Annotated in this window: 100 protein-coding genes and 3 pseudogenes; 63 read left to right on the top strand and 40 right to left on the bottom strand. The window is 61.8% G+C overall.

Annotated features, from left to right (window positions below; all coding sequences use genetic code 11):
• From PQQ53_RS28525 to PQQ53_RS28515, 3 genes are all read right to left on the bottom strand, one after another.
• A partial coding sequence (locus PQQ53_RS28525) for an HlyD family type I secretion periplasmic adaptor subunit (RefSeq protein ID WP_408327826.1) occupies positions 1-1,039 on the bottom strand: 1,039 nt, incomplete at its 3' end.
• Positions 1,036-2,754 carry a type I secretion system permease/ATPase gene (locus tag PQQ53_RS28520; protein WP_408327823.1) on the bottom strand — a complete coding sequence of 573 codons (1,719 nt, stop codon included), beginning with the start codon at positions 2,752-2,754 and terminating at the stop codon, positions 1,036-1,038. The genes PQQ53_RS28520 and PQQ53_RS28525, both read right to left, overlap by 4 nt.
• A gap of 9 nt (positions 2,755-2,763) precedes the next feature.
• Positions 2,764-4,185 carry a TolC family outer membrane protein gene (locus PQQ53_RS28515; RefSeq protein ID WP_408327820.1) on the bottom strand — a complete coding sequence of 474 codons (1,422 nt, stop codon included), beginning with the start codon at positions 4,183-4,185 and terminating at the stop codon, positions 2,764-2,766.
• Positions 4,186-4,636: 451 nt separating this feature from the next.
• Here PQQ53_RS28515 and PQQ53_RS28510 point away from each other — a divergent pair, with 451 nt between their 5' ends.
• The 4 genes from PQQ53_RS28510 (at position 4,637) to PQQ53_RS28495 (ending at position 8,729) form a co-directional block, all read left to right on the top strand.
• Entirely contained in the window at positions 4,637-5,815 is a 1,179-nt protein-coding gene (locus PQQ53_RS28510; RefSeq protein WP_408327817.1) for a quaternary amine ABC transporter ATP-binding protein, read from the top strand.
• On the top strand, positions 5,808-6,710 hold the full coding sequence (choW, locus tag PQQ53_RS28505; RefSeq protein ID WP_408153366.1) for a choline ABC transporter permease subunit: 903 nt from the start codon (positions 5,808-5,810) through the stop codon (positions 6,708-6,710). Before PQQ53_RS28510 ends, choW begins: the two co-directional genes overlap by 8 nt.
• Positions 6,711-6,717: 7 nt before the next feature.
• The gene (locus tag PQQ53_RS28500) at positions 6,718-7,716 is read left to right on the top strand and encodes a GlxA family transcriptional regulator (protein WP_408327814.1); all 999 of its coding nucleotides are present in this window, start codon (positions 6,718-6,720) and stop codon (positions 7,714-7,716) included.
• Between the two features lie 77 nt (positions 7,717-7,793).
• Positions 7,794-8,729: a choline ABC transporter substrate-binding protein gene (locus PQQ53_RS28495; protein ID WP_408141503.1), complete on the top strand. Its 936-nt coding sequence runs from the start codon at positions 7,794-7,796 to the stop codon at positions 8,727-8,729.
• Between the two features lie 168 nt (positions 8,730-8,897).
• On the opposite strand, the gene PQQ53_RS28490 is transcribed toward PQQ53_RS28495, so the two are convergent.
• Positions 8,898-9,980, bottom strand: a complete 1,083-nt coding sequence (locus PQQ53_RS28490; RefSeq protein ID WP_408141502.1) for a GlxA family transcriptional regulator — start codon at positions 9,978-9,980, stop codon at positions 8,898-8,900.
• A gap of 344 nt (positions 9,981-10,324) precedes the next feature.
• On the opposite strand from PQQ53_RS28490, the gene PQQ53_RS28485 reads away from it, so the two are divergent.
• The 7 genes from PQQ53_RS28485 (at position 10,325) to PQQ53_RS28455 (ending at position 18,957) form a co-directional block, all read left to right on the top strand.
• Positions 10,325-11,737, top strand: coding sequence for an L-serine ammonia-lyase (locus PQQ53_RS28485; protein WP_408141501.1), 1,413 nt, complete (start codon positions 10,325-10,327; stop codon positions 11,735-11,737).
• Positions 11,738-11,817: 80 nt separating this feature from the next.
• Positions 11,818-13,062: a sarcosine oxidase subunit beta family protein gene (locus PQQ53_RS28480; RefSeq protein ID WP_408141500.1), complete on the top strand. Its 1,245-nt coding sequence runs from the start codon at positions 11,818-11,820 to the stop codon at positions 13,060-13,062.
• A 21-nt stretch (positions 13,063-13,083) separates the two neighbouring features.
• On the top strand, positions 13,084-13,398 hold the full coding sequence (locus PQQ53_RS28475; protein WP_408141499.1) for a sarcosine oxidase subunit delta: 315 nt from the start codon (positions 13,084-13,086) through the stop codon (positions 13,396-13,398).
• Positions 13,395-16,397, top strand: a complete 3,003-nt coding sequence (locus PQQ53_RS28470; RefSeq protein WP_408327811.1) for a sarcosine oxidase subunit alpha family protein — start codon at positions 13,395-13,397, stop codon at positions 16,395-16,397. Before PQQ53_RS28475 ends, PQQ53_RS28470 begins: the two co-directional genes overlap by 4 nt.
• Complete coding sequence (locus tag PQQ53_RS28465) at positions 16,387-17,043, top strand: sarcosine oxidase subunit gamma (RefSeq protein WP_408327808.1); 657 nt, start codon at positions 16,387-16,389, stop codon at positions 17,041-17,043. The genes PQQ53_RS28470 and PQQ53_RS28465 overlap by 11 nt, the downstream gene beginning before the upstream one ends.
• A gap of 69 nt (positions 17,044-17,112) precedes the next feature.
• Positions 17,113-17,376 carry a hypothetical protein gene (locus PQQ53_RS28460; RefSeq protein ID WP_408141496.1) on the top strand — a complete coding sequence of 88 codons (264 nt, stop codon included), beginning with the start codon at positions 17,113-17,115 and terminating at the stop codon, positions 17,374-17,376.
• 162 nt (positions 17,377-17,538) lie between these two features.
• Positions 17,539-18,957 carry an MFS transporter gene (locus PQQ53_RS28455; protein ID WP_408327805.1) on the top strand — a complete coding sequence of 473 codons (1,419 nt, stop codon included), beginning with the start codon at positions 17,539-17,541 and terminating at the stop codon, positions 18,955-18,957.
• Positions 18,958-19,018: 61 nt separating this feature from the next.
• On the opposite strand, the gene ampC is transcribed toward PQQ53_RS28455, so the two are convergent.
• The 3 genes from ampC to PQQ53_RS28440 all read right to left on the bottom strand — a co-directional run bounded on the left by ampC (position 19,019) and on the right by PQQ53_RS28440 (position 21,596).
• Positions 19,019-20,191 (bottom strand): class C beta-lactamase, encoded by a 1,173-nt coding sequence (gene ampC, locus PQQ53_RS28450; RefSeq protein ID WP_408327802.1) that lies wholly within the window; start codon positions 20,189-20,191, stop codon positions 19,019-19,021.
• 194 nt (positions 20,192-20,385) lie between these two features.
• Positions 20,386-21,027, bottom strand: coding sequence for a DUF1109 domain-containing protein (locus tag PQQ53_RS28445; protein WP_408141493.1), 642 nt, complete (start codon positions 21,025-21,027; stop codon positions 20,386-20,388).
• Complete coding sequence (locus PQQ53_RS28440; protein ID WP_408141492.1) at positions 21,024-21,596, bottom strand: sigma-70 family RNA polymerase sigma factor; 573 nt, start codon at positions 21,594-21,596, stop codon at positions 21,024-21,026. Before PQQ53_RS28440 ends, PQQ53_RS28445 begins: the two co-directional genes overlap by 4 nt.
• Positions 21,597-21,869: 273 nt before the next feature.
• Between PQQ53_RS28440 and PQQ53_RS28435 the strand changes: the two genes are divergently transcribed.
• The 5 genes from PQQ53_RS28435 to PQQ53_RS28415 all read left to right on the top strand — a co-directional run bounded on the left by PQQ53_RS28435 (position 21,870) and on the right by PQQ53_RS28415 (position 25,317).
• Positions 21,870-22,109, top strand: a complete 240-nt coding sequence (locus tag PQQ53_RS28435) for a pentapeptide MXKDX repeat protein (protein WP_408327799.1) — start codon at positions 21,870-21,872, stop codon at positions 22,107-22,109.
• Between the two features lie 70 nt (positions 22,110-22,179).
• Positions 22,180-22,806, top strand: coding sequence for a cytochrome b/b6 domain-containing protein (locus PQQ53_RS28430; protein ID WP_408327796.1), 627 nt, complete (start codon positions 22,180-22,182; stop codon positions 22,804-22,806).
• Between the two features lie 15 nt (positions 22,807-22,821).
• Positions 22,822-23,598 carry a molybdopterin-dependent oxidoreductase gene (locus PQQ53_RS28425; RefSeq protein WP_408141489.1) on the top strand — a complete coding sequence of 259 codons (777 nt, stop codon included), beginning with the start codon at positions 22,822-22,824 and terminating at the stop codon, positions 23,596-23,598.
• 205 nt (positions 23,599-23,803) lie between these two features.
• Positions 23,804-24,205: a hypothetical protein gene (locus tag PQQ53_RS28420; protein WP_408327833.1), complete on the top strand. Its 402-nt coding sequence runs from the start codon at positions 23,804-23,806 to the stop codon at positions 24,203-24,205.
• A gap of 155 nt (positions 24,206-24,360) precedes the next feature.
• Entirely contained in the window at positions 24,361-25,317 is a 957-nt protein-coding gene (locus PQQ53_RS28415) for an alpha/beta hydrolase family protein (protein WP_408327793.1), read from the top strand.
• On the opposite strand, the gene betA is transcribed toward PQQ53_RS28415, so the two are convergent.
• The 3 genes from betA to betI are packed head-to-tail and all read right to left on the bottom strand — an operon-like array spanning position 25,298 to position 29,128.
• On the bottom strand, positions 25,298-27,028 hold the full coding sequence (betA, locus tag PQQ53_RS28410; protein ID WP_408327790.1) for a choline dehydrogenase: 1,731 nt from the start codon (positions 27,026-27,028) through the stop codon (positions 25,298-25,300). The two genes, PQQ53_RS28415 and betA, sit on opposite strands and share 20 nt — an antisense overlap.
• Before the next feature lie 12 nt (positions 27,029-27,040).
• On the bottom strand, positions 27,041-28,510 hold the full coding sequence (gene betB / locus PQQ53_RS28405) for a betaine-aldehyde dehydrogenase (protein ID WP_408327787.1): 1,470 nt from the start codon (positions 28,508-28,510) through the stop codon (positions 27,041-27,043).
• A gap of 12 nt (positions 28,511-28,522) precedes the next feature.
• Positions 28,523-29,128, bottom strand: a complete 606-nt coding sequence (gene betI / locus PQQ53_RS28400; RefSeq protein ID WP_408327784.1) for a transcriptional regulator BetI — start codon at positions 29,126-29,128, stop codon at positions 28,523-28,525.
• A gap of 245 nt (positions 29,129-29,373) precedes the next feature.
• On the opposite strand from betI, the gene fdhA reads away from it, so the two are divergent.
• Complete coding sequence (fdhA, locus tag PQQ53_RS28395; protein ID WP_408141484.1) at positions 29,374-30,573, top strand: formaldehyde dehydrogenase, glutathione-independent; 1,200 nt, start codon at positions 29,374-29,376, stop codon at positions 30,571-30,573.
• Positions 30,574-30,710: 137 nt separating this feature from the next.
• On the opposite strand, the gene PQQ53_RS28390 is transcribed toward fdhA, so the two are convergent.
• Positions 30,711-31,706, bottom strand: a complete 996-nt coding sequence (locus PQQ53_RS28390) for a GlxA family transcriptional regulator (protein ID WP_408141483.1) — start codon at positions 31,704-31,706, stop codon at positions 30,711-30,713.
• A 455-nt stretch (positions 31,707-32,161) separates the two neighbouring features.
• Between PQQ53_RS28390 and PQQ53_RS28385 the strand changes: the two genes are divergently transcribed.
• The 10 genes from PQQ53_RS28385 to PQQ53_RS28340 all read left to right on the top strand — a co-directional run bounded on the left by PQQ53_RS28385 (position 32,162) and on the right by PQQ53_RS28340 (position 44,697).
• On the top strand, positions 32,162-33,436 hold the full coding sequence (locus PQQ53_RS28385; protein WP_408327781.1) for a serine hydroxymethyltransferase: 1,275 nt from the start codon (positions 32,162-32,164) through the stop codon (positions 33,434-33,436).
• 18 nt (positions 33,437-33,454) lie between these two features.
• Complete coding sequence (locus PQQ53_RS28380) at positions 33,455-34,426, top strand: dipeptidase (RefSeq protein ID WP_408141481.1); 972 nt, start codon at positions 33,455-33,457, stop codon at positions 34,424-34,426.
• 44 nt (positions 34,427-34,470) lie between these two features.
• A complete protein-coding gene (locus PQQ53_RS28375) occupies positions 34,471-35,007 on the top strand; it encodes a DUF5943 domain-containing protein (RefSeq protein WP_408327778.1) in 537 nt (178 codons plus the stop codon).
• A gap of 76 nt (positions 35,008-35,083) precedes the next feature.
• Positions 35,084-37,147 carry an oxidoreductase gene (locus PQQ53_RS28370; protein ID WP_408141479.1) on the top strand — a complete coding sequence of 688 codons (2,064 nt, stop codon included), beginning with the start codon at positions 35,084-35,086 and terminating at the stop codon, positions 37,145-37,147.
• 2 nt (positions 37,148-37,149) lie between these two features.
• Complete coding sequence (locus PQQ53_RS28365; RefSeq protein ID WP_408327775.1) at positions 37,150-39,063, top strand: (Fe-S)-binding protein; 1,914 nt, start codon at positions 37,150-37,152, stop codon at positions 39,061-39,063.
• A gap of 4 nt (positions 39,064-39,067) precedes the next feature.
• On the top strand, positions 39,068-40,237 hold the full coding sequence (locus tag PQQ53_RS28360; protein WP_408327772.1) for an electron transfer flavoprotein subunit alpha/FixB family protein: 1,170 nt from the start codon (positions 39,068-39,070) through the stop codon (positions 40,235-40,237).
• Entirely contained in the window at positions 40,234-41,028 is a 795-nt protein-coding gene (locus PQQ53_RS28355; protein ID WP_408153385.1) for an electron transfer flavoprotein subunit beta/FixA family protein, read from the top strand. Before PQQ53_RS28360 ends, PQQ53_RS28355 begins: the two co-directional genes overlap by 4 nt.
• 73 nt (positions 41,029-41,101) lie before the next feature.
• The gene (locus PQQ53_RS28350; protein ID WP_408327769.1) at positions 41,102-42,415 is read left to right on the top strand and encodes an aromatic ring-hydroxylating oxygenase subunit alpha; all 1,314 of its coding nucleotides are present in this window, start codon (positions 41,102-41,104) and stop codon (positions 42,413-42,415) included.
• A gap of 33 nt (positions 42,416-42,448) precedes the next feature.
• Complete coding sequence (locus PQQ53_RS28345) at positions 42,449-43,696, top strand: FAD-binding oxidoreductase (protein ID WP_408327766.1); 1,248 nt, start codon at positions 42,449-42,451, stop codon at positions 43,694-43,696.
• A 143-nt stretch (positions 43,697-43,839) separates the two neighbouring features.
• The gene (locus tag PQQ53_RS28340) at positions 43,840-44,697 is read left to right on the top strand and encodes a glycine betaine ABC transporter substrate-binding protein (RefSeq protein WP_408141473.1); all 858 of its coding nucleotides are present in this window, start codon (positions 43,840-43,842) and stop codon (positions 44,695-44,697) included.
• 114 nt (positions 44,698-44,811) lie between these two features.
• On the opposite strand, the gene purU is transcribed toward PQQ53_RS28340, so the two are convergent.
• The gene (gene purU, locus PQQ53_RS28335; protein WP_408327763.1) at positions 44,812-45,687 is read right to left on the bottom strand and encodes a formyltetrahydrofolate deformylase; all 876 of its coding nucleotides are present in this window, start codon (positions 45,685-45,687) and stop codon (positions 44,812-44,814) included.
• A 124-nt stretch (positions 45,688-45,811) separates the two neighbouring features.
• Entirely contained in the window at positions 45,812-46,726 is a 915-nt protein-coding gene (locus tag PQQ53_RS28330) for a choline sulfate utilization transcriptional regulator (protein ID WP_408327761.1), read from the bottom strand.
• Positions 46,727-46,865: 139 nt separating this feature from the next.
• Between PQQ53_RS28330 and betC the strand changes: the two genes are divergently transcribed.
• From betC to PQQ53_RS28315, 3 genes are all read left to right on the top strand, one after another.
• The gene (betC, locus tag PQQ53_RS28325; protein ID WP_408327758.1) at positions 46,866-48,404 is read left to right on the top strand and encodes a choline-sulfatase; all 1,539 of its coding nucleotides are present in this window, start codon (positions 46,866-46,868) and stop codon (positions 48,402-48,404) included.
• A 34-nt stretch (positions 48,405-48,438) separates the two neighbouring features.
• Positions 48,439-49,392, top strand: a complete 954-nt coding sequence (locus PQQ53_RS28320) for a choline ABC transporter substrate-binding protein (protein ID WP_408153391.1) — start codon at positions 48,439-48,441, stop codon at positions 49,390-49,392.
• Between the two features lie 220 nt (positions 49,393-49,612).
• On the top strand, positions 49,613-50,761 hold the full coding sequence (locus PQQ53_RS28315) for a porin (RefSeq protein ID WP_408327756.1): 1,149 nt from the start codon (positions 49,613-49,615) through the stop codon (positions 50,759-50,761).
• Between the two features lie 7 nt (positions 50,762-50,768).
• Here the strand turns inward: PQQ53_RS28315 and PQQ53_RS28310 are convergent, their stop codons facing one another.
• Positions 50,769-51,677, bottom strand: a complete 909-nt coding sequence (locus PQQ53_RS28310; RefSeq protein ID WP_408327753.1) for a LysR family transcriptional regulator — start codon at positions 51,675-51,677, stop codon at positions 50,769-50,771.
• A 109-nt stretch (positions 51,678-51,786) separates the two neighbouring features.
• On the opposite strand from PQQ53_RS28310, the gene PQQ53_RS28305 reads away from it, so the two are divergent.
• Positions 51,787-52,428: a glutathione S-transferase family protein gene (locus PQQ53_RS28305; RefSeq protein WP_408153393.1), complete on the top strand. Its 642-nt coding sequence runs from the start codon at positions 51,787-51,789 to the stop codon at positions 52,426-52,428.
• A gap of 31 nt (positions 52,429-52,459) precedes the next feature.
• Positions 52,460-54,511, top strand: coding sequence for a 2Fe-2S iron-sulfur cluster-binding protein (locus PQQ53_RS28300; protein ID WP_408327750.1), 2,052 nt, complete (start codon positions 52,460-52,462; stop codon positions 54,509-54,511).
• A gap of 68 nt (positions 54,512-54,579) precedes the next feature.
• Here the strand turns inward: PQQ53_RS28300 and PQQ53_RS28295 are convergent, their stop codons facing one another.
• From PQQ53_RS28295 to PQQ53_RS28285, 3 genes are all read right to left on the bottom strand, one after another.
• Positions 54,580-55,815, bottom strand: a complete 1,236-nt coding sequence (locus tag PQQ53_RS28295) for a tyrosine-type recombinase/integrase (RefSeq protein WP_408327747.1) — start codon at positions 55,813-55,815, stop codon at positions 54,580-54,582.
• Between the two features lie 313 nt (positions 55,816-56,128).
• Positions 56,129-57,424: a multidrug effflux MFS transporter gene (locus PQQ53_RS28290; RefSeq protein WP_408327744.1), complete on the bottom strand. Its 1,296-nt coding sequence runs from the start codon at positions 57,422-57,424 to the stop codon at positions 56,129-56,131.
• Between the two features lie 106 nt (positions 57,425-57,530).
• Complete coding sequence (locus PQQ53_RS28285; protein WP_408141462.1) at positions 57,531-58,514, bottom strand: aldo/keto reductase; 984 nt, start codon at positions 58,512-58,514, stop codon at positions 57,531-57,533.
• Positions 58,515-58,667: 153 nt separating this feature from the next.
• On the opposite strand from PQQ53_RS28285, the gene PQQ53_RS28280 reads away from it, so the two are divergent.
• Complete coding sequence (locus tag PQQ53_RS28280) at positions 58,668-59,573, top strand: LysR family transcriptional regulator (protein WP_408141461.1); 906 nt, start codon at positions 58,668-58,670, stop codon at positions 59,571-59,573.
• A 168-nt stretch (positions 59,574-59,741) separates the two neighbouring features.
• Here the strand turns inward: PQQ53_RS28280 and PQQ53_RS28275 are convergent, their stop codons facing one another.
• Entirely contained in the window at positions 59,742-61,133 is a 1,392-nt protein-coding gene (locus PQQ53_RS28275) for an aminotransferase-like domain-containing protein (protein WP_408141519.1), read from the bottom strand.
• 129 nt (positions 61,134-61,262) lie between these two features.
• On the opposite strand from PQQ53_RS28275, the gene PQQ53_RS28270 reads away from it, so the two are divergent.
• From PQQ53_RS28270 to PQQ53_RS28215, 12 genes and pseudogenes are all read left to right on the top strand, one after another.
• Positions 61,263-61,490, top strand: a complete 228-nt coding sequence (locus PQQ53_RS28270) for a hypothetical protein (RefSeq protein WP_408327742.1) — start codon at positions 61,263-61,265, stop codon at positions 61,488-61,490.
• A gap of 59 nt (positions 61,491-61,549) precedes the next feature.
• Positions 61,550-62,032: an MSMEG_0572/Sll0783 family nitrogen starvation response protein gene (locus PQQ53_RS28265; protein WP_028194136.1), complete on the top strand. Its 483-nt coding sequence runs from the start codon at positions 61,550-61,552 to the stop codon at positions 62,030-62,032.
• Positions 62,033-62,050: 18 nt separating this feature from the next.
• Complete coding sequence (locus PQQ53_RS28260; RefSeq protein WP_408153399.1) at positions 62,051-63,097, top strand: Nit6803 family nitrilase; 1,047 nt, start codon at positions 62,051-62,053, stop codon at positions 63,095-63,097.
• Positions 63,090-64,160: an MSMEG_0568 family radical SAM protein gene (locus PQQ53_RS28255; RefSeq protein WP_408141518.1), complete on the top strand. Its 1,071-nt coding sequence runs from the start codon at positions 63,090-63,092 to the stop codon at positions 64,158-64,160. The genes PQQ53_RS28260 and PQQ53_RS28255 overlap by 8 nt, the downstream gene beginning before the upstream one ends.
• 2 nt (positions 64,161-64,162) lie before the next feature.
• Complete coding sequence (locus tag PQQ53_RS28250) at positions 64,163-64,747, top strand: MSMEG_0567/Sll0786 family nitrogen starvation N-acetyltransferase (RefSeq protein WP_408327740.1); 585 nt, start codon at positions 64,163-64,165, stop codon at positions 64,745-64,747.
• A complete protein-coding gene (locus tag PQQ53_RS28245) occupies positions 64,744-65,730 on the top strand; it encodes a sll0787 family AIR synthase-like protein (RefSeq protein ID WP_408141457.1) in 987 nt (328 codons plus the stop codon). Before PQQ53_RS28250 ends, PQQ53_RS28245 begins: the two co-directional genes overlap by 4 nt.
• Positions 65,727-66,893 (top strand): annotated as a pseudogene (locus PQQ53_RS28240) (MSMEG_0565 family glycosyltransferase); the annotation flags it as partial. The gene PQQ53_RS28245 and the pseudogene PQQ53_RS28240, both read left to right, overlap by 4 nt.
• Before the next feature lie 36 nt (positions 66,894-66,929).
• Positions 66,930-67,214, top strand: a complete 285-nt coding sequence (locus PQQ53_RS28235; RefSeq protein WP_408141455.1) for an MSMEG_0570 family nitrogen starvation response protein — start codon at positions 66,930-66,932, stop codon at positions 67,212-67,214.
• Between the two features lie 82 nt (positions 67,215-67,296).
• On the top strand, positions 67,297-68,598 hold the full coding sequence (locus PQQ53_RS28230) for an MSMEG_0569 family flavin-dependent oxidoreductase (protein WP_408327738.1): 1,302 nt from the start codon (positions 67,297-67,299) through the stop codon (positions 68,596-68,598).
• Positions 68,599-68,603: 5 nt separating this feature from the next.
• A complete protein-coding gene (locus tag PQQ53_RS28225; protein WP_408327735.1) occupies positions 68,604-69,437 on the top strand; it encodes a Pnap_2097 family protein in 834 nt (277 codons plus the stop codon).
• Complete coding sequence (scpA, locus tag PQQ53_RS28220) at positions 69,434-71,581, top strand: methylmalonyl-CoA mutase (RefSeq protein ID WP_408327732.1); 2,148 nt, start codon at positions 69,434-69,436, stop codon at positions 71,579-71,581. The genes PQQ53_RS28225 and scpA overlap by 4 nt, the downstream gene beginning before the upstream one ends.
• Before the next feature lie 112 nt (positions 71,582-71,693).
• Complete coding sequence (locus PQQ53_RS28215) at positions 71,694-71,840, top strand: hypothetical protein (RefSeq protein WP_408327729.1); 147 nt, start codon at positions 71,694-71,696, stop codon at positions 71,838-71,840.
• A gap of 244 nt (positions 71,841-72,084) precedes the next feature.
• Here the strand turns inward: PQQ53_RS28215 and PQQ53_RS28210 are convergent, their stop codons facing one another.
• The 6 genes from PQQ53_RS28210 to PQQ53_RS28185 all read right to left on the bottom strand — a co-directional run bounded on the left by PQQ53_RS28210 (position 72,085) and on the right by PQQ53_RS28185 (position 78,235).
• Positions 72,085-72,855, bottom strand: a complete 771-nt coding sequence (locus PQQ53_RS28210) for an alpha/beta fold hydrolase (RefSeq protein ID WP_408327726.1) — start codon at positions 72,853-72,855, stop codon at positions 72,085-72,087.
• A 359-nt stretch (positions 72,856-73,214) separates the two neighbouring features.
• The gene (locus PQQ53_RS28205) at positions 73,215-74,093 is read right to left on the bottom strand and encodes an alpha/beta fold hydrolase (protein ID WP_408141450.1); all 879 of its coding nucleotides are present in this window, start codon (positions 74,091-74,093) and stop codon (positions 73,215-73,217) included.
• 130 nt (positions 74,094-74,223) lie between these two features.
• Positions 74,224-75,099 (bottom strand): alpha/beta fold hydrolase, encoded by an 876-nt coding sequence (locus PQQ53_RS28200; RefSeq protein WP_408141449.1) that lies wholly within the window; start codon positions 75,097-75,099, stop codon positions 74,224-74,226.
• A 2-nt stretch (positions 75,100-75,101) separates the two neighbouring features.
• Positions 75,102-76,484, bottom strand: coding sequence for an MFS transporter (locus tag PQQ53_RS28195; RefSeq protein ID WP_408141448.1), 1,383 nt, complete (start codon positions 76,482-76,484; stop codon positions 75,102-75,104).
• Positions 76,485-76,514: 30 nt separating this feature from the next.
• Positions 76,515-77,390 (bottom strand): alpha/beta fold hydrolase, encoded by an 876-nt coding sequence (locus PQQ53_RS28190; RefSeq protein ID WP_408327723.1) that lies wholly within the window; start codon positions 77,388-77,390, stop codon positions 76,515-76,517.
• A 23-nt stretch (positions 77,391-77,413) separates the two neighbouring features.
• Positions 77,414-78,235: a sugar phosphate isomerase/epimerase family protein gene (locus PQQ53_RS28185; protein ID WP_408327720.1), complete on the bottom strand. Its 822-nt coding sequence runs from the start codon at positions 78,233-78,235 to the stop codon at positions 77,414-77,416.
• Positions 78,236-78,410: 175 nt separating this feature from the next.
• Here PQQ53_RS28185 and PQQ53_RS28180 point away from each other — a divergent pair, with 175 nt between their 5' ends.
• Positions 78,411-79,211 (top strand): IclR family transcriptional regulator, encoded by an 801-nt coding sequence (locus tag PQQ53_RS28180; protein WP_408141445.1) that lies wholly within the window; start codon positions 78,411-78,413, stop codon positions 79,209-79,211.
• Positions 79,212-79,216: 5 nt separating this feature from the next.
• Here PQQ53_RS28180 and PQQ53_RS28175 read toward each other — a convergent pair whose 3' ends face one another.
• The 4 genes from PQQ53_RS28175 to PQQ53_RS28160 are packed head-to-tail and all read right to left on the bottom strand — an operon-like array spanning position 79,217 to position 82,586.
• Entirely contained in the window at positions 79,217-80,014 is a 798-nt protein-coding gene (locus tag PQQ53_RS28175) for a sugar phosphate isomerase/epimerase family protein (protein WP_408153411.1), read from the bottom strand.
• Positions 80,015-80,026: 12 nt separating this feature from the next.
• Entirely contained in the window at positions 80,027-80,899 is an 873-nt protein-coding gene (locus tag PQQ53_RS28170) for an intradiol ring-cleavage dioxygenase (protein ID WP_408141443.1), read from the bottom strand.
• An 8-nt stretch (positions 80,900-80,907) separates the two neighbouring features.
• The gene (locus PQQ53_RS28165; protein WP_408327717.1) at positions 80,908-81,987 is read right to left on the bottom strand and encodes a maleylacetate reductase; all 1,080 of its coding nucleotides are present in this window, start codon (positions 81,985-81,987) and stop codon (positions 80,908-80,910) included.
• Entirely contained in the window at positions 81,984-82,586 is a 603-nt protein-coding gene (locus PQQ53_RS28160; RefSeq protein WP_408327713.1) for a nuclear transport factor 2 family protein, read from the bottom strand. The genes PQQ53_RS28165 and PQQ53_RS28160 overlap by 4 nt, the downstream gene beginning before the upstream one ends.
• 226 nt (positions 82,587-82,812) lie before the next feature.
• On the opposite strand from PQQ53_RS28160, the gene PQQ53_RS28155 reads away from it, so the two are divergent.
• The 5 genes from PQQ53_RS28155 to PQQ53_RS28135 all read left to right on the top strand — a co-directional run bounded on the left by PQQ53_RS28155 (position 82,813) and on the right by PQQ53_RS28135 (position 87,093).
• Positions 82,813-83,886 carry a Gfo/Idh/MocA family protein gene (locus PQQ53_RS28155; RefSeq protein WP_408327711.1) on the top strand — a complete coding sequence of 358 codons (1,074 nt, stop codon included), beginning with the start codon at positions 82,813-82,815 and terminating at the stop codon, positions 83,884-83,886.
• 40 nt (positions 83,887-83,926) lie between these two features.
• Complete coding sequence (locus PQQ53_RS28150) at positions 83,927-85,279, top strand: MFS transporter (protein ID WP_408327708.1); 1,353 nt, start codon at positions 83,927-83,929, stop codon at positions 85,277-85,279.
• A gap of 35 nt (positions 85,280-85,314) precedes the next feature.
• Positions 85,315-86,178, top strand: a complete 864-nt coding sequence (locus PQQ53_RS28145; protein WP_408153417.1) for a shikimate dehydrogenase family protein — start codon at positions 85,315-85,317, stop codon at positions 86,176-86,178.
• A gap of 189 nt (positions 86,179-86,367) precedes the next feature.
• Positions 86,368-86,643, top strand: coding sequence for a hypothetical protein (locus PQQ53_RS28140; RefSeq protein ID WP_408141437.1), 276 nt, complete (start codon positions 86,368-86,370; stop codon positions 86,641-86,643).
• Between the two features lie 108 nt (positions 86,644-86,751).
• On the top strand, positions 86,752-87,093 hold the full coding sequence (locus tag PQQ53_RS28135) for a cupin domain-containing protein (protein ID WP_408153418.1): 342 nt from the start codon (positions 86,752-86,754) through the stop codon (positions 87,091-87,093).
• A 19-nt stretch (positions 87,094-87,112) separates the two neighbouring features.
• Here PQQ53_RS28135 and PQQ53_RS28130 read toward each other — a convergent pair whose 3' ends face one another.
• The 4 genes from PQQ53_RS28130 to PQQ53_RS28115 all read right to left on the bottom strand — a co-directional run bounded on the left by PQQ53_RS28130 (position 87,113) and on the right by PQQ53_RS28115 (position 91,055).
• Positions 87,113-88,585: an HD domain-containing phosphohydrolase gene (locus PQQ53_RS28130; RefSeq protein WP_408327705.1), complete on the bottom strand. Its 1,473-nt coding sequence runs from the start codon at positions 88,583-88,585 to the stop codon at positions 87,113-87,115.
• 380 nt (positions 88,586-88,965) lie between these two features.
• A complete protein-coding gene (locus PQQ53_RS28125) occupies positions 88,966-89,463 on the bottom strand; it encodes an RNA polymerase sigma factor (protein ID WP_408327831.1) in 498 nt (165 codons plus the stop codon).
• A 222-nt stretch (positions 89,464-89,685) separates the two neighbouring features.
• Positions 89,686-90,327, bottom strand: coding sequence for a chorismate mutase (locus PQQ53_RS28120; RefSeq protein WP_408327702.1), 642 nt, complete (start codon positions 90,325-90,327; stop codon positions 89,686-89,688).
• Positions 90,328-90,479: 152 nt separating this feature from the next.
• On the bottom strand, positions 90,480-91,055 hold the full coding sequence (locus PQQ53_RS28115) for a DUF308 domain-containing protein (RefSeq protein ID WP_408327700.1): 576 nt from the start codon (positions 91,053-91,055) through the stop codon (positions 90,480-90,482).
• A gap of 284 nt (positions 91,056-91,339) precedes the next feature.
• On the opposite strand from PQQ53_RS28115, the gene PQQ53_RS28110 reads away from it, so the two are divergent.
• The 5 genes from PQQ53_RS28110 to PQQ53_RS28090 all read left to right on the top strand — a co-directional run bounded on the left by PQQ53_RS28110 (position 91,340) and on the right by PQQ53_RS28090 (position 94,835).
• A complete protein-coding gene (locus PQQ53_RS28110; protein WP_408327697.1) occupies positions 91,340-91,510 on the top strand; it encodes a hypothetical protein in 171 nt (56 codons plus the stop codon).
• A 211-nt stretch (positions 91,511-91,721) separates the two neighbouring features.
• Positions 91,722-92,315 (top strand): cytochrome b/b6 domain-containing protein, encoded by a 594-nt coding sequence (locus tag PQQ53_RS28105; RefSeq protein ID WP_408327694.1) that lies wholly within the window; start codon positions 91,722-91,724, stop codon positions 92,313-92,315.
• A gap of 2 nt (positions 92,316-92,317) precedes the next feature.
• Positions 92,318-93,091 carry a molybdopterin-dependent oxidoreductase gene (locus tag PQQ53_RS28100; protein WP_408327692.1) on the top strand — a complete coding sequence of 258 codons (774 nt, stop codon included), beginning with the start codon at positions 92,318-92,320 and terminating at the stop codon, positions 93,089-93,091.
• A 50-nt stretch (positions 93,092-93,141) separates the two neighbouring features.
• Positions 93,142-93,756 carry a hypothetical protein gene (locus PQQ53_RS28095; protein ID WP_408327689.1) on the top strand — a complete coding sequence of 205 codons (615 nt, stop codon included), beginning with the start codon at positions 93,142-93,144 and terminating at the stop codon, positions 93,754-93,756.
• A 290-nt stretch (positions 93,757-94,046) separates the two neighbouring features.
• Positions 94,047-94,835 carry an SDR family oxidoreductase gene (locus PQQ53_RS28090; protein ID WP_408153423.1) on the top strand — a complete coding sequence of 263 codons (789 nt, stop codon included), beginning with the start codon at positions 94,047-94,049 and terminating at the stop codon, positions 94,833-94,835.
• A 134-nt stretch (positions 94,836-94,969) separates the two neighbouring features.
• Here PQQ53_RS28090 and PQQ53_RS28085 read toward each other — a convergent pair whose 3' ends face one another.
• The gene (locus PQQ53_RS28085; protein WP_408327686.1) at positions 94,970-97,270 is read right to left on the bottom strand and encodes an NADP-dependent malic enzyme; all 2,301 of its coding nucleotides are present in this window, start codon (positions 97,268-97,270) and stop codon (positions 94,970-94,972) included.
• 135 nt (positions 97,271-97,405) lie between these two features.
• Between PQQ53_RS28085 and PQQ53_RS28080 the strand changes: the two genes are divergently transcribed.
• On the top strand, positions 97,406-98,359 hold the full coding sequence (locus PQQ53_RS28080; protein ID WP_408141428.1) for a LysR substrate-binding domain-containing protein: 954 nt from the start codon (positions 97,406-97,408) through the stop codon (positions 98,357-98,359).
• A gap of 70 nt (positions 98,360-98,429) precedes the next feature.
• Here the strand turns inward: PQQ53_RS28080 and PQQ53_RS28075 are convergent, their stop codons facing one another.
• Positions 98,430-99,167 carry a hypothetical protein gene (locus PQQ53_RS28075; RefSeq protein ID WP_408327683.1) on the bottom strand — a complete coding sequence of 246 codons (738 nt, stop codon included), beginning with the start codon at positions 99,165-99,167 and terminating at the stop codon, positions 98,430-98,432.
• A gap of 576 nt (positions 99,168-99,743) precedes the next feature.
• Here PQQ53_RS28075 and PQQ53_RS28070 point away from each other — a divergent pair.
• A complete protein-coding gene (locus PQQ53_RS28070; protein WP_408153439.1) occupies positions 99,744-100,883 on the top strand; it encodes an ATP-binding protein in 1,140 nt (379 codons plus the stop codon).
• A 428-nt stretch (positions 100,884-101,311) separates the two neighbouring features.
• Positions 101,312-101,599 carry a DUF1330 domain-containing protein gene (locus PQQ53_RS28065; protein ID WP_408141425.1) on the top strand — a complete coding sequence of 96 codons (288 nt, stop codon included), beginning with the start codon at positions 101,312-101,314 and terminating at the stop codon, positions 101,597-101,599.
• Positions 101,600-102,215: 616 nt separating this feature from the next.
• Here the strand turns inward: PQQ53_RS28065 and PQQ53_RS28060 are convergent.
• Together PQQ53_RS28060 and PQQ53_RS28055 are read right to left on the bottom strand one after the other, a co-directional pair.
• Positions 102,216-102,560: a response regulator gene (locus tag PQQ53_RS28060; RefSeq protein WP_408141424.1), complete on the bottom strand. Its 345-nt coding sequence runs from the start codon at positions 102,558-102,560 to the stop codon at positions 102,216-102,218.
• A 241-nt stretch (positions 102,561-102,801) separates the two neighbouring features.
• Positions 102,802-104,016 carry a hybrid sensor histidine kinase/response regulator gene (locus tag PQQ53_RS28055; protein ID WP_408327680.1) on the bottom strand — a complete coding sequence of 405 codons (1,215 nt, stop codon included), beginning with the start codon at positions 104,014-104,016 and terminating at the stop codon, positions 102,802-102,804.
• Between the two features lie 508 nt (positions 104,017-104,524).
• Here PQQ53_RS28055 and PQQ53_RS28050 point away from each other — a divergent pair.
• A pseudogene (locus tag PQQ53_RS28050) lies at positions 104,525-104,734 on the top strand (c-type cytochrome); the annotation flags it as partial.
• 168 nt (positions 104,735-104,902) lie between these two features.
• Here PQQ53_RS28050 and PQQ53_RS28045 read toward each other — a convergent pair.
• Positions 104,903-105,498: pseudogene (locus PQQ53_RS28045) on the bottom strand (hemerythrin domain-containing protein).
• 630 nt (positions 105,499-106,128) lie between these two features.
• Here PQQ53_RS28045 and PQQ53_RS28040 point away from each other — a divergent pair.
• The gene (locus tag PQQ53_RS28040) at positions 106,129-107,013 is read left to right on the top strand and encodes a manganese catalase family protein (protein WP_408153464.1); all 885 of its coding nucleotides are present in this window, start codon (positions 106,129-106,131) and stop codon (positions 107,011-107,013) included.
• A gap of 328 nt (positions 107,014-107,341) precedes the next feature.
• On the opposite strand, the gene nadE is transcribed toward PQQ53_RS28040, so the two are convergent.
• Positions 107,342-108,196, bottom strand: a complete 855-nt coding sequence (gene nadE, locus PQQ53_RS28035) for an NAD(+) synthase (RefSeq protein WP_408141390.1) — start codon at positions 108,194-108,196, stop codon at positions 107,342-107,344.
• Positions 108,193-108,723 (bottom strand): CinA family protein, encoded by a 531-nt coding sequence (locus PQQ53_RS28030; protein WP_408327829.1) that lies wholly within the window; start codon positions 108,721-108,723, stop codon positions 108,193-108,195. Before PQQ53_RS28030 ends, nadE begins: the two co-directional genes overlap by 4 nt.
• 325 nt (positions 108,724-109,048) lie before the next feature.
• Between PQQ53_RS28030 and PQQ53_RS28025 the strand changes: the two genes are divergently transcribed.
• Complete coding sequence (locus PQQ53_RS28025; protein ID WP_408141389.1) at positions 109,049-110,218, top strand: zinc-dependent alcohol dehydrogenase; 1,170 nt, start codon at positions 109,049-109,051, stop codon at positions 110,216-110,218.
• A 686-nt stretch (positions 110,219-110,904) separates the two neighbouring features.
• Here the strand turns inward: PQQ53_RS28025 and PQQ53_RS28020 are convergent.
• Positions 110,905-111,141 carry a hypothetical protein gene (locus PQQ53_RS28020; protein WP_408327677.1) on the bottom strand — a complete coding sequence of 79 codons (237 nt, stop codon included), beginning with the start codon at positions 111,139-111,141 and terminating at the stop codon, positions 110,905-110,907.
• Between the two features lie 420 nt (positions 111,142-111,561).
• On the opposite strand from PQQ53_RS28020, the gene PQQ53_RS28015 reads away from it, so the two are divergent.
• Entirely contained in the window at positions 111,562-111,771 is a 210-nt protein-coding gene (locus tag PQQ53_RS28015; protein ID WP_408327674.1) for a hypothetical protein, read from the top strand.
• Positions 111,772-113,073: the final 1,302 nt, after the last annotated feature.

Below are 113,073 nucleotides of genomic sequence, written 5' to 3'. Positions count from 1 at the left end.
TAATCAGCGGCGCGTCGCTTGGCACCAGATCGAGAATCGGCTCGCGCGGCCCGATGGCCGCGCCGATCGTATGGACCCGCAAAGCCACAATCTCGCCGTCTACCGGCGCCACGATGCGCGTGCGCGCGTTGGTGTCCTGCGCCGGGCGCAACTGCTCCATGATCTGAAGAACTTTCGCCGTCGTGTCCTTCAACTGACCATCGGCCGCTTTCACATAGTCGTTGCGCAGCGTCGCGATCTTCAGATCGAGATCGGTCTGCTTCTGTCGTGCGCGTATCAGTTCCGCCGTATCCGATTGCTGCCGTGACTGGTAATCCGCCGCAGCACGGCGCAACTCCATCATCTTCGTTTCAGTGACGTAGCCCTCGCTGCGAAGCTGCTCATTGACCTGAAGTTCCTGCTTCGAAATGCCGAGACTCCGTTCACTCGTGCCAACGAGCGCGGTCTCGACGGCGATTTCCTGACGTGTCTGCGCTGCCTGTTGCAGCAGCAATGCCAACTGGTCATTCAAGGCTTTCCGTTCCGAATCGAATAGCGTCTGTTCCCGCTGCATCAAGGCGGCAATACGCGGGTCTGACGAGCGCCCCGCGAGATGTGCCGGGAACGCGACCGCGTTTTTCATGTCGCGCTCGGCGGCAAGCCGTGCCGCTTTCGCTTCGTCATCGTCCAGTTGCGACTGCAATGCGGCGACTTCCGAACCGGGCCGCACGTCGTCCAGCGTAATCAATACCTGACCGGCCCTGACGTGGTCGCCGTCCTTCACGTGGATCGCCTTGACGATGCCGCCTTCCTGATGCTGGATGGTCTTGCGTTCGCCATCGTCGCGCACGACACCCTCGGCGACGACCGCACCCGAAAGCGGCGCGAGCCACGCCCAAAGAGTCAACGCTCCGACTCCGGCGGCTAGCACAATGCATCCGGCCGCAATTGTCCTTAGCGGCAGACGCAATGCTTCGCCGGCCGCCTCCAGCGGAGCGGCAGCGGCAAACGCCTGCGTGAGAATGCCGCGAAGAAGCTGAATCACTCGAAGTAGTCTCATGACGTTGAAACCTCCGGACGACGCAGCTGACTGGCAGGCGGTCCAGCGGGCTTTGCCCGCGACCTTAGCCACGCCTCGACCTGGTCGCGCGTCCCGAAGGCTTCGATCTGTCCGCTACGCATCAACATGACCCGATCAGCAATCGACAGCACGCTTTGCCGATGCGATACGACGACGACCGTGACACCATCCTGTTTCAACTGCAGCAACGCGTTGTTCAACAGCCGTTCGCCGTCCACATCGAGATGGGCGTTCGGCTCGTCGAGCAGCACGAGCGCGGGGTCACCGTAAAGCGCGCGAGCCAGCGCGACGGCCTGGCGCTGACCGCCCGATAACGTTTCACCGGCTTCGCCGATTTCCGTTTCATAACCGCCAGGCAGACCGAGGATCAACTCGTGCACACGCGCCCGCTGCGCCGCACGCACGATCGCCTGTGCGTCCGCGGCCGCCGGGTCCGGATTGCGCGCGATATTGCCGGCGACCGTTCCCGAGAACAGTTCGACGTCCTGGGGCACGTAACCAAGAAAGCGGCTGAGCGAGTCACGCGGCCATTGCGCGATATCGGCGCCATCGAGACGAACCGTTCCCGATAGCGGCTCCCACAAACCAGCGAGCAACCGCAAAAGGGTAGATTTGCCAGAAGCACTTGAACCGACAACGACGAGCAGTTGACCTGGCGTCAGCGCAAACTGAATGCCCTTGAGCAGCATGCGTCCACGCGGATCACCCGCGCCTCGACTGTTGAACGTGAGCGCTTCAACGGTGAGCCGTCCTTGAGGTCGAGGCAATTCGACAGGACGCGATGCGGGCGGGCGGCGATAGAGCGCATCCAACCGGCTCCAGCTTTGGCGCACTTCGATGAACTGCTTCCAGCTACCCAGCATCTGTTCGACCGGCGCAAGCGCCTTACCGAGCAGGATGGTGGTGGCGAGCATGACACCCCCCGTGGCAATCTGATTGATGACGAGCCACGCGCCTGCGCCCATCGTCACCACCTGAATCGCCTGGCGCAGTGTTTTGCTGATGTTCCGGTTCAGCGCCGAAGTGTCGGCTGCTTTCGCTTGTGCATCCAGATCGACACGCCGACGCGATGACCACGCGTCAAGCATGGCGGTGTTCATGCCGAGCGCGGTGATGATTTCCGCATGACGGCTGATCTGTGCATATAGCTGATCGGTTTCACGCTGGTGTGCCGTATAGGCGCGCACGCTATTTCGCGTGAGCCGGTCATTGAGCAGCGCGACGCACACGAGCAATGCCGCGCTCGCGATTGCAATGAGTCCGAGCGACCAGTGAAACAGGAACATCAGAGCGAGGTAGATGATCAGCCACGGCATATCCAGAAACGCTGTGATGCCGGACCCCGAGAGAAAGGCTCGTAATGCGGCGACGTCCTGCGCCGTTGCGATATCGGAACGGGGAATGCGGCGGGCCTGGGCTTCGATACGCGCGGCCAGTGCGAGCCGGTCAAGACGATCCGCAAGCTGTCGCCCAAGATCGCTTAACAGGCGGTTGCGCACGACATCGACCGCCAGCATCATCAGCAGTGCAATGCCCATGAAGACCATCAGCATGGCCAGTGTTTCCAGACTACGGCTCGGCAGCACGCGGTCATAGACCTGCAGCAGATACAGCGTGGGAGCGAGAACCAGCAGATTGCTGGCGATGCCGAACAGCGCCGCAAGCCACGCGTGCCGCTTGATTGCATGAAACATGGTGGTTTTCTATTTCTTTGTCTGGTCGGACGGTGACAGGGAGCCATGCCCGGCGAGTTGCGTAAGCGTTGTGCCATCGAGTTGGGCAACGCTTGCCTTGAGGCGGAGGAATTGCATCAAGGTGTCGTAGCGCGCTTTCGACAGATCACGCCGGGTGCCGAATAGCTTGTCTTCTGCATCCAGAACGTCGGCATTGATCCGCACGCCCACCTTGAAGCCCTTCCGGTTCGAGTGCAGCGCCGTTTCGGCCGACTTCTGCGCCGTGAGAAGTGCGGATACCTGCGCGAGCCCGTCGCGTACGCCGAGGAATGCGTTCTGTGCGTCGAGAGCGGCCGTGCGGCGCGCATCATCGAGGTCGTCTTCAGCCTTGTCGCGCAACGCGAGGGCTTCACGCTTTCTGCTCATCGTCGAGAGTCCATCGAATAGCGGAATGCTGATCTGGATGCCGATCTCACCCGACGTGGCGCGGTTGGCGCCCGTATTGAAGTTGGTCTGTCCATTGATGAACGCCGCGTTGCCGTGGCTGACGTTCCCGACGATGGACACGGCAGGCAGATAACCCGCATTGGCCTTGGAGACCTCCCGCCGTGCGATCTCCAGCGCGATCTGCTGTTGCCGCACGTCCAGGCCGGATGCCTGGGCATCCGACGTCCAGCGTTCGGCAGGCTCGGGCGTGAGGGCCGGCAAGAGCGCATCGGCGTCGAGCGGGTCGACGCTATCGACAGCGTGGCCGACTAGCTTTTGTAGAGCGGCGTAACGCGTCGCGAGTACGCTTTGCGCCTGGACAAGATCGGCCCGCGCGGCGTCCGCGCCGGCCTTGATTTCATTCAGATCGACGATGGTTGCCACGCCCAAAGCAAAGCTTCGCTGTGTGAGCGCCAGTTGTTCATCGACAGAACGCTGATGCTCCTGTGCAAGCAGGAAGCCGTCCTTTGCAGCCAGCGCATCGAAGTAGGCCTGCGCCACACGTAGCAGCAAATCCTGCTTTGCGCTGGCGAGAGCAATGCCCGACGCGATGACGGAAAGTCTGCTTTCCTGGTAAATCTCCCAGTCGTCCCACTTGAAGACGGACTGGTTCAGGGACAGCGTTGAACCGACCGTGGAATACTGGACCGAAGGCTGGCCAGGAACGTTGATCGAATTCCTGAAGGCGGACTCACTGAGCGCAAGATGCGGCAACAGCGCGGCGCGTGCCTCGGGTGCCTTTTCAAGGCCTGCACGGAATGCGGCTTCGGCACTCGCAAGTTTGGCGTCATGCGCGAATGCGTCGTCGGCCAGTTCCGACAGGCTCGATGCGTGACTCGACAGGCCTGCCGCGAACACCGTCAGCATGCCCAGCGAAAGGGCGTACTTTTTTCCCAGCCGTACAGCTTGTGCGGCTCGACCCATCCGACCAATCCGAACGGGAGGCCGCAATTTATTGTCGAGCATTACAAGCTCGCAAGCGGTGTAGCCCGGCTTTCTCGCATTTCCAGTGCCTTTTATTAAGTGAGCGCTGAAAAAGAGTATGTTGCCGACGAACGGCCGAAAATCAGATCACTCTGAAAACAACTGAAACTGCACGATTTCTGATAGAGAAATGCCGTTTGAATTTCCAGGCAAACTCAAATCAATCGTTTCCCCGGGGCGCACGCCGCACTCACACTTTTGTCTGCCCGCGCCACGCGTATCTGCTTTGACGCGACATCCCCGCCAAGCCCGGGCAACATCCGCCAAACCCTTACTCCATAAGCCTTCCGCGACCACGAGGGAGCCTGCGCGCGCCACCAGGTGTCGTATTTCCTCATGTGGTTGTCGCAAATAGTCGGCAACGCGCACTTTTTTCTGGCAACTATGTATGCACAGCGCGGACGGGACGTCCGCCAGGCAAGGAGAGCATTCAATGGATTCCCCGAAAGTCGTGGTCGAAGGGCTGTGCAAGGTGTTCGGCTCCAGTCCGAAAGAGGCGCTCGCCATGCTGGCGGCCGGCGCAACCAAAGAGGAGGTGTTCGCGCGCACCGGTCAGATCGTCGGTGTCCACAACGTCTCGTTCGACGTGAAGGAAGGCGAGATCTTCGTGCTTATGGGCCTCTCCGGCTCGGGCAAGTCGACGCTGATCCGTCTGATCAATCGGCTGGTCGAGCCGACGGCGGGCAAGGTGCTGATCGACGGCCGCGACGTGGCGAGCGTGCCGCGCTCGGAACTCATCGCGCTGCGCCGCAAGGACATGAGCATGGTGTTCCAGTCGTTCGCGCTGATGCCGCAGCGCACCGTGCTCTCCAACGCGGCGTTCGGACTGGAAGTGGCGGGCGTCGGCCGCAAGGAGCGCGAAGCGCGCGCGATGACCGTGCTTGAGCAGGTCGGCCTCGCGCCGTTCGCGGAAAAGCTGCCGGCTCAACTCTCGGGTGGCATGCAGCAGCGCGTTGGACTCGCGCGGGCGCTCGCGGTCAACCCGTCGCTGATGATCATGGACGAAGCGTTCTCCGCGCTCGATCCGCTCAAACGCAAGGAAATGCAGAACGTGCTGCTCGAACTGCAACGCGAGCAGCAGCGCACCATCCTGTTCGTGTCGCACGATCTGGAAGAGGCGATGCGCATCGGCACGCGTATCGCGATCATGGAAGGCGGCCGGGTCGTGCAGATCGGCACGCCGCAGGAAATCATCACGAATCCCGCCGACGATTACGTGCGTGCGTTCTTCGAAGGCATCGACACGAGCCGCTATCTGACCGCCGGCGATCTGATGCAGACCGACGCCGTGCCGCTCATGCAGCACTCGCCGCAGATCGACGCGTCGAGCGTCGCGGCCACGCTCAACGGCAGCGCCGATTACGCTTTCGTGCTCGACGGCGAACGCAAGATTCGCGGCTTCGTGTGCCGCGATGCGCTCGGCAGCGCGTCGCCGCAGCTCAACCAGATCGAGTGCATCCGCCGCAGCACGCCGCTCGACGACGTAGTCGAACGTGTGGTGGCGAGCCGCGCGCCACTGCCGGTCGTCGAAGCGGACGGCTCCTACTGTGGTTCGGTCAACAAGACGAACGTGCTGAACGTTCTCACGCGCCATCGAGGTTCCCATGTCTGAAATCATTCCGCTTGGCGCCTGGGTCGATCACGGCGTCCACTATCTGCTCGACCACGACGCGAAGACGTTCGACGCGATCGGCAAGGTCATCGAGAGTTTCGCGGCGCTCGTCGAACACGGCTTGCAGGCCGTGCCGATGTGGGCGCTGATGGCGTTCTTCGTCGGCGTCGGCCTGTGGCGGGTCGGCTGGCGTTTCGCGCTGTTCACGCTGCTGGCGATGCTGCTGATCTACAGCACCGGTTTCTGGGATCAGATGGTGATCACGCTCGGCCTCACGCTGTCGTCGACGGTGATCAGCCTGCTGCTCGGCATTCCGCTCGGCATCTGGATGGCGAAGAGCCGCACGGTCGAGATGATCGTGCGCCCCGTGCTCGACCTGATGCAGACCATGCCCGCGTTCGTCTACCTGATTCCGGCCGCGATGCTGTTCGGCCTCGGCCGCGTGCCGGGCATTCTGTCGACGGTGATCTTCGCGATGCCGCCCGCGGTGCGGCTGACCTCGCTCGGCATCAAGCACGTGAACCGCGAAATTGTCGAAGCGGGTCAGGCGTTCGGCTGCACACCGTGGCAACTGCTCTACAAGGTGCAGTTTCCGAATGCGCTGCCGTCGATCATGACGGGTGTGAACCAGACCATCATGATGGCGCTGTCGATGGTGATCATCGCGTCGATGGTCGGCGCGGGCGGGCTCGGCAACGATGTGCTCGCGAGCATTCAGCGGCTCGATATCGGACTCGGTTTCGAAAGCGGCCTCTCGGTGGTGATGCTCGCGATCATTCTGGACCGCATCACGGAGAGCTTCGGCCGCGCGCCGGGCATGGCGCGCGCGCCGCTGCTGTCGGGCTTGCGCAGCGTGATGAAAGTGCGCCGCGCGCCGGCCGCGCAACACGGTTGAGCCGCCGATGAAGCGCGACGCGCTCACACCGGTCGAGCCCCAGGCGGATTCGCCGTTGGCGGGGCTCGCGCACGTCGGCTTTCTGACGCTGCCGAACTTTTCGATGATCGCGTTCACGAGCGCGGTCGAGGTGCTGCGCATGGCCAATTACGTGGGCCGCGCGCAGCACTACCGGTGGTCGGTCATCACGCCGGACGGCGAACCTGCGCGCGCCAGCAACGGCATCACGGTGAAGCCGACCACGACGCTCGCCGAAGCCGGCATGCCCGACGTGCTGTTCGTGTGCGCCGGCTGGCACGTGCGCGATTACGTCGACGAAACGGTGATCGCCTTGCTGCGCGAAGTCGCCGCGCAAGGCGTTCCGCTCGGCGGCATCTGCACGGGGCCCTATGCGCTGCTGGCCGCGGGCCTGCTCGACGGTTATCGCGCGACCGTGCATTGGGAGGACATGTCGCCGTTGCACAAGCGCTACCCGCACGTGCGTTTCGCCGATGAACTGTTCGTGATCGACCGCGACCGCATGACCTGCACCGGCGGCACCGCGCCGCTCGATCTGATGCTGAAGCTGGTCGGTATGCGTCTGGGCCATGCGGTGGCGGCGCAGGTGTCCGAGCAGTTCATCGTCGAACGGATTCGCGGCTCGACCGACTATCAGCACATTCCCGTCGACGCGCGGGTCGGCTTCTCGCGCGCCGAGCTGATCGAAGTGGTGCGGCTGATGGAAGCGAATATCGAGGAGCCGCTGTCGCTCGACGAACTCGCGCGCCTCGTGCGTCTGTCGCAACGCCATTTGCAGCGCATGTTCAAGATGTTTCTCAACGTCTCGCCGACGCATTACTACCTGACGTTGCGTCTGCGGCGCGCGCGCGAGTTGCTGCGCAATACGGATGCGTCGATTGCGCGGGTCACGACGGTGTGCGGCTTTCATTCGCCGTGTCATTTCAGCAAGGCGTACCGCGCGCAATTCGGCCATGCGCCGAGTGTCGAGCGGCGGCTGTCGGCGTGAAAAAAATCTTCGATCCGGTGCGGCCGGATCGATCGACACAATCAATCTGATCCACCATCCGAGGGAGAGGGAACGCCATGAAACGTCTGTGGGCTGCGTCGTTGTGCGCGCTGTCTGTATCGTCTGCCTTTGCCGCGGAACCCGCCACCTGCCGCAACGTCCGTTTCGCCGATGTCGGCTGGACCGATATCGCGGCGACCACCGGCCTCGCGTCGACGCTGCTCGAAGGACTCGGCTACAAGCCGAGCAAGACGATCGCATCGGTGCCGATTACTTTCGCCGGCGTGAAGGGCAAGCAGATCGACGTATTTCTCGGCTACTGGTCGCCGACCATGGACCCGATGATCGAGCCGTTCAGAAAGAGCGGTCAGATCACCGTGCTGACCCCGCCGAACCTGACCGGCGCGAAGTACACGCTGGCGGTGCCCGATTACACGTATCAGGCGGGCATCAAGACATTCGCTGACATCGCGAAGAATTACGACAAGCTCGACGGCAAGATCTATGGGATCGAGCCGGGCAACGACGGCAATGCCGAGATCCGGAAGATGATCGACAGCAACCAGTTCGGGCTCGGCAAGTTCAAGCTGGTGGAGTCGAGCGAGGCGGGCATGCTGGTCGAGGTGAACCGTGCGATCCGCGACAAGAAGCCGATCGTGTTTCTCGGCTGGGAGCCGCATCCGATGAACGTGCAGATGAAGATCGACTATCTGTCGGGCGGCGACGCGGTGTTCGGCCCGAACTACGGCGAAGCGAAAGTATTGACGGTCACGTCGAACGACTATTCGACGCGCTGTCCGAACGTCGCGAAACTGGTGTCGAACCTGCAGTTCACGACCGACATCGAGAACCACGTGATGCTGCCGATCATGAACAGAACCGATCCGAACAAGGCCGCGCGCGCGTGGCTGAAGGACAATCCGGCCGTGCTGGACAAGTGGCTGGCGGGGGTGAAGACGTTCGACGGCAAGGACGGGTTGCCCGCGGTGAAGGCTTTCATAGCGGGGCAGTGAGCGCTTTGAGTGTTCGTAGCTTTGAGTGTTCGTATTGCCGCGGGCGGCGTCCCGTGGCAGCCGCGCGCAGGCACAGTGACAGGGTGATGGCGAACGCCATTGCGTCCAACGCGCGTGAACCGTTCGCACCGAACGTGCAACCGTGCGCGCGCCCGCCAGCGTCCCGCATCAAATCGCCTGAGCCCGACCCGGAAATGTTTCGTCGTAGCCGGAGCCGTCTTCCACTTGCGCCGCCGTGCCGCGCTGCTCACGATACATGACCGGCGGCAAGCCGAACTGCTTGCGAAATTCGCGGCCCAGATGCGAAGCGTCGGAAAAGCCGCAACTCGACGCGATGTCCGCGACGGTCTTGTCCGAACTCGTCAGCAACCACGCGGCGGTGCGCAAGCGCACCTGCTTCGCGTAGGCCTGCGGCGCCTTGCCGGTCTGCGCCTTGAAGAGCCGTTCGAGCTGGCGCGGCGACAGGTCGAGCTTGCGCGCGAGTTCGTCGAGCGGCAGCGAACGGCCCACGTGCTGTTCCATCAGCAGGATCGCGCGCTTGACCTTCGGATGCGTGGCGGGCGCGAGCCCCGGCGGATGCGGCTGCGGCGCGTTGCCTTTCTGCAGGTCGTCGACGAGCAGGATGCGCAGCGCCTTCTGCACGGTGGCGGTTTCGAAGTGACGCAGCAGGATTGCCGCGGCCACGTCGATCGACGCGCGTCCGCCCGAACACGTAATGCGCCGCCGGTCGATCACGAACAGTCGATCGGCGACCAGCGCTTCTTCATTCACCGACGGAAAACGCTCGATGAAATCCCAGTAGTGAAACCAGCTCACGCAGATGCGGTGGCCGTCGAGCACGCCCGCGCGCATCAGCGAGAACACGCCGGTACACATGCCGACCAGCGTCGCGTCGGTGGCGGCGGCGCGGCGAATGAACGCGAGCGTCGCGTCGCTCGCGGCCGGCCCCGAATGCAGCAGCCCGCCGACCACCACGACGTAATCGAACGGTTCGGCGTTGTCGAAGGTTTCCCACGGCGTGATCTGGATGCCGCAACTTGCGCGCACGGGAGCGAGGGTTTCCCCCAGCACGCTCCACGAACAGCGCACCGGTTTGCTGAAATCGCCTTCGTCCGCGGACAGGCGCAACAGGTCGACGAAACCCGAGAACGCGGTCAGCGTGAAGTTCGGCAACAGAATGATGCCGAAGCGGATGCGCTGCTTCGACGTGCCGTCGGTCGATCGGGGGGGAAGCGGTTCAGCGGAATTCATGCATGCGGGCGGCAAGGAGAGGGTGGAGTCAAGCATAGCATTGGGGATGGCGTGCGCTTTATCGGGCGGTTTCCCTGCGTTCGACGAGGGCCGTCGGGGCCTGTTCAGAGCCCACTCTGGTAGCAGATCCAGCGCAACGTCAGCATCGCCAGCCGCAACCTGGACGCCTGTCGCAAATGCGTCAGAAGTCATCGCAAATACGCCGCCGAGCTTGGCGGGCCGCCCGCTTGACGCCACTATCCCACTGTCATGCCGTTTTTATTCTATCGATCCGGATTGCCTTGCGGTGCAATACGGACTACTCCACCGAGGCAGCGCAACGCCCGCAACGTAGAAGGCACTCCATGAACGTCAGCGTCTTCGATCTGTTCAAGATCGGCATCGGTCCTTCGAGCTCGCACACGGTCGGGCCGATGATCGCCGCATGCCGCTTCGCTTCGCACATCGAAGACGCGAACCTGCTCGGCTTCGTGCGCCGCGTGAAAGTCGAACTGTACGGTTCGCTCGGCGCGACCGGCAAAGGGCACGGTACGGACAAGGCGGTGCTGCTCGGGCTCGAAGGCAATCTGCCCGACCTGATCGACCCGGACCTGATCGAGCCGCGTCTGCGGGCGATCCGCGAGACGAAGCAATTGACGCTGCTCGGCAAGCACCCGGTCGCCTTCGACGAGCGCGAACACCTCGGCTTCTTTCGCAAGCTGATGCCGGGCGTGCCCGGCACATTGGGCGTCTCGGGCGCCAGCATCGTGCATCCGAACGGCATGCGTTTTCAGGCATTCGACGAAAACGGCCAGTTGCTGGTGGAGAAAGAGTATTACTCGATCGGCGGCGGCTTCGTGGTCAACCGCGAAGGCGATCGCGTGAATGGTCTGCGCACCGGCGCGGAGGTGCCGTATCCGTTTCGTACCGGCGACGACCTGATGCGCGTGTGCCGCGAGACCGGTTTGTCGATCGCCGCGGTGACGCTGCGCAACGAATGCGCGGCGCGCCCCGAGCACGAAGTGCGCGAAGGGCTGCTGACGATCTGGCGCACGATGGCCGTGTGCGTCGAACGCGGCTGCAAGGTGCGCGGCGAGTTACCGGGTCCGATGCACGTGAAGCGCCGCGCGGCCGATCTGTGCGCGCAACTGCGGGCGCGTTCGGAGGAGTCGCTGCGCGATCCGCTCTCGATGCTCGACTGGGTCAACCTGTACGCGATGGCCGTCAACGAAGAGAACGCGGCAGGCGGGCGCGTCGTCACCGCGCCGACCAACGGCGCGGCCGGTGTGATTCCGGCGGTGCTGCATTACTACGTGAAGTTCATGCATGCATCGAGCGACGCGGGCATCGTCGACTTCCTGCTGACCGCCGCGGCGATCGGCATCATCTATAAGGAAACCGCGTCGATCTCCGGCGCCGAAGTGGGTTGCCAGGGCGAAGTGGGCGTGGCCTGCTCGATGGCCGCCGCCGCACTCGCCGCCGTGATGGGCGGCACGCCGACCCAGGTGGAGAACGCCGCCGAGATCGGCATGGAGCACAACCTCGGCATGACCTGCGATCCGGTCGGCGGGCTTGTGCAGATTCCGTGTATCGAGCGCAACGCGATGGGCGCGATCAAGGCGATCAACGCCGCGCGCATGGCGATGAAAGGCGACGGCCAGCACTACGTCTCGCTCGACAACGTGATCAAGACGATGCGTGAAACCGGCGCCGACATGAAGACGAAGTACAAGGAGACGTCGCGCGGCGGGTTGGCCGTGAACGTGATCGAGTGTTGAAGTTCGAGTGTTGAAGTTTCAGTGAAGCATGAATACGCAACACCAGGCAGCAGTTAAGACAGCATTGACAAGGACCCACGATGAGCCGCTATTCGATATTCAGCCTGTTGCGCAACGGGATGTCGTATCACGAGAACTGGGAGCGACAGTGGAAGAGCCCCGAGCCCAGGCGTGAATACGACGTCGTGATCGTCGGCGGCGGCGGGCACGGTCTCGCCACTGCGTACTACCTCGCGAAAGAACACGGCGTGCGCAATGTCGCCGTGCTGGAGAAAGGCTGGATCGGCGGCGGCAATACGGCGCGCAATACGACCATCGTGCGCTCGAACTACCTGTGGGACGAATCGGCCGCGCTGTACGAGAAGGCGATGAAGCTGTGGGAAGGGCTTTCGCAGGATCTCAACTACAACGTGATGTTCAGCCAGCGCGGCGTGATGAACCTCGCGCACACGCTGCAGGACGTACGCGACACCGAGCGCCGCGTGAACGCGAACCGCCTGAACGGCGTGGACGCCGAATTCCTCACGCCCGCGCAGATCAAGGAAATCGAGCCGACCATCAATCTGAACAGCCGCTACCCGGTGCTCGGCGCATCGATCCAGCGGCGCGGCGGCGTGGCCCGGCACGATGCGGTGGCCTGGGGCTTCGCACGCGGCGCGGACCAGGCGGGCGTCGACATCGTGCAGAACTGCCAGGTCACGGGGATTCGCCGCAACGGCAGCCAGGTGGTCGGCGTGGATACCACGAAAGGTTTCATCAAGGCGAAGAAGGTCGCGGTGGTCGCAGCGGGCAATACCTCGACGCTCGCCGACATGGCCGGCGTGCGCTTGCCGCTGGAGAGCCATCCGCTGCAGGCGCTCGTGTCCGAGCCGATCAAGCCGGTCGTCAATACGGTCGTGATGTCGAACGCGGTGCACGCGTACATCAGCCAGTCCGACAAGGGCGATCTGGTGATCGGCGCGGGCGTCGATCAGTACACGGGCTTCGGGCAGCGCGGCAGTTTCCAGATCATCGAAGGCACGCTCGAAGCGATCGTCGAAATGTTCCCGGTGTTCTCCCGCGTGCGGATGAATCGCCAGTGGGGCGGCATCGTGGATGTGTCGCCGGATGCTTGCCCGATCATCAGCAAGACCGACGTGAAGGGGCTTTACTTCAATTGCGGTTGGGGCACGGGCGGGTTCAAGGCAACTCCGGGTTCGGGCTGGGCCTATGCGCACACCATCGCGAAGGACGAGCCGCATCCGTTGAATGCGCCGTTTTCGCTGGAACGGTTCTATACCGGCCATCTTATCGACGAGCACGGCGCGGCAGCCGTGGCTCACTAACTCGCTAACGGAGCCCCACACATGTTGCTGATCGAATGCCCATGGTGCGGTCCCCGCGCCGAAACCGAATTCTCCTGCGGCGGCGAAGCGGATATCGCCCGTCCGCTCGACACCGACCAACTGACCGACAAGGAATGGGGCGACTACCTGTTCATGCGTAAGAACCCGCGCGGCGTGCATCGCGAGCAATGGCTGCATACGCAGGGCTGCCGGCGCTGGTTCAAGGCGCAGCGCGACACGGTGAGCTACGAGATCCAGGGCTATGAGACGTTCGAGCGTCCGCTGCTCACGATGGATGGCAACGACGCCAAAGCACAAGAGGGCAAAGCATCATGAGCCAGAAAGACCGACTGCCCAGCGGCGGGCGCATCAACCGCGCGATTGCGCTCGGTTTCACGTTCAACGGCGTCAAATACCAGGGCTATCAGGGCGACACGCTCGCCTCCGCGCTGCTCGCGAACGGTGTGCACTTCGTCGCGCGTAGCTGGAAGTATCACCGGCCGCGCGGCATCGTGACAGCGGGTGTCGAGGAGCCGAACGCGGTCGTGCAACTCGAAACCGGCGCCTACACGGTGCCCAATGCGCGCGCGACCGAAGTGGAGTTGTATCAGGGACTCGTCGCCACCAGCGTGAACGCGAAGCCGAGCATCGAGAAAGACCGCATGGCGATCAATCAGAAGATCGCGCGCTTCATTCCGGCGGGCTTCTACTACAAGACCTTCATGTGGCCGCGCAAATTCTGGCCGAAGTACGAAGAAGCGATCCGCGACGCGGCCGGCCTCGGCAAGGCGCCCGAGCACACCGACGCGGACCGCTACGACAAATGCTTTGCGCATTGCGACGTGCTGGTGGTCGGCGGCGGCCCGACGGGTCTCGCGGCGGCGCACGCGGCGGCGTTGTCGGGCGCGCGCGTGACGCTGGTCGACGATCAGGCGGAACTCGGCGGCTCGCTGCTGTCGTGCCGCGCGGAGATCGACGGCAAGCCCGCGCTGCAATGGGTGCAAAAGCTCGAAGACGAACTGCGGCAAATGCCCGAGGTGAAGATCCTGTCCCGCAGCACCGCGTTCGGCTACCAGGACCATAACCTCGTGACGGTCACGCAGCGGCTCACCGAGCATCTGCCGGTATCGCAACGCAAGGGCACGCGCGAGCTGCTGTGGAAAATCCGCGCAAAACGCGTGATTCTCGCGACCGGCGCGCATGAACGGCCGATCGTGTTCGGCAACAACGATCTGCCCGGCGTGATGCTGGCGTCGGCGGTGTCGACGTATCTGCATCGTTACGCGGTGCTGCCGGGCCGCAACGCGGTGGTGTTTACGAACAACGACGACGGCTATCAATGCGCGCTCGACCTGAAGGCGGCCGGCGCGCAGGTGACGGTGATCGACCCGCGTGCGGGCGAATCGAAGGGGACGTTGCCTGCGCTGGCGCGGCGCTACGGCATCAAGGTCATGAACGGCGCGGTCGTCACGGCGGCGCACGGCAAGCTGCGTGTTGCGTCGGTCGATGTGGCGTCGTATTCGAACGGACAGGTCGGCGCGCAGCAGGGCGCATTACCGTGCGATCTGCTCGCGATGTCGGGCGGCTGGAGCCCGGTGCTGCATCTGTTCGCGCAGTCGGGCGGCAAGGCGCACTGGCATGACGACAAGGCCTGCTTCGTGCCCGGCAAGGCGATGCAGGCGGAGACCAGTGTCGGCGCGTGCGCGGGCGACTTCACGCTGGGCCAGGGCATCCGCTTTGCCGTCGATGCGGGCGTCGAGGCGGCGCGCGCCGCCGGTCACATCGTCGCGCGGCCGGCTCCGCTGCAGGTGGCCGAGCTGAGCGAGGCGAAGATCGCGCCGCTGTGGCTGGTCGGCGGGCGCGAGCTGGCGACGCGCGGGCCCAAACAGTTCGTCGACTTCCAGAACGACGTGTCCGCAGCGGATATTTTTCTCGCCGCGCGCGAAGGCTTCGAATCCGTCGAGCACGTGAAGCGCTACACCGCGATGGGCTTCGGCACCGACCAGGGCAAGCTCGGCAACATCAACGGCATGGCGATTCTCGCGCAGGCGCTCGGCAAGACGATTCCCGAGACCGGCACGACCACCTTCCGGCCGAACTACACGCCAGTCACCTTCGGCACCTTTGCGGGCCGCGAGCTGGGCGAGTTTCTCGATCCGGTGCGCAAGACGGCGGTGCACGAATGGCACGTCGAAAACGGCGCGGCCTTCGAGGATGTCGGCAACTGGAAACGGCCCTGGTACTACCCGAAGGCGGGCGAGGACATGCACGCGGCGCTCGCACGCGAATCGCTCGCGGTGCGCACGAGCGTCGGCATACTCGATGCGTCCACGCTCGGCAAGATCGACATTCAGGGCCCCGATGCCGCGAAGCTGCTGAACTGGGTCTATACGAATCCGTGGAGCAAGCTGGAAGTCGGCAAGTGCCGCTACGGCCTGATGCTCGACGAAAACGGCATGATCTTCGACGACGGCGTGACCGTGCGTCTGGCTGACCAGCACTACATGATGACGACCACCACCGGCGGCGCGGCGCGCGTGCTCACGTGGCTCGAACGCTGGCTGCAAACGGAATGGCCGGACATGCGGGTACGGCTCGCATCGGTCACGGATCACTGGGCCACCTTTGCCGTGGTCGGTCCGAACAGCCGCAAGGTCTTGCAGAAGGTCTGCCACGACATCGACTTCGCGAACGCGGCGTTTCCGTTCATGAGCTATCGCGAGGGCACGGTGGCCGGCGCGGCATCGCGCGTGATGCGCATCAGCTTCTCGGGTGAACTCGCGTATGAAGTCAACGTGTCGGCGAACGTCGGGCGCGCGGTGTGGGAAGCGTTGATGACTGCGGGCGCGGAATTCGACATCACGCCGTACGGCACCGAAACGATGCACGTGCTGCGCGCGGAGAAGGGCTACATCATCGTCGGCCAGGATACGGACGGCTCGATGACGCCGTACGACCTCGGCATGGGCGGGCTCGTCGCGAAGTCGAAGGACTTTCTCGGCAAGCGCTCGCTGACGCGTTCGGACACCGCGAAGGCGGGGCGCAAGCAACTGGTCGGACTGCTGTCGGATGATCCGTCGTTCGTGATACCGGAAGGCTCGCAGATCGTCGCCGGGCCGTTCCAGGGCGACACCGCGCCGATGCTCGGGCACGTCACGTCGAGCTATTACAGCCCGATCCTGAAGCGCTCGATTGCGATGGCGGTGGTGAAGGGCGGTCTCGAGAAGATCGGCGCAACGGTCACGATTCCGCTGTCGAGCGGCAAGCAGATTGCGGCCACGGTCACCAGTTCGGTGTTCTACGACAGCGAAGGAGCACGTCAACATGTGGAATGAAACAGGCGGGATGGTATCGATCGTGGATCGCGCTGTGGGTGGACAAACGGGTGTGTGGCAGGAGTCGCCGCTGGTGGGCGCGGGTACGCTGCTGAAGAAGCATCAGGCGACGGCATCCGCCGCTTTCAGGTTGAGCGAGCGGCCGTTTCTGGAACTCGTGAACCTGCGCGGCGATACGCGCGACGCGGCATTCGTGAGCGCGGTGCAGAGCGTGATCGGTTGCAAGCCGCCGGAGAAGGCGAACACCGTCGCGCGCGGCAACGGCTACGACATGCTGTGGCTCGGCCCGGACGAATGGCTCGTACGCTCGGCCGCCGCGCACGACGCCGCGCGCACCGCGCCGTTGCAGGCGAAACTCGGCGCCGCGTTGGGCGGTGTGTTCGCCTCAGCGGTGGATGTCGGCAGCGGCTATACGGTGCTCGAAATCAGCGGCACGCGCGTGCGTGACGTGCTGGCGCGCGGTTGCCCGCTCGACCTGCATCCAAAACTGTTCGGCGACGGGCAATGCGCGCAGAGCCACTATTTCAAGGCATCGATGACGTTGCTGCATACCGGCGCGGACAGCTTCGACATCGTCGTGCGCCGCAGCTTCGCCGACTACTTCGTCAAGATCATGCTCGACGCGGCCGAGCCGCTGATGTCATAACGCACGGCGAGCGGTGCGCGCACGCATCGCTCGCCGCACATCCGGTCTCGTTCGACTCCCGCCCATGCCATGCCGTCGACGCGCCTAGCCACCGCGCGCCTCACCGAGCGCGCGTGCCATGAAGGCGACGCCGCTGCCGCGCTCGCGCTGCTCGATCAGAGCATCGTGCTGCGGCACCGGCGCATCGCGCTGATCCGCTATCTGCTCGCGCAACAACTCGGCGCGCCGCTGCAGACGCGCCACCACGAATACGTCGAAAAAATCGCCGCACGCCTGAGTGCGGACACGCTCGCGCGCATTGCCGGCGCGGCGCGTGCGCGGCTGCGTCTCTAGCGCTTTTTGCGTCCCTCGCGCCTGCATGCCGGGCGGCCACCGCGACGCCCCCGTTCCATTTCGATGACGTTTTCCTTCTATGTGGACGATTTATGTCGACGTCTACTGAAAACGCTGCCCGGAACACTCACGCGGCTGCCGCCGCATCAACGAGGGGATCACATGTCTACCGCTTTTCAGCCACGCGCGAGCGCGGCCGCCCGGCTCGAACGACTGCCGTTCTCCGGTTATCACCGGACCATCTTCGTCATCATCGCGATTGCGTTCTTCTTCGATTCCGTCGATCTCGGCACCATGACGTTCGTGCTCGGCTCGATCAAAACCGAGTTCCAGTTATCGACCGCGACCACGGGGCTCGTCGCCAGCGCGAGCTTCTTCGGCATGGTGATCGGCGCGGCGGTGGCGGGCCTGCTCGCCGATCGCTTCGGGCGCCGGCCCGTCTTTCAGTGGAGCATGGTGCTGTGGGGCCTCGCGTCGTATCTGTGTTCGACCGCGCAGAGCGTCGAGGCGCTGATCTTTTATCGCGTGCTGCTCGGCTTCGGTATGGGGATGGAGTTTCCGATCGCGCAGACCTTGCTGTCGGAGTTCGTGCCGGCTGCCTCGCGCGGACGGCTGATCGCGCTGATGGACGGCTTCTGGCCGCTCGGCTTCATCGCCTCGGGCGTGGTGTCGTACTTCGTGCTGCCGGCTTTCGGCTGGCGCACCGAATTCGCGCTGCTCGCGATTCCCGCTGTGTTCGTGCTGATCGTGCGGCGTGTGGTGCCGGAGTCGCCGCGCTGGCTCGAACATCGCGGACGCCATGCCGAAGCCGACCGGATTCTCGCCGACATCGAAGTGAAGGTGATGCGCGCGGAAGGCCTGAGCCAGTTGCGCGCACCGGCCCTGCTCGCGGAACCGGCCGCGGCGAAGGGCGGCGGCGCGTTCCGCGAGATCTGGAGCCTCGCCTACCGGCGCCGCACGATCATGGTGTGGACGCTGTGGTTCTTCGCGCTGCTCGGTTTTTACGGGCTGACGTCGTGGCTCGGCGCGCTGATGCAGCAGGCCGGTTTTGCGGTGACGAAGTCGGTGCTGTATACGGTGCTGATTTCGCTCGGCGGGATTCCGGGCTTCATTTGCGCGGCGTGGCTCGTCGAGCGCTGGGGCCGCAAGCCGACCTGTATCGCGTCGCTCGCCGGCAGCGCGGTGATGGCCTACGTCTACGGACAGACCGCGCTGCATGCGCAAACGCCGACGCTGCTGATCTGCGCCGGGCTCGCGATGCAGTTCTTCCTGTTCGCGATGTGGGCGGTACTGTACACGTACACGCCCGAGCTTTACGGCACCGGCGCGCGCGCCACGGGCTCGGGGTTCGCGTCCGCGATCGGCCGGGTAGGGTCGCTGATCGGGCCGTATGTGGTCGGCATCGTGCTGCCGGTGTTCGGCCAGGGCGGCGTGTTTTCGCTCGGCGCGATGTGCTTTGTGATCGCCGCCGCAGCGGTGTGGATACTGGGGATCGAAACGCGCGGGCTGGCGCTGGAAACGCTCGTGTCGGAAGCGGTCGAAGCGGACCCGCATGGGGCGTTGAGTCCGGTGCGGGAGTGAGCGTCGGCGGGCGCTGGGCATGGCGGGGCATGCTCAGCGCCCGCGCTCGTTTAGCGTGAGTTCAATGCTCGCTGCCCGCGAGCGCCGTCAGAATCTGATAAGCGGCGCTCACGCGTGCGTCGTTCGGGATGTTCCGGTTGGCGAGCATGACGATCCCCAGATGCTTCTGCGGAACGAACGCGACATACGCACCGAAACCATTGGTCGAGCCGGTCTTGTTGATCCATACATCCTGTCTCGGCGGCTGCGGCGGCCTGATTTCGGCGGCAGGCGTCGCATGCAGGACCATCTCCGCTGAATTGCCTTCCTGCAAGGTCTTCAATGCGGCTGGATACGGATACTGCTCCCAGATCAGATCCTGAGTCAGCACGCCTGCTTTGAAGTAGCCGGTGTGCGTTGCCGTGATCGCACGCTGGAGCGTGCTGTCGAGCGGGATCAGATCCATGTTCGCCGCGACGAAGCGCAGCATGTCGGCCGCAGTCGACTTGATGCCATAGGCTTCGGAGGACAACACACCGGGTGTCATGCGGATCGGCGCATCCTGCTTCGTATAGCCTTGCGCGTAGTCCGGCATTTTCGCTTTCGGGACGTCGATGTAGCTGCTCGTCATGCCGAGCGCGGGAAACAGGCGTTGCTGGATCAGCGCGGTGAAGTCCTGACCCATGCTCTTCGCCGTGATCAGGCCGAGCGTGCCGATACCGGGGTTGGCATACGTGCGCTGCGTGCCGGGTGCATAAGCGGGCCGCCATGCGGCGAAGTACTGCATCAGCTGGTCGTTGTCGTGGATGTCGTCGGGCACCTGCAACGGCAGCCCGCCAGGCGTGTGCGTGCCCAGGTTGAGCAGGCTCACGCTGCCGAACGGTGTGCCGCGCAGCGACGGCAGATACTTCGCCGTCGGGTCCGACAAGGACAGCTTGCCGTTCAGGCCCGCATAAGACGCGAGCGTCGCCGTGAATGTCTTGCTGATGGAGCCGAGTTCGAACAAGGTCTCGCGCGTGACCGGCTTGCCGGTTTGCGTCGACGCGACGCCGTAGTTGAGCACGTAGGGCTTGCCCTCGACGATCACGCCGACCGCCATGCCCGCAATGCGATATTTCGCCATCAGCGGTTGGATAGCTGCGTCGACGGTGGGCTTGATCCGATCGAGCGGGGCATCGGCGGCGCGGCCGATGGATGGCATTGTGCACAGCGCAAACACGGCGCTCGCGATAAGACTGATTGTTTTGGACTTCATTGGCAGCGTTTCCCTGGATGTCGGCCGGCAGGTTGGCCGAGTCGCACTATCCGGGTTTTGCTGCGCGCTGACAATCGAGGATAAGTTGCGCGAGGGTAAAGAAAATCTTGTGGAGCAAGAGGGGCGGTGGCATTTTCGGCGCCGCGAGGGGAAGCTTCGCGCCGCGCGGCAAGACGGTAGGTGTACCGCGTCGCTTACCAGCGCAACAGCCGCGGGCCGAGCAGCGCGCCGATGACCGTCGGCACCAGCATCCCCAGCAGATACCATGCGCCCCAGAATGGAATGGCCATCTCCGGGCAATGCAGACAATAGGCGAGCGTCGCCGTCGAGCCCGCCAGCAAGCCGCCCGCGGCGCCCGCCAGCGCGAGCCGGGTCGGCGCCAGTCCTTTGAGCGCCCAGAACACGGCGATGAAGCCCGGAACCGACAGCATCGCGATATTGAAAGGACAGACGCGCCAGGTTTTGCCGAGCACGAGTGCGAGCCGGCCGTCGTCCGGTGCGCCCATCAAGACATACGCCCCGGCCAGCCACACCGCCGCGACCGGCGCGGCGATCAACCAGCCGCTCGCCCCGGCGCGCATGCCGGGCCGGGCGAGCCGCGTCGACATCCAGAGCGAGCCGATCATCAGACAGAGCGGCAACGCGACCTTGGCCCAGAAGATCGGCGTGAGCGCGACTTCGGCGAGGTCGCGCCGGACGCCGAGCAGCATCGCCATGATCAGCGTCGCACCGGCCGCGCCGCTCAGCACCGCAAGGGTGAAGCGTTTCGTGAGCGCGTGGCGGTCTATCGGCGCGACACCGGTCGCCAGCAGAGAAATGAATTCATCCGTTTTCATCGGCTTCCTCGAATCTTTGCGGCCAACGCCTTGAGGCCGCGATGCACGCCGATCTTGACCGCGGACTCCGACAAGCCGGTCAACTGCGCGGTTTCCGTCACGGACAGCCCTTCGAGCTTGACATGCACGATCGGCAAACGCTGACGATCCGGCAACTGTTCGAGCAGCTTGCCCACGTCGCGCCGGGCTTGCGCCGGTTCGAGATCGGGCGCGGCGAGCAATTCGAATGCATCGTCGAGCGGATCGTTGAGCGCGTCGTGGCGGGAACGCGCCCGAAAGTAATCCGTCAGCTTGTAGCGCGCAATGGCGTGAATCCACGCGGTCAGCGGCTGCTCGTCGCGATACGTATGCCGTCCGTTGTGAACCGCCAGCAATATTTCCTGCACCAGATCCTCGACATCGGCCGCGCTGTCGTGAAGCCGCCGCCGCAGGAAGCCACGCAGGTGCGCGCCCAGTTCCGCGAGGAATTGCCGATACCCGGCGGCGTCGCCGTCCAGGCCGCGCAGGAACAGGGCGCGCAGACGGGCCTCTTTTGCCTGCGCTGCGGTGATATCGGTAGTTCGATTCATCGGGGAGGTCGGTTACAGGAAACAGGAGTTTATTCCATCGCCTCGGGCGTTGGCGACGAGGACTGCGTCGCGTGCGTTCTTTTTGTCTGTTGAAGAGAAAAAAACCTGGCGCGTGCTGTAACCGGGCCGGGACACGCAGCGAACTACCTCACAGATGCGGGATGACGACGCATCGGTAGTTGCCGCAAAGCAGTCTATCTGATACCCCCGGGCCGTCCGCGAGCTACAGCCATGAGCGACGGCGGCCCGACCAACAACACTCCAGGAGTTGCCATGAAACGCATTGCAATCGCAGCAGTCGCCGCAGCCTTGCTCGCCAGCGGTGGTTCGGTGTTCGCCCAGGCGAGCGGCGCCATGTCCAACGATTCGATGTCGAAAGACGCGATGAGCAAGGATTCGATGGCCAAGGATTCGATGTCGAAAGACTCGATGAAGAAGGACAGCAGCAAGATGAAACACGACACGATGAAAAAAGACGACGCAATGAAGAAAGACGACGCGATGAGCAAGTAAGGCACACAGGTGCGTTCCCGGCATCTTGCGGCGAACGCACCTGAGCCCCGAGGCTTCACGGAGATTCGGAATGAAAGCGATCCCCCAACCCGGTGCGTTGCCCGACGCGACACGCACCTTGCAACCCGCGTGGGTGCGCATCGCGCACTGGCTCAACGCGTTGGCCGTGGTGCTGATGATGCTGTCGGGCTGGCGAATCTACGACGCGTCCCCGGTGTTCCAGGGCCTCACGATCCCGACCGGCCTCACGCTCGGCGGCTGGCTCGGCGGCGCGCTGCAATGGCACTTTGCGGCGATGTGGCTGCTGTTCTTCAACGCACTCTTTTATCTGGCGATGAACCTCGTCACGGGCCGCATCCGGTCGAAGTTTTTCCCGCTGTCGCCGCGCGCAATCCTGCACGACCTGCGCGAAGCCCTGAAAGGCCATCTGTCGCATGCAGACCCGAGCCGCTACAACGCGGTGCAGAAGTTCGCCTACCTGTTCGTGATGCTCGACATAGCCGTGCTGATCATCTCGGGCCTCGCAATCTGGAAGTCGGTGCAGTTTCCGGTGTTGCGCGAACTGATGGGCGGATATGACAACGCGCGCGTCGTTCACTTCTGCGCAATGGCGCTGCTGGCCGGTTTCATCGTGATTCATCTGACAATGGTCGCGCTCGTGCCGCGCTCCTTGCTCACGATGATTCGTGGCCGCTAACCGAGGACTACTCCTGTGAAGCCATTCAAACCGTCGCAATCGGGCGTCGATCGCGAGTCGCTCAGTATCGACGTGCGTCGTGAGCTCGATATGCCGTCACGGCGCCTGTTCGGCAAACGCATCATCACGCTGGGTGGGCTGGCGATGCTGACCGGATGCAGCCTCTCGGACGATAAATCGGTCGAGACGTTTCTGTCGCGCGTGTCGAGAATGAACGACCGCGTGCAGGGCTGGCTATTCGACCCGAACCGTCTCGCACCGACCTACACCGAAGCACAGATCACACGCCCGTTCCCGTTCAATGCGTACTATGGGATCGACGATGTGCCGCACGTCGACGGCGGCGATTTTCGCCTGAAAGTGAGCGGCCTCGTGCAGGACAAAAAGGACTGGACGCTCGCCGACCTTGACGCATTGCCGAAGGCTGAACAGATCACGCGACATATCTGCGTCGAAGGCTGGAGCGCGATCGGCCGATGGGGCGGCACGCCGTTCGCGGCGTTTCTCAAGCGTGTCGGCGCGGACACGTCGGCGAAATACGTCGGCTTCAAATGCGCTGACGACTACTACGAAAGCATCGATATGCCAACGGCGCTGCATCCGCAGACGCTGTTGACCTTTACCTTTGACGGTCAGCAATTGCCCGCAAAATACGGCTACCCGATGAAGCTCAGAATGCCGACCAAACTCGGCTACAAGAATCCCAAGCACATCATGGAGATTTTCGTGACCAACACGTTTCCGGGCGGCTATTGGGTCGATCAGGGCTACAACTGGTTTGGCGGATCGTGAGCCGCAGGCTGAATACCGGAGCCGGTCGAGACGCGCAGGCAGTGGGTGCGGAGTAATATCGCTACCAGGTCCAGATTCCTGCCCGAGCGCGGGTCGGGTGCCCATGCGCACATCGATCCATGAGCCGGGAGGAGGCTCGCTGGAACGCCTGGACGCCGCGCAGATAAAACGTATGGCGGTGTCGGCAGTGACGAGGACATCGATCATGTCAAGCGAATGGAAGCGCCGCCTGCGGCTGTTTATCCAGCGTTTCTGGCAGCCGACCAGCGCGTGCATGACCTGTATGCCCGGCAGCTGGGGCAATCTCATGAGCCTCCCCCACTGGACGATCGCATTGCAGACCGGTCTGCTGACCGGGCTTCTGGCGGTCTTGCTGACTTTCACGCCTGCGGCCCGATTCTATAAGCACCGATATAGCAATGCGCTGCTCGTCGGTTTGCTGACGGCGATAGGCGACGCTTACGCTCACGGGAGCCACTACCGCATCCCCTATGTGGAGCACATCGTGACCGGTGTGATCTCCGCTCTCCTGACGCTGGCCGCGTCATATATCTTCGAAGATCGGGCGCGACGCCTTCGCGCGGCGTGGGCTCGGGTTTTCGGGTAGAGAAGTCTGTCACGCGCCGAGCGGGCGGGCCGGTCAGTCGTCACCGCGCTCCGGATCTTCGACACCGTCGAGCGTCACACGCAGCGTGCATGGGGTTGCCTTATAGTTGCCGTCAGGCAAAACTGGCGACTCGCCCAATCGCGCAGGGAATTCCAATGAGAGCAATGATCCTGGCGGTCCTTTTCTGCGTATCCGCGACTCTTTCCCATGCGGCAGGAATCAGGTTCGTGCAAGTTCCGGCCGATGCCAACGGCCCCGCGTTGAAAGCGATCGTATGGACGCCATGCGCAGCCCCCGCTCAGGACATTCCGATCGGGCCTTACATGCTGAAGGGGCGGCGCGACTGTCCGGCCACGGTCGAAACGCTACCGCTGATCGTCATCTCGCATGGCCACGGCGGGGCGTTTCTTGGTCACCATGATCTTGCGGAAGTACTCGCGGACTCGGGCTACGTCGTCGCGGCAATCAACCATCCCGGCGATACCTTTTCCGACATGAGCCGTGCGGCCGATATTTCTGAGTTCGTGGAGCGCCCAACCGACATCAAGCGTCTCATCGACTTCATGTTGAGCGAGGCACCCGAGATGCCCAGAATCAATCCCGAGCTGATCGGCTTTTTTGGTTTTTCGCGTGGCGGCTATACCGGTCTCGTACTGGCTGGCGCGAATCCGGACTTTTTGCACGCCGACATTCCATGTCCGGATTTGAATCTTCCAATCTGCAAACAGCTTCAGCGCAAAGAGATTCCGAATCAGCCGTTGACTCACGATCCCCGGATCAAAGCTTATGTTCTTGCGGACCCGCTCAACGAGTTTCCCTCTTCACACGATCTGAACGACGTGAAAGCACCGATCCAGCTTTGGGCGTCGCAGTATGGCGGCGACGGCGTGCTTCCCGAATCGATCTCCAGCCTGGCCAATATGCTGCCGAAGCGGCCTGAATACCATCTCGTCCCCGGCGCGGCTCATTTTGCCTTTCTTGCGCCGTGTTCGGCCACCTTGAGAAAGAACGCCCCCGAACTCTGTACCGATGAAAACGGTTTCGACCGTGTGGCCTTCCACCAGGCGTTCGATGAAAACGCGCTTCAGTTTTTCAGATCGAACCTGCACTGAGCCCGTATGACATCTTCACAACGTCGCTCGACCGTGTGCTCTCGCGCTGTCTGGAAGCCGCGCCATTGGCCACGAAGTAAGGCGTATCGACACGCGCCAGCGCTTCCCGCCCGCGAATCCGGTCGGCGATTTTCTCGGCCAGCATGATGGTCGGCGCGTTCAGATTGCCGGTCGTGATGCGCGGCATGATCGACGCATCGACGACCCGCAGCGCGTCGATACCATGGACGCGGCCCTCGTTGTCGACCACCGCCATGTCGTCGTAGCCCATCTTGCACGAGCACGACGGATGAAACGCCGTTTCCGCGCGCATCCGTACGAACTGATCGAGTTGCGCGTCGGTGCCCAGTTCGGCGCCGGGATTCAGCTCGCGCCCGCGATAACGGTCGAGCGCCGGCTGACGCATGATTTCACGCGTGATCCGGATGCCGTCGCGGAATTCGCGCCAGTCGAGCGGATCGGCCATGTAGTTGAACAGGATGCTGGGGTGCGCATTCGGATCACGCGAGGTGAGCTTCACTCGGCCCCGGCTCGGCGAACGCATCGAGCCGACGTGCGCCTGGAAGCCGTGCATCCTGATCGCGTTCGAGCCGTTGTAGTTGATGGCGACCGGCAGGAAGTGATACTGGAGGTTGGGCCATGGGTCGTCGTCGCGCGTGCGGATGAAGCCACCCGCTTCGAACTGATTGCTCGCGCCGATGCCCGTGCCGTTGAGCATCCATTCGAGTCCGATGGCAGGCTGGTTCCACCACTGCAACGCCGGGTAGAGCGACACCGGCTCCTTGCACTCGTACTGGATATACATCTCCAGATGGTCCTGAAGATTCTCGCCGACACCAGGCAGATCGTGCACGAGCGGCACATCGAGTTCGCGCAGCCAGGTCGAGCGGCCCACGCCGGAGCGCTGCAGCAATTGCGGCGACCCGATTGCGCCGCTACACACGAGCACTTCACGGCGCGCATGCACGCTGAGCGCCGTGCCGTGATGCAGATACGCGACGCCGACCGCGCGCTTGCCCGAAAACAGCACGCGCTCGGTGACCGCATGCGTGACGATCGTCAGATTCGGCCGCGTTTTCGCGCGATCCAGATAGCCGCGCGCGGTGCTCGCGCGCCGGCCGTTGGCCGTGACCGTGCGATCCATCGGACCGAAGCCTTCCTGCCGATAGCCGTTCAGATCGTCGGTGCGCGCAAAGCCTGCCTGCACACCGGCCTCGACCATCGCGGCGAAGAGCGGGTTGTTGCCCGGCTTGCTGGTGCTCACGTGGACCGGACCGTCGCCGCCGTGATACGCGTTCGCGCCGATGTCGCGCGTTTCGGCTTGGCGGAAATACGGCAGGCAGTCCAGATAGGTCCAGTTCTCGAGACCAGGGTGCGCGGCCCAGCCGTCGTAATCGAGCGCATTGCCACGGATGTAGCACATGCCGTTGATCAGCGACGACCCGCCGAGCCCCTTGCCGCGTCCGCACTCCATGCGACGGTTGTTCATGTGCGGTTCGGGGTCCGTCTCGTACGCCCAGTTATAGCGGCGTCCCTGCAGCGGATACGCGAGCGCGGCCGGCATCTGCGTGCGGAAATCGAAACGGTAGTCGGGGCCGCCTGCTTCGAGCAGCAGCACCGTCACGTCGGCGTCTTCGGTGAGGCGCGACGCGAGCACGTTGCCCGCCGAACCCGCGCCCACGATGATGTAGTCGTATTCGTTCGAGGCCATCGCCGCCACTCCTTAGAACACCGGTTGATAGGGGCCGAGTTCGACCTGCACGGACTTGATGCGCGTGTAGTGTTCGAGCGTGGTGATGCCGTTTTCGCGGCCGACGCCCGATTGCTTGTAGCCGCCCACCGGCATTTCCGCGGGCGATTCGCCCCATGTGTTGATCCAGCAGATGCCGGCCTCCAGCCGATGAATCACGCGGTGCGCACGCGAGAGATTCTCAGTGACGACCCCTGCGGCGAGGCCGTAAGCGGTGCGGTTCGCACGCGCGATCGCTTCGTCCTCGTCGTCGAATGCGAGGATGCTCATCACGGGGCCGAAGATTTCCTCGCGCACGATGCGCATGTTGTCGTGGCAACCGGTGAAGACGGTCGGCTCGACATACTGGCCGCCGCCGAAATGACCTTCGGTCAGGCGCCGGCCGCCCGCCAGCAAGCGTGCGCCTTCCTGCACACCGCTGTCGATATGGCCGAGCACCTTCTGCAATTGCGCGGCGCTCGCAAGCGGGCCGAAGTTCGTGTTCGCGTCAGTGGGCGCGCCCACGCGGATGCGTTCGACCCGCGCGAGCAGCAACGCTTCGAACCGTTCGAGCACGCTGCGTTGCACGAACACGCGTGTGCCGTTGGTGCAGACCTGGCCCGCGCTGAAGAAGTTGGCGCTCATCGCGATGTCGGCGGCGCGTTCGAGGTCGGCGTCGTCGAACACGAGGAGCGGCGACTTGCCGCCGAGCTCCATCGTCACTTCTTTCAGCGACGACGACGCGGCGAGCGACATCACCTTCTTGCCCGTTTCGACGCCGCCCGTAAACGAAATCTTCTCGATGTCCGGATGCGCGGCGAGCATCGCGCCGACCCGGCCATCGCCCTGCACGACGTTGAAGACGCCCGCCGGCACGCCGGCCTCGGTGTAGATCTCCGCGAGCTTCAATGCCGACAACGGCGTGATCTCGCTTGGCTTGAAGATCATCGCATTGCCGGCCGCGAGCGCGGGCGCCGACTTCCAGCACGCGATCTGAATCGGGTAGTTCCATGCGCCGATGCCCGCGCACACGCCGAGCGGCTCGCGGCGCGTGTAGACGAACGACGAGGGGCGCAGCGGAATCTGCTGGCCTTCGATCGCGGTGGCGAGTCCCGCGTAGTACTCGATCACGTCCGCGCCGGTGACGATATCGACCGCGCGCGTTTCGGCGATCGGCTTGCCGGTGTCGCGGGTTTCGAGCAACGCAAGTTCGTCGTTGCGCTCGCGCAGCAGTTCCACCGCGCGGCGCAGAATGCGCGAGCGCTGCATCGCCGTGAGCGCGGCCCACTCGCGTTGCCCGGTCTGCGCCGTTTGCACCGCACGCTCGATATCGGCCGCCGACGCCTGCTGCACGCTCGCGAGCGTCTCGCCGGTGGCGGGGTCGAGCGTGTCGAAGGTTTCTCCACCGGTTGCATCGACGTAAGCGCCGCCTATGTACAGACGTTGCGTTGCGAATACCACCATCCCATGCTCCTTTCAGGAAACGCCGCCGGCCTGATTGCGTGCCGCCAGCATCAGATCGATATAGTCATTCGCGACGCGTAGCGCCGCCCTGGTGTCGAACGGTTCGCCCGACAGCGCGCCGCGCAGCCACAAGCCGTCGATCAGCGCCGCGAGGCCGCTCGCCGCACGGCGCGCCGCCGCACGCGGCAGCGCCTTCGAAAAATCCGCGCACAGATTCGAGTTCAGACGGCGCGTGTTCACGTATTGCAGCCGCCGCAGCTGCGGCTTGTGCATGCTCTCGGACCAGAACGCGAGCCACGTTTTCATGACCGGGCCGCTGGTTTGTGCGGCGTCGAAATTCGCGGTGACCACCGCGCGCAGTTTCGCGCGTGGGTCCGCCTTCGCCGCCCGGCGACGGCTCGCCGTGGCCTGCCACAAATCGCGCAGCACGTGACGCATGGTCGCTTCGAGCAGGCCGTCCTTGTCGCCGAAATAGTGGCTGACGATGCCCGTGGAAATGCTCGCGCGTTGTGCGACGGAGGCGAGCGTCGCGCTCGCGAGGCCGCTCTGGCCGATCGTGAGCAGGGTGGCGTCGATCAGTTGCGCGCGGCGGATTTCGCGCATTCCGAGTTTGGGCATGGTGCTGGAGATGGCGGCGCACCCACGGTGAGCCGACCGCATGGATTCGATGACGCATGGTAAGTTTATTTATATTGAACAGTCAATCAATAAAAACTGGCGTTCCACCACTTGTCGGTTCCAGCCAAACTCGTGTCGCGTGAGATACATGTGCTCGATGCCGGTGCACGCTACGCTCGTTGAACGGCGTGCCGCGCTGACAACCCGCACTCGGTCACGCCGCTCACAAGACATGGAGACGGACAATGAGCAGCAATCGCGGCGTCGTGTATCTCGGGCAGGGCAAGGTGGAAGTGCAGTCGATCGACTATCCGAAGATGGTCGATCCACGCGGGCGGTCGATCGGCCATGGCGTGATTCTCAAAGTAGTGAGCACGAATATTTGCGGTTCCGATCAGCACATGGTGCGGGGCCGCACGACCGCCGAAGTCGGCCTCGTGCTGGGTCACGAGATTACCGGCGAGGTGATCGAGGTGGGCCGCGACGTCGAGACGCTCAGCATCGGCGATCTCGTGTCCGTACCGTTCAACGTCGCGTGCGGACGCTGCCCGACCTGCAAGGCGCAGCACACCGGCGTGTGCCTGAACGTGAACCCGTCGCGGGCGGGCGGCGCGTATGGCTACGTGGACATGGGTGGCTGGATCGGCGGCCAGGCCGAGTACGTGATGGTGCCGTACGCGGACTTCAATCTGCTGAAGTTTCCCGACCGTGCGCAGGCGATGTCGAAAATCCGCGACCTCACGTGTCTGTCCGACATTCTGCCGACCGGCTATCACGGCGCGGTGATGGCAGGCGTGAAACCCGGCGCGACGGTGTATATCGCGGGCGCGGGGCCGGTGGGCATGGCCGCCGCGGCGTCGGCGAGATTGCTGGGCGCGGCCTGCACGATCGTCGGCGATATGAACGAAGCGCGCCTCGCGCATGCGCGCAAGATGGGCTTTCAGACCATCGATCTATCGAAGGACGCGACGCTCGGCGAGCAGATCGAGCAGATACTCGGCAAACCCGAGGTGGATTGCGCGGTGGATTGCGTCGGCTTCGAGGCGCACGGCCACGGCAGCAGCGGCGCGCACGAGGAAGCGCCGGCCACGGTACTCAATTCGCTGATGGAAATCACGCGCGCGGCGGGCGCGATCGGCATTCCGGGCCTGTACGTGACCGACGATCCAGGCGCCGCCGATGCCGCCGCACGCAAAGGCAGCCTGAGCATTCGTTTCGGGCTCGGCTGGGCCAAGTCACATTCGTTCCATACCGGGCAAACGCCGGTGATGAAGTACAACCACAATCTGATGCAGGCTATTCTGTGGGACCGTCTGCCGATTGCGGATATCGTCAACGTGACGGTGGTGTCGCTCGACGACGCGCCCGATGGCTACCGGCAATTCGATGGCGGCGCGCCGAGGAAGTTTGTTATCGACCCGCATGGGTTGTTGAAGGCGGCTTGACGATGCGCTCAAGCGTGCGCTGAAGCACGATCACGACCAACGCGCTGAGGGGTTTTCCGCTCAGCGCGTTTGTTTTTGCGGTGATGAATGGCGCTGATGCAAAGTGAAGTCGGCTCTGCGTAGCGCGATCAGATGCGTCAGGCAGCCATGACCGGCGCCACGGCAAGCGAAGGCGCCTGCTTGCGCCGCTCGCGTGTCGGCGCCGTGCCGAACGCGTCGCGATAGCTCTTCGAGAAGTGGCAGGCGGACTGGAAGCCGCAAGCCATCGTGATGTGCATGATCGACATGTCCGTTTGCAGGAGCAGCTCACGGGCGCGCCGCAAACGCAGCGTCAGATAGTAATGGGTGGGCGTCATCCCGAGATGCTCGCGGAATAGCCGTTGCAATTGCCGCTGCGACATGCCCGCAAGACGCGCAAGTTCTTCGCGCGACAGCGGCTCTTCGATGTTGTTCTCCATGAGCGAGATCACTTCGAACAGCGACTTGTTGGCCGAGCCGAGCCGCGCGACCAGCGGCATCTTCTGTTGCGCGCTGGTGTCGCGCACATGCTCGACGATGAACTGCTCGGCGATCTGCGTGACGCGTGCGGTGCCCACACGCGGCGCGATCAGGTTCAGCATCATGTCGAGCGGCGCGACGCCGCCCGTGCAGGTGACGCGATCGCGATCGATGACGAATAGCTCTTTCAGAAAGCGCGTATCGGGAAACTCCTCCTTCAGCGCCGACATGTTCTCCCAATGAATCGCGCACGCATAACCGGCCAGCAAGCCGGCGCGCGCGAGCGCATAAGTGCCGGTGCACAGGCTGCCGAGCACGCTGCCCATGCGCGCGAAGCGGCGCAAGGCGGACAGGTGAGCGGGCGTGGTGGCGCGCTGCACGTCGATGCCGCCGACCACGAACACGATATCCGGCAGGCCGACGCATTCGACCGGGCCGGTGTCGACCGACAGCCCGTTGCTCGCGGTGACCGGCCCGCCTTCCGGGCTCACGATCGACCAGCGGTAAAGCGTCTGTCCCGTCAGGTAGTTCGCCATGCGCAGCACTTCGATCGCGTTGGTGAACGCGATCATGGTGAAGTTGGGAACCGGCATGAATGCGAAGTGCGACAACGACGCCGTGCGATCGGTGGACATGGGGGGAGTGATTCCTTCGAATCTATGTAATGTCGCGTCGACGTGGGGAGCGTCGACTCATGCAATTTTGAGTACGAGTGCAACTACCGTGCCATCAGGCTAAACCCTTGGTTGGTATCAGGAAGCTCGGATAGCTAAACAAATGGGCACTACAACGGCGCCGTCATCGGCTTCGTTGCACTCGAACGGCGCACGACGATCAACCGCAGTGCAGCAAAAACCCCCGCATTTCTTAAGTGCTTGCCGGGCGATGTCGGGAAGCTCGCGGGACTTTTCGCGGCTCGCTCACGCCGACTTGTCGAAAAAGGACGCGCATGGCGGAAAAGGCAAAGAACGCGTCTGAATTCGTAAATTGGCGCGCTGCCCGAGCGTCAAGAATAGACGCAATGCAGACCGGTGGCGGCAATGCGCAAGCGCCGCTTCCGGCCCTCCGTCAACGCCCCTACGGACCTTTCATGTCGAACCCGAATCCTTTTTTCGAAGACTCGCTGGCCACGCGGGATGCAGCGGTGCGCGGCGCCATTCTGAAAGAACTCGAGCGTCAGCAGTCGCAAGTCGAACTGATCGCGTCGGAAAACATCGTGTCGCGCGCGGTGCTCGAAGCGCAAGGCTCGGTGCTGACCAACAAGTATGCGGAAGGGTATCCGGGCAAGCGTTACTACGGCGGTTGCGAATACGCCGACGTGATCGAGACGCTCGCGCTCGATCGCATCAAGCAGTTGTTCGACGCGAAGTATGCCAACGTGCAGCCGCATTCGGGCGCGCAGGCGAACGGCGCGGTGATGCTGGCGCTGACGAAGCCGGGCGACACGGTGCTCGGCATGTCGCTCGACGCGGGCGGCCATCTGACCCACGGCGCGAAGCCGGCGCTCTCGGGCAAGTGGTTCAACGCGGTGCAATACGGCGTGAATCGCGACACGATGCTGATCGATTACGAGCAGATCGAGGAACTCGCGCAACAGCACAAGCCCACGCTGCTGATCGCCGGCTTTTCCGCTTATCCGCGTGCGCTGGATTTCGCACGGCTGCGCGCGATTGCCGACGGCGCCGGCGCGAAGCTGATGGTCGATATGGCGCATATCGCCGGTGTGATCGCGGCGGGGCGCCACGCGAATCCGGTCGAGCATGCGCATGTGGTCACGTCGACCACGCACAAGACCTTGCGCGGTCCGCGCGGCGGCTTTGTGCTGACGAATGACGAGGAGATCGCGAAGAAGATCAACTCGGCGGTGTTCCCCGGGCTGCAGGGCGGCCCGCTGATGCACGTGATCGCCGGCAAGGCGGTTGCATTCGGCGAGGCGCTGCAACCCGGTTTCAAGACCTATATCGACAATGTGCTCGCGAATGCGCAGGCACTCGGCGAAGTGCTGAAAGCGGGCGGCGTCGATCTGGTCACGGGCGGCACCGACAACCATCTGCTGCTGGTCGATCTGCGGCCCAAGGGCCTCAAGGGCAATCAGGTCGAACAGGCGCTGGAGCGCGCGGGCATCACCTGCAACAAGAACGGCATCCCGTTCGACACCGAGAAGCCGACGATCACGTCAGGCATTCGCCTCGGCACGCCGGCGGGCACCACACGCGGCTTCGGTGTGAGCGAGTTTCGCGACATCGGGCGGCTGATCGTCGACGTGCTCGACGCACTGCGCGGCCACCCCGAAGGCGACGTCGCCACCGAACAACGCGTGCGCCGCGAGATTTTCGCGCTGTGCGAGCGCTTCCCCATTTACTGAGAACGCCTGGAGCAAACGATGAGTACTTTGCACGAGAACAGCATCATCATCGACGGTCTGAACATTTCGAAGTTCGAGCGCTCGGTGTTCGAGGACATGAGAAAGGGCGGCGTGACCGCGGTGAACTGCACGGTATCGGTCTGGGAAAGTTTTCAGAAGACCGTCGACAACATCGCAGAGATGAAGCAGCAGATTCGCGAGTACGGCGAGATTCTCACGCTCGTGCGCACCACCGACGACATCTTGCGCGCGAAGAAGGAAAACAAGACCGGCATCATCTTCGGCTTCCAGAACGCGCATGCGTTCGAGGACAACCTCGGCTATATCGAAGCGTTCAAGGATCTCGGCGTGAACGTGGTGCAGCTTTGCTACAACACGCAGAACCTCGTGGGCACCGGTTGCTACGAACGTGATGGCGGCCTGTCCGGTTACGGACGCGAAGTGATCCAGGAGATGAACCGCGTCGGCATCATGGTCGATCTTTCGCATGTGGGCGGCAAGACGTCGTCCGAAGCGATCGCCGCGTCGAACAAGCCGGTGTGTTATTCGCATTGCTGTCCGTCGGGGCTCAAAGAGCATCCGCGCAACAAGAGCGACGAGCAGCTGAAAGAGATCGCCGATGCGGGCGGTTTCGTCGGCGTGACGATGTTCGCGCCGTTCCTCAAGCGCGGCCCGGACGCGACCGTCGACGACTATATCGAGGCGATCGACTACGTGGTGAATCTGATCGGCGAAGACCAGGTGGGCATCGGCACGGACTTCACGCAAGGCTATAGCACCGAGTTCTTCGACTGGATCACGCACGACAAGGGCCGTTATCGCCAGCTGACGAATTTCGGCAAGGTCGTGAATCCCGAAGGCATCCGCACGATCGGCGAATTTCCGAATCTGACCGCGGCGATGGAGCGCGCAGGGTGGAGCGACACGCGCATCAAGAAGATCATGGGCGAGAACTGGGTGCGGGTGTTCGGTCAGGTCTGGAAAGTCTGAGCCAGTCAATCGATCCATCGTATACATATAAGCGGAGCCTCCACATGCAACCCCAACTGCCTATCGACGTCGACGCGAACACCGGCGTCTGGACCACCGACGCGCTGCCGATGCTCTACGTGCCGCGTCACTTCTTCACCAACAACCACGCCGCCGTCGAGGAAGCGCTCGGCCTCGACACCTACGCGGAGATTCTCTACAAAGCGGGCTACAAGTCCGCCTATTTCTGGTGCGACAAGGAAGCGAAACAGCACGGCATCAGCGGCATGGCGGTATTCGAGCATTACCTGAAACGTCTGTCGCAACGCGGCTGGGGCATCTTCACGATCACCGAGGCCGATCCGTCGAGCTCGCGTGCGCGCATTGAATTGCATCATTCGTCGTTCGTGCTCGCGCAGCCGGAGAAGGTCGGCAAGCTCTGCTACATGTTCGCCGGCTGGTTCGCGGGCGCGATGGACTGGGTCAACGACACCGCGCCCGATGCTTCGCGCAAGGGCCCGCCCTCGTATTCGAAAGAAGCGCGCTGTGCGGCCGAAGGCCACCCGCACTGCGTGTTCGAAGTGTCGCCGCTGAAGTCCTGAGCACAGCACACGGCAGTCCATAGCAACGGCAGCACGGCAAAGCGCAACAAGCCTATTCATTCCGAGGTCGATCGCGATGCGTTACCCGAACCTTTTCAAGCCTCTCACGCTGAACAAGCTGACCTTGCGCAACCGCATCGTCAGCACCGCGCACGCGGAGGTCTATGCGGAACCGGGCGGCCTGCCCGGCGACCGTTATATCCGCTACTACGAAGAGAAGGCGAAGGGCGGCGTCGGGCTCGCCGTGTGCGGCGGGTCGAGCCCGGTGTCGATCGATAGCCCGCAAGGCTGGTGGAAGTCGGTAAATCTGTCGACCGACAGGATCATCGATCCGCTCGCACGGCTCGCCGAAGCGATGCACACGCACGGCGCGAAAATCATGATTCAGGCTACCCACATGGGACGCCGCTCGGCGTTTCACGGCGAGCACTGGCCGCATTTGATGTCGCCTTCGGGGGTGCGCGAGCCGGTGCATCGCGGCAACGCGAAGATCATCGAAGTGGAGGAGATTCGCCGCATCATCGACGATTTCGCGGCGGCCGCGAAACGCGTCAAGGATGCGGGCATGGACGGCGTCGAAATCTCGGCGGCGCACCAGCATCTGATCGATCAGTTCTGGAGCCCGCGCACCAATTTCCGCACCGACGAATGGGGCGGCTCGCTCGAAAACCGTCTGCGTTTCGGCACCGAAGTGTTGAAGGCCGTGCGTGAAGCAGTGGGCGCGGACTTCTGCGTCGGCCTGCGCATGTGCGGCGACGAGTTTCATGAAGACGGGCTCGATCACGAACAACTCAAGGAAATCGCTCAGGCGATGAGCGAAACCGGCCTGATCGATTACCTCGGCGTGATCGGCTCCGGCGCGGACACGCACAACACGCTCGCCAACTGCATGCCGCCGATGGCGCTGCCGCCCGAGCCGTTCGTGCATCTCGCGGCCGGCATCAAGTCGGTCGTGAAGCTGCCGGTGATGCACGCGCAGAGCATTCGCGACGCGGGCCAGGCCGAGCGGCTGCTGGCGAGCGGCATGGTCGATCTGGTCGGCATGACGCGCGCGCAGATCGCCGATCCGCATATGGTCATCAAGATTCGCGATGGTCGCGAGGACGAAATCAAGCAATGCGTCGGCGCGAACTATTGCATCGACCGCCAGTACAACGGGCTCGACGTGCTGTGCGTGCAGAATGCCGCAACCTCGCGCGAAGCGACCATGCCGCACGTGATCGCGAAGACGCGCGGCCCGAAGCGCAGGGTCGTCGTGGTCGGCGCGGGGCCGGCGGGCCTCGAAGCGGCACGCGTCGCCAGGTCGCGCGGTCACGACGTGGTGCTGTTCGAGAAGAACGACTACGTGGGCGGGCAGATCATGCTGGCCGCGAAAGCGCCGCAGCGCGAGCAGATGGCGGGCATCGTGCGCTGGTTCGACATGGAAACGAAGCGCCTCGGCGTCGACCGGCGTCTCGGTGTCGCCGCCGACGAGAAAACCATCATGGCCGAGAAGCCGGACATCGTCGTGCTCGCGACGGGCGGCTCGGCGTTTACGTCGCAAGTGGCGGCGTGGGGTGTCGACGAAGGCCTCGCGGTCAGTTCGTGGGACGTGCTGTCGGGCAAGGTGGAGCCGGGCAAGAACGTGCTCGTCTACGACGGCGTCAGCACGCATGCCGGCGCGGGCGTCGCCGATTTCATGTCGAGCCGCGGCTCGCACGTCGAGATCGTGACGCCGGACGTGAAGGTCGCCGACGATGTCGGCGGCACCACGTTCCCGATCTTCTACCGGCGTCTCTATGCCCAAGGCGTGATTCATACGCCGAACTACTGGCTCGACAAGGTCTACGTGGAGGACGGCAAGAAGATCGCTGTGATCCGCAACGAGTACACAGAAGAGCAGGAAGAGCGCGCGGTCGATCAGGTGGTGATCGAAAACGGCAGCACGCCGAACGACCGGCTCTACTGGGCGCTCAAGCCGGAGTCGGTGAACCGCGGGCAGGTCGATGTGCACAAGCTGTTCGCGTCCGAGCCGCAGCCATCGCTCAGCGAAGAACTCGGCAATGGCCGCTTTCTGTTGTTCCGTGTGGGCGACTGCATTTCGATGCACAACATTCACGGCGCGATTTACGACGCGCTGCGCCTTTGCAAGGATTTCTGACGATGAGCCCCGTGTTTGTCATCACCGTCCTGCTGTGGATGTCGGTTGCCGGTCTCGCGTTTGCGCTCGCCAAACGCGCGGCGTACTGGCGCGAAGGCCGCGCGACCGCGGCCGGCGCTTACGGCTGGTCCAATCTGCTGGCGATTCCCAAGCGCTACTTCGTCGATCTGCATCATGTAGTGGCGCGCGATCCGTATATCGCGAGAACACACGTGGCCACCGCGGGCGGTGCGATCCTCGCGATGGCGCTGGTGTTCGTCAACTACGGTCTCGCGATCTACTCGCCGTGGCTCGACAAACTGATCTTCGTCGCCGCGCTCGTGATGCTGGTGGGCGCGGTGTTTGTCTGGCGCCGCCGGCATGGGGCGAAGGCGGTGCCCGCGCGGCTCTCGCGCGGGCCGTGGGATCAACTGCCGTTGCTGCTCGGCTCGTTCGCGCTCGGGCTTGCACTCTTCATCGTGCTGCCGGCGGCGGCGATGTCCGGCGCACTGGCGGTGCTCGTTGCGCTGCTGATCGCGGCGGGCGCCTTCACGATGACGTTCGGCGCGGCGCGCGGCGGCCCGATGAAGCATGCGCTCGCCGGTCTGCTGCACCTCGCGTTTCATCCGCGTCAGGAGCGCTTTGCGCAGCGCAATGATAACGACGTGGTGCCGCCCACTGCGCTGAAAGTGCCGCTGCTCGATGCGAAGGAATACGGCGTCGGCAAGCCGGTCGAATTCCGCTGGAACCAGTTGCTCAGTTTCGATGCGTGCGTGCAATGCGGCAAATGCGAAGCAGCCTGTCCCGCGTTCGCCGCCGGCCAGCCGCTCAATCCGAAGAAGCTGATTCAGGACCTGGTGACGGGCATGGTCGGCGGCACCGATGCCGACTACGCGGGCAGCCCGACGCCTGGCATCGCGATCGGCAAGCATGCCGGCGCGCCCGCCAAGCCGCTGATTTCGAGCCTGATCGAAGCGGATACGCTGTGGTCCTGCACCACCTGCCGCGCCTGCGTCCAGGAGTGCCCGATGCTGATCGAGCACGTCGATGCGATCGTCGATATGCGGCGCAATCAGACGCTGGTCGAAGGCATGGTGCCGGGCAAGGGGCCGCTCACGCTCGCGAATCTGCGTGAGACCGGCAGCGCGAACGGCTACGACATCGGCGCGCGTTACGACTGGGCGGTCGATCTGCAGGTGCAGGTTGCGCAGCCGAGGCGTCGTGTGGACGTTCTGCTGATCGCAGGCGAAGGCGCGTTCGACATGCGCTATCAGCGCACGCTGCGCGCCTTGGTCAAGGTGCTGAATCGCGCAGGCATCGACTACGCGGTGCTGGGCGGCGTCGAAACCGATACCGGCGACACGGCCCGGCGTCTCGGCGACGAAGCGACGTTCCAGCAGCTCGCGCACAAGCTGATCGGCACGCTCGCGCAGTATTCGTTCGGCAAGATCGTCACCGCCGATCCGCACGTGCTCCATAGCTTGCGCAACGAATACCGGGCGTTGGGCGGCTTTTACGAAGTGCAGCACCACACCGCGCTGATCGACGAACTGGTGGCGAGCGGCAAGCTCGCGCCGCATGCGGTCGCCGCATACGCGGAACGCAAGATCACCTATCACGACCCGTGCTATCTGGGCCGCTATAACGGTGAAACCGAAGCGCCGCGCCGGCTGTTGAAGAGCATCGGCATCAAGGTCGTGGAGATGGAGCGTCACGGCATGCGCGGACGCTGCTGCGGCGGCGGCGGTGGCGCGCCGTTGACCGACATTCCCGGCAAGCGGCGTATTCCGGACATCCGCATCGACGACGCGCGCGCCACCGGCGCGGAGATTGTCGCAGTGGGCTGCCCGAATTGCACGGCGATGCTCGAAGGCGTGGTGGGGCCGCGTCCGGAAGTGCTGGACGTTGCCGAACTGGTTGCTGCGGCGCTGGAGTAACGCGATGAACACGCTCAAACGAATCGATCCGCGCCGCCCGTTCACGATGACGGCGCAAGGACTCAAACGCATCACGCTAGGCGTAACCGCAGTTGCGGGCGTGATGGAATTCAACGCGCCTCTCGCCGTGCATGGCGAACAGCCGAAGCCGCGCCGCACCATGGCCGTGCCGCAACGCGTGCTGCTGGTGGCCGCGCACGCCGACCGTGGCGCGCTTGACGATCACGCGCGCCAGACTTTGGCCGGCGCGGCATTGATCGCGGATGCGGGCACCGAAGTCGTACTGCTCGTGTTCGGCGAGTTCACGGATGACGCCGCCGCGCTTGGCGCCGACAAGTTGATCGTGTTGCCGATGTTCGAGCGCCGCACGTTCGCGCCGCTCGACGAATTGAACGCACTGGCCGCCTGCGTCGCGGCTTATGCACCGGCGCATATTTTCCTGCCCGACAACGCGACCGGCGACGGGGACCTCGGCCGTCGCTATGCGGCAGCCGTGAACGCGAGCGTTGCCACGCACGTCGTCGAGATCGACGCGGCGCACGTGGCCGCCTATATCCGCGCGAATACGGCGCTTGTCGCACGCGCGTTGCCGGACGTCGTGCTGCTCGCGCCGAATGCGGTCGAGCCGAAGCTGCCGTTCGTCGGGGCCGGCGAGCGGATCGTGTGGCGTTTCGACAATGACACTCCGGCGTCGAAAGGCGTCGTGCGCGATCTCGGCGTCGAGGAAATCGACGCGGCCCAACTGGCGCTCGAAGAAGCGGATTTCATCGTGTCGGCCGGCAACGGCGTGAGCGACGTGCCCGCGTTCGAGCGGCTCGCTGCCACGTTAGGCGCGGCGATCGGCGCGAGCCGCGTCGCCGTGGACGACGGCAAGTTCACTCGCGACAAGCAGATCGGCGCGACCGGCAAGACCGTTGAAGCGAGCGTCTATATCGCGTTCGGCATTTCCGGCGCCGTGCAGCATCTGCAGGGCATCAAGGATTGCCGGCACGTGATTGCCGTGAATCTCGACGCCAGCGCACCGATCGCGAAGCGCGCGAATCTGACCGTGATCGCGGATGCGCGCGAAACCATCGCTGCGCTCAATGAAGCGGCGGCCGCGGCACGTAGCGCGCGGGGCACGGGCGCCGCATTGCTCAATTCGACCGCTGTCGCTGAAGGAGTGCTCGCATGAAGATCGCTGTGCTGGTTTCGGTGGGCCGCCATCCGGTCAGCGGCACCGCGCGCTACAGCCGCAACGACGCGGCAGCGCTAAGCATCGCGTTATCGCTTGCCAAAGCGCACGGCGCGACGCTCGACGTGCTGCATGCGGGCGATCCGTCCAACCCTGCGTTGCGGGAGTATCTGGCGCTCGGCGCACGCTCGGTCGAGGTGCTCGAAACTACCGCCGGGCCGGCGCAAGCGCAAGCCGACGCGGCGACGCTGCTCGCCGCGCGCCTGCAAGGTTACGACCTCGTGTTGACCGGCACGCGCGCGGAAGGCGCGTTCGATAGCGGCATGCTGCCGTATCGCATCGCTCACGCGTTGGGGATGCCGCTTGTCGGCGCCGCCGTCGACCTGAGCGTGCGCGACGGTTGCGCGCAAGTCAGGCAATTCATGCCGAAGGGTTTGCGCCGGCGTGTCGAGGTTCAACTGCCGGCGCTGATCGCGGTGCACCCGCTCGCCAATGCCGCGCCGACTTACGCGTATGCACGGCTGCGCGAAGGCTCGATCAGCCGGAGCGCGCCGCAAGCCGCGGCAGATGCGCACGCGGGCCACTCCGACGACCTCGCCTGGACGATCCGTCCCGCGACCGCCAAACCGGTACGTCTCGCCGCCGCCGAAAAGCGCTCGGGCCACGCCCGCATGCTCTCGGCGACGACGACCGAAAGCCGCGGCGGCAGCGTCGTAATTGAAGGGAGTTCCGTCGAAAAAGCACAAGTGATCCTCGCGTATTTGCGCGAGCATCAACTTGTGGATTACTGAATTCCGGTTCGGGCCAGCATGCGTCCAGGAGGGCCTGGCGCGGCGCCAGACGTGACATGCAACGGAGCACACAATGAAAGTTTCGGCAGACGTTCGCGCGATGATCGAACGCCGCAAGAAGAATTACACGCTGGAAGCACCGTTCTATACGAGCGAGGCCATCTTCGCGCTCGACATGGAGGCGATTTTCCGCCAGCACTGGATTCAGGTCGCGGTGGAGCCGGACGTGCCGGAACCGGGCGACTACATCACCGTGGAGATCGGCCTCGATTCGATTCTGATCGTGCGTGACGACGACATGCAGGTGCGCGCGTTTCACAACGTATGCCGCCATCGCGGCGCGCGTCTGTGCAATCACGACAAAGGCTCGCTCGGCAATATCGTGTGCCCGTATCACAGCTGGACTTACAACCTGAACGGCGACCTGATGTTTGCCGAACACATGGGCGAGCAGTTCGACCGCTGCAAACATAGCCTGAAGGCGGTGCACGTCGAGAATCTCGCCGGGCTGATCTTCATTTGCCTTGCCGAGCAGCCGCCCGCCGACTTCGCCGTGATGCGCGCCGCGATGGAGCCTTATCTTCAACCGCACGATCTGGCCGGCTGCAAGATCGCGGCGCAGATCGACATCGTCGAAGAGGGCAACTGGAAGCTCACGATGGAGAACAATCGCGAGTGCTATCACTGCGTCGCGAATCACCCGGAGCTGACGATTTCGCTGTACGAATACGGCTTCGGTTATCAGCGCACGCCGGCCAACGAGGAAGGCATGGCTGCCTTCGATGAAACCGTGGCACGCCGCACCGCGCAATGGGAGGCCATGCAGTTGCCGTCGGCGGAGATCGATCGGCTGGCGGATCTGGTCACCGGTTTTCGCACGCAGCGTTTGCCGCTCGATCGCGACGGCGAGTCGCAAACGCTCGATGCAAAGATCGCATCGAAGAAGCTGCTCGGCGGTTTCGAGCAGGCCGATCTGGGCGGCCTGTCGTTCTGGACCCAGCCGAATTCGTGGCATCACTTCATGAGCGACCACATCGTCACTTTCTCGGTGATTCCGCTTTCGGCCGGCAAAACGCTGGTGCGCACCAAGTGGCTCGTCCACAAGGACGCGCGCGAAGGCATCGACTACGACGTCGACAACCTGACCGCGGTCTGGCGTGCGACCAACGATCAGGACCGGACGCTCGTCGAGTACTCGCAGCGCGGCGCAACCAGCAGCGCGTATGAACCGGGGCCGTATTCGCCTTTCACCGAGGGCCTCGTCGAGAAGTTCTGCGAGTGGTACATCGGCCGTCTCGCGGCTTACGGCGATGCCCCGCAAACCGATGACGCCGGTGCCGACGCGCCGGTTTCGCACGGCGAAAAAGTCGTGTCCTTCATGCGCTGAGCGCGACACCGCAACCAGGAGCGGGAGAAAACCATGATGCGCGATCAGGCGACGTTTCAGTCCGGCACCGAGCCGCCCATTCCGCGCGCCGTGAGCCGTGTCACGCAGCCGCGCTTCTGGGAAGCGCTGCCCGCGCGCTGGAATAGCGATGCCGACGATACGCTGGTGTGCTGCCACGTGCGCGACGAAACGCACGACGTGAAGAGCTTTTTCTTCCGTGCGCCGTCCGAGCGGGCATTCGTGTTCGAGCCGGGGCAGTTCATGACACTTGAGCTGGAGATCGACGGCGAAGCAATCAATCGCTGCTATACGATCTCGTCACCACCGACGCGGCCGCATACGATTTCGATCACGGTCAAACGCGTGCCGGGCGGCAAGGTGTCGAACTGGCTGCACGACAATCTGCATGCGGGCATGCAGGTTCGCGTGCTGGGGCCGTCCGGCGAGTTCACCTGCGCGCGGCATCCGGCGCGCAAGTTTCTGTTTCTGTCGGCAGGGTCGGGCATTACGCCGCTGATGTCGATGAGCCGCGCGCATCACGAGCTCGGCGAGGATAGCGACATCGTGTTCGTGCACAGCGCCCGCACGCCGGACGACATCATCTTCGCGCGCGAACTCGATCTGATTGCCTCGAATCAGGCGCATTTCCGTACCGCATTCGTGTGTGAGCGCGTCGGCGCACGCACGAACTGGCCAGGTGTGACCGGTTTTCTGACATTGCCGCTGCTCAAGCTGATTGCACCGGATTTTATGGAGCGCGAGATCTTCACATGCGGGCCCGCGCCCTATATGCAGGCGGTGCGCAAGCTGCTGGACGAGGGCGGTTTCGATCGCGGTCACTATCACGAAGAAAGCTTTTCGTTCGAGACGGTGGGCGACGTCGCGGCGCAATTGACTACCGCGCATGTCGCGGATGCATTGAAGCAGGCGGGCGGAGCTGAAATTGCGGAAGGTTTTGTCGAGGCGCGTGCCGAAGCAGTGGGCTTCGAGCCGGTATCCGCGCCGGTCGAAACTGAAACGCGTTTCAAGGTGAGCTTTGCCAAAAGCCATCGTGAGATCGAATGCGGTAGTGGCCAGCATGTACTCGATGCAGCGAAGAAGGCGGGCGTAAGGCTGCCTGCGTCGTGCACGCAAGGCATGTGCGGCACTTGCAAGGTCAAGCTCGTATCCGGTGAAGTCGCGATGAAACACGCCGGCGGGATTCGGCAGCGTGAAATTGATCAGGGCATGGTGCTGCTGTGCTGCAGCAAACCGCTTACCGATCTCGTCGTCGATAAGTAAGATGAGAAACGCGGGTGCAAACGCGCTCGAAGTCGCATGCGGACAACTGGATGTCGCAAAACAACGCTACCCGGCAATTCTGGTTGGCGATTCTAAATGCTCAATGGGTCGTATGACGGCAACTGGCAAACGGGAGAAGGGCGATGAGACTGATCAGAAAGATATTCGTGGCGAGCGCACTGAGCGCGGCGCTGGCGGCCAGCAGCGTGAGCGTGTCGGCCGATACGAAGCCAACCATCAAGATCGGTTACGTGGAGGGCTGGGACGATAGCGTCGCGACCTCCAACGTGGCCGCGCGCGTGATCGAAAAGCGCCTCGGCTATCAGGTGCAACTCGTGCCGGTCGCTGCCGGCGTGATGTGGCAAGGCGTGGCGCGGGGCGATCTGGACGCGACGCTGTCCGCATGGCTGCCGGTCACGCATGGTGCTTACTGGAACAACTTCAAGGAGAAGGTGGTCGACCTCGGTCCGAACTTCAACGATGCGAAGATCGGCCTGATCGTGCCAGACAACGCGGATGTGAAGACCGTCGGCGATCTCGAAGCGAAGAAGGCGGAGTTCGGCTCGCGCATTGTCGGCATCGATGCCGGTGCGGGCGTGATGCAGAAAACCAGCGAGGCGATCAAGGCCTACGGCCTCGATTATCAACTGATGCCGAGCTCGGGCAGTGCGATGACCGCGGAACTGGCGCGCTCGGAAGCGGCGAACAAGCCGATCATCGTGACGGGCTGGAAGCCGCACTGGATGTTCGCGAAGTACAAGCTTAAATTCCTCGACGATCCGAAGAAGGTGTTCGGCGAAGCGGAGCACGTGGATAGCGTGGTGAATCCGGAACTCGAGAAGAAGGCGCCGACGGTCGTCGCGTTCCTGAAGAAATTCCAATGGAAGCCGGGCGAGATCGACAGTGTGATGCTGGCGACGCAGAGCGGCGAGAAGCCGACCGCCGCTGCCGATGCGTGGATCGGCGCGCACGGCGATCGCGTGGATAGCTGGGTAAAGTGATTGAACCTGTGCGCCGTATGGAAGCATCGCCGCCTGGTTGAAGCGGCGATGCCGTTACGGACGTGATCCAAAGATAAACGCCGCTTTTCAGCGGCGTTTTCCGTTGACTTTGCCTTATTGCAACACCACCGTCCGATCGCCATTGATGAACACCCGCCGCTCGACAAACGCCTTGACGGCCCGCGCGAGCGTGATGCATTCGACGTCGCGTCCAGTGGCGAGCAACCGCTCCGGGCTATACGAATGATCGACACGCTCCACCACCTGTTCGATGATCGGGCCCTCGTCGAGATCGTCGGTCACGAAGTGTGCCGTGGCGCCGATCAGTTTGACGCCGCGCGCGTGCGCCTGGTGATAAGGCTTCGCGCCCTTGAAGCCAGGCAGAAACGAGTGATGGATGTTGATCGCGCGCGCGGCGAGCGCGCGGCTCGTTGCGCCGGACAGAATCTGCATGTAGCGCGCGAGAATCATCAACTCCGCGCCCGATGACTCGAACAGGTCGAGCAGACGCGCTTCCTGCTGCGGTTTGGTATCAGCGGTGATGGGCAGGTAGTGAAACGGCAGACCATGCTGCTGCGCGAGCGGTTCGAGATCACGATGATTCGAGCCGATGCCGACGATGTCCATCTTCAACTCGCCCATGCGCCAGCGGAACAGCAGATCGGCGAGACAGTGTTCGAGCTTCGAGACCATGATCAACACTTTCGGCCGGGTGCCGACGTCGTGCATTGCCCATGTCATCCGAAAGCGCTCGGCGATGGGGGCGAACTCGCGTTCGAGTGCGGGAACGTGCAGCGCCTCATCGTGCGCGACGCCGTGAAAGACGCAGCGTACGAAGAAGCGTTCGCTGAGATCGTCGTCGAACACGGTCAGTTCGTCGATATAGCAGTGATGCCGATCGAGAAAGCCGACGACGGCGGCGACCTGGCCCGCCGCGCTCGGACATGCGACGGTGAGAACCAGTTGAGCGGGACGGAAATCGGCGGACATGCGCTCTCCACTTGAACGATAGGGCGGCGCCGCGGGGCGCGGCAGCCATCGTCGCAGTAGAGCAAACAGGCAGGGCTCGCGGATAGAAGCTAACCGCCGTCCCGCTGGAACGGGAACGTCAGGCTCATTGCGCGTCGAGTCCGCACTCGTCGAGCAGCCACCGGCGAAACGCGCTGACCGCCGGTGTCGCCGCGCGTTGCGTGACGAGCAGATAGCCGCGCTCGGTGACGACCGGCGTATCGAACAGTTCGACGAGCTGGCCGGTCGCGAGCAGTTCGTCGATGAGCGGCGCCCAGCCCAATGCGACGCCCTGGCCCATGATCGCCGCGTGGGCCACCAGCGCGAAACTGTTGAACGTGATGCCACGGTGCGCGGCAGGTGCGTTCAGCCCGTGTGCGGCGAACCAGTCGGCCCACGACAGCCAGCGCGCCGGCAGGGTCCCCTCCAGATGCAGCAGCGGCAGGCTCGGCAGATCGGCTGGCCCGCGCAATGCCGCATGCGCGGCGCGAAAGGCCGGGCTGCACACCGGCGTGACGCGTTCGGCGAAGAGCTTGATCGCGCCGCGTGCGGTCCAGTCCGCGTGCTGATCGCCGAAGGCAATCGCGATGTCCGCCTGATCATGCGAAGGATCGAACACGTTCTGCGACGTGACGATCTTCACGTCGACGTCGGGCATGAGCGCCTTGAACTGCGAGAGACGCGGCATCAGCCAGTAGGTGGCGAAACCGAAGTCGGTTGACAGCGTCAGCGTTTGCGGCGTGCGCCGCGCACGGATGTCGGCGCTTGCGCTGCGGATGGTATCGAGTGCGCTGCGCACCGCTTCGAAGAGGCGCACGCCGTCCCCGGTCAGCGTGACACCGCGATGGCCGCGCTCGAAGAGCGGCGCACCGAGCGCTTCTTCGAGCTGCACGACGCGCTGACTGACCGCGGGTTGCGTCGACCCCAACTCGCGCGCGGCCGCACTGAAACTGGCCAGACGTGCGGCGGATTCGAACATCGTCAACGCCTGCATTGGCGGCAAGCGATCCTGCCTCGACATAAGCCCCCCTTATGGGCACATAACGATTTGCCGTCTTCACAATGGCGAATTGACCAGCAATAGTGATGCACGTGCTGGGGTCGCCTGCTGGACTCCACGCCTGCATCAACCTTCTGCAATTCTATTCGAGGCACGTTCCATGCTTGAAAGCGGAAAGAATATTCTCATTCTGATGGCCGACCAGATGACCCCGTTCGCGCTCGCCGCATACGGACATTCTCTGACGAAAACGCCCAATCTCGATCGTCTCGCAAAAGAGGGCGTCGTCTTCGAATCGGCCTATTGCGCGAGTCCGCTGTGTGCGCCGTCGCGCTTTTCGTTTCTGTCGGGCAAGCTGCCATCGGCGATCGGCGCTTATGACAATGCAGCGGAATTTCCGTCGCAAACGCTGACGTTCGCGCATTATCTGCGTGCCGAGGGGTATCGCACCGTGCTGTCCGGCAAGATGCATTTTTGCGGCGCGGACCAGTTGCACGGTTTCGAAGAACGGCTCACCACCGACATCTATCCCGCCGATTTCGGCTGGACGCCCAACTGGGACGCCCCCGGGGCGCGCCCCACCTGGTATCACAACATGAGCTCGGTGATCGACGCGGGGCCCTGCGTGCGCACCAACCAGCTCGACTTCGACGACGAAGTCACCTTCACCGCTCGCCAGAAGCTGTTCGACATCGCGCGTGAGCGTCACGCGGGGAAAGAGACGCGGCCGTTCTGCATGGTGGCCTCGCTGACGCATCCGCACGATCCGTATGCGATTCCGAAAAAGTACTGGGACATGTATCGCGACGAAGAAATCGACATGCCCGTGCATCGCGATTCGCTCGACGAAGCCGACGCCCACTCCAGGCGCTTACGGCACGTGTGCGAAACCGATCTCACGCCGCCCACCGACCAGCAGATCCGCAATGCGCGCCGCGCATATTACGGCGCGATTGCCTACGTGGACGACCAATTTGGCGCGATTCTCGAAGCACTCGAACAATCCGGGCTCGCGAAAGACACCGTGATCGTCGTCACGTCCGACCATGGAGAGATGCTCGGCGAGCGCGGCCTCTGGTACAAGATGACGTTCTTCGAAGGCGGCTGCCGCGTGCCGCTGATCGTGCATGCGCCGCAGCAGTTCGACGCGCATCGCGTGCAGGGGTCGGTATCGCACCTCGATCTGCTGCCGACGCTCGTCGAACTCGCGCGCGGCGAAGCACCGGCCGTGTGGCCCGATTCGCTCGACGGCCGGAGCCTCGTGCCGCATCTGCGCGGCACGCGCGGCGCTCACGATGAGGCAATCGGCGAGTATCTGGCGGAAGGCGCCATTGCACCGATGGTGATGGTGCGGCGTGGGCGCTTCAAGTTCATTCATACGCCGGCCGATCCCGATCAGCTTTACGACGTGCAGGCCGACCCGCTGGAGCGCGAGAACCTCGCGCAGCGACGCGAATACGCGTTACAGGTGGCGGCGTTGCGCGAGGAAGTCGCCCGGCGCTGGGACCTCGCGGCGCTGCACGACCAGGTGCTGCAAAGCCAGCGGCGGCGGCGCTTTCATTTCGCGGCGACCACCCAAGGCTCGGTCGCGTCATGGGACTGGCAGCCGCTCGTCGATGCGAGCCAGCGCTATATGCGCAATCACATCGATCTCGACACGCTTGAAGCAATGGCGCGCTTTCCCTCCGTTGCTCGGTGACGATCATTTCTTCTTCTTTCGACAGGAAACCGGCATGATGAAAAAGCGCTTGAAACACGCGGTATTCGCCGTGGCGGCGTTATGCGCGAGCGTTGGCTTCGCGGTGGCCGCAGAGCCTCAGTCTTGCACGCGGGTCAACATGGCAGGGCCCGGATGGAGCGACATCGACGCGACCAATGCGATGACGGGCGTGTTGCTGAAGGCGCTCGGCTACCAACAGAGCATCGCCAATCTATCGGTGCCGATCACCTATCAGGGGCTGAAGAAAGGGCAGATCGACGTCTTCCTGGGCAACTGGATGCCGGCGCAGGCGCCGGTGGTCAAGCCGTTCGAAGACGAAAAATCGATCGACGTCGTGCATTCGAATCTGAACGACGCGAAGTTCACGCTCGCCGTGCCCGACTACGTGGCCGCCGCCGGTGTCCATTCGTTCGCGGACCTGGCGAAGAATGCGGACAAATTCGACAGCAAGATTTATGGCATCGAGCCCGGGGCGCCCGCGAATCAGAACATCAGGAAGATGGTCGGTGACAAGGTATTCGGACTCGGCAACTGGCAACTCGTCGAGTCGAGCGAGACAGGCATGCTCACGCAGGTCGAGCGCGCCGTGCGCGACAGGAAGTGGATCGTGTTCCTCGCGTGGGAGCCGCATCTGATGAACACGAAGTTCAGGTTGAGCTATCTCGACGGCGGCGACAAGTACTTTGGACCGAACTTTGGCGGCGCCACGGTCAATACCGTGACGCGCAGCGGGTATGCCGGTCAATGCCCGAATCTCGGCCGTCTGTTCAGGCAACTCACCTTCAATGTCGATCTGGAAAACGGCGTGATTACCGAAGTGCACGAGAAGAAGGCCGGTGTCGACGCTGCCGCAACCGACGCGTTGAAGCGCCACCCTGAACTATTGAAGTCGTGGCTCGACGGTGTGAGTACGGTCAATGGCGCGAATGGTTTGCAAGCGGTTCAAACTGCGCTCGGCGTGAAATAGCAGCGGTATCCGTTGTGCCGAAATCGCGGCGTTTCTTAAGTCGCCGAGCGACAGATTTATGTCGCTTCCGCGCGACTCGTCATGAATCTGGACCCGTATTCTTGGTTCGTCCGATTTAACGTTCAAAGATAAAGCGTGTCATGCCGCGCGCGCCTTGATCGCGTGCCGCAGGGATCGCTATATCCGGCGAAATACACAGGCAAAGAGCGGGGAGAAGCGTATGAAGAAGAGCAATGTGTTGGGTCTGTCGGCACTCGCTATGGCAGCCGGCGCCGTCTGTGCGCCAACGGCCGCATACGCGCAAAGCAGCGTCACGCTGTATGGCATTCTGGACGCGGGCGTTACCTATGTAAGCAACGCGGGCGGCTCCCACCAGGTCAAATTCGACGACGGCATTTCATATGGCAACCGCATCGGCTTCAAGGGCGTAGAAGATCTCGGTGGCGATTGGCAGGCGGTGTTCGTGCTCGAATCGGGCTTTCACCTTGGCAATGGTCAATTGGCATTCGGCGGCGCTCAATTCGGACGGCAGGCCTATGTGGGTTTGAAGAACAGCTGGGGCACGCTGTCGCTCGGCAACCAGCTCGACATGACCGAGGAGTTCGTCTACCTGTACAACATCTCGGCGTGGGCGAGCGGCTATGCGATCCATCAGGGCGACTTCGACCGGATGAATGGCGACCGGCTGCCGAATTCAATCAAGTTCCTATCGAATGATTTCTCCGGCTTGACGTTTGGCGGCATGTACTCGTTCGGCAATACCGCGGGCGATTTCCATGAGAAGAGCGCGTGGAGTGTCGGCGCGCACTATGAGCACAACGCGTTCAACATGGGCGCCGCGTATACGCAGTTGAACGACCCATACGGCATCTATGCGTTCGATCCGTTCGCGATGCTCGGCGTGCATACCTTCCTCGGCCAGCCCACGGTCTCCGTCGATCCGGCGACGGGCGCGATAACGGACCTGTATAGCGCGTCGTCGTTTCCGGTCGACCGGCAAGGGGCGTTTGCGATCGGCGCGGCCTACACGATCGGCAAGGTGATGCTGAGCGGCAATTTCACGTACACGACCATCAACGGCTTAGGGCAGACCTCGCATATGCAGGTCTACGAAGGCGGCGCCGCGTACACGTTCACGCCTGCGCTCCTGCTATACGGCGGCTACCAGCACACGCGATTCGAAGGCAATCACTGGAATCAGGGTTCGCTCGGCCTGCATTACCTGTTGTCCAAACGCACCGACGTTTACCTCTCCGGCGATTATCTGCGCGCGTCGGACGGCGTGAACGCGGTGATCGGCTATAGCTTCACGCCGTCGAGTTCCAGCACGCAGGCCGATGTGCGGATCGGCATGCGGCATTCGTTCTGATACTGCGTCATGCGAGATCAGCAAGCCGTCGCTTCAGCGTTTCAATCAATGCGCGCACTTTCGCCGGGGGATGGCTGGTGGGCGGAAACACGGCCTGGATACTCGCGGCATCGGCTGCCCAGTGCGGCAGCAGACGAACCAGCCGCCCCGTCTCGATGTCATTGCCGATCGAAAAATCCGTCAGCAAACCGAAGCCGCCGCCCGCGAGCGTCGCTGCGCGGCACGCGTCGGCGGTGTTCACCAGAAACGCGTTTTCGCATCGCACGCTGTCCGTTGTGCCGTCGTCGCGCCGCAACTCGAGCGCCAATGGGTGCGGCAACACCGTCAATGCGCAAAAGGGCAGCGCTGCCAGGTCGGCCGGTGTTCGCGGTGTGCCCCAGGTGTCGATGAACGCCGGGCTCGCGACGATCCATTTGACGAAGCTGCCAAGCTTCACTGCCCGGTAATTCGAATCCGCGAGCCGGCCCAGGCGAATCGCGACGTCGATACCGTCGGCGATCAAGTCCACGTATTGGTCGCTGCACAGCAATTCGACGTCGAGTTGCGGATGTTCGCGGCGCAGTTCGACCAGTGCGGGCGCCACCACCAGCGCGCCGTAATCGATCGGCGAACTGACGCGTAACGTGCCGCGCACCGGCGCGCTCTCTCCGCTAACCGCATTCAGCGCTTCTTCGGCCGCGCGCAGAATCTTCACGCTCGCTTCGTAGAACGCGCGGCCCGCTTCCGTGACGCCGAGCCGCCGCGTCGTGCGCACCAGCAGACTCGCGCCCACTTCCGCCTCCAGCCGTTGCATGTGCGTGCTGACCATGGTTTTGGCGAGTCCCAGGCGGGCGGCGGCAGCGGTCAGCGAGCCGGCGTCGACGACCGCGACGAAGATCGCCAGACGATTGAGGTTTACGTCACGTACGTCGGCCATGGTCGATTGTCCATCTTCGATTGAATGTGTTTCCGGGATTATCGGGCTTCCGCGAGCGACCGCGCGCACCTATGCTGGCGACGTACCCCATCGAACTCCGGAGTCTGACATGCCTGCTGCCCAACCCGCCCAACCTATTCGACTGTATACGACGCTGCTGTCCGGGCATGGGCATCGGGTGAAGCTGTTTCTGTCGCTGCTCGATCTGCCGTTTGAAGTCGTCGAATTGAACATGAAAGCCGCCGATAACCGCAAGCCGGAATACCTGGCGCTGAACCCGTTCGGCCAGGTGCCGACGATTCAGGACGGCGACGTCACGCTGTTCGATTCGAATGCGATTCTCGTCTATCTGGCGAGGCGTTACGGCGATGCCTCGTGGCTGCCGGACGATCCGCTCGGCGCCGCGGCGGTGCAGCGCTGGCTCTCGCTTGCCGCGGGGCAGATTGCGTATGGGCCGTGCGCCGCGCGGCTCGTGACGGTATTCGGCGCGCCGAACGATCATCAGACCGCGAAGAACATCGCCGTCAAACTGTTCGACGTGATCGAACAGGAACTGGCCGGCAAGCCTTTTGCGGCGGGTGATCATGTGACGATCGCCGATATTGCCGCGCATACCTACATCGCCCACGCGCCGGAAGGCGGTGTGTCGCTGGAAGCGTATCCGAACATTCGTGCATGGCTGCGTCGTGTGGAGGCGTTGCCGCGTTTCATTGCGATGCCGGCGACCAGGGCGGGTCTGGTCGCCGCGTGAGCCGTGCATGACCTTTGGCTGGAGTCCGACCATGTCCGCTTTTGTTTCACTGAATGGCTGGGGCGTCGACGCGTCGCCGTTTCACGCGGGCGAGGTGGCCGCGCAGCAGCGCGCGGGGGTGACTAGCCAGGCGGAATCGGCTGGACGTCGCGGGATTCGGCGTTATATGCCGGAGCAGCATCGACAGTTTTTTGCCGAGCAGCCGTTCATGGTGTTCGGTGGCGTCGATGCGAACGATCAGCCGTGGGCGACGCTGCGGGCGGGCAAGCCGGGCTTCGTGTCGTCGCCGGATGCGAAGACGCTGCGCATCGACGCAGGCGTGCTGCCCGGCGATCCGCTCGCGGGGCACTGGCAGCCAGGCGCGATGATCGGCGGGCTTGGGTTGCAGCCGCAGACGCGGCGGCGTAACCGGATCAACGGCGTGGTGAGCTTGGTGGAAGGCGAAACGCTGCTCGTCGACGTGACGCAGAGCTTCGGCAATTGTCCCAAGTACATCCAGAGCAGAACCCCGACTTTTGTTGAACCGGGTGCGCCGTTGCCTTCCGAGCCGCAAGTCGCTGCACAACTCGGCGACGAGGATCGTGCCTTGATCATGCGCGCCGATACGTTTTTCATCGCGAGCGCCAACCTCGGAGAAGAGGCGGGGCTCGCGCGCGGTGTCGACGTGTCGCATCGCGGCGGTGCGCCTGGCTTCGTTCGTGTCGACAACGCAGCCACGCTGACGACCCCGGACTACAGCGGCAATCGCTTCTTCAACACGATCGGCAATCTGCTCCATGATCCGCGCGCGGGTCTGCTGTTCATCGACTTTGCGACGGGCGATCTGCTTTATCTCGCGGTGCGGGCGGAAGTGATCTGGGACGGCGCGGAACTGGCGGCCTTCGCGGGCGCGGAGCGGCTTGTCCGTTTTCATATCGATGAAGTGCGGCACAGTCGGGGTGCATTGCCGTTCCGATGGTCGGAAGTTGAGTTCGCTCCGCAGTTTGCGGCTGCTGTTCGTCAGCCAATCACGAGTACTTCCTCCTGGCAGAATCTGAAGGTTGCAAAAGTGGTCGAAGAAACGCCGTCGATTCGCTCGTTTTACTTTGAATCGATTGACGGTACGCCATTGCCGCCTTTCAAGCCGGGGCAATTCCTGCAGATTCGTGTGCCGGCGACGGGATCGGGTACACCGCGGGTGCGCACCTATACGCTTTCCGATTCGTACGACGCGCGGCGTTATCGGATCAGCGTAAAACGCGAGGGTGTTGCGTCGAGCTGGTTGCACGATCATCTCGTCGTCGGCAGGCAGATCGAAGCGAAACGGCCCGGCGGCACGTTCATCTACGATGAGGATAGCCAGCGGCCCGCCGTGCTCGTTTCGGCTGGCATCGGCATCACGCCGATGATGGCGATGCTGCATCACGTACTGCATTCACCTGACGGCGGTAAGGCGCGCGCGAAACGTGTGTTCTTTTTTCATGGCGCACGTAGCGATGGCGAACGGCCATTCAGCGCTCATTTGAAAGATGTCGCGATGCGTTATCCGGCGCTTTCGGTGCATCTGTTTGATAGTGGCGCAGGGAGGTTGATGCAGGGCGTGTCGGCCGGGCGTATGAGTATCGACACACTCAAGCGCGTACTTCCGTTCGATGACTATGATTTCTATCTGTGCGGGCCTGAGCAGTTCATGCGCGACATGTACGAGGGACTGCGTGCCCTGAATGTCGCAGATGAGCGGATTCGGTTCGAGGCATTTGGGCCGTCGAGTATCAAGCGCGCGGCTATCAAGCGCGAGATGCCGGCGGCAGAGACAAGCGCGCGCAACGCTGGCACGTTGCCAGTGACCTTTGCGCGGTCGGCGCGCACGATTCAATGGTCGCCGCGCGACGGCAGCTTGCTGGAATTCGCCGAGGCGCACGGTGTCGAAGCGGCGTCGAGTTGCAGGTCGGGTACGTGCGGGACGTGTTCGACGCGGTTGTTGTCGGGGCGGGTTCGGTATCAGGGAGAGGTCGTCGCGGATATCGAACCCGGACATGCGCTTGTTTGTGTGGGACGACCCGCGGAAGACGATGGGGACGCGGGCGTAGTGCTGGATTTATGAGGGGCGGGTGATGGCGTTATTCGGGAACGGGATGCGAGCCCGACGAATTCAGACCCCCGCCACGTGCATTACCAACCGATCCGATGCTTCTCATCGGTTTCCTTGTGACGCCGATCATCGTCGACATGCAGATACTGGCTGGTCGTGGTGAGTGACGCATGCCCCAGGTTGTCGCGCACCAGACGAAGGTCGACCTGCTGATCCGCCATGTTCGATCCCGCGCCATGCCGCAGCCAATGCGCGGAGGCCAGTTCGAGTTGATCAGCTCGCTGCAGGTACGCGTCGCCGCGAGCACGTAGTGCCTGCGCTGCCCCGCTGAAAACCTGCTTGACGATGCGATGCAACGCGGCACGCGTCAGCGGTTTGCGCGACTGACCGACCGGCAGCACGAGCGGCGTGTCTTCGTGCGGCGAAGGCAGTGGCGGCAATCCCTGTTGACGACGATAGGCGGAGAGTTCCGCCATCATTTCCGCCGTTGCAGGCACCAGTCGTTCCTTGTCGCCTTTGCCCAGCACCTCGAGCCACCAGCGATCGACGCCGTTCGCATCGCGACGGCAGAAAAACCGTCCCATCGTGTTGGTGCTCACCTCGGTGATGCGCAAGCCGCCCAGATAGAGCAGGGTGAAGAGCCAGCGCACTCGCACAGCGTGCTCACGCTCGCGATCCGTCTCTTTCGGCATGGCCTGAATCCAGTTTTTGACTTCGCGCCATAGCTCGGGCGAAAGATAGCGGGTGACGCGCGGCTTCGCGCGGCGCGCGCGCTGACGGGACAGCGACAGCGGGTTGCCGGCGAGATAGCCCGCCTGCACGAGCCACGCAAACATCACGTTGAGAATCACCAGCGCCTGACGTTGGCTTGTTGCCGAGAGCGGGCCGTAGAACGGACGCCAGCGCGGATCGCCACGCGGATGTTTGCGCCCGCCGTTTGCCGTCCATTGCGCGCTCGGTTGCGGATCGGTGAGAAAGTGCTGATAGGCGAGCAGGTCCTCGTGCGTGAGCGAAGACAGCGGCTTGCCCAATTGAAGCAGCGCCCACAGCAGCAGGCGCTCGGCTTCCTTGCGGTAGTTGTCGAAGGTGGTTTTCTTGTCGGCGAAACGGGCAAGCCAGGCGCGAATCGCGTCGAGATCGTGTTGCGCGGCGATCTGGGCGATGACGTTCTGAGCGCGATTGGTGCCGGCGCGGCCATCCAGGTTCGGGGGGATGACCAGCGTGTCAATGGAGCAGGGGGTTGGCAGAAGGGCGGTCACAGAGGACTCGGAGGTGGGAGTGTCGGTTGCGCACGTCGCCACGCATATTTTCAACATTATAGCCGTAATGTCAAATTAACTGGCCGGTAGCGTTGTATATATTGCGAAATACGTTGTATTACCAATGTATTAAGCCATGCGGCGAGCGGCCTGACGCGCCGAACGACGCGGATAGGTAGAGGGATTGAGGCAAAAAGGGACGCTCGCAACCGGAGCCGCAAACATGAGGGAGGAGCTTCTCCGACAGAGCACGTTGGCGCGATTCTCAAGTTGCCGGCGATGACGAGAAACGACGCCTGTTTGCCGCAGGCTAATGCTAGCCCTCTAGTGAACAGGCGCGCCAAACCCGATCGGCGAACCTGCGGATGACTCATCTGGCCACCGTTGCCTCACCGGATAGTGCGACATGCGGCGGCACGAGAAACAGCGCGCAAAGCAGACTGCCGATGCCCATCAGCGCGATCACGCCGCCCATCGGCCACGGCGTGCCGTCGGCGAAGATACCGACTAGCGCCGATCCGAGGATGCCGGTGCCGAACTGGCTCGCGCCGATGAGTGCCGACATCGCGCCGGCGCGTGCGGGGAATATAGCCAGCGCACCCGCAATCGCATTGGCGACGATGAAGCCCGCCGCCGAGACGAACAGGAAGAGGGGAATCACGAGGCCTGCCAGGCCGCCCCAGCCGGTCCATGCATCGAGCGCCAGCAGCACGCCCGCGAGCGCCGCGCCGAGCGTGCCGGCCCGCATCAGCCGGTCGCTGCCGAAACGCCGCACCACCCTCGCGTTGATCTGGTTCGTCAGCATGATGCCGACGATACCGACGGCGAACAGCACGCCATAGAACTGTGGCGACACGTGGTAAGCGGTGATGTACGCGAACGGCGTGCCGGCGATATACGCATACAGCCCGCCATAGAAGAATCCACCCGTGCCCGCGTAGCCAAGCACCCGGCGATGCCTCAACAATGCGCCGTAAGCGGCGAGTGCGCGCCCGAGCGATTCATGATTGCGGCGCGCCGCAGGGAGCGTTTCCGGCAGTGCGCGCAGCGCGGCGAGCGTCGCCAGTCCCACGGCGACCAGGGTCCAGAAAATCGCCCGCCACGACGCGACGTGCAGGATCAGGCTGCCCACGCTCGGCCCCAGCAGCGGCGCGACCGCCATCACCGTCATGAGCGTCGACATCATCTGGGCCGCGCGGTGGCCCGTGTAGAGATCGCGCACCATCGCTCGCGCCAGCACGACGCTCGCGCACGCGCCCGCGGCTTGCACGACACGCCAACCGATCAGCATCGGCGCGCTGGTCGATAAGGCACAGCCGGCCGAGCCAATGACGAAGAGTACGAGGCCGATGGCGATCGGCCGGCGGCGGCCGTAACGGTCGCCAATGGGTCCCCACAGCAATTGCCCGAGACTGAAGCCGATCAGATAGCCGGAGATCGTCAGCTCGACCGCGCCGGCGTCGGCGCGCAGCGAGAGCGCCATCGCGGGGAGCGCGGGCAGGTACAGGTCCGTCGAGATCGACGCGAACGCCATCAGCAGGCTCAGGATCGCGAGAATGCGCAGGCCGTGCTGATCGGCGGCGAGATGCGCGTCGGCAGGGGCATCGGCGTGCGCAGCACCGGGAGACGTTCTCGGCGACGCAGGGGATCGATTGTTCGACGACATGGTTCGAGATCCGGTTCGGCGTTTCTTTGGCGCCAATGACCGTCCTCCGCCGCCACGGTGGTGCGGCAGCGCAGGAGCACGGGAGCGACGCGGAAAGCCTGCGCGGTTAGCGGTCGACGCGCTGTTGCAGATGGGCCGGATAACGATCGCCCACGACCTTGATCTGCTTCAGTGCGGCTTCGATCGCGGACAGGTCGGCAGCCGACAATTCGAGCGCAGCCGCGCCCACGTTTTCTTCCAGCCGATGCAGCCTGGTCGTGCCGGGAATCGGCACGATCCACGGGTTCTGCGCCAGCAGCCAAGCGAGAGCGATCTGCGCGCGCGTGGCACCCTTGTCAGCCGCGATTTTGCCGAGCACCTCGACGAGGCCCGCATTGGCCGTGCGGTTCTCTTCGGAGAAGCGCGGCACCACGTTGCGGAAGTCCGTGGCGTCGAACGACGTGTTCGCGTCGATCGCGCCGGTCAGGAAGCCCTTGCCGAGCGGGCTGAACGGAACGAAGCCGATGCCCAGTTCCTGCAACGTGGGCAGCACCGTTTCTTCCGGCTCGCGCCACCACAACGAATACTCGCTTTGCAGCGCAGCGACCGGCTGCACGGCGTGAGCGCGACGGATCGATTGCGCGCCCGCTTCGGACATGCCGAAATGCTTCACCTTGCCTTGCGCGATGAGATCCTTGACGGCGCCCGCGACGTCTTCGAGCGGCACGTTCGGATCGACGCGATGTTGATAGAACAGGTCGATACGATCGGTCTTCAGACGCTTCAGCGACGCTTCGGCAACGGCGCGAATGCGTTCGGGCCGACTGTCGAGCGGCTTCTTCGAATCACCGTCCTGAAAGCCGAACTTGGTGGCGATGACGATCTGATCGCGAAACGGCGCGACGGCCTCGCCGACCAGTTCCTCGTTGGCGAAAGGGCCGTAGCATTCCGCCGTGTCGAAGAACGTGACGCCTTGTTCGAAAGCCGACTGAATCAGTTTGATACCGGCGGATTTCTCGGTGGCCGGTCCATAGCCGAAGCTCAAACCCATGCAGCCCAGGCCGAGCGCCGATACTTCGAGACCACTGTTTCCCAGTGTGCGCTTTTGCATATCCATTCTCCTTTCGACAGGTGACGAGCGGGGCGCGCATCCATGGGCGCGCAGAGCCGCATCGCTCGATGATCAATAGGGTGCAGCTTAGGCTGTTGGCCGTTATTCAACAATGCGTCTAGAATTGCATGAGGTTATGAAGGAAATTCACATATGCTGCGTGCCGGTCTGTCCGAACTCACTGCTTTCGTCGCGATTGCCCATCAGCGCAGCTTCAGCGCGGCCGCCCGTACCCTCGGTGTGTCGCCTTCGGCGCTCAGCCACGCCATGCGGGGTCTCGAAGCGAGACTCGACGTGCGCCTGTTCAACCGGACGACCCGCTCAGTCGCGTTGACCGAAGCCGGCGAGCAGCTGCTGCGGCGCGTGGGGCCCGCCATTGCGGACCTCGAAGATGCGGTGAACGAGGTCGCTTCCGCACGTGACCGTCCGTCGGGCTCGATCCGCATCAGTGCGTCCGAGTCGGCCGCGAAGTCGATCGTTCGGCATGTGCTGCCCGGGTTTCTTGCGATGTATCCGGACATTCACGTCGAGTTCGTCGTGGATACCCGGCTCGTGGACATCGTGGCCGATGGCTTCGATGCAGGCGTCCGCGTCGAGGAAGATGTGCCGCGCGACATGATCGCCGTGAGGTTCGGCCCCGCGATGCGATTTGCAGCGGTAGCGTCCCCCGAGTACTTTGCGCGCCATGAGGCGCCCAAAGCGCCGCACGACCTGGCGAAACACCGGTGCATCCGGTTCCGCTTCGAAAGCGGCGCGCTCTATCGCTGGGACCTCGAACATCACGGCAAAGGCGCCAGCGTCGACGTGGACGGTCCCATGACGTTGGGCAATATGAATGTGATGGTGGAGGCGGCGCTGGTCGGCATTGGCATTGCCTGGGTGCCCGATCATCTGGTCGCTGAACATCTCGCAGCGGGGCGGCTGATTCGGGTGCTGGCCGAATGGAGTCCTTCGTTTCCGGGATTGTGCCTCTATTACCCTGCAAACCGGCATCCGCCTACCGCGCTCAGACTGTTCGCCCAGGCGGTGAGGGATTGGGCCAACGCCTCTCGCGAATAGCGCGGTCGGGGCGTGGTTCGCTATTGCACGCGTGCGCGCGGCGATTGATGAATCGCATACACAAGGGCATGCACGTGATCAGCCTTTTTCCCTTGGCGCGCCACCTTTAACATGACCTGGGCCTTTCAATTCGCACCATCCGATCGTATCAGCGCCAACCAGGTTACTTCACATCACTGGCGAATGCAGAAGATGCGGATGCTCGAGCGTGTCGGCGATTGCGCGCAGCGCCCCCTCGCATTCGATCCGATTCTTCGAGCCTCCCAGACATACGCGCAGCGCGTTAGGTGGATTGCCGTCGGTCGAGAACGCTGCGGCGGCGACAGCGGCAATGCCTTGGCTACGCAACTGCAGCGCCAGTTCCGAAGCACTCCAGCCGCCTTCGCGAGGAATCGGCAGCCACAGATGAAAGCCGTCCGGATGCGCATCATAGGACGACGCGCCGAGCACGCGAGCGGCAATTGCCTGGCGCGCTTTCGACTCGCTGCGAATCGCGCTGAGCATCTCTTGCGCCGTGCCGTCGGTGACCCACTGTGTGGCGAGCGACACCGTAAATGGACTCGCCATCACCGTGGTCGCGCGCAGCGCGCCTGCCAGGCGCTGTGCCTGACGTGGAGTCGGCGCGTGCAGATACGCGACGCGCAACCCGGCCCCCAGATTTTTCGACATTCCCGTCATGTAGTAAGTCAGCTCAGGCGCGAAACTCGCCAGCGTGGCCGGTGCTTGCTGCGGCAACATCGCATATGCATCGTCCTCGATGATCGGGACGCTATAGCGCAATGCCACTTCGGCCAGCGCCTCGCGCCGCCTGTGCGTAAGCGTCAGCGTGCTCGGGTTTTGCAGCGTCGGATTGCAATAGAGCGCGCTCGGCTTGTCGGTCTTGCAGAGCGCTTCGAACGCATGCGCCAGCGGCCCTTCGTCGTCGCGCGCGAGCGCCTGCAAACGCACCCCCAGTTGCGCTGCGATGGCCTTGATGCCCGGATAGGCGAGCGTGTCGAGACAGATCGATGCACCTTGGCGCGCCAGCTGTGAGACGAGTGCGACGAGCGCGCTGTGAATGCCCGGACACACCAGCACGTTGTCCTGCGAGCAATGAGTGAGGCGGCGCTTTAACCACTCGGTGCCCGCCGCCTTGTCGGCCGGCGTGCCGCCGAAATCCTGATAACGCAACAGTTGGTACGGGTCGCTATTCGCCATCAGACGCGCGGCGGATTCACGCAGGAGTGCGGCGTGGTCAGCGGGCTCGGGGGGCGTGTTCATCGTCATTTCAATGCTGCTGCCACCGCTTAGCGGCAGCGTCGCGGTTCGGCCGCGCACGAAGGTGCCGCTGCCGGCGCGCGAATCGAGCAGGCCGCGCTTTTTCGCCTCGGCATAGGCGCGCGCCACGGTCGTGTAGTTCAGTGCCAGTTCGTCGGCCAGTTCGCGCAGGCCCGGCAGTCGGTCGCGCGGGCGCAGGCGTCCGGTCGCGAGATCTTCTTCTATCAGATCCGGGATCGCGAGATAGGCCGGTTTGCGGATTTCAGCAAGACGTCTGATCCAGTGGTGAGTCGGACTGCTCATGGTGTTCATGGAAATCGAAGGCCTTTGGGAAAGACATCACGCATGTGCGAATCAGCGCTGGAAAGTGATCGCATCGCGTGCTCTGTTTGATCGGATTGGTTGGATGGGCAACTGGGTCGAGCGTGGTGAATGGTTGCACCGGAACAGCGTATTTTCACCATCACGACCGCACCTGGCTGGTGCGATCGACGCCTGCCCGGCCGGGCCCGTTGGCCGATCTCGCTGCATGCAACCTTCGGGCCAGAAAATTTTTCGGGACGCCTCGCGAATGATTGTCTAGTTGATCGGAAAGTGATCGCATTGGTGGCGACCGTCATTGGCATGGCCGTTGCGTTAGTGGGTTCGGCGCAAACGTAAAGGGGCGCCTTGATATGACGCTTCATTTCCCCGTCCGGCAAATCACATTGGAGAGTGCCATGCCAGTTGTCAACAAACCGCTGCATCAGAAGGGCGATTACCTCGTCGACTACGAAGAGAAAGTCTTCGAGGACGTGAAGGCCGAGCCAGGCGAAAAGGCGCTCGTCACGTTTCATACGGTGGCGTTTGAAGGCTCGATCGGCTTCGTCAATCTTCTGCAAGCCACCCGTCTGCAGCGCAAAGGTTTCGAAACCTCGGTACTGCTCTATGGCCCGGGCGTGACGCTAGGTCTGCAACGCGGTTTCCCAACGCTCGGCGACGAAGCGTTTCCGGGTCATCTGAACTTCAACAAGCAACTGATGAAGTTCATGGAAGAGGGCGGCAAGGTGTATGCGTGCCGCTTCGCATTGCAGGCGCTGTATGGACATGGCGAAGCGTCGCTGATCGAAGGCATTCGTCCGATCAGTCCGCTCGACGTGCTGGACATCCAGCTTCTGCATCGCAAGGACAACGCACTGATCATCCACACCTGGACGGTCTGAGTACAGGCGGCCACCACCATGTCTGAAAAACGCATCGTTCGTGCCGCCGCAGTCCAGATTTCACCGGACTTCGAGCGCAGCGACGGCACGCTGAACAAGGTTTGTGAGGCGATCGACCAGGCGGCGCGCGAAGGCGTGCAACTGATTGTGTTTCCCGAAACCTTCGTACCGTATTACCCGTACTTTTCGTTCGTGCGGCCACCGGTTGCCTCCGGCGCCGACCACATGCGGCTTTACGAAGAAGCGGTGGTGGTGCCCGGCCCCGTGACGCAGGCGGTGGCCGAGCGTGCCCGCCTGCATCGCATGGTCGTCGTGCTCGGGGTGAACGAGCGCGATCACGGCAGCCTGTACAACACGCAGCTGATCTTCGATGTGGATGGGCAATTGTTGCTCAAGCGCCGCAAGATCACGCCGACGTTCCATGAACGGATGATCTGGGGGCAAGGCGATGCGGCGGGACTGAAGGTCGTGCAAACCGGCGTGGCACGCGTGGGTGCGCTCGCCTGCTGGGAGCACTACAACCCGCTCGCCCGCTACGCGTTGATGACGCAGCACGAGGAAATTCACTGCAGCCAGTTTCCGGGCTCGCTGGTGGGGCCGATTTTCGCCGAGCAGATTGAAGTGACGATCCGCCATCACGCGCTCGAGTCGGGCTGCTTCGTCGTGAACGCAACGGGGTGGCTGACCGAAGCGCAGATTGCATCTGTCACGAGCGATACAAATCTGCAAAAGGCGCTGCGTGGCGGCTGCAATACGGCAATCGTGTCACCTGAGGGGCAGCATCTGGCTGCGCCGCTGCGTGAAGGCGAAGGCATGGTGATCGCCGATCTCGACATGGCGCTGATCACCAAGCGCAAACGCATGATGGATTCGGTCGGCCACTATGCGCGGCCCGAATTGCTGAGCCTCGCCATCAACCAGCGGCCGGCTACGACAGTGTCGCCGATGCCGTCGCCGGGCAACGCGGGGAACGCCTCGTCCAGCACCGATTTCAACTCAACCATGGGATGCCGCGATGAATACCAGCGAGACCTTGCCGGCCGCGAGCCGGCAATTGATGACTGAATTGCAGTCGGTCGGCTTGCGGCTGGCCGATCCTGGTGCCGGCGTCGCCAGCCGGCGCGGCGGCGCGGGACCGTCCGATCACAAGGCAGTGACGGTGGATGGCGTGACCATCATGGTGCCGGTGCATACGAACACGGCGTGGCATTCGCCGTTCGTCGCCGCGCCTGCCGATGCAGACGGCACCAGCGCACTGTTGCGTGGCACGATTCCGATTGCGAATATCAGCTTTCCAAAGGCGCCGCGCTTTTACGCCATGCAGACGCTCGACGGCGTGCCGTACTCGCACATCGCAACGCTGCACAGCGCCGATGTGCTGGCGACCACCGTGCTGCAAACCTGCATTCGCTATGAGAGCCGCCGCAAGACGTGCAAGTTTTGCGCGATCGGTCAATCGCTTGCTGCGGGCCGCACGATTGCGCGCAAGACACCGGAGCAGCTCGCAGAAGTCGCGCGTGCGGCGGTGCTGTTGGACGGTGTCAAGCATATGGTGCTGACTACCGGCACGCCGCCCACCAGCGACCGTGGCGCGCAGATTCTCTGCGAGAGTGCGTTCGCGATCAGGGCCGCGGTCGATCTGCCGATCCAGGCGCAATGCGAACCACCGGACGACGATCAATGGTTCACGCGCATGAAGGCAAGCGGCATCGATACGCTCGGCATGCATCTCGAAGTGGTGACGCCGTCGTTGCGCGAACGCATCATGCCGGGCAAATCGGGCGTGCCGCTGTCGCGCTACATGGACGCGTTCAAGGCGGCGGTAGCCGTATTCGGGCGGGGGCAGGTGAGCACCTATATCCTCGCGGGACTCGGTGACACTGCCGAAGCGATTCTCGCGATTTCGCGCGAGTTGATCGACCTCGGTGTGTATCCGTTTGTCGTGCCATTCGTGCCGATCAGCGGCACGCCGCTTGAAGATCATCCGGCGCCGTCGCCGGAGTTCATGAAGTCGGTGCTGCAGCCGCTCGGCTCAATGCTCGCTGCGGCCGAAATGCGCTCAGCGGACATCAAGGCCGGCTGCGGCAAATGCGGCGCGTGCTCGTCCCTGTCTTCGTACGAGGTGTGATCATGTTTGGCGAAGCGATTGCGGGGGCATCGGGTGAACTGACCGACCACGATGTTGCGCCGGCGTTTTACACGCCGGCCGAATACCGGATCAAGTGGACCACGCTGCAGTGGGAAGCCGATGAAGCCTACAGGCTGCGGCGCGCGGTGTTCTGCATCGAGCAGGGCATCTTCGTCGGCGACGACCGCGACGAGATCGACGAGCGTGCACAGCAACTGGTCGCGGTGAGCTGTATTGCCGGGATGCCGGAGCAGGTGGTCGGCACGGTGCGGATCCATCAGGAAAAGCCTGGCGTCTGGTTCGGTTCGCGGCTCGCCGTGCACGCTGCGTTTCGCCGTCACGGCAAGATCGGTGCGACGCTGATCCGTCTCGCCGTGACGAGCGCGCACGCGCTCGGCTGTCAGACATTCCTCGCGCATGTGCAGAGCCAGAATGTGCCGCTGTTTCGCCGTCTGCGTTGGGATGTACTTGCAGAGGAAAGGATGCTCGGCCGTCCGCATCATCTGATGCAGGCGCAGCTTCAGCACTACCCGCCGTGCACGACACCGCGCAGCGGCTTTGTCACGCAATCGCGGAGCGGGTCATGAGTCTGGCGGATCTGGTCACGGGTTTGCGCGAAAGCCGCGGCTTTCGGCACAAGACCGATATTGCCGGCGTCGTGTCGTCGCTGGCGCGCCATCTGCCGGGCGGTGCCGGCGATCTCGGGCAGGCAGTGGCGGTAGGCGACGATTGCGCGGCCTTGCCGGATGGCGACGCTTACCTGTTGTTCGCCATCGAAGGCATGGTCAGCGACTTCGTGCAGGCGATGCCCTGGTTCGCCGGCTACAGCAGCGTGATGGTCAACGTCAGCGATATCTATGCCATGGGCGGGCGGCCGCTCGCGGTCGTGGATGCGCTGTGGAGCGACGGCGTCGACGCGGCGCACGAGGTGCTGGCGGGCATGGTGGCCGCCTCCGTGGCGTACGGGGTGCCGATTGTCGGTGGACACACCAATGCGCGAAGCGATCAGGCGCAACTGGCCGTGTCGATTCTGGGTCGCGCTAACGCGCTGTTGTCGAGTTTCAACGCGAGACCGGGCGACCGCCTTCTGATGGCGGTCGATCTGCGCGGCCACTTCGAGGAACCGTATCCGTTCTGGAATGCCTCAGTCGGCGCGCCGGCTGCGCGTCTGCGCGACGACCTTGAGCTACTGCCGCAGTTAGCCGAAAACGGGCTGTGTGATGCAGCGAAGGATATCAGCATGGCGGGTACGCTGGGCACGGCATTGATGTTGCTCGAATGTTCGCAGGTCGGCGCTCGCATCGATCTCGATGCGATCCCGAAGCCGGCTGACGTGCCGCTCGCGCGTTGGGTCACCGCGTTTCCGAGTTTCGGCTACCTGCTTTCGGTGCGTGAAGCGTACGTCGAAAGCGTGCAGGCGCGATTTGAGGCGCGCTCCCTCGCCTGCGTGGAGATTGGCACGGTAGACGCAACGCGCGAGGCGCTCGTCCATCGCGGTGACGATGTGGCAGTGTTGTGGGACTTCAGCGGCGAGTCGTTTATCGTCCCGGCCGATCAGGTGCCGCGATGAGCACGGACGCATTGCGGATCGCGCTGTTGACGCACTCGGTCAATCCGCGCGGCGGCGTTGTGCATACCCTCGAACTGGCGAGCGCACTCAGTGCGCAAGGACATGACGTCACGGTGTTTGCACCGGCTACGAACGGCGAGACGCTATTTCGCACGCCGCCATGCCGCGTGGTGTACGCGCCGGTCACGGACTCGCAGGCAGGCACCGTTGCGCTGGTCGATGCGCGCATCCGCGCATTGAAGCGGAGTGTGCGGGCGCACGGCCCGATGGCCTTCGATGTCTTGCACGCCGAGGACAGCATCAGCGGCAATGCACTCGCCGAGCTCAAGGGGGAGGGTGTGATACGCGGTTTCGCGCGCACCGTGCACCACCTCGATCACTTCGACGATCCGCGTCTTGCGGCATGGCAAGTACGCGCGTACCGCGACGCCGACCAGGTTTTCTGTGTGAGCGACACGTGGTCACGCGAGATGCTAGCTCGTGACGGAATCGCTGCGGTCACGGTGTCTAACGGCGTCGACACAGCGCGTTACACCTCGCAGGCGCTACCCGCAGACGAGGCGCTCAGGCAACGGCTAGGACTCGGAGCGGGGCCGCTTATCCTCGCGGTGGGTGGCGTCGAAGCGCGCAAGAACACGCTCGCGCTGCTGGATGCGTTTGCCCTGGTGCGCCGCGCCTTGCCGCTCGCCCAGCTTGTCATCGCGGGCGGCGCCAGTCTTCTCGATCACAACGCGTACACGCAGCGTTTTATCCGGTGCGCGGCGCAACACGGTTTGTCCATCGGACCGCACGAAAGCATCGTGGTCACAGGGCCGCTCGAAGATCCCGCGATGCCGGCTTTATTTCGGAGCGCGGATGTGCTGGCGATGGTGTCGGTGCGCGAGGGCTTCGGCCTGGTCGTGCTCGAGGCGCTCGCGTGCGGCACGCCGGTGGTGGCGTCGGCGATCGCACCGTTCACTGAATACCTCGACGACGCCACCTGTTTCTGGGCCACCCCCACCGACGCCCACTCGATTGCCGCAGCGCTGCTGTGCGCGATTCGCGGCGATAGTGCGACCGATTTTGCTGATGCGGTGCCTGCGCTGCTTGCCCGCTTTAGCTGGGAGGCTAGCGCCCGCCGTCATGTCGACGCCTATCGCGCGTGGCTCGCACACCAGCCGCTTGCCATTCACCAAGCCATCAGCAAAAGGGGATTTTCTATGCCTGTCATGCACTTCCGGATTCAATGGCCCGACGGGGACGAAGCAAACTGTTATTCGCCGTCGCAGGTGGTCAGCGAGTTTTTTACGCCGGGCCATGCTTATCCGCTCGACGATTTTGTCAGACGCTCGCGCGAGGCGCTCAACATTGCCTCGGAGCGCGTGCGGCAAAAGTACGGCTTTGCCTGTTCGGCGGCGATGGATCAGCTCGCGCAGATCGAACGGGAGGCAGAGCGCTTTCGCAATCGACCCGACGCGACCGTCAAGGTCGTCGAACTGCTCTAAACCCAGGATAAACCGTTGAACCTGGTGCGCCGGACGGCAGCGCCGCGACGGTGAGCCGATTCTTTACTTGCAAGGATGCATCATGTCGAACACAGCGCACTCCGTAAGCGCCGGGACGCGCGAGAATAGGCACTACAGCGTGCTCGTCGTCGGTGGCGGGCAGGCCGGCCTGTCGATCAGCTACTATCTGAAACAGGCTGGAGTCGACCACCTCGTCGTCGAGAAGAACACCCTCACGCACACCTGGCGCAACCAGCGCTGGGACGCGTTTTGCCTCGTCACGCCGAATTGGCAATGCGCGTTGCCGGGATATCCGTACTCGGGCAACGATCCTCACGGCTTTATGAAGAAGGATGAAATCATCGCGTATCTCGACGGCTTCATCGCGATGGTCGAGGCGCCGGTAATCGAGCACACACAGGTCAAACGCGTGCAGCGGCTGGACGACGGCACCTTTGCGGTCGCGACGAGCCAGGGCGATTTCACCGCCGATCAGGTCGTGGTGGCCTCGGGCGGTTATCACACGCCGATCGTGCCGCGCATGGCTGAACGCCTGCCCGCGCAGATCCTGCAGTTGCAGTCGTCGGAATATCGCAACCCGCAGGCGCTGCCCGAGGGCGCGGTGATGGTGGTGGGATCGGGGCAGTCCGGTGCGCAGATTGCCGAGGACCTGCATCTGGCCGGCCGCAAGGTGGTGCTCGCCGTGGGCGAGGCGCCACGCTGTGCGCGCTTTTACCGCGGGCGCGATGTGGTGGACTGGCTGGCCGACATGAAGTACTACGACATGCCGGTGGAAAAGCATCCCTTGCGTGAGGGGGTGCGCGACAACACCAATCACTATGTGACCGGCCGCGACGGCGGACGCGACATCGATCTGCGCAAGTTCGCGGCCGAAGGCATGGAGTTATACGGACGGCTCGAAGACCTGCGCGACGGACGGCTGCACTTCACGCCGAACCTCGCCGCCAATCTCGACGATGCGGACGATACCTATAACCGCATCAATGCGAGCATCGACGGCTTCATTGAAAAGAACGGTATCGATGCACCGCCCGGCGGTGTCTATGAGCCTGTGTGGCAGCCGCCTCACGAGCGTGGGACGCTTGAACTCGCAGGCAGTGGCATTACATCGATTATCTGGTGCATTGGCTTTACGCCGGACTTCAGCTGGATCGACGCCCCCGTGTTCAACGGCCGCGCTTATCCGGCGCACACGCGAGGCATCACGCCGGTTGAGGGACTCTACTTCATCGGCTTGCCGTGGCTGCATACGTGGGGCTCGGGGCGTTTCTCGGGGATCGCGCGCGATGCCGACTACGTGGCGCAGGCCATTCTCGCAAGCCTCCGTGAGCGAACGTCCTCTTGCGACACTGTAGAGCCTTGACGCGCATGCAGCAAACGACAGAGCGCTATCGCGCCGGGATGCCACAACTGGCCTATACAGGGCTGTCCGAAAACTGGCTGATCAAGGAATGCGGACATCGCCACTGGGAGGCGCTGGCGGGAGATGTGGGCCGGCGCGCACCGGATTTCGTCGATGACGACGGGAGCAAATCGTACGCGGCCTTCACCGCAATCAGATTGACGGGGGCAACGCTCCACGCAATCGGTGAGAACGACGACTTCGAACTCGGTACTGGGCTTTGCCGAACCGGTCCGGCTCGCCACTTTAGCCGGCACCGCCTGCTTTCGCGCAATGGCGAGTGCGCCATCGTGTCGATGTCGTCGACGTTCGTGCGGCGGCATGAGGTGCGAAACAACCGTTCAGTGACACGCGCCAGGTTCGCGGCAATGGGAGGCCCGACACCGACTCCTCCGGCAGACGCAGTGGACATGGCGCGGCGCGGCAAACAGTTTCGCGCCGGGCAGTGGGACGAGCGGTTGCCCTTCACCCGCGCCGATCGTGCCGGGAGCGACTGGATCGAATTTCTACCATGTCCGAACAACGATTTTAACGGTGCGGATTTTCTCTACTTTGCAAGCTTTCAGTCTTTTGTTGACCGTGCCGAATGGCAGCGCCACCGGTTCCACGAGCCACCGGTTATCGCAGGCCGCGAGTTGTTCTTCTACGGCAACATTAATGTTGGTGACACCCTTGGACTGCGCGTGGTCGCGGAGCAAAAGGATGAACACGGCCTCGTCCATTGGTGCGAGCTTCGTCGCGGCAGCGATCAGCAGAAGATTGCCGACGTAGTAACCAACAAGCATTGGAGGCAACGATGAACCGCGAGGGCGATATGCGCGGCGACCGTGGCTTCGCCGATGAAAGTCGCGATGCGGGACGGCACTCGCCCAGTGCGGTAGCACTTAAAGCGCTGTATACGGCGAGCGATCTCGAGGGGGTGTCGCATCTCGGCAGTCGGCCCGGTGAGGCGCCCTTCGTGCGAGGGCCCCATGCGTCGATGTATACGCAAAAGCCGTGGACGATCCGTCAATACGCAGGCTATGCGGACGCAGCCGATTCGAATCTTGCATTCCGGACGGCGCTTGCCGAAGGGGCGCAGGGTTTATCGGTTGCCTTCGATCTGCCGACGCATCGGGGCTACGATTCGGACGATCCTGCCGCGGTGGCCGATGTCGGCATGGCTGGAGTCGCAATCGACAGCGTCGAGGACATGAAGCGCCTGTTTCGGGAGATTCCGCTCGATCGGGTGTCGGTCTCGATGACGATGAGCGGCGCTGTACTACCCGTCCTGGCTGCATTCATCGTGGCAGCGCAAGAAAGTGGCATGCGCACGGAGGCCCTGACGGGTACGATCCAGAATGACATCCTGAAGGAATACATGGTGCGCAATACCTGGATATTCGCGCCGGAGCCGTCTTTACGGATCGTCGCGGACGTCGTCGAGTATCTGGCCGAACGCGCGCCGCGCTTCAATGCAATGTCCATCTCAGGCTATCACTTTCAGGAAGCGGGCGCGGACGCGGTACTCGAACTCGCGCTGACGCTGTCCAATGCGCGCACCTACGTCGATGCCCTGGTGAAGCGTGGCATGAATGTCGAGCGCATCGGCGAACGGCTGAGTTTCTTCTTTGGCGTTGGCACGGAATTCTTTGTGGAAGTCGCCAAACTTCGCGCCGCTCGGGTCCTCTGGGCCGGAATAATGAGCGAACTGGGTGCACGTGAGGCTCGCGCGCAAGCTTTGCGCATGCATTGCCAGACGTCGGGATGGTCGCTCACTGCACAGCATCCACAGAACAACATCGTCCGCACGACGATCGAGGCGATGGCCGCCGTGTTCGGCGGCACCCAGTCGCTGCATACCAATGCGTACGATGAGGCGCTTGCACTTCCAGGCGCGGATTCAACAAGGCTCGCGCGCGACACGCAGTTGATCATGCAGCATGAGATGGGTCTGTGCGATGTTGTCGACCCGTGGGCCGGCTCGTACATGATGGAGTCGATTACCGACGATATTGCCCGGCGCGTGCGTGATCTGATGACTCAAATTGCCGCGCAAGGAGGCGTCGTCGAAGCGATCTGCTCGGGTTGGGTACAGCAGCGCATTCACGAAGCCGCAACACGCACGCAGGCGCGGATCGATGCAGGGCAGCGTGTCGTCGTGGGTGTGAACCGGTTTCGATCACCGGATGCGGATACACCGTCTAACTGTCTCGAGATCGACGGTCGGCGGGTTCGTGCCAGGCAAGTTCGGCAGCTTGCAGAACTGAAAGCAGGGCGCGACGATACCCTGGTCTCGCACGCTCTGGCGGCGCTAGCTGCCGGTGCGCGTGACGGCACCGGCAACCTGCTCGCCCTCACCATCGAGTGTGTCCGCGCGCGCGCGACAATCGGCGAATGCACGCGTGCGCTGGAGGCTGTCTGGCCGCGCTACAGGATGCCGAATCGTTTTAGCAGCGGAATTTACGGACAAGCGAGGATGGCCGATGCGGCATGGCATGACGCATGCAATCGTGTCAGTGCTCTCGCCGCGCGCCTCGGACGCATGCCCAGGGTGCTCATCGCGAAGGTGGGGCAGGACGGCCACGATCGGGGTGCAAAGACCGTTGCGGCGGCGTTGGCCGATGCCGGATTCTACGTGTCGCTCGGCGCGCTGTTCCGCTCGCCCGCAGAGGTGGTCGACGACGCCATCGCAGCGAAGGTGGATGTCGTCGGCATTTCGTCCCTATCGGGTGCGCATCTTGACCTTGTTGGCGAGGTCGTGCGCACGCTGCGGGTCCGTCGACCGGGCGCAGCGGTTGTGGTTGGCGGCATCATTCCGGACGAGCACGCATTATTGCTCAAACGCAATGGCATTTATGCGGTGTTCGGACCAGGGGCAACGATGGAGTCGATTGTGGCGAGCTTGGTCGAAACCGCCGAGCTGGCACTGGCATCGACATTGGCATCGGCCATTACGAGGTGATGTCCGATATTCGGCCCAAGGGCGTCTCGTGACGCAAGCGCGCTAGAAAGTCACCTTGATCAGAGGTGGGCTGTGAGCGGGAATCGTGTCTGTCTGAATTTTTGATAGACAAATGTCCGCGACGTATAAAACCGAGGTGATGGCGGAGGTTGTGCAACCGCCGCGACGTCAGCGGCATTGCAAGGAGTTCAAGGCGCGCGTGATCCGTGCGGCGATGCAGCCGAACGTGTCGATCGCGGCGATAGCGCCTGCCGTCTGAACGCCAAACGTATCAGCGCCGCGCTGTAAACATAGGTGGCTCGAATCGACATCCGAATTAGGCAGCGTGCATCGCACGCTCCTGAAAACAGCTTCCACATCTGGATTTCGGCTGTGAGGTCACTTTGCTGCCGCGATGTGTGCTGGTCAGCCGTTATCGCAAGATGCGTATGTTAAATGACCGCGGTCGGCTGCGTTAGCGAAATTAATGAACATTATCAGCGTGATTTGCGAACTTCAGCAAATTATGTAAGCGTCATCAGCAGATTGGCGAGTTCGACCGGCATATCTACCATCACGTCGTGACCGCACGGTACCTTGGAGACGCGCCAACCCGCTTTTCCGCTACTCTGCCTGGCGAAATACCGAAAGGGACTTGGATCCCAGCCTTCGGCAAGAATGAACAACCGATCCTCGATCGCCGATCCGCGTCCAGCAAGAAGGATTTGACTCTCGAATGTGGCTAGTGGCTGAGGTGAGCAACGGCGGTCGACCCATGCATGGTTCTTCGGCGCTACGTTGAACGCCGCTGCTGGGACTGGCTGTGTCAAACCACTGTTATCGGTCATCGCGCTCGCTCGAAAGGCCGATAGAAATGCAGCGGCGTCCTCTTTGGATAGCGCAACTTGAAGGCAGTCGTTGAGCGACTGCGCATGCTCGGGGACGAACGCGTCCAGGTAGACCAGCGACTTGATGCGATCGCTCATGCGGTCGGCCACACCGGTAATAACCATGCCACCGTAGGAGTGCCCCAGGAGGATAACGTCGGAGAGCTCCTCGGCCTCCAGGACGCCGCACACATCGCGGATGTGCGTTTCCAGCGTGATGTTCTGGTTGTTGAGATGCGCCCGCTCGCCGACGCCCGTGAGGGTGGGGGTGTAGACGGTGTGGCCGGATGCGCGCAACACACGTGCGGTGTCGCGGTAGCACCAGCCGCCGTGCCAGGCGCCGTGCAAAAGCACGAAGGTTGCAGGCGCCTTAGCGGGAGCCCCCTGATTCCTGTGTTCCAATTGCATATCGACTCCAGTTCATTTTTTCAGATACCCGGTTGGGCTCCGTCCGACTTTTGCCCAACCGAGTTGGTAACGAAAGGGTCTTCCGGTTGACCATCACAGTCGACAGCTGACTTCCATGACTGAAATAGGCAGATGGTCAATCAAGAGAAACGCGAAGTGCGGCACCCGTGGACACAAAGTGGTTGGACCACTCTGTGGTACCACTATAAAGAACTCTATAAGGAACGAATTCGTATATGGAAACAATGCCCACGAATGCCTGAAGAGATGCCAGCGACGCGACGAGCGCGCATAAGTCCGCCCGCGCCGCCCTTGCATGGCCTGATGAAGGTGGCGCGGCTTGCGCGCTATTCGGCCCGTCAGGAGAAAAATCGTAGAAGTCGCGTTGCGGTTTCGATGGGCGCCTCCTCGGGCAAGAAATGCCCGCACGGGATGGCGTAACCATCCACCTCGTTCGCCCATCGGCGCCATTTTTCCAGTGGTGAACTCGCCGCTGGCGTCTCTTGTCCCCAAAGAACAAGGACGGGCGCCTCAATGGTTCGGACGCCCTGTTCGGAATCGTCCAATTCACGGTCGAAGGTCCATGCGGCCCGATAGTCTTCGCACATAGCGTGTATCGCATCAGGGTCGCCGATATTTTTCAGGTAGTCGGCGACGTTCGACGGATCGAACCGAAAACCCTTGGACGCATGGGCGCTCAACATAGTCTCGACATAGAAGGCGGGATCGTTGCCGATCATGCGTTCCGGAAACGGCTCATCGAGCGCCTGAAATGCCCAGTGCCAGAAGCGCAATGCCAAATGCCGGTCGAATGCCGCCATCGCGTCGCTCGTCGGTACGATATCGAGCACTGCAAGACGATCAATACGGTCGGGGTGGTCCAACGCAAGACGGTAGGCGACACGGCCTCCGCGGTCGTGTCCGGCCACGCTGAAGCGCCCGAATCCGAGGGCGTTCATTGTCGCTATCTGATCGAGTGCCAACTCGCGCTTCGAGTAGGCCGAGTGATCACCGCCTCCGCGCGGTTTGTCGCTTCGGCCATATCCGCGAAGGTCGGGTACGACCACCGTGAAATGTTCCGCCAGCACCGGCGCGACTGCGCTCCAGCAGACCCGTGTCTGTGGCGCGCCGTGCAATAAAAGAAGTGGCGGACCTGAACCGCCGACGAGCGAATCGATCTCGACACCGTGACCGGGAAGCCGGCGCGATTCGAATCCTTCAATATGACCTGTTTCCATACAACCTCATCACCTGCTGGTTAGCAACGGCGTTTATCTCAGGAAGCGAGCAACTTGAAACGACGATACTTCGCCCCGTCACATCCGTCGCGAACGCTCTCGCGATCTCCGACATTTCAAGTGCGGCCGATTACGCAGTTTCATTCGATATGAACTCGCTCACCGCCTTGGCAAATTCGATAGGCCGCTCTTCGGGAACGTAGTGACCGCAGTCCTCAATGACGATGTCCGAGACGTTCGCCGCGACACGCCGAAGCGTCTGAGCGGAGGCCGGCCCATATCCCCATTGCCCGCCTATACTCAACGCTGGCATGGAAAGCGGTGTCTTGCCCCAGATGACATTGTCTTGCCGGTCGCGCGGCAAGGCCCTGTAGTAACTAAAGGAGCAACGCAAGGCGCCCGGACGCGCGAGGGCCTGGGCGTAGACGTCGATGTCGCCGTTGCTGATCGAGTCGGGATCGAATACGCCAACGGACTCCCGGCGCACGAAGTGGTTCACGAAGAGAAACTCGCGGCCTTCAACGAGCGATTCCGAAATGTCTCCGGCCATGTTGAAGCCGAAATGCCAGCTTCCACCGCGCGATACGTCCATCGCTTCTTCCTGTCCGAACGCCGGAAGACTGCTTTCGACAAAGACGAAGTGGCTGACCGTTTCCGGCCACTGGGCGGCGTAAGCATACGCAACGTGTCCGCCCAGATCGTGACCGACTATTGCCACCCTTTCTATACCCAACGCGTCGATCAACTCGTGAAGCTTTTGCGCGATGGTCTTCTTGTCGAAGCCGGACTCGGGTTTCGAGGAATCGCCGAAGCCGGGGAGGTCGGGCGCGATTACGTCGAACTGCTGACCCAGCAGGGGCATGACACGCCGCCACGCCCAGGATGTTTGCGGCCAGCCATGCAAAAGCAGCACGGTTTGTTTTGCGCCGGCTGCCGTGCTGCGACGATAGGCTAGTCGCCCATCATGCAGGCGGTGAGAGCGAAACGGAATGTTTTCGTGGGTCATCTTCATTCTCTTGCAAAGGTGGCTACATCTTCGATGCTCGACGCTGGCAGGTCGGTGGGTGCACCGTCCGCCGCGAAGAGGCTCTTGATGGAAATGGCGATCACGCCGATTGCCATCGGCACGCAAAGCGCACCGAACACGGCATTGAAGCTCCAGCCGGTCGCAAGCAGAAGGCCACCCGTGGCCGCACCGCTGATGGCGCCGAACCGGCCTATACCCTGTTCCCAGCTCGTACCCGTTGCGCGAACGAACGTGGGATAAAAGCGCGCGGCCAAGGCGACATAGCCCACGTTCAGGCTGTTCATGCAATAGCCCATCGCGCATACGAGCAGACTCGTGGCGATGAACGTCCGCTCGGTGACAGCGATGCACAGCGCGCACAGGCCGGCGGCGACATGCGTTGCACAGAGCACCTTGTGAGGCGAATAGCGGTCCATGCACCAGCCGACAGCCAGCGAGCCCAGTGCTCCGCCGGTCTGGCCGAGCGTCGCGATCAACGACGCGTCGGCGAGGCTCATGCCTGCGTCCTTGATCATCAGCGGCAGCCAGCTATTGATGAGGTAGAGCGTAAAGAGCGTCGCGAATACGCCGACCCATAGACTCACGGTTCCGATGAGATACCCGCGCCCGACGATGATCGCCACCTTGCCTCTGCCGCTGCCCGCCATGTCGTCCGTGGTGCGAATGACCGTGCCGGCAAGCAGGACACCAGGCGCGAGCTTCTGCATGATGCGTTGAACCGCCAGCCTTTTGTCGGAGCGTGTCGCAAGAAATCGGATGGACTCCGGCAACGCCAGCATCATCACGATGCCTAGTGCGATCGGCAGCACGCCGCCGGCGAAGAGAACCGCGCGCCAACCGGATAGTGCGATGAGGATGTTGCTCGCAAGGCCGCCCATCGCACCGCCGATCGCAAAGCCCGCGTACACGAGCGTGATCATAAGGTTGCGATGCCTTGCGGGTGCGTACTCCGATACCAGTGTCGCAGTGTTGGGCATGGAGGCACCCAGACCGAGTCCCGTCAGAAACCGCAGCAGCGCCAGGGTCCATATGTCGTTCGCAAAGGACGACGCAAGACTGAAGAGGCCGAACAGAAAAACTGACGAAACGATGACTGCTTTCCTGCCGAGCCGGTCGCCGATCGGACCTGCCGCGAGAGCACCGACGGCGAGACCGAAAAGCCCGCTCATGAAAACCGGCGATAGCGCGACACGCGCGATCTTCCAGTCGGCGACGAGCGCCGGCGCAACGAACCCCATGGCAGTCGTGTCCATCCCATCGAGGATCAATACCAGCAAACCCAACAGAACGACGCGAATCTGGAAGGAACACAACGGCCGCCCGTCCAGGAATGTCTTGATGTCGATTTTCGATTCGGCTTCCACGCAAGAGTCTCCTCTGATTTTTTTGTTTAATCACCCGCAAAACTGAAACATCGCGTCGATGAAGTGCCCCGGCTGCTCTTCGGCGACAAAATGGCCGGCGTCTGGAATCGATACGCTCGTCACGTTCGATGACACCGTGCCCAGGCGATCGCCGACGCGACCAGCCCAGCGCTTTTGTCCGCCAATCGCAAGAACCGGAAGGTCTTCGGGAAGTCGTCCTGCACTGCGGTTGTCGATTGCGTCCTGAGGGAACTGGCGGTACATCTCCATGGCCGCGCGAAACGCACCAGGATGCTTGTATGCCTCGACATACTCGTTGATGTCAGGAAGGGAGATCGAGCCTCGCCGGAATGTTTGCTGATTGATGAACGAGCTGATGTACACGTGCTCCCGTCCGCCGACGATCAAGGCTTCGGGCAGATCCCGCTTTTGATGAAAGGCAAAATGCCAGACACGCGGATCCGTGATCACCTGATCCCAATCGCCGATACCGGGAATGGTCACATCGATGACCGTAAGGGAACGCGCGGGATAGCGGCTGGCGTAAGCGTAGGCAATCATCCCGCCGATATCATGACCGACGATGTGCGCGGGCTCACCGTGCAGTCCCTCGACGAGAGCGTGGAGATCGGCGGCCATCTCGCGCTTCGTGTATCCGTATGCGGGCTTGTCGGACAAGCCAACGCCTTTGAGGTCCGGCGCGACGACGGTATATCGCTCACCCAGTTCTGCGATGACGCTGTTCCAGCACCACCAATTTTGCGGGAAGCCGTGAATGAGGAGCATCAGCGGCGCGGAGCCGGGCGCCTTGCCGCCGATCACATAATGCAGATTGACATCGTCCACGATTGCGGACCGATGCTCGAACGACGAGGGCATCTGGACAGTATCTTGGGAAATATGCATGACAGAAAGGTCCGTTAACCCGGTTAGTTGATCACACCGTGCTTGAGCGCATCGGCAGACACGCGCAAATCTTCCATTGGTGATGAGGAAATGATCTCCAGAACGGAGGTGCCGGAAAATCCGATGTCGCTCACGGCTTTCAGGATTTCATCGAAACGCACTGTTCCAAGACCAATACGGTCATGCCGCCACTGGCTGCGTGTGCCGTCGGAAAGATGGAGTTGCCCGATGCGATTGCCCGATCGCCTGATTGCGTCGGGCTGATCTTCTCCGACGAATTCGGCGTTCGAGACGTCGTAGGCAATCCGCAGCCTTTCATGAGGCAGCCCGTCGAGAAAGGCAAGCATCGCGTCAGTGGTCGGAATGGGTGTCTGTGGATGAAGCTCGACGAAGATCTTCTGATCGAGCCGCTCGGCAACCCGGACAAGCTGCTCCAGACTGTCTCGCAGGAGCAGTTGCGAATCCTCGCGAGGTGGAGGGAACAGCGAAGAGACTCGGCCGGGAACTACGACCACTGCGCCTGCACCGAGGTCCGAGGCGAGTTGCATCGTGCGGACGTACAGGTCAATGGAATAGCGTCGGAACTCTTCGACGCGACTGACGAGATTGAGATCGAGCGCCGGAAGATTGAGCGACTCGATGCGAATGCCTTCGTGTCTCAAGTTGGCCGCCAGGCCTGCTCGATCCGCTGCGGATAGCTCATCGGGCCAGAGATGACCGGGGACGACCAGCACGTCGAAGTCGTTCAGATCCAGCTTTTGCATCTTGCGCATTGCGGCGACCGCTGTGTCTTGCCACATGAATGAGAAGGTGCTGCCTCCAAAGCCTCGTGCAATATTTTCCATGTTCTCCTCGCATGTGAAGCGTTGTTCGGTTGAAGTTCAATCTCAATGGTCTAAGTGTGAACTAGTTCTCGTGTAGGAACAAGGATTATTTGGCGGTTTCTATTCCGATCGGATGCCAGGTCCCAGCCGGAGCCTGCTTGACTTTTGCTAGACTCGATATACCATGTTCCCATATATGAACAAGGACCAGATGGCCATGCGAACGAATGATGTCGAGACAGCGAGTACCGTGAAGTCAGCTGACCGTACCCTGGACCTGCTTGAGCTTCTGGCTCAATGGGGCCGTGAAATGTCGCATACGGAAATAGCAGAGGCGCTCGACATTCCCAAGAGCAGTTTGACGAAGCTGATTCGTAATCTCACGGACCGCGGGTACTTGCGCTTCGTGGCCGAAACCAAAGGCTACCGGCTCGGCGACGCCATTCTTAAGCTCGCCCAGCAGTCGAACCAGGTGCGCAGCCTGATCGCCTGCGCGGAACCGGTTTTGCGCGATATCACGCAGCAGACCGCGGAATCGTGCGCGCTTAACCAGCTGAAGGGCGAACAGGTCGAAGTCGTCGCCACGGTCATCAGTCAGCAGCGCCTGCAATCGCACATGCGGCTCGGCGATCTCGCGCCTCTTTATGCCGTGTCTGGCGGCAAGGCGATTCTTGCCTTTCTTCCTGACGTGATGCGTGAGGAATACCTGCGAGGGGTCACCTTTGAGCGCTTCACGAAGAACACGATTTCCACCAAGAAAGCCTTGCTCGCTACGCTGGAAGACGTGCGCAAGAAGGGCTGTGCGCATTCGCTGGAAGAGTACACGCCGGGCATCGTGGGTGTCGGCGTGCCCATCCTGTCGGCAAACGGCTTCCCGCTCGGTTCGTTGAATCTGGCGATTCCGGCAGTGCGTTACTCGAAGGAGATCGGCGAGCGGGCAATCGCCATTCTCACGACTTCAGCGGCACGGATTCAGCGTCAATATCTCGCGGAGTGACGCGCTCAGGCGAGAAAGCGCTGCATCCTTTCCATGATGGTGCGCGCCTGTTGATCGAATGGGCGCCCACGTAATTCGCGGGTCGGGGCCTCGACGGCAAGTGTCAGGTCGGGCGGCAATTTCGCCAACAGTTCGCGCAAGGGGAGTTGGCCGTCACCGGGCAGCAGGCGCGCAGTGCGCGCTTCCGTCCTCCGCCCGTCGACCGAATCAGGAGAAGCACGCGGGCCGTCGCATATCTGAATGTATTCGATGAGGCTGGCGTTCACATTACCGATATCCTCCACGCTGGCGCCGGAGCGAAACACTTGCAGTGTGTCGATCAGGATGCGCGCATTCGGCTGGTGGCTTGAGCGGATCAGCGAGAGCGCGTCGTCCAGTGTGCCGACGGGACAATAGGTGATGAGTTCGAGGCCGACGGTCATATCGAAGCGTGCGGCGGCTTCGCACAGCGCGCTGAAGTTGTCGATGAGGCGAGCGCGGTCGTCGTCGAAGCCTACGGCCAGCGCATGCTTCGCGCCAAGGCGATGCCCTGCCTCGAGGGCCGGAAGCAGGTCTTCGATCCGCGTGCTGGCCTGTAGCCAGATCGCTTCGATATCGAGCAGGCGAACGCCGGTCGCTTCCATTCGGGCCGCGAGTTCCCGCAAGAGAACAGGATCATGTGCCACGTCGATGATCGTATCCGCCACGGTCGGCGCGACCACGCGCAATCCGTAGTAGTCGAATCCACCGGCATGCGCGGCGTCGGCGAGCTGCAGCGGATGCGCGTCGAGCATGGTCAGGTGATGCAAGGAGAGCTTGTGCATTGAGTCCTTCCGCTAGTTTCTGGGTTTGTCCGGGAGCACGAAACGGTACGTGAGCAGCGACGTGTCCGATGCGACTTCGTGGCCGCCGGGGCTCACCTGTCCGTCTGTCTTCGCGAGCTTTGTGATCAGGGCATCCTTCACGCCGAAGACGACATCCGAGTCCAGGTACGGATCGCCATCGATGAAAACATGCGTCACGATAGTCTCGAAGCCCGGCGCGCTCAGTTTGAAATGGACATGCGCAGGACGAAACGGGTGACGCCCCTGAGCGTCCAGCATCGCGCCCACGGGGCCATCGTTCGGGATAGGATAGGCAGCGGGCACGACGGATCGATACCAGAAGCGTCCCTCCTGATCTGTATGAAAGCGCGCGCGCATGTCGAGCGCCGATTTGCCGGCGTCGCGCTGAACATCGTAGAAGCCGCGATCGTCGGCGTGCCAGGTCTCGATCAATGCACCCGCTATCGGATTGCCTCGGGAATCCTCGACCTTACCTTCGACCAGCAGCGCCGGCCCATCGGACTCTCGCGAGATAGGTGAACCGATCGGGAAGTCCTGCGCTTGCTCCACATAGAACGGCCCGAGCACCGTGGTTTGCGTGGTGTCTTCCTCGAAGCGATGATTGATCGCATCGACGAGCATGGAGACGCCCAGTGTGTCCGACAACAGGATGAACTCTTGCCGCGTATCCGAGCACATCTGCCCGGTCCTCGTGAGAAACGCGATTGCACCGGCCCATTCCGCTTCGGTCGGTTCGATCTCTTTCACGAAAGCATGGAGATGGCGCACAAGCGCCTCGCTGATCTGGCGCGTGCGCGGGATCGCGCAGCCGCTCAGGCTGTCGAGAACGGCTTGCGTGATGTTGTCCTCGTCGAAATTTCGCATGGGCATCCTCATTCCATCGGCTCGGGAGGCACGCCTTTCCATGCCTGCCGAAGCATGTGGTCGAGCGCGTGAGCGTCGGGCGCGCGGGGGTTCGAGTAGGTGTTCTGCATGATCAGTTCCACTGCGCGATCGATGCCCGATTCAAGCATGCCGAGCGCTTCGAGCGAGCGCGGCGCATCGAGTTCGACGGCGAGCTCGTATAAACCGGTCCACGCGTGCCGGGCATTCAGCGCGCGAGCAATGCGCGCCATCGCCTGGGGAGCGGCATGCGCGTTGTAGGCGACGACGTGCGGAATCAGGACCGCATGCGTTTGCGCGTGCTGGAGGTCGAATGTTCCGCCGAGCACGTGACATATCTTGTGATGCAAGCCCATCCGGACTGTTCCGAGGCATGTGCCGCACAGCCACGCGCCGTATTGGGCGAGCCGCCGTGTCTCGACGGACTTCGGTGAATGGACGATGCGCGGCAACGACTCCCTTAGGGCCGCGATACCTTCTTCCGCCATCAGCGAGGTCACCGGATTGGCGTCCGCCGCATAAAGCGCCTCGATCGCATGCGCGATTGCATTCAGACCGCTGGCGATACTCAGCGCGACAGGCAGACTCAGCGTGAGCTCGACATCGTAGATGACGACCTCGGGCAGCACCTCTAACGTGCGCTGCGTGTGCTTCTGCCCATCGCGCGTCTCGCCGATAAGGGGCGTCACCTCGGAGCCCGCGTACGTAGTGGGCAGCACGATCTGTGGCAATTTCGTACGCAACGCAATGGCTTTCGAGAGCCCGATGGACGAACCGCCGCCGATCGCAACGACGCAATCCGCACGCGCGGTTTGTGCGGCATCGAGCGCCCTTTGGGTCACATCCCAGGGCGTATGCATCGCGGCATCGGCGAAGAGGGTAGTTGATCCGGCATCGAACTGCCGCGCGACGTCGTCGCCGAGCGCCGCCTGTTCGCGTGTCGTGACAATTAAAGGACGTGTGCATCCGAGTCTTCCAACTTCCGCTGCGACCTCCTCGCGCTTGCCCGCGCCCATGACGATGCGGGCCGGCAACGCGTCGTAGGTGAAAGCGTCGATCTGAGCTCTCATGACAGTGTTCCCGTATCGAGCCACGCGCGGCCGCGCGCATAGAGCGCATCGACGGCGGGGCCGGTGAGTCCGGGCATGTCGCGTTTGACGTCGTAGCCGATCTTCGTCTGAATATACGCGAGATGACGATAACCCTCGGGGAAGCGGCCGAGTATTTCGGCATCGAGATTCAGCGTCACGCCGTTTTCGACAGGATCGAGTCGGTCTTTCTCATAGATTGGCTGACGCAGGCGCAGCAGCCATTCGCCATCCAGTTTTTCATAGAAGTCGTAGAAGCGCCCGGTGCACACGACATCGCTGCGATGACCCTCCACGTCGCCGCGTTGCGAGATGGTCATCTTGGTCTGTGCGATCGCACGCGTACCCGCAAGGTCGATGGACGTGCCACCGAGAAAATGCAGGATGCTGACGCCGCGTGCCCAACCCTCTCGCGTCACGCGAATAAACTCGGGTCCGCTGCCCTGAAACCAGGTGGCCATCATCACACCCTCTGGATGCCACAGTTTCGCGAACCGCTCCCAGTCTCCGGCATCCCGCCACACGGCCCAGTTTTCGATTGCTTCACGAATGGCCAAACGGTCGAGCATCACAGCGTTCATAGTTATCCTTGTGTTCATAAATGTAAATACGTTCACATATTGATTTCGCTTGAGTGTGGCGTCAAGCCCGTTTTGGCCATTTCAGGAGTAAACCCCTGTTTGTTTCTCTATGTGAACTTGACCGGAAAATCCGTTGACATCGTCTTCGTTCGGATTCTAAGCTTGCAAGTGCACAAATGGGAACTAGTTCACATAGCAATTCGAATGATGAGGAGGCTTCAGTCAAATGTCAGAAATCAACATCGCGGTAATCGGAGCGGGAGTCATCGGGAAGCGTCATATGCAGGAGATCGCGAATAGCGATCGTTGTCGGCTCGCGGCAATCGCCGATCCATCTCCCGAAGCCGATCACGAGGTGGCTACGCTGGGCGTGGCGCTTTATAAGGACTATCGCAAGCTGCTCGATACGGAGCGCATCGATGCGGTCATCGTATGCACACCAAACAGCACGCATGTAGACGTCGGAATGGCGTGTATCGACCGTGGAATTCCGATGCTGATCGAAAAGCCGATTAGCGATGACCTCGCAACCGCGCTTGCGCTCGCCGAGGCAGCACGCACTGCGCGTGTGCCGGTACTCGTCGGACATCACCGCCGGCACAACCCGATGGTGCGGGCTGCAAAGAAGGTGATAAGCGAAGGGCGCATCGGCAAGCTGGTGGTTGCGAACATCATGTGCCTTGTCTACAAGCCCGATGTTTACTTTGCGGTTCCCTGGCGTCGCCGTACAGGGGGTGGCCCGATTCTGATCAACATGATTCATGAGATCGATCTGATTCGGCATCTTTGTGGAGAGATCGCCTCGGTTCAGGCGGTATCGTCGAGCGGGACCCGGGGGCATGAAGTCGAGGATTCGGCCGCTTGCACGCTTGAGCTCGAGAACGGAACGGTGGCGAACATCAGCCTCTCCGATGTCGCCGCGACGCCGTGGAGCTGGGATACCGCAGCTGGAGAAGACCGTGAGCTCTTCGACTACCGTCCGGTGCCGACACATTTCTTCGCGGGCACGAACGGCGCGCTTTCATTGCCGGACAGAACGCTCTGGTCATATGACGGTGAGAAAGGCCGTCATCGCCCGATTCATGACGAGCGCATTCCAATAGAAGAAGAGAACGTCTACGCAAATCAATTGCGGCATTTCATTGATGTCGTGAGCGGCGTGGCCGAACCGCTTATCGACGCGCACGATGCCGCGCAAACGCTTGCAGCAACCCTCGCTGTCGTGGAAGCAGCGCGCACGGGTCGGAAGATTCATATCAGTGCGGATAACCGGTTCAGGACCGGCGAGGCCATTGCATGAAGCGGTGCGCGCACGGACGAAAATAAACAAGGAGACACAGATGCTCGCTGCCAGGCAACTCAATGTTCAGGAATACCTCGATACGCGTCCCTTCAGCGCTTTCCACTGGAAGATCATGGTGCTGGGGTTGGCTGTGCTAATTCTCGACGGATTTGATGTCGTCGCGATGGGCTTCATCGCGCCTGCGATCATCAGAGACTGGAAGGTCGGTCAGGTGGCGCTGGGCCCAGTCCTGAGCATGGGGCTTTTCGGACTTGCAATAGGCGCCCTGACCGGTGGGCCGCTGGCCGACCGCTTCGGCAGGCGCAAGGTCGTGATCGGTGCTGTGTTCTTCTTCGGGCTGATGAGCCTGCTTTCATCGTGGTCGCCCAATCTCGCGGTGCTGTCGCTCATGCGCTTTCTGACCGGCCTCGGACTGGGCGCGTCGCAACCGAATGCGGCCACGCTCGCGTCCGAGTATGCGCCGAAGAAGTATCGTTCGATGATGGTGACCGTGATCTATTGCGGTTTCACGCTCGGTGCCGCCGGTGGCGGGTTCCTTTCGACTTATCTCATCGACCGGCATGGATGGCAGTCGATACTGCTGGTCGGTGGTGTAGTGCCGATTCTCTTTGCCTTCGTCCTGGCGTTCGTGCTGCCCGAATCCGCGAAGTTCCTGGCAATGAAGCAGGGGGGACGCAACGCGCTGGTGCGCGTGCTCAATCAGATCGAGCCCTCATCCGCCGACGCCTCGACCATGTTCGTCGCCGCTGAGCGCGCGCAGGCGGGGCGGGGCGCCATCCGTCTCATGGTGAGCAAGCCTCATAGGGCTGTCACGCTCGCGCTCTGGGTCGGCCTGTTCATGAACCTGATGACCGTCTATTTTCTCAATAGCTGGTTGCCGATCATTGTGACGGGTAATCACTTTTCGCTGAGTGAGGCAGCGTTGGTCGCGGCCATGATGCAGGTTGGGGGAACGCTTGGGAACGTCGTCATCGGGTGGGAGATGGATCGCTTCAGAGCGCACAGGGTCATGATCGGCACATTGCTCGCCGCAAGTGTTTTCGCGGTGATTCTGGCAAGGGTGTCGTTCACGCTCGCGGGCCTGATGACGATGGTGTTCCTTCTCGGCTACTGTACCAACTCGACCAACACGGGATGGACTGCGATGGCCGCGAACTACTATCCGACCGAGATGCGTGCCACGGGCACGAGCTGGATGACGGGCATCGGACGCTTCGGCGCGATATCGGGGGCGTATGTCGGGGCGATCCTGCTGAGTCTGAACTGGAGCTTCGGCCAGCTCATCATGTCACTCACGATCCCGATCGGTGCCGCGATCGTCGCGGCGTATATCGGCGGCCGCCGAAGCAATGCGGTGCTGCCGATACTACGGAATGCAGCTTCGCATTGACTGGCTTGCGTCGGGTTGAACGATCCGGCGCCCACATGGAAAATATGATGACGATTAAAGATGAAAGGTATTCCGTCGACTCACCCGTCGATGCGTTGACGCGCCTCTTTTATATCCTTGGTTCGCCTATCGCGCATGTTCGCGCGCCGGTTGTCTGGAGCGCGCTCTTCAAGCGCTACGGCGTCAACGCCTTGATGCTGCCCGCCGACGTCACCGCTTCAAATTTCAATACCGCGATGAAAGGGCTGAAGGCGACCGAAAACGTCGATGGTGCAATCTTCACCATGCCGCACAAGCTCGCGGCAATGGACCACGCCGACGTGTTGACGCAACGTGCGCAACGCATCGGTTCCATCAACCTGCTGCGGCGACTGACGAATGGGACCTGGGAAGGCGACAACGTCGATGGTGCCGGCTTCCTCGCGGGCTTGCATGCGGATGGCGTGAGCCTGGAGGGCGCCAACATCTATTTGCACGGCTGCGGTGGCGTGGGCCGATGCATAGGATGGACGCTTGGAATGGAGAAGATCGCGAGCCTCACCGTCCATGACGCGGATGAAGGGCGTGCACGTGAGTTGGCGCGCTCCATCGCTACGGTATCCACCGCCCGGCTCGCAACGGGAATGCCATCGATGGAGAACATCGATATCGCCATCAACGCATCGCCGGTCGGACTGAACGCCGGCGACGCCCTGCCATTTCCCGTCGACGCACTGCCGTCCCATGCGCTCGTCGCCGATGTGATCATGGAGCCCCACACGACCGCGCTGCTTGGAGCGGCGCAAGCGCGTGGACTCAAGGTTCATCATGGAAAGAACATGATGAATTACGCCATGCCGATAGCGGCGTCGTTCTTTGGCTTTCCGCCTTCTTTCGACTGGAACGGGAAAGTGCTTTAGAGACACGTGTTGCCGAGTCGTGACGACAGCTGCTCCGTCGGGCAGCTTGTTCGCGTGTATCGGTCATTTGACCGATACCTCAGCGACCAGTCGAATGCCATGATGCCTTCGGAGCCGTGACGATACTCGCGGTGACGAAAGCCGGCTTCCTCAGGGCAAGCCCACAAGAATTCCTGGAGGATGAGTGCCATGTCGGTTCATCATTTCGTTGTTCTCATCGGCGTGAGCTGGCTACCTCGGGCATTCGGCGTTTGGGCCGCTCTTTCAGGAGTTCTCCAGCTCCGCCGTGCCGTCTGTCACTGGAAGCGCTCCGGCGCGCAATGGGGCATGATCTCGAATGGCGCACGGTCGGCGCTGGCCGGGGCACTGCTTTTCAGCGAGGCCATGGGCGCTGTCTACTTCCTGATCGCGGGGTTGTGGTGGTCGGTGGGCGGATTGCGCCGCAAATGTATCGGGACGCCATGAACAACCGACAAATCTGACGGGCTACCGTCCAGTTCGTCCGGCATGCCGCCGGGTATTGACGACCAAAAATCGCGAGCAACAAGCTATCGACTCGCATCGGAGCATGAGATGGATGACAACGATATTCCGCTTGCCAACGGCAAGGTGCAGTATAAGACGCTATTGCGCGAAGAAGGCTGCTCGATCCTGCAAACGACGGTTCAAGCCGGCGGTGAGACGCAATGGCATCACCACACGAATGTCAGTGACCGGTTTCTCGTGATCCGTGGCGTCCTGACCGTCGAGTTGAATATCGGCGGCCACGTTCAGAGCACCAGGGTGCGTGAATTTTACTCGGTTGATCCGGGCACCGTTCACCACGTCAAGAACGAAACAAACGAGGATGTCGTCTATCTCACGGTCCAGGCGGGCGGGGTCGCGGACATTGTGCTGGCCGGATTGTCTCGCTGAGGCACGCAACGCCATGCATCTAGATCAAGCCCATCGTCGCCGCCTTGAGCGTTGCTGCTGCGCGTGTCGAACACTCGAGCTTGCGAAACACGCTCTCGACGTGGGTGCGCACGGTGCTCGGACTCATCGTCAATTCCTGGGCGGCTTCCTTGTTGCTCGCACCTCGCGAGATCGCACGCAGCACGTCAATCTCTCTCGCAGACAGACGTGGACCATGCGGCGCACTCCTTGCCACGCGCCTCGCGACGGGGACGCGTTCTGCCACCAACGCATCGACCACCTCGCGGCATAGCCGGCCATTGGCAGCCTCGTCTTGCAACACGTGTGCGGCAGCCTCGTCGGCCAGCGCGGCGCGCCAAGGGCGCGTTGAGCGCAACGCAACCCACGCCACCGACGCAGCCAGCACACGAGCCTCCAACGTCAGAGCCGGATCGCGCGCGCCGCGAAAATACCCCGAACCGTCTTGCCGCTCGTACACATACGACGCAAGCACGGTGGCCTCGCCCAGTGCGCCGGTTTGCTTGCCGGCGCGCTCTGTCCAGTACGGCACCAGCCGCACCTTTTCCCAGGCGCTCGGCGACAAAGGCGTGGGTAGGTTCCACACATCGTTGGGCACGGCGGCCCTACCGATGCCATGAATCAATCCAGCCCGATATACCAGCGCGCGTGCTGCGTCATCCGACGTGAACCGGGCGTAGCAGTCGGCGGCCGTCATTGCGACCGCACGTGAAAAGCCCGTCATCCACGGCAATTTCAGATCGATGATGTCGGCGATCAATTCAACCGACGTGGTCCGTTGCATATCGGCTGTCGCCAACACGACGTCAAAATCGTCCAACGATTGGTGCGCCAGTTCCGTCAGCCAACTCCGTGCATGGCATGTCGCTGTCGCGACGAGGTGCGCCGGATACCGCGCGCCGGAGCGTTGTTCGATCAGTGCAAGCGCCGCTTCGACGCCATAGGTGCGGCTGAACACCTCCAGGTCGCCGGCAAGCGCGACGACCAGTACGGATATCGGCACCGCCTCGCGCGCGAGTTGCGCGGGCAAGCCTCTGCCGTCCCAGGTTTCGAAAATGTGGCGCAGCGCCGTTTCGGTCGCCTTCGAAAGGCCCATGATTCGCGCGACCTCGCCGGATACTTCGCAGTGAGTTTGCGCGAGTGGCATCAGCGCGGCGCCGACTCCGCCAATCGTCTCGGCGATACCGGGCCTGCTCTCAAGCATCGCGGTCCGGATCGCGATGTCGTCGCCGAACACTGTTGCGAACCCTGCCGCGTTTGCCGTGCAACCCGACCAACGTAGCAGCGACACCTCGCGCACAGCGTCGCAAGCCGAGGCCTGGAGTCCGGCCGCATGTGCGAGCCGTGCTGCCAGCCACCCGGTGCGCAACGAATGGTCGGTCGGCTGTCCCATGCTTAGATCGCCGATGAAAGCGAGTGCTCTCACGGCATCGAAAACACGCAGCGTGGTGTGGCTGGCATCAAGGTCGAACATCGGATTGGGTATGGAACGTCACGAGAATGGCTAACAATCATACGCGACGATACGAGGTGCCGCACGGCAGTGCTGTCTGGGGATATCGGTATTCGGGTTGTGCGCGAACTGGTCGAACGGCGGGCGCTCGTCAAGCCAGCGTGGCGTGTCTTCGATCGGCACGTGCTCGGGGACAAGTGGCTTGCCGAGCAGACGCGAGTAGCACTGTGACAGTAGCTAAAAAATCGGGATCGGTGCGCAGGCTCGTTTCCGTGCGTCGCTATGCGGCGTCCATCTGCGATTTCTCCCGAAACGTGGGAACACGAAGTGTGGCCCAGGCCGGCGGCAAAGTCACGATGGCGGGAGCGCGAAGCAGGGGCGTTGCCGGACTGTTCCCTGATCTAGTCTTTGAACAAGGCGCCGATTGCCCGGCGAGCCCGTGAGAGCCGGCTCATGATCGTGTCGATCGGCACGCCGAGCGCTTCGGCTGCTTCGTTGTAACTTAGCCCTTCGACACCGACCAGCAGCATGACCACACGTTGCGCTTCCGGCAATGCCTGCACGGCGCTGACGATCTGGCTGTCCATCGCATGCTGTTCCGGCGTGGCTGCCAACGGCCCGGCGGCGGTCTCCAGGAACTCGTGGTCCCAATTCACGCTGCCGCGGCTGCGCACATTGCGCCCGCGTTGCTCGTCGATCCAGGTGGATTGCACGATCGAGAACATCCAGCCAAGCGGCGCGGTGCCCGGTCGCAATTGATGCGTGCGTTCCAGGGCGCGAACGCAGGCTCGCAGCACGAGGTCTTCGGCGTCGTACCGATTGACGGAGATGCGCAACGCAAATGCCCATAATCGCGGCAGCATGCCTGGAAGCGTGCTGGCTAAGTCTGCTTCAGTCATCGACGTTGTTCCTTGTTTGATGTCGTATAGCTGGCTTTTCCGGGGGCGACGAAGATCGGTGTGTATGACACCGGTCGGGAAGATAAAGCTATCCGCCATCCGCATCGGCGCGCAGTCGTTCAGTTTGGCGGCGATGATGAAAGTTCAGCGAAAAAAAACCGGCGCACCTTATCGGATTGCGCCGCCTGGCTCGCGAAGATCATGCGCTATTGCGCCAGCACTTCAACCTACTACACAAACTCTCGCAAGCGCGCGCTCTACGGCTAATCCATAGAGCGGCTCCAGAGCCCGACTGGCGGTGTATAACTGCATTTCTCGAGCGAGTCTCTTACCGCACCCCTGTTCTGTGCGCAAATCTCTTGTAGAAACCAGAACCTGTAGGAATTCCTTCTGCAATTCATCAAGCCGCGGACGGATGTCGCTTGCCAGATCGGCCCTTGGTTCATCGGGCGCTCCTCCGATTCGTCGCCATTGCGCATGAAGACCGTATTGGACGAGCTTATTCGCTTCTATCTGATCCGAAAAAAAGTGCGTTGCCTCCTGGTCGGATAGGCCCGCTGCGCGAGCTTCCATCCTCGCGGTTACCAGGACCTCTTCCTCTCGCGGTAAATCTTCGATTGCGGACCTCGAATCCCACTTCGCCAATGCGACCTGCTTTGCAATGCTGAGTCTCGTTACCGTTAATTCAATCAATGGCCTGAACGTTTTAGCATCAGGAACCGATCCCATGGAATAGGGCGCTGCGAACAAGAGTGAAGCGGAGAGAGGAACGAATAGAGATAGAATGCCAAGAGATTGGATTTTCATTAAATGAAGTCCTATTGAACGATGCGCCAGAGATATCAGCTTTTCAGTTGCTGACAATCCTGTGCTTTCCGATAGTGAAAATTGCCAAAATTATCCGGTCCAAACGTATTCGTAGTGGTCAACGTAGAGGATCGTAAAAATACAACGGAATGATTCGTCTGCATCGAGGACACGCGTGAGATGACTGCGACGACGCTTCTCGCAAGCTCTCAAATCGCGTTAAGTCGCGCATGCTTCACATGTAACCACACAGCGGATATCAAGAAGTATGCTGCACCAACGGCTGCGTAGCCCGCTATTCTGAAAATAGCGGGAGGCGTTGATGCGCCGCTTTGGATAATGAAGAAAGCTCCCGCGAGCGCGGATTGTGCTCCGCTTAGAATCATTGCCCACTGTGCCCCAAGGTCCTTCCAGCGGCGGACCGCGGTAGCGAGTTGGAGTAGCCCGGAGAGGATCGCCCAAACACCAAAGATCACGAGTATCGGAGGCGCCCCTATGCTCAATTCCAGGACCACCGCGACCGCTGTAACGGCGCTGACAGCAATGTTGATGGCCTGTGTCCGGTTCTTACCGGTTCCACCGCTGCGCGACATGTCGATGAAATTGGCCAAAGCGTCCCAGGCGGGGTAAATGACAAGTAGGACCGCAACGCCGGCTGTGGCCTGCTTACCGATGGAAAATGCTAATACCACCCAGATGGCGGAAAATGCTGCCCGGACGGAATAATATGATTTGAGCCACGCCTCTTCGCTGGCGCTGCTCGATTTAATGTGACGTTCAAACATTCAAACTCCTCATAGACTGGCATCCGAAGTCGGCGCGTGCGGCATTTACCGAATGGATGCCAGACATATCGCCGCCTCCGATGCGGATAAATCAAGCAATAGAATGACATCGTCCATGCCGAATGGTATCGGTCGAATGACCGATACCATTCGGCATGGCTCGACTTGTCCCTGTGATCAACTTCATCTACCGCAGGGGTGGATGGAAGCTTCGGTAGAGGGCTGCATGCCGGTGTGCCCGATGAGATTGAATTTTCGACCGAGTCACAGACGGGATGCCTCGATTGAAGTTGACCCACGAAAGCGGACACGTGGTCAAGGTCGGATGCACACCGCAAGGCACGCGGCTGATGCTGCGCGCGCTGGACATGACGCCGCAGCCGCGGCGACCCAACGGCATGATCCATCACTCGAGTCAGGTGTATCAGGGTGACTCGCCTTGGTCGGTCATTTGACCGATAGCGTTGCGCGACCCCTGATGCGATTCTTGTCACGGGCTAAGGCACGAGTATTCAAACGATGACCCGTGCAACGTGACAGTCTTTCACGAGCCAGATTTCGAGTTGAGTCTGTAAGGAGCGGCGCGGCGCACAGTTGTCTTTCGCTCGCCGCTGACCGCCGCAGAACCCGTTTCTAACTTTCAATACCGTCGACAGTGAGGCTGCCTTGGCTCATGCAACGATACATCCGGTGTGGGTCCGCATCATCCATTGGATCAACGCAGCCGCTGTCATAGGCATGTGTCTGAGTGGCTGGCAAGTGTATAACGCGTCGCCCATCTTCAGGGCTATCCGGTTTCCGAGTTCCATCACACTCGGCGGCTGGCTAGGTGGTGCGCTGCTTTGGCATTTCGCGGTCATGTGGATACTGATCGCAAACTTCGTCGCATATCTGGTTCTAGGAAGCTTGACGGGGCGCCTGCGCAAAAAATTCTTTCCCATCGGCATTCGCGCGATTGCCTCCGACCTGGGTGCCGCGCTACGCGGCAAGCTCAGTCATGCTGATCTCAGCCGCTACAACGCAGTACAGAAGTTTGCGTATCTCGTCGTGATCGCTGACATCGTGCTCGTGGTGGTATCAGGGCTGACTCTCTGGAAACCGGTTCAATTGCCGATCCTGCGAACGTTAATGGGCGGTTTCGACAACGCACGCATCGTCCACTTTGCCGCGATGAGCGTGCTCGTCGGCTTCTTCACGATACATGTCGTGATGGTTGCGCTGGTGCCGCGATCCTTGCTCACCATGATTCGGGGCCGCTAACCGTGACTTCACGAAAATCCGTACGACCGCTCGACGCTGCACCGATCATCAAGGATGCTGAAAAGGAACTGCAATCGCCCGCACGTCGCCTGTTTGGCAGGCGAATCCTGACCTTGGGTGGACTCGCGTTACTGTCGGGTTGCGATCTGACTAACGAAAAATCAGTCAACGCCATGTTGCGCAAAATGTCTTCATTCAACGACGACGCGCAAGCCCTGCTGTTCGATCCGCGCAAACTCGCGCCGGTCTATCCGGAATCGATGATCACGCGACCATTTCCATTCAATGCCTTCTATGACATTGACCAGGTACCAGACGTCGACGCACGCGCTTACCACCTGGAGCTCAGTGGTCTCGTCAAAGGCAAACGTATCTGGAGGCTCGAAGAACTGCATGCGTTGCCGCAGCAGAGCCAGGTGACGCGGCACATTTGCATTGAAGGTTGGAGCGCAATCGGCAAGTGGGGCGGCGTGAAATTCTCTGACTTTCTCTTGCGGGCCGGCGCCGATACAACCGCAAAATACGTCGCACTACATTGTGCCGACAACTACTGGACTAGCATCGACATGCCGACGGCGTTGCATCCGCAGACGCTGCTCACGCTGACTTACGACGGCAACATCCTGCCAGCGAAGTATGGCTTTCCCATGAAGCTTCGCATGCCCACGAAGCTCGGCTATAAAAACCCGAAGCACATCGTCGCCATTTCCGTAACCAACGAATTTCCCGGCGGCTATTGGGAAAACCAGGGCTACAACTGGTTCGGTGGATCCTGAACCACACGCCGTAAATGTCTTTTCACCTCAACCGATCTCACGGAGTAATTATGTCCACACGCTTGAAGCTCGCTGTTTCCTTCGTCGCATTGTCGCTCGCCAGCGCAGCGTTCGCTCAATCCTCAGCCGACAAGCCCGAACGAATCCGGGGCGAGATTGTGTCGTTCGCCGGCAGCACGCTCAAAGTGCATCGACGCAGTGGGGACACCGTGACGATCGACATGCAGGAGTCGTCGGGTGTCAACGCCGTCAAGGCGACCAAGCTTGCCGATATCAAGCCGGGCTCTTATGTCGGCGCGGCCGCCATGCCCGGCCCCGATGGCAAGCTGACCGCGAAGGAAGTTCTGGTCTTCCCGGAGGCCGCGCGTGGTACGGGCGAAGGCCACTACGCATGGGATCTCGGCGCGAATAGCACCATGACGAATGCCAACGTAGACACGGTGGTGCAAAGCACCAGCGGCCACGATCTCAGACTTTCATACAAGGGCGGCAGCAACACCATCACCGTGGCGGACAATGTGCCGGTCGTGACGCTCATTCCTGCAACCCGCGCTGAGTTGACGACGGGTAAGAAGGTGTTTGTCGTGGCCACGCCAATGACGGGCGGCACTTATGGTGGCAAGTTCGTTGTGGTCGAAAAGGATGGCGTTGCGCCGCCGATGTAAATGTGAAAGGAGTACGGCGTGCTTCTGGTTGGCGTCGTGCTACACCTGCGCCTTACTCCTTGCCGTTCGCTTCTTTTGTCGTCGCGACAAAATCAAGGCAAGCCCGGATCGGGTGCGAATGAAGGCGAATCGGTTGCGGCGTCCGCCTGAAAGAGCAGGGTACAGACGATGAGCGAGCCGAGGCGCATCGTCGCACCCGATCAGGCATCCAGACGGCCACTCGCTCTCGGAGTTACTTCTTCCAGATCCATGATCTGGGTTGGCTTCCCGGTGCTATTGCGGGCTAAACCATGAACATGGCAGCCGCATCAATCAGTCGACTTTCCGAAATGCCACACACAGACGATTCAACCCGCTACCTGCTACTGACTGGCGCGAGTCGTGGGATCGGACACGCAACTGTAAAACTGTTCCAGGAAGACAACTGGAAGGTTTTCACGGTTTCGCGACAGCCCTTTTCCGAGGACTGCAAGTGGCCAGCCGCGCGAGAGTCGCATATTCAGGCGGACCTTGCGGATCTGAATTCCGTCGAGAAGATTGCAGAAGAAGTACGTCGTCGACTGCCCGACGGCAAACTGCACGCGCTCGTGAACAATGCGGGGATCTCGCCTAAAGGCGAAGACCGAACGCGACTTGGCGTGCTCAAAAGCGACATCCGCACGTGGTCGACGGTCCTCGACGTCAATCTGATCTCCAATGCCTTGCTCGCGCGGGCTGTCTTTCCTGAACTGGCACGCGCCAAGGGCGCAATTGTCAATGTCACCTCGATTGCCGGTTTCAAAGTCCATCCCTTCGCAGGCGCTGCTTACGCGGTGTCCAAGGCGGCACTTTTCGCCCTGACGCGAGAGATGGCTCATGAGTTTGGACCGGAGGGCATACGTGTCAATGCGATTGCTCCGGGAGAAATTGATACTTCGATCCTGTCGCCGGGCACCGACGAGATCGTCAACAATGAGATTCCGCTTCACCGGTTGGGTAACCCTCGCGAGGTGGCGGAGACAATCCACTTCCTTTGCGGGCCGGCGGCGTCCTATATCAACGGCGCCGAGATTCACATCAACGGAGGGCAGCACGTGTGACCTGCCGGGCAACCGCGCGCTCGTCAACGACATAGCGGTTCGGTCACGGCCGACCTGGTGCAACGGCCTGCAAGCGAGAACGGCGTCGAGTGCTCGGGCCTTACGAGCACCTCGTCGCCATTTCACACAATTGATTACGCGGACGTACTGCGGTTAGCTTCGATAACCGTCAGCGCCGCCATGTTGACAATCCGCCGTACGGTCGAACTCGAAGTGAGGATGTTAATCGGCGCGTTGACGCCGAGCAGGAAAGGCCCCACAGCCACGTTACTGCCTGCTTCAGTCTTGAGGAGATTGTAGGCAATGTTGCCTGCGTCCACGTTCGGACAGACGAGGAGATTAGCCGGCCCCTTGAGTGGCGACGTGGGAAGAATGCGCAACCGCAATGCTTCATCGAGCGCGCAGTCTCCGTGCATCTCGCCGTCCGCCTCGATGTCAGGGGCCTGCTGCCTGACGATCTCCAGCGCCCGGCGCATCTTTATGCCGGAGGCTGCGCTACCTGAACCGAAGTTCGACCGTGAGAGCAGCGCAACCTTGGGCGTCAGGTTCAGCCATTCCATCTGCCGGGCCGCTGCAATCGTGAATTCTGCGATCTGCTCCGCATTGGGATCGTCGTTGATGTGCGTATCGGCCAGCGCTACCGTTCGCTGATCGAGCAACAGAATGTTCATCGCCGCGTAGGTTGATGCACCGGGCTTCCTGCCGATCACCTGATCGACAAACCGCAGATGGTCGTGATACGCGCCGACGGTCCCGCAAATCATCCCGTCCGCATCCCCAAGCCGAACCATCATGGCGCCGATCAAGGTCAGGCGGCGCCGCATCTCGACCCGCGCCATCTCCTTCGATATGCCGTCCCGGCACATCAACTCCCAATACGTCGTCCAGTATTGCGGGAAGCGCTCGTCATATTCCGGATTGGTCACTTCGACATCCTGACCAAGTCGAAGGCGCAAACCGAATCGCTCGATGCGCGCCAGCAGCACCTCCGGACGCCCCACCAGGATCGGGCGTGCCAGCTTTTCGTCAACGATCACCTGCACGGCGCGCAGCACGCGTTCGTCTTCGCCTTCGGTAAAAACAATCCGTGCGTTGCCGCCGTCACGCACAAGCTGACGCGCCGTCGCGAACAGCGGCTTCATGAACGCCCCGGAGTGGTAGACGAACTGCTGTAGTTGCCCGACATACGCGTCCAGATCCGTCAGCGGCCGTGTGGCTACGCCGCTTTCCATAGCGGCTCGCGCCACGGCCGGTGCGATACGGACAATCAGACGCGGGTCGAATGGCTTGGGAATCAGGTAATGCGGGCCGAATACCACGTCGTCGGCACCATAAGCCGCCGCGACGACTTCGTTCTGTTCTTCTTCCGCGAGACGTGCGATGGCATGAACCGCGGCGATCTCCATTGCGCGGGTGATCGTCGTCGCGCCAACGTCCAGTGCACCGCGGAAGATGTAGGGAAAGCAGAGGACGTTGTTGACCTGGTTAGGGTAGTCCGAGCGGCCCGTTGCGATGACGACATCGTCGCGCGTGGCATGCGCCAGTTCCGGAAAGATTTCCGGCGTTGGGTTGGCAAGCGCGAGAATCAACGGACGCGCAGCCATCTGCTTGAGCATCTCCGCGCTCAGAATTCCGCCGACCGAAAGGCCGAGAAAAACGTCCGAGCCACTGATGACTTCGGCTAGCGTGCGGGCACTGGTTTCCTGCGCAAAGCGCGACTTTGCCGGGTCCATCAGCGTGGTACGACCGCGATACACGACACCTTCGATATCCGTCGCCCAGATGTTTTCGATGGGAAGCCCGAGCTCGACCAGCAAGTCCAGGCAGGCCAGCGCCGCAGCACCCGCCCCAGAAGTCACGACCTTCACCTCCGAGATCGACTTGCCGACAACCTTCAGTCCGTTGATGAAGGCAGCGCAGACGGTGATCGCGGTGCCGTGCTGATCGTCATGGAAGACCGGGATCTTCATGCGTTCGCGCAGTTTGCGCTCCACCGTGAAACACTCCGGGGCCTTGATGTCCTCGAGATTGATGCCGCCGAACGTAGGTTCAAGACCGGCGATAATGTCGACCAGCTTGTCCGGATCGGTCTCATTGATCTCGATGTCGAACACGTCGATGCCCGCAAACTTCTTGAAGAGTACGGCTTTGCCTTCCATGACCGGCTTCGATGCCAGCGCCCCGATGTTGCCGAGGCCCAGCACGGCGGTGCCGTTCGTGATCACGCCCACCAGATTTCCGCGGCTCGTGAAGCGGTGCGCCTGCAGCGGATCGGCCGCGATTGCCTCGCACACCCCGGCTACGCCGGGCGTGTAGGCCAGCGCAAGATCGCGCTGCGTGACGAGCGGTTTGCTGGCGACCACGGAGATCTTTCCGGAAGTCGGAAACTCGTGATAGTCGAACGCCGCCTGCTGTTGTGCCTCTGTCTGTTTCATGTTTTTGTTCCGAGCGCGTGCGCTGGGCCAGTCCCGGCGCGATCCGTTGAGACGATTCTAGAGATCGGCCATAAGGAGATGATTTTGTTTTAATATCGGTCCATCATTTTTTTGTGATGGGTGCGCGTCTTGTCAATGAATTTCGAGTCGGACGAAGTAGTCAGGCGGCTTGGCGCGCGTCTGAAAATGCGGCACCTGGTGCTGTTGCTGCAGATCCAGCAGCACGGCTCGCTGACGCGCGTGGCGGAGCACATGGCCAGCAGTCAGCCCGCCGTCACGAACGCGCTATCTGAACTGGAGAGTATGTTCAGCACGCCGCTTTTCGAGCGCTCTTCGCGTGGCATGCTGCCCACTGCGCTGGGCGCGGTCGTGCTCGAACGGGCCAAGGCGATGCTCAACGATCTCGACCACCTGGCCCGCGAGATGGAGGCAGTCGCTGCGGGGCATGCGGCCCACCTGCACATCGGCGTGATTCCGTTCATTTCGGGGCAGATGCTGTCGGCGGCACTCAAGCAACTGCAAGCGCGCATGGAGCGGCGTCTGACGGTGACGATTCACGAAGGAACGAGCGACCAACTCCTCCTGCAGCTCAAAGACCACATCGTAGACATCGTGATAGGGCGGGCGTCGTCAGCGATCGATCTGCAGCACATCTCGTTTGAGGTGCTATTCCGGCAGCAGCCTCGCTTGATCGCGAGCCGGCGTCTCGCGGCAAAACTGGCGCGCACGAAGCTGGATTGGAGCAGGCTGGTCACGCTGGACTGGATTCTCGGCGCACCCCATACACCCATGAGAGAACAGGTGACGGACCTGTTTCTCGCCGCCGGCATCCCGCCTCCCGTTCCTGTCGTCGAAAGTTATTCGTCGAAGCTCATCGGCGAAATGATTGCCTCAAGCGACGAGGCGGTATCGATCGTACCGGCCGATATCGCGGAAGAACTGGTGCGAATTGCCGGGGTGGCAATCGTACCTTACTCGTTTGTATGGACGCTCCCGCCCATCGCGTTGTTTACCCGCGCCGCAAAATCGCCGTCACCGGCGAGGGATTTGTTCGTTGAGGCGCTACGCAAGACATGCGGGGAGGCATGAGGGGCGGTGATATGGCTTCGCGGATCAATAACGTTCTTGTGGCGGAGCAAGCTTGATTTCTATCTTCAACTCAGGGTCGACGCGTCTGAATGTGGTGGCAGTCGAAACAATCGACTCTTCCGAACAGAGCACTGCCCATCGAGCCGCCTGGCGAGTTGAGTTGACCCTTGAGGACTTCCCAAGGAATCATGCTATAGCGATGAGGGGCATTGGGGTCGGCATAGTAGATCGTGTCATGGTCGTCGACACCAAAGATAACAATGGCATGACGTCCGCCGAAACTGGATTTCGCGTCATATTTGTACACATATCCACTCTGATTCGGGAAAGGGTCTTGAACATAGTCCATGTCCATTAGCGAAACGCCCGGGCGAAAGACACTCGCATACAAGGGACCATACTTGCCGAGGCTATCCGCGACGAATGTCGTGTCATATTGGCCTCCGGCCAATATGACCGGTCTGATAAGCCCTGGAAGGAAGGCATCCAGAACGCTGAATCGTGCGTCGGAACCGGCCGCTTCCCACTTGTTCTTGAGTGATCTTAAATGTTTGCGGTCGGCGCTCGCACCACTCGTTGCATACATTTTGCTAATGATGCCAGTCAACACCGAGCGGTAATCATATGGTTTCTTGGCGGCTGCCAGTTCAGTGATGATTTTACGCAGCTCATGTAACTCATGCCATTGCGCACGGCGGGTTTGATCCGCACCGATGTTATGGAAGCGAAGCATCATTTTCACCGCTGTATACCAGCAGGTTGGTCCTTTTTGAGCACCGACCGCTGGAAGGTCGTAGCGGATTGCCATATTTCAGATCTCCTATGAAATAGTGATGGAAGATGCACAAGTGCATTCCGCGTAACGTAGTCAAAAGTCAGTATCGCCCTACGTCATGATCATTGAAGGAGAACACCGTGTGCCGGTCAGATATTCCCGGGAGGTTATTATTTAATCCATCGACACCGGGTTTGTAGACAGGCGGTTAAGCCGACTAGCCAACCACTGTCTCATACGCTTGAACGACTGCTCGCAGGGGGCGGAAGCGCCCGTCGAACCTCGCTGCAAGCGTTGACGTGACCTTCGCTTGTTGGCCGATAGCACCAGTTCGATGAACGTGCCGCCGTAAGGGTGTCGGAGTTATCACTGGCAGCTTTGCGGCGGTTTGTGCGAACGCGTACTACCGGCCAACTTGAGACGCTCGGCTCAATCGCCCGAACGGCCGTTTGCGATCAGAAATCTGCCCCAAGATTGGCGACTCCAGACGTTACGAAGGCGTTCGCCCCAACAGAGTCTTCCGCCGGTCGAAGGTTGTCCCTAATTTGCGCGTAACATAGGTAGCCTGATTGGATCTCGACGCTCGTCTACGTCTCTGGAGACGCTTACATGCGACTTGCCGACTTTATCTCGCGAGACATCGAACCGATTCTGGAGCAATGGGAGGCATTCGCCGGCACTCTCCTGCCGGCGGCGGCAAACATGGAATCGTTGGGGTTACGTGACCATGCGGAGCAGATCCTGCACGCCGTGGAAAAAGACTTGCGAACTTCGCAGACCAGGGAAGCCCAGCACGAAAAATCGTTGGGGAACGCCCCTGCACTGAACGACGCCACCGAAACAGCCGCGCAAACGCACGCCCTTCTAAGGGCGCGAGCCGGCTTCAGTATCAACCAGCTCGCCGCTGAATATCGCGCACTGCGCGCGAGCGTACTTCGTTTGTGGATGGACGATTGCGAGCCCGAAGCGCCCGATCTGAACGACATCATCCGCTTCAATGAAGCAATCGATCAGGCACTGGCTGAATCGGTCACCTTCTTCAGCGCGCAGGCGGAGCAGAACCGCAACCTTCTCCTTGGCATGCTGGGTCACGACATGCGGAACCCTCTCCAGGCGGTCCAGGTTACCGCTTCGTATCTGGCCGCGCTCAATGCCGGGGAACGAGTATCGGGAGCCGCCGCCCGTCTGATACGAAGTGGAGCGCGGATCCAGGCGTTGCTCGATGACCTGACCGATTTCAACCGGACCAAACTGGGCATGGGCATCAATGTAATGCCTACAAGCATCGATCTGGCCGATGTGCTGGCTGACGAGCTGGACGAGTTGCGTGCGATTCATCCTCACAGGCAGATTGAGTTGCAGGCGAGTGGTAATTCGCAGGGGCTCTGGGACGGCCGGCGCCTGCAGCAACTGGTTGGAAATCTCGTAACCAATGCCATCAAGTATGGCGCGCAGGACAAACCCGTGCGCGTGACGGTGACATGCGACGCAACGCATGTTCGTATCGAGGTCAGCAACTGCGGGCCTGCTATAGACGGCGCAATGTTGACGCGCATCTTCGATCCCCTGACGCGGGGGCCGGAGCATTACGGCACGGACGGGAGTGCGGGTAGCCTCGGACTTGGTCTGTACATCGCAAGCGAAATCGCCAAGGCCCACCACGGTGCGATCGAAGCACGATCCGACGAAGTGGAGACTTCATTTTCCGTGTCACTCCCGCGAGTGGACGGAACTGAGACAAGGAGCTGACGTTTTGCCGCAGCGCGCAGTAGTGCCGGATGTCGATCGTCACACTTTGTGCAGCACAGGGGAGGGCGCCATTAATCTGTCGAGTCCAAATGGCGCCTTTGGGTGGTCGTCCTGGGCCGATTGTCGTCGAGCTCTGTGCGGCCGCAAACAGTCATTCGAGGTTGGGCTTAGAATCGCCGACAATCGACCGTCTGTGTGCCGCAGTTGTCCTCAGCGGCGAGAACGCCAGGTTGATGGCTTTGGTATGCGTCGTGCAAGCGGGCTACTGCCCGCTCCAGTCGCCGGAGTAAAGGTCATAGACAGACCATCATGTGCTGTAGCGCTGCTCTAGTCGTGTCCTCTCCGACGGTGTTAAACAAGCGGGTCGGGATTGAAATCCCGACGTGCTCGGTGTCGATCGAAAATACACCACAACAGGAGCCGACTCCATGGCGACTTACATTATCTTCACCAAGGAAAGCACGCAGGATCAGGGGGAGCTCGACATCTACCAAAGCAAGGTGGGCGAGACCTTCAAAGATCATCCTGTCAAGATCCTCGCTGCGTACGGGCCCCAACAGGTTCTTGAGGGCGAAGCGCCAGAGGGCGTCGTGATCGTGGAATTTCCGTCGACTGCGACCGCGCGCGCGTGGTACGACAGCCCGGCGTATCAAGCAGTCGCCCAGCACCGGTTCAAGGGTGCGCGTTATCGCGCCGTTCTTGTCGAAGGCATGTGACGAAAGGCTGCGACGCTCGAGCCCGTGGGTTCAACGGGCTCGAGGTGGGACTGACGCGTCAAGAGAGCGTCTGTGTACCGTCCGCAAGCATACATCGCGTATTGCCGGGGCGAGGCGTTTCAAGGTTTAGCTCCGATCGGCCCGCCGTCGGCCAACATGCGTCGTTCGATGGGACTCGCACCGAGACGGATCGGCCCGACTTGATTTGAACATCGACGTTTTCGCGGTGTACAACCCATGCGAGCACCGCAGTGAGTAAGCCTCGTAGTTGAACATGAGCGGGCTCGTACCGGCAGCGGTAGTGGCGAGACCGAGCATCAGAAGCGCGGGACCAGCGACGCCGCCCGCGACGATCGCGCCAGGCAGCCAGGGAATCCCGGCTGTCTGAATCCGGCTTTCGTTTCAGCGTTCCCAGCAGTATGTCGCAAGCGTTGGACGAGGATCACAACGGAGAGTCCAAAACCGCTCCCGATGCAAAACAGCCTGCAACCATGAAGGGAGATACGCCATCAACGAGCATCTTCGCAAGCGGCGTCGTTGCGCCGGAATGCGCGGCCCCGAGAAGCGCCATAAGGCGGTGTTGCGGCGAACGTGCATAAAAAGAAAACCTTGGCGGCTATGAGGTCAACAGCTCTTCAAGACGGTCAAATTGCAGTGGCTTCAATACGTAGCCGTTGAAGTCGCCAAGACTGATGCCTTGCTCCAAACCGACGTGCCCCGTCATTGCGAGGATTTGCGAATGTCGCGAAGAGCCATCGCGTCGCATCTCGGCGCAAACGTCTCGACCATCTGCGTGTCCCAGATGAAGGTCGAGGAGTATCAAGTCGAATGTAGCTGCGCGTGCAAGCTCAACTGCTGCCTGCCTGCCGTATGCAACCGAAGCTTCGTGCCCGATCGCTATCACGCGGGCGGCTAGAGCATCGGCCGAGCCTGGATCGTCGTCAACAATCAGGACATTCAAGACATATCTCCCTGGATACCTTTGCGCAGCTCATAATATCCTTTACAACCTCCAGGCTCGCTTTCGCACCGGGCAGGATCCTTGGGCTCGCGCAAAAATCGGAACGCTGCTGTGAAAACGAGACGTTCGGCACTGCGGCGATCCGTCCAACGACACTTTGGCAAAAGCCGCTCGCGCCGTTTCGCGCGTAAGCTGGGGCTCCTGACTGCATATTGATGTGGTTGCCTTTAGCCCGCAGGTTCTACGTTTCGTCGCGAGCCTGACGAGCCCGGTCAATGGCCGCAAGTAAAGCAGTCAGCGACACCGGCTTCCCGACATGGGCATCAAAGCCAGCCTCCAGCGCTTCGGTCACGTCTTTGTCGCGCCCAAATCCGGTCAAAGCGATTGCTGGGATGGTTGCCGTTTGAGGTAACTTCCGCAGTTCTACAATGAGTTCATAGCCGCTCATTCCCGGCATCCCGATGTCCGAAAGGATGAGATCGAATGGTGCTTCGGATGCTGCGGCTAGCGCTGCTTTGCCGCCGAGTTCGGCTCGAACTTTTGCGCCTTCCATTTCCAGCAGCGTGCGGAACGCGTCGAGCGTATCGGCAGAATCGTCGACGAGCAGCACGCGCAAATCCTTAAGGATGTTTCCGTCCACCTCGGGGCGCCTTAGTTCCTCAGACAACGGGGTTGCGATTTCGGGCAGTCTCACGCAGAACGTCGAACCTCGCCCGATGCCGTCGGATTTCGCGGTGATCTGCCCTCCATGCATTTCCACCAGTTGCTTCACCAGTGAGAGGCCGATCCCCAGGCCTCCATGCTCCCGGGCGGCGCCAGTTTTCGCCTGACTGAACATGTCGAAGACGCGAGGAAGAAAATCAGGTGCGATCCCCTGTCCGGTATCTTCAACCTGTACGCATACAAATCCATCTTCCGGCAAAAGCGTCACGCCGACGCGGCCGCCCGCCGGGGTGAACTTCAGCGCATTGCGGATGATGTTCCAGAAGACCTGTTCCAGACGGACCGGGTCAGCCTGTATCTGCACAGGGCCGTCCATACCGGATACAGATAAGTCAATGCCCGCAGCGGTCGCATCAGATGCGCTCGCGTCAACCACTGTGCGCACGGTCGCTGAGATATCGACGCCGGTCAGATGCAGCGCAAGCTTGCCGGTTCGCGCCCGCGATAGATCAAGCAGATCGTCAATAATCTTTGCCTGCCCGACGACCGAGCGGAGGATCACTCCGGTTGCGTTTCGAACGAGCGGACTTTCGCGCAATTCCGGTGCGCGCGTCAGCATCTCCGCCTGTACGTGGATCAGGTTCAGCGGGTTTTTCAGTTCATGCGACAGCACCGCAAAGAATTCATTGCAGCTCAGCGGCGGCCAGACCCTGGAGAACCTGACGCGCTTTGGCGACCAGGTACCGATAGGGAGGCCGGGATAGCCGGCGGGATCGCGCCGTTGTACATGCATCTAGCACCGATACAGGCAAGCTACGCGACTGGCTCGTGTCCGGCGCGTCCGGGGGGCGGCGCAGCCATAGCCACCACGTATTGGCTCCAAAGGTCGATCACACGCGAGTCGATCTCAGAAAGCCCAGCCTGGCAACAGGCGCCCGCGGTTGGCAGACAGATGCTGTTCGGGGCAGTCAGTTGCGGCGTAATACGGCAGCCGGTCGCGTGCGGGTCGTTCGTCGTCGCTCAAATTAATGTGGCCAGACTACGCTGCGGTTCAGCCGCCACGTTCTCTGTCGCGTGCGAGCTGACGATCCCTACAATAGCCCTGTGCCAGGCGGCCCAGCAGATGCCCGGCGTACGGGTCGAACTCGCGTTCAGCCGAGCAAACTGCAGGCGTACCGTGCGACCACGGCAGCACCCATTCCTACAGTCGCAAGCCAACTGAGCGCCCGCAATGTCCAGTGCGCACTCAGATCGCCCACCGCTGAGTGCCTGGTGCCGAGCAGCACGAGCAATACCATCCGACGTCGCTGATCCGGCTCGTGGTCGAAGGCGGCAACAGTCCCTCCACACTCACCGGCCCGCCGCGCCAGCAGATGCCGCGCTTCGCCGACACGCTCGCCGATGTGGAAATCGGCCAGGTACTCACGTATATTCGCAGCGCGTGGGGCAACAACGCACAGCCAATCACTGCGAACGACGTAAGTGCGCTACGGCAGAAGTTGCACAAATAGCGCTGCGTGCGCGTTGCGATCATCGCGTGAAGACGGTGCGTAACGACGCTTGTTCTTGCTTGCGTAGCGGAGGCCTCGCGCAGACGCACGAGTAAGTGGTCATCGCGCCTCTGCCACCGCCGTGGCAAAGCCGGCCCGACGCCTGTCGGTCCAATCCCTGCAAGTCGCTCAGTCAGTATCACGCCGGAGTCCTCGCGACTTTGGCAGGCAATGCGTGATGCCGAGTACAGCGAGCGAACCAATCAGCAACGTGGCGAGCGGAAACGTGCCCGCCGTATTAACGGCAATTTCGCGCGGTCGCTCGCCGAGTAGCTGAAGCCGGCGACGTGCCATTTTCGCGCCCAAGGAGCGGAGCTCACTGGTGAGCGCCCGCTCGGCGGCCGGTAGCAATACCGTCTCTTCGTCCGCTACATGATGTATGACCTCCCGTATCAGTTGATGGAAGAGCCCGTCGAAAGCGGCATTCTCCGGCCCCATCGTACGCAGCCTGCCAATCGTGGTCCGCATTTCGTCGTGTTCTGTTCTGGACGGCTCTTGCTGAGCGCTGGATCGTCGACGATTACCGCGGCCAACGCCGGATAGAACATTTCTTCCTCCAGTTGCGCGTGGATCTCCAGAGCGGCACAGGTTGAATTCACGATTGCGCGCTTGCACCACCAGGGGCTGGTGGCGTGATAGCGATGGAAGGCCGCGAGCACGTGCATATGATCGAGCCGGATCATCGAAGTGATCGTCGGAGACATTGTGGAAGTGTCATCAGGCATACGGTTCTCCAGAGTGCCAGATGTGATGAAGGCCGCTGACGATCTGTTTGCCGACGGACGTGGGAGGCCACCAATCCAGACTGACGATCAGCGGTGCGCATTGAAACACTGTTCGCCATGCGGGCCGTTATCAACAACGCGGTGTCGCCGCACGCTACCCGTCGTAGCGGTACTTACGGCGCTATGCCACAGCACGGGGAGAAATCGGCCCGCCCAGTTATGCGTTCGCAGCGACCGTCATCGTCCATAGCGGCATGTCTTTCGCATTCGCCTCCGCCGAGGGGGCGCAGTTGGACCCGAAGCAAGGGAGGTACCCACCAGGTCGGTTACGCCGTTCGACAAGTTGTCTGGAAAGGACGCCGGCCTGACGTCATCCGGGCAGCCAACTGATCCCCGGTCAGGCATGCCGCATGCGAAATCCCAGGCGCAGGTACCTCCCGTGCGTCCTGCGCGCACAGTACGCCAGAGCAATTCGCTCTGAGACCCAAGGTCGGCGACATTCCGTACACGCGTTCGTTGTCGCCCAAATAGCTGGTTTTCCAACTGATCGAACTTCGTCTGAGGTTCCACCGGCCACGCGCTTGGCGGAAGGACGCGGACGAAACTCACATTCTTTTTCGGAGAAAAGTAATGTTCGTGCACAACAAACGGCTTCAATACACCGTCCGCGTGGCAACCCCCAATCCCGGTCTTGCCAATCTGCTACTTGAACAATTCGGCGGCCCACAGGGAGAACTGGCGGCAGCGTGTCGTTATTTCACTCAGGCGGTAAGCGAGGACGACCCAGGTCGGCGCGACATGCTGTTCGACATCGCGACGGAAGAACTCAGCCATCTGGAGATCATTGGATCCATCGTCGCGATGCTCAACAAGGGCGCGAAGGGCCAACTCGCGGAGGGCGTCGAACAGGAAGCCGAGCTTTACCGCTCGCTCACCGCTGGCGGCAACGATTCGCACACCACGGCGCTGCTTTACGGCGGCGGACCCGCTCTGACCAATTCAGCGGGCGTACCGTGGACCGCCGCCTATATCGACACGATCGGCGAGCCTACCGCCGACCTGCGCTCGAACATCGCGGCGGAGGCGCGTGCGAAGATCGTCTATGAACGGTTGATCAATGTGACCGATGATCCGGGCATCAAGGACGCGCTCGGCTTTCTCATGACCCGCGAGATTGCCCATCAGAAGTCATTCGAGAAGGCATTGCACTCGATTCAACCGAATTTTCCGCAAGGAAAAATACCGGGCGTTCCTGAATTTACCAACGTCTATTACAACATGTCGGATGGCGATGATTCCCCGCGTGGTCCGTGGAACGAAGGTCCGGGCTGGGAATTCGTCGAGAAGCCGGAGCCCGCAGTCGACGGCGGCGACGGACTCGCAAGCGTTCAGGTCTCTGAGAAAGACCTGGAGTTGCTAGGGGCTATGGCATCTCGAACGGCCTCTGCGACCGGCAAGGATCCTGTCACCGGGGCTGACCTTGGCGCCGGCCAGGATGCTGTGGCGACGAAGTGACGCTCGCTGTGTTCGACTCGCAGCATCAGGCAATGGGCTGGTAGCCACGGATCTTGTTGCAGCGCTGCCGCGCCAGGGATGGCGCGACAGCGCTTGGATACGCCGGTGTGATAACCCACGTCATGGGCACTTTATCCTTGGCGCGCCTGGACGCTGCCTTCATGGCGTACCCCGTTTGGCGAGGCAATATTTGCCGGATTGGAGAAAGGGCCAGCTCAATATACATTCCACAAAAATGGTTGTCGCCCGGCAAGGGGATTGACGTGTGCGGCACTTCCGCTCCTTCCCGGCCGGCGCGGTCGGTATTAAGCGCCGGCTGGTTCGTCGATCACGGTAGCGGGCAAATCAATGAGACCGGCAGAGCGCGCTTGTGACGGGTCGTTGTGTGAAAGCGGTGGATGGTTGTGAATACTTCCTCGGTTACCGGTTTCCCCTCCAGGAAATCGTCGATGTTTTCGTAACTGATGCCGTAGCTGTCCTCGTCGGGCTTTTGCGGCGTCAGAGATTCGAGGTCCGCCGTTGGGACCTTGCGCACAAGGCTGTTTGCCGCGCCCAATGCCTGCGCTAGCGCGCGCACGCGCCGTTTTGTGAGACCGGCCAAAGGCAGGATGTCCGCGCCGCCGTCGCCGTATTTTGTGAAGAAGCCCATTAGCGACTCGGCCGCATGGTCGGTGCCGATTACAACGCCCACTCGCGCGCCGGCGATCGCGTATTGGGCGACCATTCGTTGCCTGGCCTTGATGTTACCCAGCACGAAGTCTTCCTGAAAGTCGTCAACGTATTGGACTTTCCCACGTTTGAGCGCGAATAGCATCGCATCCGACGCATCCTTGATATTGATCGTGAATGTCTCGTCTGCACGGACGAACTCCAGCGCGAGCGCAGCATCTTCCTCGTCGCGCTGGCTGCCGTAGGGAAGGCGGACAGCGACGAATCTCGCTTCGTAGCCGCGCGCGCGGAGCCGCTCGACGGCCAGTTGTGCAAGGCGGCCCGCAGTGGACGAATCCACGCCGCCGCTGATACCCAGCACGTAGGTGCGAAGGCCCTGTGACATGAGGTAGTCGCAAAGGAAAGCGACGCGTTGTTCGCGCTCCACGTCGACGTCGAACTCTTGCGCAACGCCGAGGTCGCGAATGACGGCCTGTTGCCAGGCATTCCTCTCGGTAGGAGATGACAGAGTCATGGCGTAGTGCTCTGAGATTGGTCCCGCTGCGTGCGCGGGAGTTGATTGAAATAATGCTCGATGCGCGAAAGCGCATACAGCGCGGCAGCCGAACGCACCTCGTTTCTATCACCCGAAAACTGTCGCGTTTCCGCGAACGTCAGCAACTCGCCGTCGCGGGTCCGGAACGACCAGGCGAAGCACTGCGTGCCCGCTGGGGGACCGCCCTCCGGGGCATGGTCCGCGAGACCAGTGTTGGACACGGCCACTTCGGCACAGCAGCCCTCCTGCCGAAGCGCGCCTTCCGCCATCTCGCGGGCGACTGCTTCGCTCGTCAGGCCGGACTCTTCCATCGTCGCTTCCCTGACACCGAGGAAGCCGGCTTTGCCCGATGGCGAATAGCTCACGAATCCGACGTCGAGGCACGCGCCGCTTCCCGGCACGCTCGCCAGGTAGGACGCAATCTGTCCGCCGGTACAGGATTCGGCAGTCGCCAGTTTCAGACCTCGCGATGTCAGAAAAGACACGGCTTGCATTGGAACATTCATAGCTTGTCTCCAGCAGTCGCCCGGCTGATCCATTTGTGCACGGTATTCGATCGAGCAGCAAGGACCGGTCCGCGGTTGCAGCGGCACGTTGCTCTACTGCGCAGGCCGCTGCCATTGAGACGCCGGGGAGGCGACGGCCGACGATGAACAGGCGGAGCTTCGCTCGCGGCACGCCCGTTGCTCTGTGCTGATTGCTGTTACCGGATTGATCGCACCGAGTCAGCGCTTGCGGTCCTTGCGCGAAAGGTGGCGTACTACCCCAGACGCTACGAGGCCGGCATCCGTTTGCCCGTCCGACGGGCACCCCCTCACCCTGGAGCACGAAATGAGAGCCCTTTGCTGGCACGGCAAGAAGGATGTACGGATCGATAACGTCCCGGACCCCACCATTGAACACCCACGAGATGCCATCATCAAGGTATCGAGCTGTGCGATCTGTGGCTCGGATCTTCACCTCTTCGACGGATTCATGCCAAGTATGAAATCGGGCGACATTCTCGGGCATGAGTTCATGGGAGAAGTAATGGAGGTCGGTGCCGGGAACGGGCGACTGAAGGTGGGCGACCGGGTTGTCGTGCCGTTCACAATAGCGTGTGGCGAATGCGATCAATGCCGCCGGGGGTACTTTTCAGTTTGCGAGCGCTCAAACCGGAACAAGGAAATGGCCGACAAAGTGTTCGGTCACAGCACGGCCGGCCTGTTTGGCTACTCACATCTTACCGGGGGTTATCCGGGAGGACAGGCGGAGTACGTGCGCGTTCCATTTGCGGACTTTACGCCGGTCAAGGTCCCAGACGGCCTGACGGACGAGCAGGTCCTGTTTCTCGGCGATATCTTCCCGACGGGTTGGCAGGCAGCGGTTCAATGCGAGATTGAGCCCTCAGACACGGTTGCCATTTGGGGGGCGGGTCCGGTGGGGCAGTTTGCGATAAGAAGCGCAATACTGCTTGGCGCGAAGCAGGTGATCTCCATTGACCGGGTATCGGAGCGGCTGGAAATGGCCCGTGCCGCTGGGGCTATTACGATCAATTTTAATGACGAGAGCGTGCTTGACCGCTTGAAAGAACTCACCCACGGAAGAGGGCCCGAAAAATGTATTGACGCTGTCGGTATGGAGTCGCATGCAACGCGGTCGTTTGATGCGATTTATGATCGCGCCAAACAGGCAATGATGCTCGAAACAGATCGGCCTCACGTGTTGCGCGAGATGATTTACGTATGTCGTCCCGCAGGCATTCTGTCCATCCCGGGGGTCTACGGCGGATTGATCGACAAGATTCCGTTCGGCGCGGCGATGAACAAGGGCCTGACGTTCCGGATGGGCCAGACGCACGTGAACCGCTGGACCGATGATCTGCTGCAACGCATTGTAGAAGGACAGATCGATCCGTCATTTGTCATCACGCACACCGTGCCGCTTGAAAAAGGCCCCGACATGTACAAGGTGTTCCGCGACAAGGAAGACAGATGCATCAAAGTCGTGTTGAAGCCGTAGCGTCGCGGCGCGTCTGGAGCGCCGGCTGGCCGTACGCCGGGGGCCAGCCGGGAGCGCGCCGTTGACGCGTTTAGCGCTGTCCCATCGACTCCCGACGCCGACACTGGCGCAGCATCGTGTACCCGGCGATGCCAGACCATGGAGAGTCGCTGCGGCCGGGTTCGTCGACGCGTTCGGGATCCTGCTTTCGCCGACTGATGGAAACGAAAACAAACCGCTGCTTGCTTGCGCCATCGGGCGGTCTTCACGATGCTTGATCGACTCGGTAGGCATCGTTGCTTCTCGTCATGTTCGGTACAGAAGGATAGTGAAGGCTCGATCTCATAAGATGAGTACTTTGCATTTTTGCCGATTTTCGCCCAACATTTCGGCATGGCTCGTGGCCATCGTTTGTAATGTCCGTTGGCTCGGAGAGCCATGCTATTGATCAAGGTCGGGCTGTTGCCAAACCGATGTTGGATATATCTGAGGCACTCGCGGGCTATTAGCCAGGTCGCGGGGCCTGCAGACGGAAACGTCGTAGGCACTAAGCGGCTTTTCATCGGAATTTTCCACCGACACGGATTTATTCCGACAATTTATTTGACTCATCGCGAGCGTCCGCAATCAACAACAGCGGGCAGGCCGAGCATGATAATTTGAACTTCTTGATCTTCAATTCCGGACCTGTTCTTGTCTATGGCAAATCAAATGCCGTTCGGAGAAACTTCATTTTTTGGGGAAACGGCTACGAACATGACCATCTTCGCCCTCTGAAATCTCTTGCCACCCAACGTCTGTTCAAACTGGAGGAGCGCTTCCATGAGATTCAAGAATGCAATGCTGATTGGAAATTTTTCTTCACGGTCTAATGCTGATGTAAAGGCGACCGAGGGGCGAGTCCAATGGCCGGTTATGCGCAGCGCGCCAGTTTCGAGTTTCAAACCATGGCGGCATGCTGCTTGCTGCCGTGTTTGTTGCCGCGCGGCGCGCCGCGCTGCCGGCGTACTATGCGAGCCGTTCCTTTAATGCTTGCTGGCCACGATATCCGGAGGTCGTCATGAAGTGCCACACTATTCTTTGGACGCTAGGCGCATTCGCCATTTCTACTTCTTCTGGCGTATTTGCGCAAGGCAACCAATCGGGTTCCTCGCAAGGCCTTAATGCTGGGGATAACGTGCAGGCTGCGCCGGCGCATAATTCCACCCACACTCGCAAAATGAAACCGTCAAAGCCGGGCTCCGACGGCGCACCGCCGGCGACGCAACCGGGCGGCACCGCTGTACCAGGTGGTCCAAACGCGCCCGTGAGCGCGAGCGGCTCAGGCCAATGAGCGTTGGCGTGAGGTGGGCTGGCGCGCGACGATGATCTCGCAATACGCCGGTTATCCGCTCAAGTCGGGCCTGACGGGACGACGCGACAGCGGGCTTAAGCCGCTTTTTGCCGACAACCACCTAATCCGCGGACAGCCGGTCGTACTGGTAGCAAGCGAGCGCCTCGCCGTTCACCCGGCTCTCGATGCGTCCAGCGGGACACTCATCGTCGTCCAGATAGTGCGGGAGGACGGCGCTTGACCGAAAGGCTTCTAGTTCATCCAGGTCCCCCTTCGTGCATCGAAAGGCGCATGACGGACCCTGCCACGGAAAAAGGACCGGATTTCCTGGTCAGTGCAGGTAGCCTCTGTGCGAAGCGATCCGGTCCTTCGCTCAGAAGTGTTCTTCATCCGGTTCGGGCCCGCGCGTCGGGCCGGCCGGTATGGCAATCTTCACCGCACGACCCGTGCGCGCCGAGTCATAGATGGCTTCCACAATCCGCTGGTCCTGCAAGCCTTCTTAGCGTGGCGTATGGGGCGTTTGTCCGCGCACCGCGCAGAGTGACATGTGGTCATGTCTTACGTGCGAACGGGTCGACAGGGTCGATGATGATTTGCGTGGTGGCGTTGCTGCCTTCGATCAATTCACCCTGCGTAATTGCAAGCCGTTGTAGGCGAAAGCAGGGCTCATCTCAGCGCACGCCCGTGCGTCCTGCAGGCGAAAAAAAACGCGATTCGTGATTTGCGTAGCTTGACATGCAGGTTGCCGTCAACCCACTGGAAAGCGCAGCAGGCCAGCTGCTCGTTCTGCTCTGACCTAAACCATTCGAAAGGCGGTGACGGTATTTCGGAGTGGTTTCTGTAGTGTTTCTAAATGATTTCCGTGAATGCATTGAAAGTCAATGAAAAGGCGTCGACAGCATATTTTGGACACAGCCCAAACCATCGTAGAAAAACTCCGTCAAAATTATATTTTAGTTTTTTGGAGCGTGTTCTAGCGGTCGAGCCGTGGATCGAAGAATGGGTGTTGCCAAGGATCACTGAGGCGTCAATTGTCTTTGTCGCCACCATCCGTTCCATCTTGTTCAACAATATCAGGGCGACAGTCAAGCGGTGCGTAGAACAAGATCAAGACTCGAATATATCTCGTCGGAAAATCGGCATCTTCCGACTCCTAATAGGCCACAGTTTCCCGGGAGAGTCCGAACAGGTCAGCAACGGCCTGTTGTGAAAGGCCCAAAGAGGCTCGAAAAAGCTTGGCGTTCGTAACATATCTCGAGATTGCCTAATAGTGATTTTTCCTCATCGCGTTCTTCGCAGATTCCACGATAGGACTTTTCACGGTCTATTATAGTGTGCAGCCGCTCAACCTGACGCCGACTCAGATGGAGCCGTTCCGCGGCCTGCACGGCATCAGCATGCCATCGACCACGGACTGGATCGTCCTGAGCCAGTCAACCTCGCATCGACATGGTGATCGTGATGAATCCACGTCCGTTCATGTCCGGCTCCCGGGCTGTTCTCATGCCGCAGCATGCGCCACAGCCGCCGGCCCGGAGCCGGG

The organism is Paraburkholderia strydomiana (assembly GCF_046030495.1).
Taxonomy (GTDB): domain Bacteria; phylum Pseudomonadota; class Gammaproteobacteria; order Burkholderiales; family Burkholderiaceae; genus Paraburkholderia; species Paraburkholderia strydomiana_A.
This window is presented reverse-complemented; position numbering and strand designations above follow the sequence as displayed.

Excerpts from the sequence above, each read along its gene's own strand:
- PQQ53_RS28520 (WP_408327823.1), bottom strand. The coding sequence starts at position 2,754 with ATGTTTCATGCAATCAAGCGGCACGCGTGGCTTGCGGCGCTGTTCGGC.
- PQQ53_RS28515 (WP_408327820.1), bottom strand. The coding sequence starts at position 4,185 with ATGCTCGACAATAAATTGCGGCCTCCCGTTCGGATTGGTCGGATGGGT.
- PQQ53_RS28510 (WP_408327817.1), top strand. The coding sequence starts at position 4,637 with ATGGATTCCCCGAAAGTCGTGGTCGAAGGGCTGTGCAAGGTGTTCGGC.
- choW (WP_408153366.1), top strand. The coding sequence starts at position 5,808 with ATGTCTGAAATCATTCCGCTTGGCGCCTGGGTCGATCACGGCGTCCAC.
- PQQ53_RS28500 (WP_408327814.1), top strand. The coding sequence starts at position 6,718 with ATGAAGCGCGACGCGCTCACACCGGTCGAGCCCCAGGCGGATTCGCCG.
- PQQ53_RS28495 (WP_408141503.1), top strand. The coding sequence starts at position 7,794 with ATGAAACGTCTGTGGGCTGCGTCGTTGTGCGCGCTGTCTGTATCGTCT.
- PQQ53_RS28490 (WP_408141502.1), bottom strand. The coding sequence starts at position 9,980 with ATGAATTCCGCTGAACCGCTTCCCCCCCGATCGACCGACGGCACGTCG.
- PQQ53_RS28485 (WP_408141501.1), top strand. The coding sequence starts at position 10,325 with ATGAACGTCAGCGTCTTCGATCTGTTCAAGATCGGCATCGGTCCTTCG.
- PQQ53_RS28480 (WP_408141500.1), top strand. The coding sequence starts at position 11,818 with ATGAGCCGCTATTCGATATTCAGCCTGTTGCGCAACGGGATGTCGTAT.
- PQQ53_RS28475 (WP_408141499.1), top strand. The coding sequence starts at position 13,084 with ATGTTGCTGATCGAATGCCCATGGTGCGGTCCCCGCGCCGAAACCGAA.
- PQQ53_RS28470 (WP_408327811.1), top strand. The coding sequence starts at position 13,395 with ATGAGCCAGAAAGACCGACTGCCCAGCGGCGGGCGCATCAACCGCGCG.
- PQQ53_RS28465 (WP_408327808.1), top strand. The coding sequence starts at position 16,387 with ATGTGGAATGAAACAGGCGGGATGGTATCGATCGTGGATCGCGCTGTG.
- PQQ53_RS28460 (WP_408141496.1), top strand. The coding sequence starts at position 17,113 with ATGCCGTCGACGCGCCTAGCCACCGCGCGCCTCACCGAGCGCGCGTGC.
- PQQ53_RS28455 (WP_408327805.1), top strand. The coding sequence starts at position 17,539 with ATGTCTACCGCTTTTCAGCCACGCGCGAGCGCGGCCGCCCGGCTCGAA.
- ampC (WP_408327802.1), bottom strand. The coding sequence starts at position 20,191 with ATGAAGTCCAAAACAATCAGTCTTATCGCGAGCGCCGTGTTTGCGCTG.
- PQQ53_RS28445 (WP_408141493.1), bottom strand. The coding sequence starts at position 21,027 with ATGAAAACGGATGAATTCATTTCTCTGCTGGCGACCGGTGTCGCGCCG.
- PQQ53_RS28440 (WP_408141492.1), bottom strand. The coding sequence starts at position 21,596 with ATGAATCGAACTACCGATATCACCGCAGCGCAGGCAAAAGAGGCCCGT.
- PQQ53_RS28435 (WP_408327799.1), top strand. The coding sequence starts at position 21,870 with ATGAAACGCATTGCAATCGCAGCAGTCGCCGCAGCCTTGCTCGCCAGC.
- PQQ53_RS28430 (WP_408327796.1), top strand. The coding sequence starts at position 22,180 with ATGAAAGCGATCCCCCAACCCGGTGCGTTGCCCGACGCGACACGCACC.
- PQQ53_RS28420 (WP_408327833.1), top strand. The coding sequence starts at position 23,804 with ATGTCAAGCGAATGGAAGCGCCGCCTGCGGCTGTTTATCCAGCGTTTC.
- PQQ53_RS28415 (WP_408327793.1), top strand. The coding sequence starts at position 24,361 with ATGAGAGCAATGATCCTGGCGGTCCTTTTCTGCGTATCCGCGACTCTT.
- betA (WP_408327790.1), bottom strand. The coding sequence starts at position 27,028 with ATGGCCTCGAACGAATACGACTACATCATCGTGGGCGCGGGTTCGGCG.
- betB (WP_408327787.1), bottom strand. The coding sequence starts at position 28,510 with ATGGTGGTATTCGCAACGCAACGTCTGTACATAGGCGGCGCTTACGTC.
- betI (WP_408327784.1), bottom strand. The coding sequence starts at position 29,128 with ATGCCCAAACTCGGAATGCGCGAAATCCGCCGCGCGCAACTGATCGAC.
- fdhA (WP_408141484.1), top strand. The coding sequence starts at position 29,374 with ATGAGCAGCAATCGCGGCGTCGTGTATCTCGGGCAGGGCAAGGTGGAA.
- PQQ53_RS28390 (WP_408141483.1), bottom strand. The coding sequence starts at position 31,706 with ATGTCCACCGATCGCACGGCGTCGTTGTCGCACTTCGCATTCATGCCG.
- PQQ53_RS28385 (WP_408327781.1), top strand. The coding sequence starts at position 32,162 with ATGTCGAACCCGAATCCTTTTTTCGAAGACTCGCTGGCCACGCGGGAT.
- PQQ53_RS28380 (WP_408141481.1), top strand. The coding sequence starts at position 33,455 with ATGAGTACTTTGCACGAGAACAGCATCATCATCGACGGTCTGAACATT.
- PQQ53_RS28375 (WP_408327778.1), top strand. The coding sequence starts at position 34,471 with ATGCAACCCCAACTGCCTATCGACGTCGACGCGAACACCGGCGTCTGG.
- PQQ53_RS28370 (WP_408141479.1), top strand. The coding sequence starts at position 35,084 with ATGCGTTACCCGAACCTTTTCAAGCCTCTCACGCTGAACAAGCTGACC.
- PQQ53_RS28365 (WP_408327775.1), top strand. The coding sequence starts at position 37,150 with ATGAGCCCCGTGTTTGTCATCACCGTCCTGCTGTGGATGTCGGTTGCC.
- PQQ53_RS28360 (WP_408327772.1), top strand. The coding sequence starts at position 39,068 with ATGAACACGCTCAAACGAATCGATCCGCGCCGCCCGTTCACGATGACG.
- PQQ53_RS28355 (WP_408153385.1), top strand. The coding sequence starts at position 40,234 with ATGAAGATCGCTGTGCTGGTTTCGGTGGGCCGCCATCCGGTCAGCGGC.
- PQQ53_RS28350 (WP_408327769.1), top strand. The coding sequence starts at position 41,102 with ATGAAAGTTTCGGCAGACGTTCGCGCGATGATCGAACGCCGCAAGAAG.
- PQQ53_RS28345 (WP_408327766.1), top strand. The coding sequence starts at position 42,449 with ATGATGCGCGATCAGGCGACGTTTCAGTCCGGCACCGAGCCGCCCATT.
- PQQ53_RS28340 (WP_408141473.1), top strand. The coding sequence starts at position 43,840 with ATGAGACTGATCAGAAAGATATTCGTGGCGAGCGCACTGAGCGCGGCG.
- purU (WP_408327763.1), bottom strand. The coding sequence starts at position 45,687 with ATGTCCGCCGATTTCCGTCCCGCTCAACTGGTTCTCACCGTCGCATGT.
- PQQ53_RS28330 (WP_408327761.1), bottom strand. The coding sequence starts at position 46,726 with ATGTCGAGGCAGGATCGCTTGCCGCCAATGCAGGCGTTGACGATGTTC.
- betC (WP_408327758.1), top strand. The coding sequence starts at position 46,866 with ATGCTTGAAAGCGGAAAGAATATTCTCATTCTGATGGCCGACCAGATG.
- PQQ53_RS28320 (WP_408153391.1), top strand. The coding sequence starts at position 48,439 with ATGATGAAAAAGCGCTTGAAACACGCGGTATTCGCCGTGGCGGCGTTA.
- PQQ53_RS28315 (WP_408327756.1), top strand. The coding sequence starts at position 49,613 with ATGAAGAAGAGCAATGTGTTGGGTCTGTCGGCACTCGCTATGGCAGCC.
- PQQ53_RS28310 (WP_408327753.1), bottom strand. The coding sequence starts at position 51,677 with ATGGCCGACGTACGTGACGTAAACCTCAATCGTCTGGCGATCTTCGTC.
- PQQ53_RS28305 (WP_408153393.1), top strand. The coding sequence starts at position 51,787 with ATGCCTGCTGCCCAACCCGCCCAACCTATTCGACTGTATACGACGCTG.
- PQQ53_RS28300 (WP_408327750.1), top strand. The coding sequence starts at position 52,460 with ATGTCCGCTTTTGTTTCACTGAATGGCTGGGGCGTCGACGCGTCGCCG.
- PQQ53_RS28295 (WP_408327747.1), bottom strand. The coding sequence starts at position 55,815 with ATGTTGAAAATATGCGTGGCGACGTGCGCAACCGACACTCCCACCTCC.
- PQQ53_RS28290 (WP_408327744.1), bottom strand. The coding sequence starts at position 57,424 with ATGTCGTCGAACAATCGATCCCCTGCGTCGCCGAGAACGTCTCCCGGT.
- PQQ53_RS28285 (WP_408141462.1), bottom strand. The coding sequence starts at position 58,514 with ATGCAAAAGCGCACACTGGGAAACAGTGGTCTCGAAGTATCGGCGCTC.
- PQQ53_RS28280 (WP_408141461.1), top strand. The coding sequence starts at position 58,668 with ATGCTGCGTGCCGGTCTGTCCGAACTCACTGCTTTCGTCGCGATTGCC.
- PQQ53_RS28275 (WP_408141519.1), bottom strand. The coding sequence starts at position 61,133 with ATGAGCAGTCCGACTCACCACTGGATCAGACGTCTTGCTGAAATCCGC.
- PQQ53_RS28270 (WP_408327742.1), top strand. The coding sequence starts at position 61,263 with ATGGTTGCACCGGAACAGCGTATTTTCACCATCACGACCGCACCTGGC.
- PQQ53_RS28265 (WP_028194136.1), top strand. The coding sequence starts at position 61,550 with ATGCCAGTTGTCAACAAACCGCTGCATCAGAAGGGCGATTACCTCGTC.
- PQQ53_RS28260 (WP_408153399.1), top strand. The coding sequence starts at position 62,051 with ATGTCTGAAAAACGCATCGTTCGTGCCGCCGCAGTCCAGATTTCACCG.
- PQQ53_RS28255 (WP_408141518.1), top strand. The coding sequence starts at position 63,090 with ATGACTGAATTGCAGTCGGTCGGCTTGCGGCTGGCCGATCCTGGTGCC.
- PQQ53_RS28250 (WP_408327740.1), top strand. The coding sequence starts at position 64,163 with ATGTTTGGCGAAGCGATTGCGGGGGCATCGGGTGAACTGACCGACCAC.
- PQQ53_RS28245 (WP_408141457.1), top strand. The coding sequence starts at position 64,744 with ATGAGTCTGGCGGATCTGGTCACGGGTTTGCGCGAAAGCCGCGGCTTT.
- PQQ53_RS28235 (WP_408141455.1), top strand. The coding sequence starts at position 66,930 with ATGCCTGTCATGCACTTCCGGATTCAATGGCCCGACGGGGACGAAGCA.
- PQQ53_RS28230 (WP_408327738.1), top strand. The coding sequence starts at position 67,297 with ATGTCGAACACAGCGCACTCCGTAAGCGCCGGGACGCGCGAGAATAGG.
- PQQ53_RS28225 (WP_408327735.1), top strand. The coding sequence starts at position 68,604 with ATGCAGCAAACGACAGAGCGCTATCGCGCCGGGATGCCACAACTGGCC.
- scpA (WP_408327732.1), top strand. The coding sequence starts at position 69,434 with ATGAACCGCGAGGGCGATATGCGCGGCGACCGTGGCTTCGCCGATGAA.
- PQQ53_RS28215 (WP_408327729.1), top strand. The coding sequence starts at position 71,694 with ATGTCCGCGACGTATAAAACCGAGGTGATGGCGGAGGTTGTGCAACCG.
- PQQ53_RS28210 (WP_408327726.1), bottom strand. The coding sequence starts at position 72,855 with ATGCAATTGGAACACAGGAATCAGGGGGCTCCCGCTAAGGCGCCTGCA.
- PQQ53_RS28205 (WP_408141450.1), bottom strand. The coding sequence starts at position 74,093 with ATGGAAACAGGTCATATTGAAGGATTCGAATCGCGCCGGCTTCCCGGT.
- PQQ53_RS28200 (WP_408141449.1), bottom strand. The coding sequence starts at position 75,099 with ATGACCCACGAAAACATTCCGTTTCGCTCTCACCGCCTGCATGATGGG.
- PQQ53_RS28190 (WP_408327723.1), bottom strand. The coding sequence starts at position 77,390 with ATGCATATTTCCCAAGATACTGTCCAGATGCCCTCGTCGTTCGAGCAT.
- PQQ53_RS28185 (WP_408327720.1), bottom strand. The coding sequence starts at position 78,235 with ATGGAAAATATTGCACGAGGCTTTGGAGGCAGCACCTTCTCATTCATG.
- PQQ53_RS28180 (WP_408141445.1), top strand. The coding sequence starts at position 78,411 with ATGAACAAGGACCAGATGGCCATGCGAACGAATGATGTCGAGACAGCG.
- PQQ53_RS28175 (WP_408153411.1), bottom strand. The coding sequence starts at position 80,014 with ATGCACAAGCTCTCCTTGCATCACCTGACCATGCTCGACGCGCATCCG.
- PQQ53_RS28170 (WP_408141443.1), bottom strand. The coding sequence starts at position 80,899 with ATGCGAAATTTCGACGAGGACAACATCACGCAAGCCGTTCTCGACAGC.
- PQQ53_RS28165 (WP_408327717.1), bottom strand. The coding sequence starts at position 81,987 with ATGAGAGCTCAGATCGACGCTTTCACCTACGACGCGTTGCCGGCCCGC.
- PQQ53_RS28160 (WP_408327713.1), bottom strand. The coding sequence starts at position 82,586 with ATGAACGCTGTGATGCTCGACCGTTTGGCCATTCGTGAAGCAATCGAA.
- PQQ53_RS28155 (WP_408327711.1), top strand. The coding sequence starts at position 82,813 with ATGTCAGAAATCAACATCGCGGTAATCGGAGCGGGAGTCATCGGGAAG.
- PQQ53_RS28150 (WP_408327708.1), top strand. The coding sequence starts at position 83,927 with ATGCTCGCTGCCAGGCAACTCAATGTTCAGGAATACCTCGATACGCGT.
- PQQ53_RS28145 (WP_408153417.1), top strand. The coding sequence starts at position 85,315 with ATGGAAAATATGATGACGATTAAAGATGAAAGGTATTCCGTCGACTCA.
- PQQ53_RS28140 (WP_408141437.1), top strand. The coding sequence starts at position 86,368 with ATGTCGGTTCATCATTTCGTTGTTCTCATCGGCGTGAGCTGGCTACCT.
- PQQ53_RS28135 (WP_408153418.1), top strand. The coding sequence starts at position 86,752 with ATGGATGACAACGATATTCCGCTTGCCAACGGCAAGGTGCAGTATAAG.
- PQQ53_RS28130 (WP_408327705.1), bottom strand. The coding sequence starts at position 88,585 with ATGTTCGACCTTGATGCCAGCCACACCACGCTGCGTGTTTTCGATGCC.
- PQQ53_RS28125 (WP_408327831.1), bottom strand. The coding sequence starts at position 89,463 with ATGACTGAAGCAGACTTAGCCAGCACGCTTCCAGGCATGCTGCCGCGA.
- PQQ53_RS28115 (WP_408327700.1), bottom strand. The coding sequence starts at position 91,055 with ATGTTTGAACGTCACATTAAATCGAGCAGCGCCAGCGAAGAGGCGTGG.
- PQQ53_RS28095 (WP_408327689.1), top strand. The coding sequence starts at position 93,142 with ATGTCCACACGCTTGAAGCTCGCTGTTTCCTTCGTCGCATTGTCGCTC.
- PQQ53_RS28090 (WP_408153423.1), top strand. The coding sequence starts at position 94,047 with ATGAACATGGCAGCCGCATCAATCAGTCGACTTTCCGAAATGCCACAC.
- PQQ53_RS28085 (WP_408327686.1), bottom strand. The coding sequence starts at position 97,270 with ATGAAACAGACAGAGGCACAACAGCAGGCGGCGTTCGACTATCACGAG.
- PQQ53_RS28080 (WP_408141428.1), top strand. The coding sequence starts at position 97,406 with ATGAATTTCGAGTCGGACGAAGTAGTCAGGCGGCTTGGCGCGCGTCTG.
- PQQ53_RS28075 (WP_408327683.1), bottom strand. The coding sequence starts at position 99,167 with ATGGCAATCCGCTACGACCTTCCAGCGGTCGGTGCTCAAAAAGGACCA.
- PQQ53_RS28070 (WP_408153439.1), top strand. The coding sequence starts at position 99,744 with ATGCGACTTGCCGACTTTATCTCGCGAGACATCGAACCGATTCTGGAG.
- PQQ53_RS28065 (WP_408141425.1), top strand. The coding sequence starts at position 101,312 with ATGGCGACTTACATTATCTTCACCAAGGAAAGCACGCAGGATCAGGGG.
- PQQ53_RS28055 (WP_408327680.1), bottom strand. The coding sequence starts at position 104,016 with ATGCATGTACAACGGCGCGATCCCGCCGGCTATCCCGGCCTCCCTATC.
- PQQ53_RS28040 (WP_408153464.1), top strand. The coding sequence starts at position 106,129 with ATGTTCGTGCACAACAAACGGCTTCAATACACCGTCCGCGTGGCAACC.
- nadE (WP_408141390.1), bottom strand. The coding sequence starts at position 108,196 with ATGACTCTGTCATCTCCTACCGAGAGGAATGCCTGGCAACAGGCCGTC.
- PQQ53_RS28030 (WP_408327829.1), bottom strand. The coding sequence starts at position 108,723 with ATGAATGTTCCAATGCAAGCCGTGTCTTTTCTGACATCGCGAGGTCTG.
- PQQ53_RS28025 (WP_408141389.1), top strand. The coding sequence starts at position 109,049 with ATGAGAGCCCTTTGCTGGCACGGCAAGAAGGATGTACGGATCGATAAC.
- PQQ53_RS28015 (WP_408327674.1), top strand. The coding sequence starts at position 111,562 with ATGATCTCGCAATACGCCGGTTATCCGCTCAAGTCGGGCCTGACGGGA.